A 115343-nucleotide genomic window follows, 5' to 3' on the forward strand; every position below is an offset into this window, starting at 1 on the left:
TGCGTTATGTGAACAGCGATCTGGTGCCGGATATCGACACGGTGTTCCTGATGCCGCCGCGCCAGATCGCCGAAGTCAGTTCCACCATGATCAAGGGGCTGGTGGGCCCGGTCGGTTGGGAACAGGTCCTCAAACAGTACGTGCCGCCGCCTGTGCACAGACGCTTTATCGAAATGACGCTGAAGGGCTAACCTTCTTCCATCACCGCCGCCTGTAAAGAACACGATGTCCGCTCTGCAAGACTTCCAGAATCGCCTGACCAAGAACCAAAAACACTTTGCCAAATGGGCAAAGCGCGTGGGTACCGAAGCGTATCGCATCTATGACCGCGATATCCCGCAGTACCCGGTTGCGGTCGATATCTATGGCGGCCGCGCCCATATCGCGGAGTACGACACCGGCTGGCAGCAAACCGACGAGGAGCATGCCGCCTGGGTGGCCGAAGTGATGGCCACGGTCTCGGAAGTGCTGGGTATGCCGCCCAAGACCATTGCCTTCAAGATCCGGCGGCGGCAGAAGGGCGAGTTCCAGTACAGCCGTACCGGCCACCACAGTGCCGACTTCGAGGTGGCCGAGCAGGGTCGGCGTTTCTGGGTCAATCTGGACGAATATCTCGATACCGGCCTGTTTCTCGACCACCGGCCTACCCGTAAGCGTGTTGGCGAGGAAGCCGCCGGCAAGCGCTTTCTCAATCTATTCGCCTATACCGGCAGCTTTACCGTCTACGCCGCCACCGGCGGTGCGCCCGAATCGGTGACGGTGGACCTGTCCAATACCTATCTGGACTGGGCCAAGCGCAATTTCCAGTTGAATCAGCTGGACCTGGGCCGGCATAAACTGGTGCGGGCCGATGTATTCCGCTACCTGGAAACCGCCGTGGACGATGGCGAGCTGTTCGACCTGATCGTGCTCGATCCTCCCAGTTTCTCCAACTCCGCCAAGATGCTCGATATCCTCGATGTGCAGCGGGATCATAAGAAGCTGGTGCGAAGCTGCCTGAAGCTCTTGATGCCTGGCGGCGTGCTGTATTTTTCCACCAATTTGCGCGGCTTCGAGCTGGATGCCACCTTGGCGCCGCTATGCCGTGATATCAGTGCGCAGTCGGTGCCGGAAGATTTCCGCAATCGCAAGATCCACCAGTGTTTCCGCTTCGAGGTATGACACCGTAGGGCGACGCTTGCCGCCCCGGTTTGCGGCGGCGCGCCCCATCATCCCGGCCGGCTTGCGGTTATAATCGTCCGTCCACAAGGCACAGTCCGCTACGCGGCACGGCCCAACCACGGAAATCACCGCATGCAGAAAAATATCGCATCCCACCAGGCTCGCCGTGCCACCCTGAACCAGCGCCTGCAAGCTGGCCTGCTGGTGTTGCCCACCGCGCCGGTCAGGAACCGCAATAGCGACTGTGACTACGGCTATCGCTACGACAGCAGCTTCTTCTACTTGACCGGTTTTTACGAGCCGGATGCGGTGCTGGTGATGCAAGTGGGCGAGAAGCCGCATGCCACGCTGTTCTGCCAGCCCAAGAATGAATTGCGCGAAATCTGGGACGGTTTTCTATACGGCCCCGACGCGGCGCGCGAGCAATTCGGCCTGGATGCCGCCTATCCCATCGACCAGCTCGATGCCCGGCTGCTGGATTTGCTGGCCGGTCAGCAGCGCCTGTATTTCCCCATCGGCTTGGACGAGAAATGGGACCGTCGCCTGATCGGCCTGGTCGGCCAGGTACACGCGCGGGCCCGCACCGGGGTGACGGCGCCGGTCGAGTTTATCGACGTGCGCGGCGCCATCAACGAAATGCGCCTGTTCAAGGACGAGTCGGAGATCGCCATCATGCGCGAGGCCGGCCGTATTTCGGCGCAAGCGCATACCCGGGCCATGCAGACCACCCGGCCCGGCCAGTTCGAATACGAAGTGGAAGCCGAGCTGCTTTATCACTTCTACAAGCAGGGTTCGCGCTATCCGGCCTATGGCTCCATCGTGGCCGCCGGGGCGAATGCCACTTGTCTGCACTACCACGAGAACAACCACCGCATGGCTGCCGGCGAGTTGTTGCTGATCGACGCCGGTTGCGAGTTGCACGGTTACGCCGCCGATATCACCCGCACCTTTCCGGTCAGCGGCAAGTTCAGCGGGCCGCAGCGCGATATCTATGAACTGGTGCTGGCCGCCATGAATGCCAGTTTCGACAAGGTAAAGCCGGGCGAGAGCCGAATCGCCTACCACGATGCTGCCGTGCGCACCCTGACGCAGGGCTTGATCGACCTGGGTATCCTGAAGGGAACGGTGGATGGCCTGATCGAAGCCGAGGCCTACAAACAGTTCTATATGCACGGCACCGGCCATTGGCTGGGCCTGGATGTACACGATGCCGGCGAGTACAAGATCGATGGCAACTGGCGCAAGCTGGAAGCGGGCATGGCGCTGACCGTGGAACCCGGCCTCTATTTCCGCCCGCTGCTGGCCGATTCGCCCAGCCACTATGTGCAGGTGCCGGAGCGCTTCCTGCATATCGGCGTACGGATCGAGGACGATTTGCTGGTGACCGCCGATGGCCACGAAAACCTGACCGCGCTGACACCGAAGACCGTCGCCGAGATCGAACAGGTCATGGCCGGCTGATGTACTTGGCGCATCCCGCCCACCAGATGGAGTCGCTATGAGCCGGATCGAGATCCTTGAACAGAAGCTGCTGTCGGACAACTGGTATGTCCTGCATAAATACACCTATCGCATGCAGCAGCGCGACGGCAGCGAGCAGGTGCAGTCCCGCGAGGTGTATGACCGCGGCAATGGCGCCACCATCCTGCTGTACAACCGCCAGCATGGCTCGGTGGTGCTGACCCGCCAGTTCCGCTTCCCCACCTTTGTGAATGGCAATACCGATGGCCTGCTGATCGAGGCTTGCGCCGGCTTGTTGGACGACGACGCGCCCGAGGATTGCATCCGCCGCGAAGTGGCGGAAGAGACCGGCTACCGGGTAGGCCCGGTACGCAAGGTATTCGAGGCCTATATGTCACCGGGTTCGGTGACGGAAATCCTGCATTTCTTCGTGGCGGAATACGACAAGGCCGACAAGATCGGCGCGGGCGGCGGCCTGGCGCACGAAGGCGAAGATATCGATGTGCTGGAAATGCCGTTCCAGCAAGCCCTGGCCCAAGTGGCCAGCGGCGAGATACGCGATGCCAAGACCATCATGCTGCTGCAGTACGCGCAGCTGCATGGCTTGCTGAATTGAATACGGCGATGCGGGTGTCCACGCTTCCCTGTCACGTCGATGTGCTGATCGTCGGCGGCGGGCCGGTCGGCGGCGCCTTGGCGCTGAACCTGGCCAGCACCGGCCGATCGGTCGCGGTGGTGGAGGCGCGCCAGCGGCCGGCAAACGACGCACGCGCCTTGGCGGTCGCCCACGCCAGCCGTTTGGCGCTGGAAGCGGTCGATGCCTGGCCTGCCGCCGCCGCAACGCCCATCCACACCGTGCATGTATCGCAGCAACAGGCGTTTGGCCGCGTGAAACTGAGCGATAGCGACCTGGGCCTGCCGGCGCTTGGCTATGTGCTGCCTTACGCCGCCCTGGCGGAAGCCATTCATGCGCGCTTATCCGATGGGGCCGGACCCCACTATCTCAACGGTACCACCGTCAGCCGGGTGCAATCGCTGGCCGGCTACGCCGTCGCGACCCTGGAACGGGATGGCGGCAGCCATATGCTGACCGCCGGACTGGTGGTGCTGGCGGAGGGCGGCAAGCTGCTGGGTGCGGCAGGTATTGCACAGGATGAGCACGATTACCGCCAGCTGGCCCTGGTGGCGGAGGTCCGGACCGACCAGCCGCACCAGGGTATCGCCTATGAGCGGTTCGCCCACGATGGCCCTATCGCCATGCTGCCCAAGGGCGACAACTATGCCGTGGTGTGGACACGGCCGGCCGACGATCCCCTGGATGCCGTGCATTTACCGGATGAAGCCTTCCTGGTGCAGTTGCAGGCGCGCATGGGCGACCGGGCCGGCCGGCTGTTAGCGGTCAGCGCGCGGGCGGCGTTTCCCTTGCGGTTGAAGTGGGCCGCCGCGCACCAGGCGCGACGCATCGCAGTGGTCGGCAATGCGGCCCAGACCCTGCATCCGGTGGCGGGGCAGGGCTTCAATCTGGGCCTGCGCGATGCCTTGGCGTTGGCGCGGCTGGTTCGCGCCACCCCGGCGGCGCAACTGGGCGATGCGGCCATGCTGGCGCGCTATGCCAGCCTGCGCAAAGCCGATAGCCTGGCCACGGTCGGTTTTACCGACGGTCTTATCCGGCTATTCGGCGTGGACTCCGCGCCCTTGCGCCAACTGCGCGCGGCCGGCCTGCTGACCTTGGACAATTGCAAACCCCTGCGCCGTGGCTTTGCCCAGCGCATGGTTTTCGGGACGGCCTGATGCAGCCTGGAGTCAATACGGTACAAGACGATTTCGACATCCTGATCGTGGGTGGCGGGCTGGTGGGCGCCAGCGTGGCACTGGCGCTGGCCAAAGGCCTGCGCGTGGCCTTGCTGGAACGTGCCGAACCACCGGCACTGGCGGTACTGCCGCAGGACTGGGATGCGCGCATTTTTGCCATCAGTCCGGGTAGCCAGGCTTTTCTGGCCGGCCTCGGTGTCTGGCCGTCCCCGCGGGCGGGCCGGATACGTGAAATGGACGTGCGCGGCGATGCCGGCGGCGCCATCCGCTTCGATGCCCTGGAGCTGGGGAGCGAGCAGCTGGCGGCCACGGTGGAGAATCGCTTGCTGCAGGCCACCCTGTGGCGCGCCTTGCAGGGCAAGGTCGAGCTGATCGCGCCGGCGCTGCCGCAGGCCTTCCACGCCGATGAGCGATCGGCCAGCGTGACCCTGGCCGACGGCCGGGTGTTGCGGAGCAAGCTGGTGGTGGCCGCCGACGGCGCCAATTCCTGGTTGCGCGAGCAGGCCGGCATTGCCTTTTCCCGCCAGAGCTATGGCCAGCAGGGCGTGGTGGGCAATTTCCGCTGCGCCAGGCCGCATGGCGATATTGCGCGGCAGTGGTTTCGCGACGATGGCGTACTCGCCTGGCTGCCCTTGCCGGACAATTTGATTTCCATTGTCTGGGCCACCGACGACGCGTCCGCCGCACAATTGCTGGCCTTGTCCCCGGCGGCGCTGGCCAGCCGCGTGGCGGCGGCCGGCGGAAGAGCCCTCGGCGACCTGCAGCCCTTGGGCAAGGCGGCTGCTTTCCCGCTCAGCCTTGGCCGCGCGGCCAGTATCATCGGCACGCGCCTGGCCTTGGTGGGGGATGCGGCCCATACCATCCACCCCCTGGCCGGCCAAGGCGTGAATCTGGGCTTCGGCGATGCGAAAGCTTTAGCGGCGTTGCTCGACCAAGCTTGTGGACGCGATCCCGGCGACGCTATGCTGCTGCAGCGATATCGGCGCATGCGGGCCGAAGAAGTACTGCTGATGCAGTCCGTTTGCGACGGACTGCAGAAACTCTTTGCCCTTGCCGACCCTCTATCGGGGCGGCTACGTAATCTTGGTCTCAATCTTACCAACCAAGCCGGGCCGCTCAAGCGAGCCATGATGCGGCATGCTTTTAAATAAACCCAACTCTTGATACTGGATATAAACATGACTTCTCTCTCCAAACGCCTTCTCACCGCCGCCGTCGGCCTGGCCTTGGTGGCTTGCGCCAATGCAGCCGGTGGCGATTCGCCGGAATCCGTCAAGGTTGAGTTGAAGAAGAAATTCCCCGATCGGCAAGTGGAAAGCGTACGGACCACGCCGGTGAAAGGCTTGTACGAAGTGGTATTCGCCGGCCGCCAGGTGATCTATTCGGACGCCCGTGCAGACTACATCCTGGTAGGCGATATGGTGGACGTGAAGTCGCGCAGCAGCCTGACCGAAGCCCGCATTCGCGAACTGTCCAAGACCGACTTCAATGCCCTGCCGCTGGACAAGGCGATCAAGCTGGTACGCGGTACCGGCGCCCGCAAGGTGGCCGTGTTCTCCGACCCGGATTGCCCGTTCTGCAAGAAGATCGAGCAAGAGACGCTGAGCAAGCTCGATAACGTCACCATCTACACCTTCCTCTACCCGCTGACCCAGTTGCACCCGGATGCACCGCGCAAGTCCGCGCTGATCTGGTGTGCCGCCGACAAGCAGAAGGCTTGGGAGGGCTGGATGTTCGAAGGCAAATTGCCGGAAGGCGACGGTAAGTGCCCCACGCCGCTGGCCGATATCGAAACGCTGACCAACAAGCTGGGCATCAGCGGCACGCCCGCCATGGTGTTCGAGAACGGTGAAATGATGTCGGGCGCCATTCCGCTGGAAGCGTTCGAAGCCAAGTTGTCGGCCAAGAAGTAAGACGCGTACAGCGATCGGGGGCGGCGGGTTCACGGAGATTTCCGTGCTTGCCGCTCCCGCTTTGGTGTGGCGGTGCGGTCGGCTATAACGGATGGGTCGATGCTGATCGTGGAGAGTGCCGATGCCTGCATGGGCGATCTGTTGCTGGGCCCTCCTGGCACTGGGCGTGCAGGCGGAAGTGCTGCGGGTCGGCTTCGGCACCAATAAGCCGCCCTATATCTTCGAAGTCGAAAAGCGCGGCCTGGAATACGAAATCATCGAACAGGCCGCCGCCCAGGCCGATTTCCAGATCGAACCCTTCTTCGCGCCGATGGAACGGCTGCACCGCATGTTGGAATTGGGCCAGCTGGATGCCATCAGTACCACCAACGAGCACAGTGGGGTACGGGCGTTCTATTCCAAGCCCTATATCGAATACCACAACGTGGCGGTCGCCCTGGCCGCCCGCAATCTGGATATTCGCAGCATCGCCGACCTGGGCCGTTACTCGGTCAGTGCCTTCCAGCGCGCGCGCAAATTGTTGGGGGCGGAATTCCAGGCCATGGCCGACAAAAACCCCCACTACCGCGAGGAAGCCCAGCAGGTGGTGCGGAACCGGCTCCTGTATGCCCGCCGCATCGATGTCGTGGTGGGCGACCGGCGCATTATCGAATACTTCAACCAGGAACTGCTCAAGACGGGCGGCGTGGCCGATGCGCGCCAACCGGTGACCTGGTACCCCGTTTTCCCCGCCACGCCTTACCAATTGGGCTTTCGCCAGGAAGCCTTGCGCGACCGCTTCAATGTGGGGTTGGATACATTGCGGCGGAGCGGCGACTACAGCGCCCTCGAAAAGAAATACGCGGTGTACTAGCGCCGGAGAGTGGATGCAAAACGGCCACCCAATGGGTGGCCGTTCCAATTGCGCGTTACCGGTGCTGCTTACTTGTAACGGGCAACGCCATCCACCAGTTCCTTGTGGGCGGCTTCGATGCCTTCCCAACCGGTGACCTTGACCCACTTGCCCTTTTCCAGATCCTTGTAGTGCTCGAAGAAGTGCTGGATCTGATCCAGCAGCAGGGTCGGCAGGTCGGTACGGGTCTTGATGTCCTTGTACATCGGGCACAGCTTGTCCACCGGGACGGCGATCAGCTTGGCGTCCACGCCGGCTTCGTCTTCCATCATCAGCACGCCCAATGCGCGGCAACGCACCACCACGCCCAGGCTGAGCGGGAAGGGGGTGACCACCAGCACATCGACCGGATCGCCGTCTTCCGACAGGGTCATCGGCACATAGCCGTAGTTGCACGGGTAGAACATGGCGGTGCCCATGAAGCGGTCCACGAACATCGCGCCGCTTTCCTTGTCTACTTCGTACTTGATCGGCGAGGCGTTGGCGGGGATTTCAATGATGACATTGAACTCATCGGGCAGTTTCGCCCCTGGCGTGACGTTGTGCAGACTCATGAATGGAACTCTTCGCGTAGTGATGGATGCATGGAGGCGCCCTGCGCGGGCAGGCCACCCTCTAGCCCGCAATCTTATCATTTCCAGGCATGGCGGAAGCATCCTCGGGCGAGCCCGCTTGTATGCCCCTGCCGCCGCACCTATACCTATGTGTCCGCGCTCCGCATGGACGAGTGAATACCAATACCTAGCTAGGAGGTTCCTGATGACGTCAACCACGGCACTGTACTTCGCCTTGGCTTGCGGCCTGGTGGCCGTAATGTTTGGATTTATCTGGCGCAGCTGGATTTTGGCGCAGGACGCCGGGAATGCCCGCATGCAGGAAATCTCTGCGGCCATCCAGCAAGGCGCACAGGCCTATCTGGCAAGGCAGTACAAGACAATTGGCCTGGTCGGCGTGATCCTGGCCATCCTGATCGGGGTATTTATCCACGGCGTGACGGCAGCCGCGTTTGTGGCGGGTGCGGTACTTTCCGGTGCCTGCGGCTTTATCGGCATGAATATTTCCGTGCGGGCCAATGTCCGCACCGCCCAGGCAGCCACCCTGGGCATCCAGCCGGCGCTCAAGGTCGCCTTCCGCGGCGGCGCCATCACCGGCTTGCTGGTGGTCGGACTGGGTTTGCTGGGTGTCAGCCTGCTTTATATGTACTTGATTGCGCAGGCAGCGCCGGGCGCCGAGCTGACCGACACGCTGCGGCCCCTGATGGGCTTTGCCTTCGGCGCTTCGCTGATTTCCATCTTCGCCCGTCTGGGCGGCGGTATCTTCACCAAGGGTGCCGACGTCGGCGCCGATCTGGTCGGCAAGGTGGAGGCCGGCATCCCGGAGGACGATCCGCGTAATCCGGCCGTGATTGCCGATAATGTCGGCGATAACGTCGGCGACTGCGCCGGCATGGCGGCCGACCTGTTCGAGACCTATGCCGTTACCCTGATCGCCACCATGGTGCTGGGCGCGGTGATGATCAAGGGCGCGGCGGGCGAGGCGGCGGTCTATCCGCTGGCATTGGGTGGCCTGTCCATTCTGGCTTCCATCGTCGGCTGCTTTTTCGTCAAGGCCAGCCCAGGCACTACCAATGTGATGCCCGCCCTGTATCGCGGCTTGATCGTGGCGGGTTTGATTTCGCTGGTGGGCTTCTACTTCGTGACCGATGCGGTGCTGCCCGACAATGTCCTGGGCGAGGCCGGCAGCCGGATCAAGCTATTTGGCGCCGCCACGGTCGGTCTGCTGCTGACGGGTATCCTGGTGTGGGTCACCGAGTACTACACCGGTACCCAATATGGTCCGGTACGGCATATCGCCAAGGCCTCCACCACCGGGCACGGCACCAATATCATCGCCGGCATCGGTGTCAGCATGAAGTCCACGGCCTGGCCGGTCTTGTTTATCTGCGCCGCCATCCTGGCCGCATATTATCTGGGCGGCTTGTACGGTATCGCCGTGGCCGCGACCGCCATGCTGTCCATGGCCGGTATTGTCGTCGCGCTGGATGCCTATGGGCCGATCACCGACAACGCCGGCGGGATCGCCGAGATGGCCGGCCTGCCCGAATCGGTCCGGGCCATCACCGACCCGCTCGATGCGGTGGGCAATACCACCAAGGCGGTGACCAAGGGCTATGCCATCGGTTCCGCCGGCTTGGCGGCACTGGTGCTGTTCGCCGACTACACCCACGCCTTGTCCGCCAGCGGCCATGTGGTGCGTTTCGACCTGTCCGACCATATGGTGATCGTGGGCCTGTTTATCGGCGGCCTGATCCCCTTCCTGTTCGCCGCTTTTGCCATGGAAGCGGTGGGACGCGCGGCCGGCGCCGTGGTGGAAGAGGTGCGGCGGCAGTTCCGCGAGATTCCCGGCATCATGGAAGGAACGGCCAAGCCGGAATATGGCCGCGCGGTCGATATGCTGACCGGCGCCGCCATCCGCGAAATGATCGTGCCTTCGCTCCTACCCGTCGTCGCGCCCATCCTGGTGGGGCTGTTGCTGGGACCGGTGGCCTTGGGCGGCTTGCTGATGGGAACCATCGTGACCGGCTTGTTCGTCGCTATCTCCATGTGTACCGGCGGCGGCGCCTGGGACAATGCGAAGAAATATATCGAAGAAGGCAATCACGGCGGCAAGGGTAGCGAAGCGCACAAGGCGGCGGTGACCGGCGATACGGTGGGCGATCCCTACAAGGATACGGCCGGTCCGGCGGTCAATCCCCTGATCAAGATCATCAATATCGTGGCGCTATTGATCGTGCCGCTGCTGCCCATGGTCGGCCAGGAAGGAGCCGTGCCGACGCCCGTGGTTGCACATATCAGCGTCCCGGCCGCGACGAAGTAGTCGCTTCCCGGCTTATTGCTATATAGGGGTGGGGGGTATACGCTGGCGGCTATGTCGGATCCCACTTCCCCCCTTATCGCCCACTCGCTCAAGCCGCAGGCCTTTCGCATCGAAGGCATGAGCTGTACCGCTTGCGCCGCGCGCATCGAAAAGCTGCTCAATCGCCAGCCGGGCGTCACCGCCAGCGTCAGTTTCGCGGCCGAGCGGGCCACTGTCGCCGGCCTGGATGACGCTGCCGTCATGGCGCTGGTGGAGAAGGCCGGTTTTCGTGCCCAGCCGCACGCGGATGGCCCGGTGATCGCGCAAGAGGAGTCGGCCTGGCCCATGTGGCTGGCGCTGGCCGTCATGCTGCCCTTTATGTTCGATATGGCCGGCATGGCGCTGGGCTTCCATGCCTGGATGCTGCCGCCGTGGCTGGCTTGGGCTTTGGCGACGCCGGCGCAATTTCTCAGTGGCTGGCGTTTCTATCGCGGTAGCTGGTTTGCCCTGCGTAGCGGCGGCGCGAATATGGACGTCCTGGTCGCCCTGGGCACTTCCGCCGCCTATGGCTATAGCAGCGCGGTGGCGGCCGGCGTGCTGCCGGGACACCTGTATTTCGAGGCCAGCGTGGTAGTGATCGCCCTGGTTTGTCTGGGCAAGCGCTTGGAGGCCCGTGCCCGGCGCAAGACCGGCACTGCCTTGCTGGCGTTGGCTCAGCTCCAACCCAAGACCGCCCGGGTGGTACGTGGCGATGCCCTGGTCGAGTTGGATGTCGATCTACTGCGCTTGGGCGATGTGGTGGCGGTGGAGGCGGGCGAGGCAATCGCCGCCGATGGCGAGGTGCTGGCGGGAGAAAGCAGCGTGGACGAAGCGCTGCTGAGCGGCGAGGCGATGCCGGTGGACAAGCGGGTGGGCCAGTCGGTATACGCCGGCAGCCTCAACCAGACCGGCTGGCTGCGGATACGGGTCGATAAACCCAGCGTGGAATCCAGGCTGGCCGGCATCGTCGAGCTGGTGCGCCAGGCCCAGGCCAGCAAAGCCCCCATCCAGGCTTTGGCCGATCGCATTGCCGCGCGATTCGTGCCGCTGGTCCTGCTATTGGCCGTGCTGACCTTGCTGGCTTGGTGGTGGCATGCCGATGGCGAGACCGCGCTGGTCAATGCCATTGCCGTCCTGGTGATCGCCTGTCCCTGCGCACTGGGGTTGGCGACCCCCACGGCGGTGATTACCGGTGCGGGCGTGGCGGCGCAACACGGGATCTTGATCAGAAACGCCGCGGCGCTGGAAGCCGCCGCCCGGTTGCAGGTCCTGGCGCTGGACAAGACCGGCACCCTGACCGAAGGGCGGCCCTCGCTGCGGTCGGCCGAGTTTGGCGCGGATGCCGCCTGGGTCCAGGCGCTGGCGGCCGGTTCACGCCATCCCCTGTCGCAGGCCCTGGCCGCCGGTTTGCCGCGCGATGAACGGATCAGCCTGATTTCGCTACGGCAGGTGTTGGGGCAGGGCAGCGAAGCCAGCCTGCAACATGCCGAAGGCAGCCCCGTCCGGCAGCTACGCTTGGGCTCGCCGGCTTGGTTACAGGCTTGCGGTGTCGTCCTGCCGACAGGTCTACTAAGCGATTCGGATAACCACACCCTGGTGGTGGCAGCCGAAGGCGAGCGCTATCTGGGCCACGCCAGCCTGGCCGATGCAACCCGCCCGGATGCGGCACGACTGGTGGCCTGGCTGAAGGCGCACGATATCCAGCCCGTCATCCTGAGTGGCGACCGGCTTGCGCCGGTCCGTGCGCTGGCCGCCCAGTTGGGCATCGAACAGTTGCATGCCGAATGCCTGCCAGCCGACAAGGCCCGCATCATTGCGCAGTTGCGGCAGGATGGGCGGCGGGTGGGCATGGCCGGGGACGGCATCAACGATGCGCCCGCCTTGGCCAGTGCCGACCTCAGCCTTGCCATGGGGCAAGGCTCGGAAGCGGCGATTGCCGCAGCGGATATCACCTTGAGCCGCACCGATGCCATGGTGCTGGCCGATGCGCTGGATATTGCCCGGGCGACCTTGCGCAAGATCCGCCAGAATCTGTTTTTCGCCTTTATATATAACGCAATTGGCTTGCCCGCCGCGGCGTTGGGTTACTTGCACCCGGCCGTTGCCGGCGCGGCGATGGCACTGAGCTCGATCTCGGTCCTGGCCAACGCATTGACACTCAAACGCTGGCGGCCAAGCAAGCGGGCAAGCTAAGCCTGAAAGGTAAGGTATGGAACACAGGATCAATATTCAAGGTATGAGCTGTGGCGGTTGTACGGCCGCCGTGGAGCGGACGATAGTCGCGGTGCAGGGGGTGGAGAAAGTCGCCGTGAGCCTGGCTGATCAAGCGGCCCAGGTGGTGTTCGATCCGGCGGTGACCACCTTGGCGACGATAGAGGCGGCGATCGAAGCGGCGGGTTACGATGTCGTCCGATGAGGCCGCAAGGCGGCGCGTCGAGCGCCCCGACAAGGTTGCGCTGCAAAAGCGCCTGGCGCGCGTGGAAGGGCAGGTGCGGGCGGTGCGCGATATGGTGGCGGCGGATCGGTATTGCGTGGATGTCATCACCCAGATCCAGGCGGCCCGTGCCGCACTCGCCGCCGTGGCGGAACAGTTGCTGGACAACCACCTGCATGGCTGCGTGGCCCGCGCCATGGCGGAGGGCGATGCCAGCGCCGAGATCGCCGAAGTCGTCGCGCTGCTGCGTAAGTTCCGCTAAATGGGCGCCTCCGCTGCGGAGGCGGAAATCAACCTTGCGAGTGATGGATCGCTGCCATGGATAGTTGGTTGGCAATGAAGGCACACTACCTGAGCGCCCTGTTCCAGCCGGAAAGCGTGGTAGTGATCGGCGCATCGGAGACCGAAGGATCGGTGGGCGCGCGGGTGTTCCGCAATCTGCTGGACGCGCCCTTCAAGGGTGCGCTGTTCGGCGTCAATCTGCGCCATAGCGCCGTATTTGGCGAAAAGGTCTATGGCCGCATCGCCGATCTGCCGATCGATGCGCTCGACCTGGCGGTGATCGCCACCCCGGCGCGCACCCTACCGGGCTTGATCAAGGAGTGCGGCGAGCACGGCGTCAAGACGGTGCTGGTGCTGTCGCGCGATTTTGTCGCCGTGGACGGCAGCAATCGCAGCCTGCTGGATGAGGCGCTTGCCCTCGCCCGTCGCTACGGTATGCGTCTGCTTGGCCCGAATCTGCTGGGCCTGATGCGGCCGGCCCAGGGACTGGTCGCGGCGAATTACCAGGGCCACGTCAAACCGGGCAACCTGGCGCTGGTGGCCCAATCGAGCTCGGTGGCCAGCGCCATTCTCGACTGGGCCGAAGCGCATGAGGTCGGCTTTTCGACGGTCGTGTCGCTGGGCGCTTCCGCGGACGTCAATTTCGCTGAAGTGCTGGATTTCCTGGCGCAAGACAGCCAGACCCGCGGTGTATTGCTCTATCTGGAAGATGTCGGCGAAGCGCGTGGCTTTATGAGCGCCCTGCGCGCCATCTCGCGGCAAAAACCGGTGGTCTGCCTCAAGGTGGGGCGCGACCAGGTCGAGCACCATCGTGCCGTCCGTACCCACTCCGACCGCCTGATCGGCCGCGATGATGCCTTCGACGCGGCCCTGCGCCGGGCCGGCGTGCTGCGGGTGCCGACCATGGTGCATATGAGTATCGCCGCGCGCATGCTGGCCGCCGACTTCCGTACCCGTGGCCGCCGCCTGGCGATCATTTCGAACGGTTATGGCACCGGCCGCATGGCGGTGGACCGGGCGCGCGATATGCAGGTCGAGATGCCCAAGCTGGCGCCGAGCACCGTCGCCAGGCTCAATGATGTGCTGCCGCCTATCGGTAGCCACGACAATCCGGTCGATATCCTGGGCGACGCGCCGCCCGAGCGCTTCCTGGCGGCAACCGAAATCTGCCTGCAAGACCCGCATGTGGATGGCGTGCTGGTCATTCTCACGCCGCAGGCCGGCACCGACCACCTGGCGACCGCCGAGCGGATGATCGCCTTGCGCCGCCGCACCGACAAGCTGCTGATGCTGGTATGGATGGGCGACAAGAAGATCGCCCTGTCGCGCAAGCTGCTTGACCGTGCCCGCATGGCTTATTTCTTTTCGCCGGAGCATGCGGTGGAAGCATTCGCCAGCCTGGCCGCCTGGAGCTATATCCAGGAGCTGAGCCTGCAGACGCCGGGACCCTTGGCCAGCCGCAGCGAGCCCGATATCGGCCGCGCCCGCCAGGTGATCGCCACCGCCCTGGCCGCCGGGCGCCGGCTACTCAATATGGCCGAGTCGCTGGCCGTGCTGGATGCCTTCCATATTCCCCATCCACCGACCCTGCTGGCGGTGACGCCGAAACAGGCGGTGGCCGCCGCCGCCCGCATCGGCCTGCCGGTGGCGATCAAGATCGATGCCGACAACCTGATCCACAAAAGCGATATCGACGGCGTTCTACTGAATATCAACACGCTGGAGCAGGTCGAGGATACGGCCGAGGCCATGTTGGCCTACGCGCGCCAACGATTGCCTGCCGGTACGGTGAATGGCCTGGTTATCCAGAAGATGCATGGCAAGCGCCGTGGCCGCGAGTTGATGCTGGGGGTGGCGCGCGATGCCGTATTCGGGCCCATCATCGCCTTCGGTTCGGGTGGCCTGACCGTGGACGTTTTCGAAGACGTGGCCGTGACGCTGCCGCCGCTCAACGATATGATCGCCGGCAATCTGATCAAGCGCACCAAGGTGGCGCGCGCGCTCGGGCCGTTCCGCAACCATCCGGCCGCGGATGTGGAATCGGTCAAGGCCATACTGCTGCGACTATCGGAAATGGTCTGCGAGCTGCCAGAGATGGTGGAGCTGGACCTCAACCCGGTCGTGGTGGACGAACATGGCGCGGTAGCGGTGGACGCCAGTATCGTGATCGCCGCCTTGCCCAAAGGGTTCCGGCCGTACAGCCATATGGCCGTGCATCCCTATCCCGCCCATCTCATCACCCCGGGCCGGCTCAAGGAAGGGGGCGCTTGCATCTTTCGGCCGATACGGCCGGAAGACGCGGACGAGCTGCAGCGTTTCGTGCGCGAGGAACTGTCCGATGCGAGCCGTTTCAATCGCTTCATGAGTACGCTCAAGCAGCTCTCGCCCGGTATGCTGGTGCGTTTTACCCAACTCGACTACGCCCGTGAAATGGCGGTTGTGGCCTGTGTGACGGAAAATGCTGGGGAAAGGATGGCAGGTGTGGCACGCTATACGGCCAATCCCGATGCGACCAGTTGCGAGTTCGCCATTTCCATCGCCGACCGCTGGCAAGGTCGGGGACTGGGCAGCCAATTGATGCATGCATTGTTCCACGCCGCGCGCGATGCGGGGCTCACCAGCATGGAAGGCGATATCCTCGCCTCGAACGATGCCATGCTGGGCCTGATGGGCAAGCTGGGTTTCGATATCCGGGTCCACCCCGACGATGCCGCGCTCAAATGGGTGGTCAAGGTCCTGTAGTCCGTCTTTCTATCGCTCGACTGAGGTTTACCTACCAATATCCGGGATAACCGGTATGGACTATTGAACTTGCCTGTGTATTCGCGGACAATCGGCGCCGGCGGATAAACCGCCAACAAGGGCCTGTCATGAATTGAATAACGGACCGTGATTCAATTCATGACAGGCCTTCAACAAATTAAATTGGGGGGTTTCAATGCAGTTTATTAAGGCCATAGCAGCAGTTGCCATCGCAGTCGCTGCAGTAAATGCCAGTGCCACCGTAATTACTTTTGATGATATCGGTATTCCTGGCGGAGTGAATCCCAACTCCACCATGACCGGTTTTGTCACCAACGGTCTGCGTTTCAGCAATAACCTGGCTGTTGTCGATGTATCGGCCACTTCCGACTGGGCCAGTTACGGCCCTGCCTACAGCGGCAACTATTCGGTGGTGAATGATTATTTCGGCGACTTCGTCATCACCAAGGAACACGGCGGCACCTTTAATTTCGGTGGCACGGCCGTCAAGTCCTGGGATTCGGTTCCGCCGGCATTGGCCGCCGGTACGCTGAAGGCCTATGCGGGCGGCGCCCTGCTGGGTTCCATCAGTTTCGTGAACAGCAATCAGTGGCAATTCCTGAACGCCAACTTTATCGGCGCCGATAAGGTGGTGATTTCGGCCGGCACCGCGCTGATCGACAATTTCACCATCAATCCGGTTCCGGAACCAGAAACCTACGCCATGCTGTTGGCTGGCCTGGGCCTGATGGGTGCTGTTGCGCGCCGTCGCAACAAGCGCTAAGTCGTTCCGATGTAAAAAATGGCCTTGTCCGGGACAAGGCCATTTTTTTTACCTGAATTCAAGCGAATACGTCGGCTTCGGCGAGAAGCTTGCCTTGCTTATCCTTACCGGACAGCTGTGGCTCGCCATCGAATTCCCAGTCGATCGCCAAGGCGGGATCGTCCCAGGCAATGCAACGCTCGTGCGCCGGGGCGTAGTAGTCGGTGGTCTTGTACAGGAACTCGGCGGTTTCGCTCAATACCACGAAGCCGTGGGCAAAGCCGGCGGGAACCCACAGCTGGCGCTTGTTTTCCGCCGATAGGCGGACACCTACCCACTGGCCGAAAGTGGGGGAAGACTTGCGGATATCCACCGCCACATCCAGTACCTCGCCGGCCGCCACGCGCACCAGCTTGCCCTGCGCCTGCTGCAATTGATAATGCAGGCCGCGCAAGACACCACGCACCGATTTGGAATGGTTATCCTGCACGAACTCGACCGAGGTGCCGGTCAGCTCGCGGAAAGTGCGCTCGTTGAAACTTTCGTAAAAGAAGCCGCGCTCGTCACCGAACACCTTGGGTTCGAGGATGATGACATCGGGAATGGCTGTGCGTATCGCTTGCATGGTGGGAGTGTGCCGATGGATGAACAGGGCGGTACGATAGCAGAGGGGGCCGCTACAGGGCGAGCACGTTGGAATAGAATAATGTCATGAAAAAATCATTTTCCATGCTGGATGCGCTTGCAGCCGAGTTGACCGAGCTCGAGAGCAAGCATCTATTGCGGCGACGGCGTACGGTCGAGTCCGCCCAGGGTGTCAGGGTGCGAGTGGCTGGCCGCGAACTGCGCAATTTCTGCGGCAACGATTATCTCGGGCTGGCCAACGATGCCGGCTTAAAGGCGGCGGCTAGTGCGGCGATCGCAGAATATGGCGTCGGCAGCGGCAGTTCGCACCTGGTTTGCGGCCATCAAGCCCCGCATGAACTGCTGGAGCAGCGATTCGCCGGCATGGTCGGCCTGCCGGCCGCATTGGGCTTCGCCACCGGCTATATGGCCAATCTTGGCGTGATCACGGCCCTGGTCGGCCGGGGCGATGCGGTATTCGCCGACCGCTTGAACCATGCTTCGCTCAACGATGCCTGCCTGCTCAGCCGCGCCGATTTCGTGCGCTTCAATCATAACGACCTCGATGGCTTGGCGCGCCAATTGGCCGCATCCACGGCCCGCCGCAAGCTGATAGCAGTGGATGCCGTCTACAGCATGGATGGCGATCTGGCGCCCTTGCAAGCATTGCTGGCCCTGGCCGAGCGCTTCGATGCCTGGCTTTACCTGGACGATGCACATGGCTTCGGGGTGTTGGGAGAGGGGAAAGGCAGCCTGGCGCATTGGCAACTCGACTCGCCGCGACTCATCTATCTCGCTACGCTCGGTAAGGCGGCGGGTACGGCGGGTGCCTTGGTCGCCGCCGAGCGGACGGTGATCGATTGGTTGTTGAACAAGGCGCGTACCGCCATCTACACCACGGCCGCGCCCGCTGCCGTTGCCGCCGCCACCTTGGCCTCGCTCGATGCGATCGAGCGGGATGGCTGGCGGCGGGATTGCCTGTTCGCGCGTATTGCGCAATTGCGCGAAGGGTTGGCAAGCAGCCGCTACCGTTTACCTGCCTGGTCCACCCCCATCCAGCCCATTGAATTGGAGACGAGCCAGCAGGCGCTGGCGCTGGCCGAGGCCTTGTGGCAGCGCGGAATATGGGTGGCGGCGATACGCCCGCCCACCGTGCCGACCCCGCGCCTGCGCATCACCCTGTCCGCCGCGCATAGCGAAGCGGATGTAGCCGCCTTGGTGGCTGCCTTGCATGAACTTGAATAAACGGAAAGCCATGTCGCTCTACATCGAAACGCAAGGCCAGGGCGAAGATCTGGTGCTGATCCACGGCTGGGGCATCCATGGTGCGGTATGGCAAAGGGTGGCCGAGCACCTGGCCGATAGCCACTGTGTCCACATCGTCGATCTGCCGGGCTGTGGCGACAGCGGGACGATCACACCTTATACCTTGGCAGGCTTGGCTGCGGCGCTGGATCAGGCGTTCCCGTTGCCGGTCCATGTACTGGGCTGGTCGCTGGGCGGCGCCGTGGGCATGCAGTGGGCGCTGGCAACGCCGGACAAGGTGCGCTCGCTCAGCCTGTGCGCTTCCTCGCCGTGCTTTATGCAGCGGCCGGATTGGCCGCATGCGACTCCGGCCGAAACCTTGCAGGCCTTCGCCGCCAGCTTGGCCGACGACTATGCCGCCACGCTGGACATGTTCCTGGGCTTGCAGGTGATGGGCAGCCGCGATGGGCGGACGGTATTGCGCGCGCTGCAAGCCAGCCTGGCCAACCGCCCGGCGCCGCAACGGCAGGCCTTGCTGGATGGCTTGGATATCTTGCGGAACGAAGATCTGCGTCCTTGCGTGGCGGAGCTATCCTGCCCCTTATTGCTGCAATACGGCGATCGCGACCGCATGACGCCGCCTGCCGCCGGGCAGTGGCTGGAACAGGCCGGCAACGGACAATTGGTCATGCATGCCGGCGCCGGCCACGCCCCGTTTATTTCGCATGAGGCGGCTTTTATCGAGGCGCAGCAGCGGTTCCTGGCAAGCGTTTAAGCTCAAGCCGCTTCTTTTTTTGCGCCGCGCCCCATCAAGCCGGCAATCGCTTCGGCCGCCGGCAGTTCCTCGAACAGCATGCGGCAGACCGCGGCAGTAATCGGCATATCCACCTGGAGCCGTTCGGCTTGCTGTTGCACCGCGCGCGCGGTATTCACGCCTTCCGCCACATGGCCCAGATTGCGGATGATCTCGGCCAAGGGCTTGCCCTCGGCCAGCAGCAGGCCCACCTTGCGATTGCGCGAGAGGTCGCCGGTACAGGTAAGGATCAGGTCGCCCAGACCGGATAGGCCATTGAAGGTTTCCGGCCGGGCGCCCAGGGCTACCCCGAAACGGGTGATCTCGGCCAGGCCGCGCGTCAATAGCGCCGCGCGGGCGTTGTGCCCCAATTTGAGGCCGTCGCCCACGCCGGCTGCGATCGCCATGATGTTCTTTACCGCGCCGCCGATTTCCGCGCCGATGATATCGTTGCTGGAATAGATGCGCAGGCGGCTGGAATTCAAGGCTGCCGCCCATTCGTCGGCAAAGCCGGCATCTTCGGAGGCCAGGGTCAGCGCGGCCGGCAGGCCGGCGGCAACTTCCTGGGCAAAGCTGGGGCCGGTCAATATCCCGCGCGAAACCGTAGCGGGCAGTTCGGCGGCGGCGACCTCGTGGGCGGGTAGCTGGGTGTCCGCCTCCAGCCCCTTGCAAGCCCACAACACCGGCAGCGTACTGCCCAACGTTGTCAGGGCGCGCAGGGAAGGGCGCAAACCGGCGGTGGGGGTGACCACCAGGACCAGGTCGGCGTCCGCGACGGCAACGCCGAGCTCGGCTTGCAAGGTCAACTGAGCCGGGAAAGGCTGGCCGGCCAGATAGCGCTGGTTTTCACCGGCCGCGCGCATGCTTTCGATCTGGGCAGTATCGCGCGCCCATAGGCTCACCGCGTGATGCCTGGCGAAACTCATGGCCAGCGCCGTACCCCAGGCGCCCGCGCCCATCACGGCTATCTTCATATGCCCCATACCTCTTCGATGCGTATATAGCCCATCGCGCCGTCGCGATGCCTGACCTTGACCCAGCCTGTCTTGCCGGTCTCCAGCAGATCGAACAGCACGGCTTTCTCCGCCGTAAACAATAGCGACGCCTTGATATCGGCCGCGCTACGTACTTCCGCCTTGCTTTGGGCGACCACGACAGTGCGCTTGGCGCTCAGCGTCTTCTTCTCGACCCAGGCCAGCGCGCCGGATTGGTCGCGCACGCGCAGCCAATCCTTGTTGTCCACCAGGACCTCTACCGGCAGGCCTTTGCTGGCGACAAACAAGCGCTTCGCCTGCGCCGAGGGGGTGTCATAAAAAACCGCGCCGTGTTCCGCTACAGAACGGAACTCCAGCGCGGTCGCGGAAATTGCCGCCAGGCCCAGCAGGCCGGCGGCGATACCCTTACTGAACAGTGCTAGGCGCATCTTGGCTTACGGCCTGCTGCTGTGCTTGGCGCTGCATATACAGCTGCTCGAAATTGATGGGAGCCAGGATGACCGGTGGGAAGCCGGCGCGGGTCACCAGGTCCGACACCACTTCGCGCACGTACGGGAAGAGGATGTTCGGGCAAGCCATGCCCAGGATGGGTTCCAGGTCTTCGTTCGGAATATGGCGGATCTGGAAGATGCCGCCTTGCGCCACTTCGGCCAGGAAGACGGTCTTCTCGCCTACCTTGGCGGTAACCGTGACGGTCAACACGTTTTCGTAGTAACCGTCGTCCAGTTGCTGCGTGGCGGTGTGCAGCTGCATTTCGATTTCCGGCTGCTGCGGTTCGAGATAGATCTGCGGCGCGTTCGGTACTTCCAGCGACAGGTCTTTGACGAAGAGTTTTTCGATTGCGAAGATGGGTTGGACTTGCTGATCGCTCATGGCGACTCCTGCGAAACGGGTTGGTGTAGAAACGAAAATAGCGGCCGAATCATCGCAGATTCAGTCGGACAGTGCCATTCGCGTCTAAGGACGGATGAGATGCGTCCCTATTGCGCGAGCAGCGGGTCTAGCTTGCCGGCGCGATTCAGGGCGACGAGGTCGTCGAAGCCGCCGACATGGTAGTCATCGATATAGATCTGCGGAACAGTACGCCTACCTGTGCGCGTCATCATCTCCGTCCGGCGGTCCGGATCGAGGTCGACGCGGACCTTGTCTATCTGCGCCACCCCCTTGCTGAGCAGCAAACGTTCGGCGCTGATGCAAAAAGGACAGACAGCGGTACTGTACATGGTGATGCTGGCCATGGTTTCTCCAAGATAAGCCGTGTTAGAACTAGCCACTAAACTTATATATGTGTTCCGAAACCGTCTGTTTCAAGACCCGCCAAGCGCGGTAAAATTCTTTGCGCGCACCCTGTATTATGGATCAATGACTTATTGAATTCCCGCGCCGTTCCCCGGTAAGTTTTACAGAAGGGTGTTGACGGCCGGCGGGGTGGTGCGTATAGTTCGCTTCTCTGCTGCTGACGCAGACAAAAACGAAGCGAAACACACGATGTTAGCCGAGTTAGTCTGAACAAGCAAACGCTCTTTAACAAGATACAACCGATAAGCGTAGGCACTTGGCTTTAGGCTAAAGGCTTACGAGATTTGACGGCTTAGGCTGTTGAATCAAGCAATGCCAGTTTTGTTTCAAAAACAGAGATTGAACTCAAGAGTTTGATCCTGGCTCAGATTGAACGCTGGCGGCATGCTTTACACATGCAAGTCGAACGGATTTGAGGGGCTTGCTCCTCAAGTTAGTGGCGAACGGGTGAGTAATGCATCGGAACGTACCGTGTAGTGGGGGATAACTATCCGAAAGGATAGCTAATACCGCATACGATCTACGGATGAAAGCGGGGGCTCGCAAGACCTCGCGCTATACGAGCGGCCGATGTCGGATTAGCTAGTTGGTGGGGTAAAGGCTCACCAAGGCAACGATCCGTAGCGGGTCTGAGAGGATGATCCGCCACACTGGGACTGAGACACGGCCCAGACTCCTACGGGAGGCAGCAGTGGGGAATTTTGGACAATGGACGAAAGTCTGATCCAGCCATGCCGCGTGAGTGAAGAAGGCCTTCGGGTTGTAAAGCTCTTTTGTCCGGGAGCAAATCCTGCCTGCTAATACTAGGTGGGGATGAGAGTACCGGAAGAATAAGGACCGGCTAACTACGTGCCAGCAGCCGCGGTAATACGTAGGGTCCAAGCGTTAATCGGAATTACTGGGCGTAAAGGGTGCGCAGGTGGTTGTGCAAGCCAGATGTGAAATCCCCGGGCTTAACCTGGGAACTGCATTTGGGACTGCACGGCTAGAGTGTGGCAGAGGGGGGTGGAATTCCGCGTGTAGCAGTGAAATGCGTAGAGATGCGGAGGAACACCAATGGCGAAGGCAACCCCCTGGGTTAACACTGACACTCATGCACGAAAGCGTGGGGAGCAAACAGGATTAGATACCCTGGTAGTCCACGCCCTAAACGATGTCTACTAGTTGTTGGAGCAGCAATGCTTTAGTAACGCAGCTAACGCGTGAAGTAGACCGCCTGGGGAGTACGATCGCAAGATTAAAACTCAAAGGAATTGACGGGGGCCCGCACAAGCGGTGGATGATGTGGATTAATTCGATGCAACGCGAAAAACCTTACCTACCCTTGACATGTAACGAACCTCGCAGAGACGTGAGGGTGCCCGAAAGGGAGCGTTAACACAGGTGCTGCATGGCTGTCGTCAGCTCGTGTCGTGAGATGTTGGGTTAAGTCCCGCAACGAGCGCAACCCTTGTCCTTAGTTGCTACCATTCAGTTGAGCACTTTAAGGAGACTGCCGGTGACAAACCGGAGGAAGGTGGGGATGACGTCAAGTCCTCATGGCCCTTATGGGTAGGGCTTCACACGTCATACAATGGTCGGTACAGAGGGTCGCTAACCCGCGAGGGGGTGCCAATCTCAGAAAGCCGATCGTAGTCCGGATTGTAGTCTGCAACTCGACTACATGAAGTCGGAATCGCTAGTAATCGCGGATCAGCATGTCGCGGTGAATACGTTCCCGGGCCTTGTACACACCGCCCGTCACACCATGGGAGTGGGTTCTACCAGAAGTTGCTAGGCTAACCTTCGGGAGGCCGGTTACCACGGTAGGGTTCATGACTGGGGTGAAGTCGTAACAAGGTAGCCGTAGGGGAACCTGCGGCTGGATCACCTCCTTTCTAGAGAAAGGCCGACAGGCCAAGTGTCTACACTTATCGGTTGTGTGTTGAGAAGTACGGAGTGCTGTTCGGGGAACCGGACAGAGACTTCAAAGAGAAAGCTGGGTCAGTAGCTCAGTCGGTTAGAGCACCGTCTTGATAAGGCGGGGGTCATAGGTTCGATTCCTATCTGACCCACCAGTCGTTATAGGGGGTTTAGCTCAGCTGGGAGAGCACCTGCTTTGCAAGCAGGGGGTCGTCGGTTCGATCCCGTCAACCTCCACCATTCTTTTTGAAGGTAAGGAAACAAACAACAGCGAATTCGAGCATCCTGGGTAGGTAGAGGAGGGTTTGAGTTTCTTGTTGCTTGGCTTCTTTAGCCAATCTGTACTTTGCTCTTTAACAAGATAGAAGAAGTAATCAATGTAGTTCTAGTAAAGAACTGCAATGGGTTGATTGTATCGAAACTGGATTCATGACTAGTCGCATGGATCCGGGCAAACGCAAAAGACCGATAACCAGGCATTTTTGGTTATAGGATCAAGCGAATAAGTGCATCTGGTGGATGCCTTGGCGATGATAGGCGATGAAGGACGTGTAAGCCTGCGAAAAGCTTCGGGGAGCTGGCAATTGAGCTTTGATCCGGAGATGTCCGAATGGGGAAACCCACCCGCAAGGGTATCCCAGCCTGAATACATAGGGCTGTGGAGGCGAACTCGGCGAACTGAAACATCTAAGTAGCCGAAGGAAAAGAAATCAACCGAGATTCCGTAAGTAGTGGCGAGCGAACGCGGAAGAGCCTGTACGTGATAATTCAATGCTTAGTAGAACGGAATGGAAAGTCCGGCCATAGTGGGTGATAGCCCCGTATACGAAAAGCACTGGGTGGTACTAAGCGTACGACAAGTAGGGCGGGACACGAGAAATCCTGTCTGAAGATGGGGGGACCATCCTCCAAGGCTAAATACTCATCATCGACCGATAGTGAACCAGTACCGTGAGGGAAAGGCGAAAAGAACCCCGGGAGGGGAGTGAAATAGATCCTGAAACCGGATGCATACAAACAGTGGGAGCGGACTTGTTCCGTGACTGCGTACCTTTTGTATAATGGGTCAGCGACTTACATTCAGTAGCGAGCTTAACCGAGTAGGGGAGGCGTAGCGAAAGCGAGTCCGAATAGGGCGTTCAGTTGCTGGGTGTAGACCCGAAACCAAGTGATCTATCCATGGCCAGGTTGAAGGTGCGGTAACACGCACTGGAGGACCGAACCCACTAGTGTTGCAAAACTAGGGGATGAGCTGTGGATAGGGGTGAAAGGCTAAACAAACTTGGAAATAGCTGGTTCTCCTCGAAAACTATTTAGGTAGTGCCTCATGTATCACTGACGGGGGTAGAGCACTGTTATGGCTAGGGGGTCATCGAGACTTACCAAACCATGGCAAACTCCGAATACCGTCAAGTGCGAGCATGGGAGACAGACATCGGGTGCTAACGTCCGGTGTCGAAAGGGAAACAACCCAGACCCTCAGCTAAGGTCCCAAATGATCAGTTAAGTGGAAAACGAAGTGGGAAGGCATAGACAGCCAGGATGTTGGCTTAGAAGCAGCCATCATTTAAAGAAAGCGTAATAGCTCACTGGTCGAGTCGTCCTGCGCGGAAGATGTAACGGGGCTCAAACTGATAACCGAAGCTAGGGATATGTACTTTGTACATATGGTAGAGGAGCGTTCCGTAGGTCTGTGAAGGTGGCTTGTGAAGGCTGCTGGAGATATCGGAAGTGCGAATGCTGACATGAGTAGCGATAAACAGGGTGAAATTCCTTGTCACCGAAAACCCAAGGTTTCCTGCGCAACGTTCATCGGCGCAGGGTGAGTCGGCCCCTAAGGCGAGGCAGAAATGCGTAGTCGATGGGAAACGGTTTAATATTACCGTACCTTATTGCAATGCGATGCGGGGACGGAGAAAGCTAGGCCAGCCGGGTGTTGGATGTCCCGGTTTAAGCGTGTAGGCGTACTCTCTAGGCAAATCCGGAGAGATTAGCTGAGGCGTGATGACGAGCGAATTTATTCGCGAAGTGGTTGATGCTCTGCTTCCAGGAAAAGCCGCTAAGCTTCAGTTGCAATAAGACCGTACCGCAAACCGACACAGGTGGGTAGGATGAGAATTCTAAGGTGCTTGAGAGAACTCGGGTGAAGGAACTCGGCAAATTGACACCGTAACTTCGGGAGAAGGTGTGCCCCGGTAGTGTGTAGCGACTTGCTCGCGAAGCACGATGGGGTTGCAGTGAAAAGGTGGCTGCGACTGTTTATTAAAAACACAGCACTGTGCCAACACGAAAGTGGACGTATACGGTGTGACGCCTGCCCGGTGCCGGAAGGTTAATTGATGGGGTGCAAGCTCTTGATCGAAGCCCCGGTAAACGGCGGCCGTAACTATAACGGTCCTAAGGTAGCGAAATTCCTTGTCGGGTAAGTTCCGACCCGCACGAATGGCGTAACGATGGCCACACTGTCTCCACCCGAGACTCAGCGAAGTTGAAATGTTTGTGAAGATGCAATCTCCCCGCTGCTAGACGGAAAGACCCCGTGCACCTTTACTGTAGCTTTGCATTGGACTTTGAACAGACTTGTGTAGGATAGCTGGGAGGCTTTGAAGCGGGGACGCTAGTTCTCGTGGAGCCGACGTTGAAATACCAGCCTGGTGTGTTTGAGGTTCTAACCTAGGTCCCTAATCGGGATCGGGGACCGTGCATGGTAGGCAGTTTGACTGGGGCGGTCTCCTCCCAAAGTGTAACGGAGGAGCTCGAAGGTATCCTAGGTACGGTCGGAAATCGTACTGATAGTGCAATGGCATAAGGATGCTTGACTGCGAGACTGACAAGTCGAGCAGGTGCGAAAGCAGGACATAGTGATCCGGTGGTTCTGTATGGAAGGGCCATCGCTCAACGGATAAAAGGTACGCCGGGGATAACAGGCTGATTCCTCCCAAGAGTTCACATCGACGGGGGAGTTTGGCACCTCGATGTCGGCTCATCACATCCTGGGGCTGTAGCCGGTCCCAAGGGTATGGCTGTTCGCCATTTAAAGTGGTACGTGAGCTGGGTTTAAAACGTCGTGAGACAGTTTGGTCCCTATCTGCAGTGGGCGTTGGAAGTTTGAAGGGGGCTGCTCCTAGTACGAGAGGACCGGAGTGGACGAACCTCTGGTGTACCGGTTATGACGCCAGTCGTATCGCCGGGTAGCTAAGTTCGGAAGAGATAACCGCTGAAAGCATCTAAGCGGGAAACTTGCCTTAAGATGAGACTTCCCTAGGAACTTGATTCCTCTGAAGGGTCGTTCAAGACCAGGACGTTGATAGGTCAGGTGTGGAAGCGCAGTAATGCGTTAAGCTAACTGATACTAATTGCCCGTGAGGCTTGATCCTATAACCCAAGATGCCTGAGCATCGGGTTTGCGGGTACAACCAACCCAAAAGATTACTTCTTCTATCGAATGGTTTGCGACGCTTAAGTGCGAAGCGAGCCACAGAAATGCTAGAACGATGTGCAAACACATTGTTCGCCCCAGTTTTGCTTGGCGGCAATAGCGCGTTGGACCCACGCCTTCCCATCTCGAACAGGACCGTGAAACGACGTTGCGCCGATGATAGTGCGGACTACCCGTGTGAAAGTAGGTCACCGCCAGGCTACCCATAGAAAACCCCGAACTCGATGAGTTCGGGGTTTTTGCTTTTGGTTTCAAGTGCCTTGACTGTGCGTATCAATCAATGCACATTGAGACCATGAAGCCGTCTATTGCCCTGCAAGCCCATCGCGACGACATCCGCCGCGTCGTCGCGGCGCATCGAGGCTGCAATGTCCGCGTATTCGGTTCGGTTGCCCACGGCGCCGATACCGAAGCCAGCGATCTTGATCTCTTGATCGATCCAACGCCAGAAACCACCCTGTTCGACATCGGCGCCATCCGCCATGAGCTGCGCAAGTTGCTTGGCGTGCCGGTGGACGTGCTGACGCCCAAGGCGCTGCCAGACAAATTCCGCGACACGGTGCTAGCCGAGGCCATTCCGGTATGAGCCGCGACACCCAGCGCCTGGCCGACTATCTGAATCACGTCTTGCAAGCCATCGCGCGTATCCAGCGCTACACCGAAGCTGCTACCTGCAGGGTCTTCCTGGAGAACGAAATGGTGCAGGATGCGGTAATCCGTAATTTCGAGATCATTGGCGAGGCCTGCCGGAACATCGAACGCCACTATCCCGACTTCGCCGCCGACCATCCGGAAGTGCCATGGGCGTTTGCCTATGAAATGCGCAACGCCTTGGCGCACGGCTACTTCAAGGTTGATCTGGAAATCGTCTGGAAGACCATCCAAAATGATCTCCCTGGCTTGGAATGCCAAGTAGAGGCGCTGGCCGCTGCGCTAGCTTAAGTTATTGTATTTATTGGCTTGCTCTGGCCGGGGCTAAGAATCTTTAAGGAATTTTGCAAAAGGGTGTTGACGCACGGTGCGGCTAACCGTATAGTTCGCCTCCTGCTGCTGACGCAGACAAATAAACGAAGCGAAACACTCGATGTTAGCCAAGTTAGTCTGAACAAGCAAACGCTCTTTAACAAGATACAACCGATAAGCGTAGGCACTTGGCTTTAGGCTAAAGGCTTACGAGATTTGACGGCTTAGGCTGTTGAATCAAGCAATGCCAGTTTTGTTTCAAAAACAGAGATTGAACTCAAGAGTTTGATCCTGGCTCAGATTGAACGCTGGCGGCATGCTTTACACATGCAAGTCGAACGGATTTGAGGGGCTTGCTCCTCAAGTTAGTGGCGAACGGGTGAGTAATGCATCGGAACGTACCGTGTAGTGGGGGATAACTATCCGAAAGGATAGCTAATACCGCATACGATCTACGGATGAAAGCGGGGGCTCGCAAGACCTCGCGCTATACGAGCGGCCGATGTCGGATTAGCTAGTTGGTGGGGTAAAGGCTCACCAAGGCAACGATCCGTAGCGGGTCTGAGAGGATGATCCGCCACACTGGGACTGAGACACGGCCCAGACTCCTACGGGAGGCAGCAGTGGGGAATTTTGGACAATGGACGAAAGTCTGATCCAGCCATGCCGCGTGAGTGAAGAAGGCCTTCGGGTTGTAAAGCTCTTTTGTCCGGGAGCAAATCCTGCCTGCTAATACTAGGTGGGGATGAGAGTACCGGAAGAATAAGGACCGGCTAACTACGTGCCAGCAGCCGCGGTAATACGTAGGGTCCAAGCGTTAATCGGAATTACTGGGCGTAAAGGGTGCGCAGGTGGTTGTGCAAGCCAGATGTGAAATCCCCGGGCTTAACCTGGGAACTGCATTTGGGACTGCACGGCTAGAGTGTGGCAGAGGGGGGTGGAATTCCGCGTGTAGCAGTGAAATGCGTAGAGATGCGGAGGAACACCAATGGCGAAGGCAACCCCCTGGGTTAACACTGACACTCATGCACGAAAGCGTGGGGAGCAAACAGGATTAGATACCCTGGTAGTCCACGCCCTAAACGATGTCTACTAGTTGTTGGAGCAGCAATGCTTTAGTAACGCAGCTAACGCGTGAAGTAGACCGCCTGGGGAGTACGATCGCAAGATTAAAACTCAAAGGAATTGACGGGGGCCCGCACAAGCGGTGGATGATGTGGATTAATTCGATGCAACGCGAAAAACCTTACCTACCCTTGACATGTAACGAACCTCGCAGAGACGTGAGGGTGCCCGAAAGGGAGCGTTAACACAGGTGCTGCATGGCTGTCGTCAGCTCGTGTCGTGAGATGTTGGGTTAAGTCCCGCAACGAGCGCAACCCTTGTCCTTAGTTGCTACCATTCAGTTGAGCACTTTAAGGAGACTGCCGGTGACAAACCGGAGGAAGGTGGGGATGACGTCAAGTCCTCATGGCCCTTATGGGTAGGGCTTCACACGTCATACAATGGTCGGTACAGAGGGTCGCTAACCCGCGAGGGGGTGCCAATCTCAGAAAGCCGATCGTAGTCCGGATTGTAGTCTGCAACTCGACTACATGAAGTCGGAATCGCTAGTAATCGCGGATCAGCATGTCGCGGTGAATACGTTCCCGGGCCTTGTACACACCGCCCGTCACACCATGGGAGTGGGTTCTACCAGAAGTTGCTAGGCTAACCTTCGGGAGGCCGGTTACCACGGTAGGGTTCATGACTGGGGTGAAGTCGTAACAAGGTAGCCGTAGGGGAACCTGCGGCTGGATCACCTCCTTTCTAGAGAAAGGCCGACAGGCCAAGTGTCTACACTTATCGGTTGTGTGTTGAGAAGTACGGAGTGCTGTTCGGGGAACCGGACAGAGACTTCAAAGAGAAAGCTGGGTCAGTAGCTCAGTCGGTTAGAGCACCGTCTTGATAAGGCGGGGGTCATAGGTTCGATTCCTATCTGACCCACCAGTCGTTATAGGGGGTTTAGCTCAGCTGGGAGAGCACCTGCTTTGCAAGCAGGGGGTCGTCGGTTCGATCCCGTCAACCTCCACCATTCTTTTTGAAGGTAAGGAAACAAACAACAGCGAATTCGAGCATCCTGGGTAGGTAGAGGAGGGTTTGAGTTTCTTGTTGCTTGGCTTCTTTAGCCAATCTGTACTTTGCTCTTTAACAAGATAGAAGAAGTAATCAATGTAGTTCTAGTAAAGAACTGCAATGGGTTGATTGTATCGAAACTGGATTCATGACTAGTCGCATGGATCCGGGCAAACGCAAAAGACCGATAACCAGGCATTTTTGGTTATAGGATCAAGCGAATAAGTGCATCTGGTGGATGCCTTGGCGATGATAGGCGATGAAGGACGTGTAAGCCTGCGAAAAGCTTCGGGGAGCTGGCAATTGAGCTTTGATCCGGAGATGTCCGAATGGGGAAACCCACCCGCAAGGGTATCCCAGCCTGAATACATAGGGCTGTGGAGGCGAACTCGGCGAACTGAAACATCTAAGTAGCCGAAGGAAAAGAAATCAACCGAGATTCCGTAAGTAGTGGCGAGCGAACGCGGAAGAGCCTGTACGTGATAATTCAATGCTTAGTAGAACGGAATGGAAAGTCCGGCCATAGTGGGTGATAGCCCCGTATACGAAAAGCACTGGGTGGTACTAAGCGTACGACAAGTAGGGCGGGACACGAGAAATCCTGTCTGAAGATGGGGGGACCATCCTCCAAGGCTAAATACTCATCATCGACCGATAGTGAACCAGTACCGTGAGGGAAAGGCGAAAAGAACCCCGGGAGGGGAGTGAAATAGATCCTGAAACCGGATGCATACAAACAGTGGGAGCGGACTTGTTCCGTGACTGCGTACCTTTTGTATAATGGGTCAGCGACTTACATTCAGTAGCGAGCTTAACCGAGTAGGGGAGGCGTAGCGAAAGCGAGTCCGAATAGGGCGTTCAGTTGCTGGGTGTAGACCCGAAACCAAGTGATCTATCCATGGCCAGGTTGAAGGTGCGGTAACACGCACTGGAGGACCGAACCCACTAGTGTTGCAAAACTAGGGGATGAGCTGTGGATAGGGGTGAAAGGCTAAACAAACTTGGAAATAGCTGGTTCTCCTCGAAAACTATTTAGGTAGTGCCTCATGTATCACTGACGGGGGTAGAGCACTGTTATGGCTAGGGGGTCATCGAGACTTACCAAACCATGGCAAACTCCGAATACCGTCAAGTGCGAGCATGGGAGACAGACATCGGGTGCTAACGTCCGGTGTCGAAAGGGAAACAACCCAGACCCTCAGCTAAGGTCCCAAATGATCAGTTAAGTGGAAAACGAAGTGGGAAGGCATAGACAGCCAGGATGTTGGCTTAGAAGCAGCCATCATTTAAAGAAAGCGTAATAGCTCACTGGTCGAGTCGTCCTGCGCGGAAGATGTAACGGGGCTCAAACTGATAACCGAAGCTAGGGATATGTACTTTGTACATATGGTAGAGGAGCGTTCCGTAGGTCTGTGAAGGTGGCTTGTGAAGGCTGCTGGAGATATCGGAAGTGCGAATGCTGACATGAGTAGCGATAAACAGGGTGAAATTCCTTGTCACCGAAAACCCAAGGTTTCCTGCGCAACGTTCATCGGCGCAGGGTGAGTCGGCCCCTAAGGCGAGGCAGAAATGCGTAGTCGATGGGAAACGGTTTAATATTACCGTACCTTATTGCAATGCGATGCGGGGACGGAGAAAGCTAGGCCAGCCGGGTGTTGGATGTCCCGGTTTAAGCGTGTAGGCGTACTCTCTAGGCAAATCCGGAGAGATTAGCTGAGGCGTGATGACGAGCGAATTTATTCGCGAAGTGGTTGATGCTCTGCTTCCAGGAAAAGCCGCTAAGCTTCAGTTGCAATAAGACCGTACCGCAAACCGACACAGGTGGGTAGGATGAGAATTCTAAGGTGCTTGAGAGAACTCGGGTGAAGGAACTCGGCAAATTGACACCGTAACTTCGGGAGAAGGTGTGCCCCGGTAGTGTGTAGCGACTTGCTCGCGAAGCACGATGGGGTTGCAGTGAAAAGGTGGCTGCGACTGTTTATTAAAAACACAGCACTGTGCCAACACGAAAGTGGACGTATACGGTGTGACGCCTGCCCGGTGCCGGAAGGTTAATTGATGGGGTGCAAGCTCTTGATCGAAGCCCCGGTAAACGGCGGCCGTAACTATAACGGTCCTAAGGTAGCGAAATTCCTTGTCGGGTAAGTTCCGACCCGCACGAATGGCGTAACGATGGCCACACTGTCTCCACCCGAGACTCAGCGAAGTTGAAATGTTTGTGAAGATGCAATCTCCCCGCTGCTAGACGGAAAGACCCCGTGCACCTTTACTGTAGCTTTGCATTGGACTTTGAACAGACTTGTGTAGGATAGCTGGGAGGCTTTGAAGCGGGGACGCTAGTTCTCGTGGAGCCGACGTTGAAATACCAGCCTGGTGTGTTTGAGGTTCTAACCTAGGTCCCTAATCGGGATCGGGGACCGTGCATGGTAGGCAGTTTGACTGGGGCGGTCTCCTCCCAAAGTGTAACGGAGGAGCTCGAAGGTATCCTAGGTACGGTCGGAAATCGTACTGATAGTGCAATGGCATAAGGATGCTTGACTGCGAGACTGACAAGTCGAGCAGGTGCGAAAGCAGGACATAGTGATCCGGTGGTTCTGTATGGAAGGGCCATCGCTCAACGGATAAAAGGTACGCCGGGGATAACAGGCTGATTCCTCCCAAGAGTTCACATCGACGGGGAGTTTGGCACCTCGATGTCGGCTCATCACATCCTGGGGCTGTAGCCGGTCCCAAGGGTATGGCTGTTCGCCATTTAAAGTGGTACGTGAGCTGGGTTTAAAACGTCGTGAGACAGTTTGGTCCCTATCTGCAGTGGGCGTTGGAAGTTTGAAGGGGGCTGCTCCTAGTACGAGAGGACCGGAGTGGACGAACCTCTGGTGTACCGGTTATGACGCCAGTCGTATCGCCGGGTAGCTAAGTTCGGAAGAGATAACCGCTGAAAGCATCTAAGCGGGAAACTTGCCTTAAGATGAGACTTCCCTAGGAACTTGATTCCTCTGAAGGGTCGTTCAAGACCAGGACGTTGATAGGTCAGGTGTGGAAGCGCAGTAATGCGTTAAGCTAACTGATACTAATTGCCCGTGAGGCTTGATCCTATAACCCAAGATGCCTGAGCATCGGGTTTGCGGGTACAACCAACCCAAAAGATTACTTCTTCTATCGAATGGTTTGCGACGCTTAAGTGCGAAGCGAGCCACAGAAATGCTAGAACGATGTGCAAACACATTGTTCGCCCCAGTTTTGCTTGGCGGCAATAGCGCGTTGGACCCACGCCTTCCCATCTCGAACAGGACCGTGAAACGACGTTGCGCCGATGATAGTGCGGACTACCCGTGTGAAAGTAGGTCACCGCCAGGCTACCCATAGAAAACCCCGAACTTGATGAGTTCGGGGTTTTTGCTTTGGGCGGCGCCCAAAGTTTGATTGCGGTGCGGACTCTTGAGAAGATGGCGCGATATAGAAAGCGCGCTTACCTAACCTTGGAGACACCATGTCGTATCTACTACTTATCGTCGAACCGCTGGGACAGCGCGCCGAGCGGCCCGAAGGGGAAGGTGCCCAGGCTTACCGGCGTATGTTGGACTATACCGCCGATCTCAAGGCACGCGGCGTATTGCTGGGCAGCAACTCGCTGACCTCCAGCGAACACGGGGTACGGGTCCAGCGCAGAGAGGGACGTCAGGCGCTGTTGGACGGCCCATTCGCCGAGGCCAAGGAAATGGTGGGCGGCTACTTCCTGCTCGATTGTGCCACGCGTGAAGAAGCCATCGCCTTAGCCGCCGAATGCCCGGCGGCCGAGTGGTGTACGGTCGAGGTCCGCGAGACAGGCCCCTGTTTCGAGTAGCCCCGCCGGGCCCGCAGAACGGCCATCGAAAATAATTTCAAAATAATCGCTCTTGCCTGTCGATCCGGTCTCGTCTCGTTCGTCGTGTAGATAGAAGCCCACCTTTTGGCGCTTCCTTCAACCACAGAGCAGGAGAGAGCGATGCGATTCATGATTATCGTGAAGGCCAATGCCGATACCGAAGCCGGCGTCATGCCCGATGAGCAGCTGCTGGGCGCAATGGTGGACTACCACGAAGCCTTGGCCAAAGCCGGCGTATTGCTCGATGCTACCGGGCTCAAGCCCAGTTCGGCAGGCTGGCGGGTCCGCTACGACAAAGGCGAGCGGACCATCATCGACGGTCCTTTCGCCGAGACCAAGGAGCTGATCGCCGGCTATACCTTGATACAGGTGCGATCCCGCGAAGAAGCGATGGAGTGGGTGCGGCGTTTTCCCGCGCCACATGGCAAGCAAGCGAGTGGCGAGATCGAAGTCCGCCAGCTGTTCGAACTGGATGACTTTACGCCAGGCGAATCCATAGCGCGTTTCCGTGAATTGGATGCCCAGCTGTAGACCCACCACCTATCCTGGAGGAATCATCATGCTCAGCCTTATTCTGCTTGCACTCGCCATCGCCCTGCTCCTGCTGCTGATCCATGCAGCCAGACGACCCGACACCTTCCGGATCGAACGCAGCACCCGCATCCAGGCCGCACCCGAGCGGGTCTTTGCCCTGATCAACGACCTGCACGGCTTCAACAGCTGGAACCCTTTCGAAAAGAAGGACCCGGCGATCAAAGGCGAGTATGGCGCCATCACCAGCGGCCCCGGTGCCGTCTATGCCTGGGAGAGCCAGAAGGTGGGCGTGGGCCGGATGACCATCGTCGACACGGTGCCCGAATCCAGGGTCATCATGAAGCTCGATTTTTTCAAACCCTTTGTCGCTAATAATATGGCCGAATTCAACTTGCGGGCCGATCGCGACGGCACCCAGGTCAGTTGGGCCATGCACGGGCCGACGCCATTTATCTCCAAGCTGATGCAGGTGTTCTTCAGCATGGACAAGATGGTAGGGAAGGATTTCGATGACGGCCTGGCCAATCTCAAGACCTTGCTGGAGCGCCACTAACCATTTCTTTGCAATATGACGAGGAATGACAGCCATGCATAAGCAGATCTATCTCAATATCGCAGTAGCCGATCTCGACCGTTCCAAAGCCTTTTTCAAGCAGATCGGCTTTGATTTCGAGCCGAAATTCAGCAATGAGCAAGGCGCCTGCATGATCGTAGGCGACAATATTTTCACCATGCTGCTGACCAGGCCTTTCTTTCAAACCTTTACAGGCAAGCCGCTGAACGACGCCCGCGAGACGACGGAAGTCCTGATCTGCCTCTCCTGCGATAGCCGGGCCGAGGTGGACGAACTGGTCGCCAAAGCCATTGCCGCCGGTGGCGCTGCGCCACGTAAACCACAAGACTACGGCTTTATGTACAGTCATGGCTTCGAAGACCTGGACGGGCATATCTGGGAATTGGCCTATATGGACCCGAACGCGGATTGCCCGGCATGATGAATGCAAGCCAGGCAGCGACGCACCAGGCGATCGAAGCGACCTGGCGGCTCGAATCCGCCAAGGTCATCGCCTGCGTCGCTCGCCTGGTGCGTGATATCGGCTTGGCGGAGGAACTGGCACAGGATGCATTGGTGGCGGCACTGGAGCATTGGCCGATCGAAGGTGTGCCTATCAACCCCGCGGCCTGGTTGATGACCACCGCCAAACACCGCGCCCTCGATCGTTTGCGGCAAGACGTCTTGCATGCCCGCAAACAAGAGGAGCTAGGGCGGGATCTGGATGCATTGGAGGCCCACTTGGTACCGGACTTTGTCGATGCACTGGATGCCGCCAGGGTAGATGACATCGGCGACGACCTGCTCAGGCTGATCTTCACTGCTTGTCATCCGGTGTTGTCCACCGAGGCGCGGGTCGCACTGACGCTACGTCTGCTGGGCGGTTTGAGTACCGAGGAAATCGCCCGCGCGTTCCTGTTGCCGGAAGCCACCATTGCCCAACGCATCGTCCGAGCCAAGCGCACCCTGACCGCCGCCAAGGTACCGTTCGAAGTACCGCAGGCCGATGCACGTGCGCCCAGGCTGGCCTCGGTACTTGAAGTCATCTACCTTATCTTCAATGAAGGGTATGCCGCCACGGCCGGCGACGACTGGATGCGCCCGGCCTTATGTGAGGAAGCACTGCGCCTGGGTCGTATCCTGGCGGAACTGAGTCCGCACGAAAGCGAAGTACACGGGCTGGTGGCCTTGATGGAAATCCAGGCTTCACGTAGTCACGCCCGGGTCGATGCGCAAGGCCAACCAGTGCTATTGTTGGAACAGGATCGTCGTCGCTGGGACCGGCTACTTATCCGCCGCGGCTTGAGCGCATTGGCGAAAGCGCAGTCGCTCGGCGGTGCAAGCGGCCCCTATACCTTGCAAGCCGCCCTATCGGCCTGCCATGCCCGGGCCCAGACGGCGGCGGATACCGACTGGTTCCAGATCGTGGCGCTTTATGATGCACTGACGCAGGTCGCGCCCTCTCCCGTGGTGGAGCTGAATCGTGCGGTCGCGGTCGGCATGGCCTTTGGGCCGGCCGCCGGCTTGGAGATAGTCGACACACTGATTGCGCACCCTGCCCTGGCGAACTACCACTGGTTGCCCAGCGTGCGGGGCGATCTACTGGCCAAGCTTGGACAGATGGAAGCGGCACGGGCGTCGTTCAAGCAGGCTGCCGGGATGACGCGCAACGGGCGGGAGCGGGCATTGTTGCTGGCGCGGGCGGCAGACGTGGGGGCGTAGTGTCGACCTGGGACGGCAGATCTTGTTTCGCCCTGTCATCAAATCAGCGATTTGCTTGCGTATGCTGAGCGCACCATCCTGGCGGGAGAAGATCATGCTGTATCCGGAACTGTTTGCGTCGCTGGAAAAAGCACGTTGGAGCATGAAGGACGATATTCCCTGGGACGCCTTCGAGCCCGCCCGGCTCACTGACGAACAAGCCCAGACAATTCGGCTGAACGCCATTACCGAGTGGTCGGCTTTACCCGCGACCGAAATGTTCTTGCGCGACAACCGGGACGACAGCGATTTCTCCGCCTTTATGTCGGTCTGGTTCTACGAGGAGCAGAAGCACTCCCTGGTACTGATGGAATATCTGCGTCGTTTCCGGCCGGCACTGCTGCCGACCGAGGCGGAGCTGCATGCCGTCCGATTCGAATTCGATCCCGCTCCTCCCCTGGAAACGTTGATGCTGCATTTTTGCGGCGAGCTGAGGCTCACCCAATGGTATCGGCAGGCATCGGACTGGCATAGCGAACCGGTGATCAAGCATATCTACAAGACCATCTCCCAAGATGAGGCCAGGCATGGGGGGGCCTATCTGAAGTATATGAAGCGGGCGATCGAGCGGCTCGGCGACGAGGCGCGCTATGCCTTTGCCAAGATCGGTGTGCTGATGGCCGCCAGCGGCAAATCCGGTAAGCCCATGCATCCGACCAATCTGCACGTCAACCAATCGCTCTATCCGCTAGATACCATACAAAGCCGGCTACCCGATCCGGATTGGCTGGCACATTGGCTGGACGAGCAAATTCATTTCGACAAGGCGTGCGAGGCGCGGGTGATTGGCGGTATCCTGCGCAATCTAGCCAGTCTATTCGACCGTACTTTCGATACCCCTTCCCAACTCAATCTCTACCGTAAGGAATTGCAGCGTCGGATCGCTGCCACCACGCACGTGGCGGATGGTCTCGCCGCCGCATAGGCGCCATGAACCCGTATCTCCCCGCTGATTTTGAAGACAAGCTCTGCGCACCGGAACATTTGGCCGAACGTTTGGCACGGCTTCCCCGGCCCTTGGTGTTTACCAACGGCTGTTTCGATATCCTGCACCGCGGCCATGTGACCTATCTGGCGCAAGCCCGGGCCTTGGGCGCCAGCATGGTGGTGGCGGTCAATACCGATGCCTCGGTCAGGCGCTTGGGCAAGGGTGATGACCGGCCCATCAATCCCACCGAGAATCGTGCTGCCGTCCTGGCGGCCTTGGCGGCGGTGGATCTGGTGACCTGGTTCGATGCCGATACCCCCCTGGAACTGATACTTGCCATCGCGCCCGACCGTTTGGTGAAAGGCGGGGATTGGACCGCCGACAAGATCGTCGGTAGCCGCGAAGTGCTGGCACGGGGCGGCCAGGTGCATTCCATCCCCTTTCAATTCGACACCTCGACGACCGCGACCCTGCGCAAGATTCGCGCTGCACAATAAGGGCCGCCATGACTGTGACGCATCACCCCACCCCGCTCTACGACCTTATCGAGGAATTTCAACGGCAGGGGCTAAGCGAGCCCTATCTGCTGACGCAAGTGGTCGTGATTCTGTTGAGTGCCCTGGCGGCCTGGGTGTTCAGCCGGGCGCTCCGCCCCAAGGTACGCCGAGCCGGCGCCGCCAATTGGAAAGTCAGTTCAGAAGGCGTGGCCAGGCTGCTTTACCCGCTGATTTTCTGGGTGAGCGTGGAGATAGGCACGGTGTTTTGGCGCGGTGAACATAGCGTCACCCTATTGAGGCTGTTTTCAAGCTTGCTATCGGTCCTGGTACTGGTGCGTGCACTGGCTTATCTATTGCAAGCGGTGTTTGTCCAGTCGGAGTGGGTAAAGCGGGCCATCAAGGTCCTGGCCTGGATGGTTTGGCTGGTATTTGCCCTGCATATTACCGGTGCACTGCCGGAAATCGAGGCTGGCTTGATAGGCATCAAGTTCCGGCTAGGGAAGCAGGACATCAACTTGCTGATGGTGATCAATGGCGTCATATCGGTTGCCGTGACCGTACTGCTCGCCATGTGGCTGGGCCGCTTGACCGAACAGCGGGTGATGGCCGCCACCTCCCTGGACTTAAGCCTGCGCGTGGTGGTCACCAAGGTACTGCGCACTATTCTGGTGCTTATGGGCATATTGATTGCTCTGCCCTTGGTAGGGATAGACCTGACCGTGCTGTCGGTTTTCGGCGGCGCGCTGGGCGTGGGCCTGGGATTCGGATTGCAGAAGGTGGCCAGCAACTATGTATCGGGATTTATTATTCTGCTCGATGGGTCCATCCGCATCGGCGATATCGTTGTGATCGACAATCGGCAGGGTACGATCTCCAGCATCACCTCGCGCTATGTGCTGCTGCAGCTGGGCGATGGTACCGAAGCCATCATCCCCAACGAAACCTTGATCACCTCCACGGTGCTGAATCTGTCGCACTCGAATAAGCTGATCCGGGTGGTGATGCCCTTTCTGGTGGCCTACGGAGCCAACCTGGACTTGGTCAGCAGCTTGCTGCTGGCCGCCGCAGCCGAGGAAGAGCGGATATTGAAGGATCCCGCGCCGGCATTTTTCCTGAAACAGTTTGGCGACAAGGGCATCGAGTTGGAACTGGCCTTCTGGATCGGTGATCCGGATCAAGGTACCGGCTCCTTGCGATCGACCTTGAACATGCAGATCTGGCGCGCCTTCAGTCAGCATGGGATAGAAATCCCCAACCCGCGCCAGGAAATACATTTGCATTACGATAAGGCTGAGTCGGGTATTGAAGTGTCATCTTCGAGCACGCGCTAGGCAATTGAAAAGGCGTAAAATTGTTTTTTTGTAGTCCGTCACAAGGGAATTGCAATGCTTCATTGGCTAAATGGCCTGGTTGAACTGCCGTGGTGGGGGTATATCCTCGTTGCGCTGGGCCTGACCCACATCACCATCGCTTCGGTAACCATTTTCCTGCACCGGCATCAGGCGCATCGGTCCCTGGATCTGCATCCGATCCCCAGCCATTTCTTCCGCTTCTGGCTGTGGCTGACGACCGGCATGATCACCAAGGAGTGGGCTGCCGTCCATCGTAAGCACCATGCCCGTTGCGAGACGCCGGATGATCCGCATAGCCCGCAAACACGCGGTATCAAGAAGGTCTTGCTGGAAGGCTCGGAGCTCTACCGTGTCGAGTCGAAGAATAGCGAGACCCTGGCGAACTTCGGTCACGGCACGCCGGACGATTGGCTGGAACGCCATGTCTATACCAAGCGCAGCATGTGGGGCGTGATCGCCATGGCGATCATCAATATGCTGCTGTTCGGACCGAACGGTATCTGGATCTGGGCCGTGCAGATGATCTGGATTCCCATCACCGCCGCCGGCATCATCAACGGCATCGGCCATTTCTGGGGCTATCGCAATTTCGAAAACGAAGATGCTTCGCGCAATATCGTGCCGTGGGGCATCCTGATCGGCGGCGAGGAACTGCACAACAATCACCATACCTTCGGGACATCGGCCAAGCTGTCCAACAAGCCATGGGAATTCGATATCGGCTGGTTGTATATCCGTACCCTGGAAGTGCTGGGAATGGCCAAGGTGAAGCGGGTCGCGCCGGCGGTAAAGGTGGTCGCACCCAAGCCGCAAGCCGATCTGGAAACCTTGCAGGCGGTGATTGCCAATCGTTATGAGATTGCCGCTGTCTATGCCCGCCAGCTGAAAGCCACCGTGGCGCTGGAAATCGAACAATTGCGCGAACGTGCCCCGCATATGCCGCAATTCCAGTTCAATCCCAAGCGCGCCATGAAGCGCTGGCTGAAGCAGGATCGCAAGGACACGCCAACGGAAGATCAAGCCAAGCTGGATGCGCTGTTGGCCGAATCCAAGGTATTGCATACGGTTTACAATATGCGCCAGGAGTTGACGGCGCTGTGGGAACGCTCCTCCAGCTCCAAGGAACAACTGCTCAAGCAACTGCAGGATTGGTGCGCGCGCGCCGAAGCCAGTGGTATCGAAGCACTGCGCGAGTTCTCCTTGCGCTTGCGGGGCGTAGCCCTGGCATAATTGCCCTCTTGTCCAGCCGGGGCGGTCCTGTGGCCGCCCCGTTGCGTTTGTCATCCAAGGAAGAACTATGTCTATTCAGCGTTACCACGTGGGACCCCGACTGTCCGAGATCGTCGTCCACAACAATACGGTCTACCTGGCCGGCCAAGTGGCGGAAGCGACCCTGAAGCTGGGTGTCAAGGCGCAGACCGAAGAAACGCTGGGCATGATAGACCGGCTGCTTGGCGAAGTAGGCAGCGACAAGACCAAGATCCTCACGGCGCAGATCTGGCTGGCCGATATGGCCGACTACGACGGCATGAACGAAGCCTGGTCGGCCTGGGTACCGCAAGGCCACACGCCTGCTCGCGCCACGGTGGAATCGAAGCTGGCTTCGCCCGACTACAAGGTCGAGATCAAGATCGTCGCTGCGCTGTAAAGCACGGCTACCCCATCAATCGGCCCCCGTTTCGCATCGTGTGAAGCGGGGGCCGTGTTTTTCACACTATGCTGTAGCTCATGGAAACCACCTCCTTTATCTCCGCCACCGTCCTGCTGATCCTGGTGACCGATCCGCTGGGCAATATTCCGCTGTTTGTCGGACTGCTGCGCCAGGTCGATCCGGCCAGGCGGCGGCGCATCATCATCCGCGAAGTGTTCCTGGCTTACTCGCTGCTGTTGTTCTTCCTGTTTTTTGGCCAGCGTGTCCTGGATGTGATGCATCTGAGCGAAACCTCGCTGGGTATCGCCGGCGGCGTGATCCTGTTCCTGATCTCGCTGAAAATGATCTTTCCCCACCCGGAAGGCGCCTTCGCCCACCAGGTCAAAGGCGAGCCCTTCCTGGTGCCGCTGGCCATACCCTTTATTGCCGGGCCGTCGGCCATCGCGACCGTGCTGCTGATGGTGTCCCGCGACCCCGATAGGATCGTCGAGTGGATAGGCGCCTTGACGGTGGCCATGCTGGTCTCCGCCGTCGTACTGGGCTTTGCCGAGAAGATCGCGGAATTCCTCGGTGAGCAGGTCACCATGGCCTTCGAACGGCTGATGGGACTGATATTGACCGCCATCGCCATCGAAATGCTGTTGGGAGGCATCCAGGCCTTTGTGCTGCAGATACGTAATGCTCCCCCCTTATAATTCACCTTTTACCGCATTCCTGGAGTTCCTATGACGCTTGATGACATGAAAAAGGCGGCCGCACGCGCCGCCATCGCCTTTGTACCCGACAACTGCGTCGTCGGCGTCGGCACCGGCTCCACCGCCAACCACTTCATCGACGCGCTGGCCGAGATCAAGGGCCGTATCGAGGGCGCGGTAGCCAGTTCCGAAGCATCCGCCGCGCGGCTCAAATCGCATGGCATCGCGGTGTTCGATCTGAATGCCGTGGATCGGCTGCCCATCTATGTGGACGGCGCCGACGAAATCAATCGGCACCTGCATGCGGTCAAGGGCGGCGGGGCTGCGTTGACACGGGAAAAGATCGTGGCGGCGGTGGCGGAACAATTCATCTGCATCGCGGACGAAAGCAAGCTGGTGGATATTTTGGGCAAGTTTCCCCTGCCGGTGGAAGTGATCCCGATGGCGCGTAGCCATGTCGCACGGGAGCTGGTGCAGCTCGGCGGCCGGCCGGTCTACCGCGAGGGCGTGGTGACCGACAACGGCAATATCATCCTGGATGTGCACGGCCTGGCCATTGCCGAACCGGGCAAGCTGGAGGGCGAGATCAATCAGATCGTCGGCGTGGTGACCAATGGCTTGTTCGCCCGCCGCCGTGCCGATGTACTGCTGCTTGGTGGCAGCAGTGGCGTACAGACGATTCGATAGGCACCATCCCGCCGGCCCTTGTCACAGAAATTTCTTTTGGCTCGGACGGGCGGGCATGCCAAGCTAGGATCGCGCCCTTTTTTTCGGCGCAAGTGTGGTTGCTTCGCGGCCGCGTAGTTGAATATGTCTCAGCCTCCCCCTGTACGAGGGGAGGGGTCGTTTATATCCGAGGGAATTGCACGATGTCCGAACATATTTCGAAGCAGTTCGATGTTGAGCTGGAAACCGCGCGCGGCAAGATCCTGGCCATGGCGGGCCTGGTGGAGGAACAGTTTCGCGATGCCATGAAAGCGCTGGAGGCGGGCGATGTCGAGCTGATCGACAAGGTGATAGAGACCGAAAACCAGGTCAATGGCATGCATGTCGAAATCGACGACGACTGCATGCATATCATCGCGCGCCGGCAACCGGCCGCCAGCGATCTGCGCATGGTGTTGACCGTCATCAAGGTGGTCAATGATCTGGAACGCATCGGCGACAAGGCCTGCAAGATTTCCCGGCGCGCCAAGCAGATCTATGAAGGCGGGCGCATCAATGTGCCGCGCATGTCCGATCTGACTTACCAGTCCAATATCGCCCTGACCATGTTGCGCACGGCGCTGGACGGTTTCGCCCGGCTCGATCCGACCGTGGCCGGCCTGGTGGCGCGGGAAGATATCAAGCTGGACGAGGAGTTCAAGGCCATTCAGCGGCAGCTGATCACGTATATGATGGAAGATCCGCGCACCATCAGCCTGGCGCTGGAAATCATCGAGATCGCCAAGGCGATCGAGCGGGTGGGCGACCACGCCAAGAATATCGCCGAATATGTCGTTTACCTGGTCAAGGGTATCGATGTGAGGCATAGCCCGGTAGAAGAAATCGAGAAGCAGGCACGGTAGTCGTACCACCAATGCACGTAACGGCTGCGTTGGGCGAGCAAACAGAAGAATTGTCGTGGTTTCGTGACGTTTAATGCGTGCAGAAGCCCCGCGCGTGTGCGTGGGGCTTGTTTTTTGTGTCCGCCCTTCGGACAATCCGCCCATTCCTGCCGACCGAGAACCTGAATGAGCCCCCCGCATACCATCGCCGCCGTCGATCTCGGTTCCAATAGCTTCCGTTTACAGGTCGCCCGAGTCGTTGACGACCAGATTTATCCCCTTGATGCGCTGAAGGACACGGTGCGCTTTGCCGCCGCCCTGGACGACCACGGCAAGCTCGACGAGAAGGGCCAGACACGCGCCTTGGCCGCCCTGGCCCGTTTCGGCGAGCGCCTCCGCGGCATGCCGCGCGAGCATGTGCGGGTGGTGGCGACCAATACCTTGCGCGTCGCCAAGAACGCGGGGGATTTCCTGCCGCGCGCGGAAGCGGCGCTGGGCTTTCCGATCGAAGTGATCGCCGGCCGTGAAGAAGCGCGCCTGATCTATATCGGCGCGGCGCATAGCCTGCCGGCCAGCAAGGAAAAGCGGTTGGTGGTGGATATCGGTGGCGGTTCCACCGAATTTATCGTCGGCCAGCATTTCAAGCCGCTGAAGACCGAGAGTCTGCTGATGGGTTGTGTCAGCTACAGCCTGAAGTTCTTTCCCGACGGCAAGCTGACGCGGCAAGCTTTTCGCGATGCGGAGCTGGCGGCGCGTAGCGAGTTGCAGGCCATCGTGCAGGAATTCAACCGCGAGCATTGGCAGTTGGCCATCGGCACGTCCGGCACTGCCCGGTCCTTGAGCGATATCCTGGAGTTGAACCGCTTGTCGGCGCGCGGCGTCACGCAGGTCGGCATGGAGCAATTGCGCGAAATCATGCTGCGGGCCGGCCATATCGATGCCGTGCAGCTGAATGGATTGCGCGCCGACCGTCGGCCGGTATTGCCCGGCGGCTTTGCCATCATGGCCGCCGTATTCGCCGAGCTGGGCGTGGAACATATGGGGATCACGCTGGGTGCCCTGCGGGATGGCGTACTGTACGACCTGATCGGCCGCCATCACCAGCGCGATCTGCGCGAGGTGACGGTGACCCAGTTCAAGCGCCGCTATCACGTGGATATGCAGCAGCAGACGCGGGTAGCCAAGCTGGCGGAGCACTTCTATCGGCAATTGGCCGCCAGCATGGCGATCGATCCAGAACTGGACCTGTCCTTGCTGCTATGGGCCGCCAAGCTGCACGAGATCGGCTTGTCGATTTCCCATTCCAGTTATCACAAGCACTCCGCCTATATCCTGCAACACGCCGATATGCCGGGTTTTTCCAGCCATGAACAGTCGCGCTTGGCCTTGCTGGTATTGGGTCACAAGGGTGGACTGAAGAAACTGGGCAGCGGCCATGCCGCCGACCGGTGGGCGCGTGTGCTGTCGCTGCGCCTGGCGGTGCTGTGTTGCCGTAGCCGGATCGATCGCGATTCTCCCCCTATCCAACTGAAAGCAACCGTGACCGGTTTCAGCCTGGACGCCCCGGATGACTGGCTGGCGGTCAATCCACTTACCCACACCGCTTTGCTGCAGGAAGCGGAGGAGTGGCGCAATATCGGCCAGTCGCTGCAACTGTCCGCCAATTTCCAGCATTGGGCGTAGCCCCGCGTCAGCTGTTCCCCATCTTCTGCTGCGCCGCACAATTCACACTGGCTTTTTGCTGAAAATCCTTTAAAATCCGCGCCCTTGCGTATCCCGCCTCTCCGGTGGGATACGACTGCCTGACCGCTGCGCCTCTTACCCGAGGCAAGGCGGCAGCTACTTGGGTTCGGCGCCACAAGCGTCGGCCTGCCTGAAATCCCTCTACCCGAGGTTGTGCCATGCTTCGCCGTTTGCTGCCCTCCGCAGCTGCCATGCCCTATGTCCTGCTGGTTTTCGCCGCCCTGTGCTGGGCCGGCAACTTTATCCTTGCCCGTGCCATGCACGCGGATATCCCCCCCGTCACCCTGGCCTTCGGCCGCTGGCTGGTGGCCATGCTGGTACTCTTGCCGATTGCCTGGCCCCGCATCCGCGCCCAGAAGGCCCGCCTGCTGAAATCCTGGAAGCGTCTGCTTTGGCTGGCCGGCTATGGCATCGCCGTTTCGAACACCCTGATCTATATCGGCCTGCACCATACCCATGCGACCAATGCGGTACTGTTCAATGCGCTGATTCCGCTGATGGTCATGCTGTTGAGCTGGATGGTCTGGCGCAAGCCGCTGGCCGGGCGGGAGTGGACCGGGATGGGCGCCTCCCTGCTGGGCGTGCTGCTGATCGTCTGCCATGGCGATATCGCTCGCCTGTTCGGGCTCGAGCTCAATGGCGGCGATGCGCTGGTGGTTGCCGGGCTTGCCAGCTGGTCGGCCTACACCGTCCTGCTGCGCGGCCTGCCAGACGGCCTGGATCGCTTTGCGGTGCTCTGGCTGACCATTGCCCTGGGTCTCTTGATGCTGTTGCCTTTCTTCGCCTGGGAGGTCGCGCACGTCGGCTTGCCGGCCGTCAATCAAGACAATCTGCTCAGCATCCTCTACCTGGGGATCTTCCCTTCGGTGATTGCGCTGACCGCCTATATGCGCGCCGTGGCCAGCCTGGGACCGACGCGGGCGGCCGGCTTCCTGCACCTGATTCCCGCCTTCGGCGCGGTCGGCGCGGGCATTTTCCTGAACGAGCAACTTGCGCTGTACCACGTGCTGGGACTGGCGATCATTTTTGCGGGCCTATATTGGGCGCAAGGCCAAAGTCAAGCGCAGCCGGGTGCGACTGTGGCGCAAAAACCTCTATCTAGGTAATTAAATGAAAAGATTGAAAAAAATAACTGTGTTATGAGCGCTTGCTTCGTAGAATCCGCCGCTTCTTATATATAAGTGGCACAAATACGATGATCAGCGTCTTTCAATCATTGTTTGGCATGACCTGCTTGCTCGCGCTCGGCTATGCTTTTTCGGCCGACAGGCGCGCCATCAGTTGGCGCTTGGTCGGCTTCGGGGTTCTCCTACAGGTGGTGCTGTGTCTGCTGGTCAGTCATGTCCCGGCCGTGAAGGAGGGTTTCCGGTCGGTCAGCATGAGCTTTGTCACCTTGCTGAGCTTTGCCCGTGAAGGTTCCAAATTCGTCTTCGGCGAGGACTTGGCGTCACCGAATGGCAAGTTGGGATTTATCTTTGTTTTCAACGTATTGCCGATTGTCATCTTCTTTTCGGCATTTACGGCCTTGCTCTATCACTTTGGCATTCTGCAGAAGATCGTGGTGGTCTTCGCCTGGGTCATGAAGCGCACCATGCGCTTGACCGGCCCGGAGAGCCTGGCGGTGGCCGGCAATATCTTCCTTGGCCAGACCGAGGCGCCACTGTTGGTGAAGCCTTTCATCAAGAACATGAGCCGGTCCGAGTTGATGACCATGATGACCGGCGGACTGGCGCATCTATCCGGTTCGGTCCTGGCTGCCTATGTGACCTTCCTCGGCGGTGCCGATCCAGAGCAGCAGGCCCGCTTTGCCTCCTATCTGCTGCTGTCCTCGGTCATGAATGCGCCAGCCGCCATCCTGTTCGCCAAGATGCTGCTGCCGCAGACCGAGATCGATCCCAAGGGCAAGGAAAAATTCGAGTACGACCACGGCCACCATGGCAATTTCATCAATGCCATTGTGCAGGGCACCATCGATGGCGTCCGTCTCGCGGTCATCATCGCCGCCATCCTGGTGGCCTTCGTTTCGCTGATCGCCATGTTCAACCACTTGCTGCTGCATGTAGTCGGCAACTGGTGGGGCATCAATGAGCTGATCCGCAGCTCCACCAATGGCGCATTCGACGGCCTGTCCATGCAATACATTTTCGGCCAGGGCTTCCGCGTGATCGCCTGGGCGATCGGGGTGGACTGGAAAGAGACGCTGCATGTGGGTTCGCTGCTGGGCCAGAAGATCGTGATCAACGAATTCGTCGCCTACCTCGACCTGACGCGTATGCAGGCGGCCGGCTTGCTGTCTGAACGCGCCATCGTGATCTCTACCTTCGCGCTGGCTTCGTTCGCCAACTTCTCCTCGGTAGGCATCTGCGTAGCCGGCATCGGTTCGATGGCGCCGAACCAGCAGGGGAACTTGGCGGCCATCGGCATGCGCGCCTTGTTCGCGGCCATCCTGGCCGGTCTATGCACCGCTTGCGTGGCGAATATCTTCCTGTACTCGAATTAAGATGGCATGACCAAAGACCAGGTGGATATCCACCTGTCTTTGTTACCGTCACCGGCATGACGAGAATTTGATTTGTTTTCCGGCTGCCCACAAAAAACCCGCATCTGAAAAATGCGGGTTTTTTGCTTAGACCGCCTGGTCCGGATGCTGATTGACGAAGCGCAACTCGGGCGGATAAGGGAAAAAATCTTCCACGTGCCCCGCCGTGATACGCGCCTGCCGGCTGCGCCAGAAGGCCGGGTTGAGCAGGTCGCGGTGGTGCTGCAGGAAAACCCGGCGGATTTCGTTGGGGCCCAGCAGGAAGCGGGCGAATTCCTCGGGGAACACATCGTTGCGGGCAACCGGATACCAGGGCTCGCTGGCCATTTCCATTTCCGGGCTGGGTGCTTCCGGGATTTCGCGGAAGTTGCAGTCGGTCATGTACTCGATTTCGTCATAATCGTAGAACACCACGCGGCCGTAACGGGTGATGCCGAAATTCTTGAATAGCATATCGCCGGGAAAAATATTCGCCGTGGCCAGTTCGCGGATGGCATTGCCGTAATCGGCCACCGCATGCTCCAGCTGCGCGGTGGTGGCCCGGTTGAGGAACATATTCAGCGGTTCCATGCGGCGCTCGATATACAGGTGGCGTATCACCACCTCGTGCTCGTCTTCTTCCAGCAGGCTGGGTGCGAGGGTGCGCAGCTCGGTCAGCAATTCCTCGGTAAAACGCTGCTTGGGGAGGGCGACATTGCTGAATTCAAGCGTGTCGGCCATCCGGCCCACCCGGTCGTGCTGTTTCACCAGCTGGTATTTCGCCAGCACGATCTCCTTGGTGACATCCTTGGTCGGTGCGATCTCGTCCTTGATCAGCTTGAAGACATAGGGGAAGGAGGGCAGGGTGAACACCAGCATGACCAGGCCGCGAATACCGGGCGCGACGATAAAATCGTCGCGCGAGTGGCGCAAGTGGTGCATCAGGTCGCGGTAGAACACCGTCTTGCCCTGCTTGGCCAGGCCTAGCATGGTGTACAGCTCCGCCTTGGGCTTGAAGGGCAGCATGGAGCGCAGGAAGCCGACGTAGCCCGAGGGGGAGGCCATGTCCACCATGAAATAGGCGCGATTCAGCGAGAACAGTACGGCAATCCGCCGCGGCTCCAGCAGCAGGGCGTCGAGATGGAGGCGGCCGTTCGCGTCGTGCAGCACCGGGACCGCGAAGGGGAATTCCTGGGCGCCGTTGACCGCCTTGCCGATGATATAGGCGGCCTTGTTGCGGTAGAACGCGCTGGACAGGATCTGGATCTGGTAATTGGCTTCCAGCTCCGGCCATTGGCCGCCCATATGGCGCAGCGCGGTGTCGATCGCGTAGCCGAGATCGCGCTCCAGGTCGGCGAAGGGCAGTTGCCAGCCGAAATCCCCCACGATATTGCGCAGGGTGCGGCGGAAGCTGCCGGCGCGCGGGTAGTAGCTGCGATAGGTGGGCGGGTCGGATTCGATGTACTCGGTCGAAATGGCCGGCCGCACGAAGATGAAGTCGTTGTGGAAATAGTTGCGGTGCAGGATCTTGCAGCAGACCGAGTTGAAAAAGGTTTCGGCCAGCTCGGGTTGCTTGTGGTTGACCAGCATGCCGACGAACAGCAGCTTGGCCTGCTGCCAGATATCGTCGTCCAGCCAGTCGGCGTGGAATTCTTCATGCAGGCGGGCGACGCATTCGTCCACCCGTTCGTCGTAAAAACGGATGCGCTGTTTCGAGGCGGCCTGCACGGCATGCCAGTCGGCCGCTTCGAACCGCTGTTTGGCCTGGTGGCTGACCTGCCGGAAGATGGTGTAGTGGCGGTCGAAGCCCTCGATCAGGGCTTGGGCAATGGCAATCGCCTTGGGGTGTTGGCCGGACGGGATCAGCATAAGGGTCTCTTGGCTCGGATGGGCGCGGGGCGGCCGCGCGCGGCGATATCTTCCACGCTGATCTTGCGCCATTGCCCCGGCGCCAGTTCCAGCTCCGCCAGCGACCAGGGGCCGATGGCAACCCGGATCAGGCGCAGGGTCGGCAGGCCCGCCTTGGCGGTCATGCGGCGGACCTGGCGGTTCTTGCCTTCGCGTATGGTCAGGGCAATCCAGCTGTCGGGTATCAGCTTGCGCACCCGGATAGGGGGCGTGCGGGGCCATACAGCCGGCTCAGGCAGCCGTTCGGCCAGCGCGGGCAGGGTAGTGAAGTCGCCCAGGTCCAAACCCCGCCTGAGCTGCTCCAGGGCCTGTTCCGAGGGGGTGCCCTCGACCTGCACCCAATAGGTCTTGGGCAGCTTGTGGCGGGGATCGGCGATATGGGCTTGCAGCTTGCCGTCATTGGTCAGCAGCAGCAGGCCTTCGGAGTCGGTATCGAGCCGGCCGGCCGGATAGAAGCCCGGCGCATCGATATGGTCGGACAGGGTCGGATGCAGCGAATGACCGGAGAATTGCGTGATGACGCCGTAGGGCTTGTTGAATAGGATGAGATCGGGCATGGCGTATCGGGGGTAGCGATGAGTCGATCTACACACGGGCGGCGGGTGGCTCCGCGCGCAAGGCGAGGGCTCGGCATTCACTCTTGTGTAGCGCCTCCCTGGCAGTAAGGGGGGCTTTTGCCCGATAATAGCAAGCTTACGGTGTCGAACTACCGATACATCGGCATTGTTCACAAAAGCAGACAAGCGCGGCCGTCACAAGCGGCCCTATCCCCAAGCACTCTTCAACGGAGTAGGCATGAGTACCCAATCGCATATCAATGTTCCCGCAGGCGGTCAGAAAATCGTTGCCGGACAAGCCATCCCCGACCAACCCATCATTCCCTTCATCGAAGGCGACGGTATCGGTGTCGATATCACCCCGGTGATGAAGAAGGTGGTGGATGCAGCCGTGGCCAAGGCCTATGACGGCAAGAAGCAGATCCACTGGATGGAAATCTACGCCGGCGAGAAGTCCACCAAGGTGTATGGCAGCGATGTGTGGCTGCCGGCCGAGACCATGGCCGCCCTGAAGGATTACGTGGTTTCGATCAAGGGCCCGATGACCACGCCGGTCGGCGGCGGCATCCGCTCGCTGAACGTGGCGCTGCGCCAGGAGCTGGACCTGTACACCTGCCTGCGTCCGGTACGCTACTTCGCCGGCGTGCCTTCGCCGCTGAAGCGCCCCGACCTGACCGATATGGTGATCTTCCGCGAGAACACCGAAGACATCTACGCAGGGATCGAATGGGCTGCGGAATCGGATGGCGCCAAGAAGGTCATCGCCTTCCTGCAGAATGAAATGGGCGTGAAGAAGATCCGCTTCCCCGAGACCTCGGGCATCGGCATCAAGCCGGTCTCCAAGCAGGGTACCGAGCGCCTGGTGCGCAAGGCCATCCAGTACGCGATCGACAATGGCCGCAAGAGCGTGACCATCGTGCACAAGGGCAACATCATGAAGTTCACCGAAGGTGGCTTCCGTGATTGGGCCTACGATCTGGCCAAGACCGAATTCGGCGGCGTCGAGATCGACGGCGGTCCATGGCTCAAGCTGCCGAACGGCATCGTGATCAAGGATGTGATCGCCGACGCCTTCCTGCAGCAGATCCTGCTGCGTCCGGCCGAATACGATGTGGTGGCGACGCTGAACCTGAACGGCGACTACATCTCCGACGCCCTGGCCGCTCAGGTCGGCGGTATCGGTATCGCCCCGGGCGCCAACCTGTCCGATAGCGTGGCCATGTTCGAAGCCACCCACGGCACGGCTCCCAAGTACGCCGGCCAGGACAAGGTGAACCCCGGTTCGCTGATCCTGTCGGCCGAGATGATGCTGCGCCACCTGGGCTGGACCGAGGCGGCCGACCTGATCATCAGCTCGATGGAAAAGGCCATTACCGACAAGCAGGTGACCTATGACTTCGCCCGCCTGATGGACGGTGCCACCGAAGTGAGCTGCTCGGCCTTCGGCGATGCAATGATCGCCCGCATGTGAGGATGACCCCGCCGTTCGTCGGCGGGTTCAAACAAAAAACCCCGCTTTCGCGGGGTTTTTCTTGAACAGGCGAAACGCTTAGGCAGCGTTTTGGATGTTCGAAGCTTGCTTGCCCTTAGGACCTTGGGTCAGCTCGAAGGAAACCTTCTGGCCTTCCTTCAGGGTCTTGAAGCCGTTCATGTTGATTGCGGAGAAATGCGCAAACAGGTCTTCGCCGCCGTCATCAGGAGTGATGAAGCCGAAACCTTTTGCATCATTGAACCATTTTACGGTACCGGTTGCCATTGTACTATTTCCTCAATTGCTGGTTGCTAAGTGAAAGCGGCGAGCCGCTTAGGTTTTGTTATGGTTCAAGGCTCGCAAGACTGGCACTTCTATGTACTACGACAACCGCGTACAGCCGACAGCCGGTACTAGCTACCAACTTGAATCCAAACGTTCGCCTTGTACCCCGCCGGAAATTGGCCGTCAAGCACCCCATGCGTCGAGGTGCTGGTCATGTAGGGTAAATACGTCACTTGAAATGCTGGCCGTGCGGGCCAAAATTAGATTACGGTAGCAATGCTCTCAACCCTCTTAGCGAATATGGCCATACAGAATAACGACGGCGTCGAACTCGCCAAGAACCCGACCCGAGTGAAGCCGCCGCCGATGCACAAGGTGCTGTTGCTCAACGACGATTTCACCCCCATGGAGTTCGTCGTCATTGTGTTGCAGCAGTTTTTCGGGTTGGATCGTGAACGGGCCAACCGTGTCATGCTCAAAGTACATACTGAAGGCAAAGGCGTCTGCGGGGTCTATCCTAAAGATGTCGCTGCCACCAAGGTTGCGCAGGTGATGGATTTTTCACGGCAGCATCAGCACCCGCTGCAGTGTGTAATGGAGGAAAACTGATGATTGCCCAGGAACTTGAAGTAAGCCTGCATGCGGCTTTTGTGGAGGCGCGTCAGAAACGCCATGAATACATCACGGTGGAGCACCTGCTGCTGGCCATGCTGGACAATCAGAGCGCGGCCGAGGTCCTGCGGGCCTGCGGCGCGAAGATCGACCAGCTGCGACGGGAACTGACCGACTTCGTGGCCGAGCACACGCCGCTGGTGGCCGGGTCCAGCGAGGTCGAGACGCAGCCCACGATAGGATTCCAGCGCGTGATCCAGCGCGCCATCCTGCACGTCCAATCGTCCGGCAAGAAGGAAGTCACCGGCGCGAACGTCCTGGTCGCCATTTTCGGCGAGAAGGATTCGCACGCCGTCTACTTCCTGCACCAGCAGGGCATTACCCGCCTGGACGTGGTGAACTTTATCTCGCACGGCATCAGCAAGGTGGCGCCGCAAGCCGGCGGCCACGGCGCGGCCAAGGGCAGCGAAGGCGAGCACGATGCCGAAGCCGAGCAGCAGAGCCACAGCGCGCTGGATAGCTTCACCCTCAATCTCAACCAGGCGGCCAGCCAGGGGCGCATCGACCCCTTGATCGGCCGCGACCACGAGATCGAGCGCGTCATCCAGGTGCTGTGCCGCCGCCGCAAGAACAATCCCTTGCTGGTGGGCGAGGCCGGCGTGGGCAAGACCGCCATCGCGGAAGGCCTGGCCAAGCGCATCGTGGATGGCGACGTGCCGGATATCCTGGTGGATGCCACCGTCTATTCGCTGGACATGGGCGCCCTGCTCGCCGGCACCAAGTATCGCGGCGATTTCGAGCAGCGCCTGAAGGCGGTGATCAAGCAGCTGGGCGAAGACCGCAACGGCATCCTGTTCATCGACGAGATCCATACGGTGGTGGGAGCGGGCGCGGCGTCGGGGGGCACCCTGGACGCGTCCAACCTGCTCAAGCCGGCCCTGAGCAACGGCGCGCTCAAATGCGTGGGCGCGACCACCTATACCGAATTCCGGGGCATCTTCGAGAAGGATACGGCCCTGTCGCGCCGCTTCCAGAAGATCGACGTGGCCGAGCCGAGCATCGAGCAGACGGTAGAGATCCTGAAGGGGCTGAAGAGCCGCTTCGAGGAGCACCACGGCGTCAAATACACGGCCGCGGCCCTGCATACCGCGGCCGAGCTGTCGGCCAAGTACATCAACGACCGGCATCTGCCCGATAAGGCCATCGATGTGATCGACGAGGCCGGCGCGGCGCAGAAGATCCTGCCCAAGTCGCGCCAGAAGAAGACCATCGGCAAGGGCGAGGTGGAAGAGATCGTCGCCAAGATCGCCCGCATCCCGCCGAAGAGCGTCTCCTCCGACGACCGCAACGCCCTCAAGACGCTGGATCGCGATCTGAAGAGCGTGGTGTTCGGCCAGGAGAACGCCATCGATGCCTTGGCGACCGCCATCAAGATGGCGCGCGCCGGCTTGGGCAATCCGCAAAAGCCGATCGGCTCCTTCCTGTTCAGCGGTCCGACCGGCGTGGGCAAGACCGAGGTGGCGCGGCAGCTGGCCTATACCATGGGCATCGAGCTGATCCGCTTCGATATGTCGGAGTATATGGAGCGGCACGCCGTCAGCAGATTGATCGGCGCACCGCCGGGCTATGTGGGCTTCGACCAGGGCGGCTTGCTGACGGAGGCGATCACCAAGCATCCCTACGCGGTGCTGCTGCTCGACGAGATCGAGAAAGCCCATCCGGATATCTTCAACGTGCTGTTGCAGGTGATGGACCACGGCACCTTGACCGACAATAACGGCCGCAAGGCGGATTTCCGCAATGTGATCATCGTGATGACGACCAATGCCGGCGCCGAGTCGCTCAACAAGTCCAGCATCGGCTTCACCTCCAACAAGGCGGTCGGCGACGAGATGGCCGAGATCAAGCGGCTGTTCACGCCGGAGTTCCGCAACCGGCTGGATGCCACCATCAGCTTCGCTCCGCTGAACCAGGACATCATCCTGCAGGTGGTGGACAAGTTCCTGATGCAGCTGGAGGCCCAGTTGCACGAGAAGAAGGTGGAAGCCCACTTTACCGAGGCGCTGAAGGCCTATTTGGCGAAGAAGGGTTTCGATCCGCTGATGGGCGCCCGGCCGATGGCCCGCTTGATCCAGGATACCGTCCGCAAGGCGCTGGCCGACGAGCTGCTGTTCGGCAGCCTGGCCGGTGGCGGCGAGGTCAGTATCGATATCGACGAGAACGAACAGATCCGGCTCGATATCAAGGATACGACGGCTGTTTCGGTGTGATGGTGGTCTAAATGGCAAATGCCCCGCGATGTGCGGGGCATTTGCTTTTTCAGGGCCTCGGACGCAGGCGGAGGCGTCAGGACTTCCGATGTATCGCCAACGCCGAGGGCGCCTGGCAGACCGGCATCATTTCGATCACGTTGATATTGACATGGCTGGGCAGGCTGGTGAGCCAGGCGACCGTACCGGCGATGTCTTCGGGGGTCAGCGGGGTGGTGCCTTGGTAGAGGCCGCTTGCCTTGCCTTCGTCACCCTTGAAGCGGACCTGGGAGAATTCGCTGCCGCCGGCCAGGCCCGGTTCGATGCAGCTGACCCGGATGGCGGTGCCGAATAGATCGGCCTTCAGGTTCAGGCTGAACTGGTGCACAAAGGCCTTGCTGGCGCCATAGACGTTGCCGCCGGGATAGGCATAGTCGCCGGCGATGGAGCCGATATTGATGATCTGGCCCCGATTGCGCGCCACCATGCCGGGCAGGATGGCATGGGTCACGGCGGCCAGTCCCAGGCAGTTGGTATCGATCATGGTCTGCCAGTCGTCCAGGCTGGCGCCTTGGGCTGGCGCCAGGCCCAGGGCAAGGCCGGCGTTGTTGACCAGCACATCGACCTCGGCGTAGTCCGCAGGCAGCTCGGCGATGGCGCGCTTGACCATGGCGCGGTCGGCCACATCCAGCTGCAGTGCCAGAACCTGATCCGGATAGCGGCTGGCCAGCGTCTCCAGCTTGTCGAGACGACGAGCGGCGGCAATGACGCGATAGCCCTCCTCGGCAAGCCGGACAGCGGTGGCAAGGCCGAAACCGCTACTGGCTCCGGTAACAAAGGCGATGGGTGCCGTCATCTTGTCTCCTCAATGGTTTGCGATAGTGCCGGGGTGTGACCGCCTCATGCCTGGGCGGTTCGTGACCCTGGTGATCAGGTCAGCAGGTTTTCCAAAGTGCGCCTATAAACGGCCGACAATTTGGGTACGTCGGCCACGGCAACACATTCGTTGAGCTTGTGGATGGTCGCGTTGATGGGGCCGAACTCCACCACCTGCGGGCAGATGGCGGCGATAAAACGACCATCCGAGGTGCCGCCGGTGGTGGACAGCTCGGCCTCCACCCCGGTCTCTTCGCGTATGGCGGCCTGCAGGGCATCGGAAAGGGTGCCGGGCTCGGTCAGGAAGGGGCGGCCGCTGAGGGTCCAGACGATGTTGTAGTCCAGGCCGTGCCGGTCGAGTATGGCGGCGACCCGCTCCTTCAGGCCTTCCGCGGTGCTGGCGGTGCCGAAGCGGAAATTGAATTGCGCCACCAGTTCGCCGGGGATGATATTGCCGGCGCCCGTGCCGGCATGGATATTGGAGATTTGCCAAGTGGTCGGCGGGAAGTAGGCATTGCCCTCGTCCCAGCAGGTGGCGGCCAGCTCCGCCAGTGCCGGCGCCGCCAGGTGCACGGGGTTCTTGGCCAGGTGCGGGTAGGCGATATGGCCTTGTATGCCGTAGACCGTCAGCAGGCCGGATAGCGAGCCGCGCCGGCCATTCTTGATCATGTCGCCGAAGGTGCGGGACGAAGTGGGTTCGCCGACGATGCAATAATCCATTGCTTCGCCTCGGGCGGCCAAGGTCTCGACCACCCGTACCGTACCGTCCGTCGCCGGACCTTCCTCGTCCGAGGTGATCAAAAAGGCGATGGAGCCGGCATGCTGCGGGTGGGCGGCAACGAAATCCTCTACCGCCGTCACGAAGGCGGCCAGTGAGGCCTTCATGTCGGCCGCCCCCCGGCCATACATCAGGCCGTCACGTACCGCCGGCGTAAAGGGCTCGCTATGCCATTGCTCGTGCGGGCCGGTGGGTACCACGTCGGTATGGCCGGCAAAGCAGATCAGCGGCCCTTGCTGGCCTCGGCGGGCCCAGAAATTATCCACTTCACCGTGGCGCATGCGTTCGACCTGGAAGCCGATGGCTTCCAGGCGGCGAATCATGATGTCCTGGCAGCCGGCATCGACTGGCGTGGTGGAGTTCAGGCTGATCAATTGCTGGGTAAGCGCGAGGGTGCGGTCGGTCATGTTGGGCTTGAGGGGAGCATGGTTGGCAACTGGCGGCAGGCGCCGCAGGCGGGTCAGATCAGATCTTCGTAGTGTTCCGGCTTGAAGCCCACCAAGAGGCGCTCGCCGTGTTCGAGTACGGGGCGCTTGATCAGGGAGGGCTGTTCCTGCATCAGGGCGATGGCGCTGGCGGCATCGACGACCAGCGCCTGGCGGGCAGGGTCCAGCTTGCGCCAGGTGGTGCCTTGCTTGTTCAGCAGGGTCTGCCAATCCAGCCGGGCGACCCAGCCGGCCAGCAGCTCGGCGCCGGCGCCTTCTTTCTTGAAATCGTGGAAGCTATGTTCCTGCTGGTGAGCCGTCAGCCAGGCGCGGGCCTTCTTGACGGTGTCGCAATTGGGAATGCCGTACAGTTTCATGGATTTACCGCTAGGTAGAGGGTTCAGTGCAGGTCGATATCGAAGCTGATTTCCGGCTCGGGTGCGCTGGCCGGTTCGCTGGCTTGACTTGCCCCCGTGCTTCGTTCTGCTGACGCTTCTTGCTGCGATCGGCTTCGATCTCTTCCTGCGACTGGGCGTTATTGATCAACCAGGCCAGGTTGGTGGCCGAATCGGCATTGGCCATGGCTTCGTCGTAGCTGATTTCGCCGTCCCGGTAGAGCTTGTACAGCGCCTGCTCGAAGGTTTGCGAGCCTTGATACAGGCTTTGCTCCATGGCTTCCTTCATCTGGTCGATATCGCCGCCCTTGATAAGTTCCGCGATGCGGCTGGAGTTGACCATGACTTCGACGGCGGGCGTCAGCTGCCCTTGCTTGTTCTTCACCAGACGCTGCGAGATCACCGCCTTCAAGGCCACGCTCAAGTCCATCAGCAGGCTTTCCCGCGCTTCGTGCGGGAAAAAATTGATGATGCGGTTCATCGAGTGATAACTGTTGTTGGCGTGCAGGGTGGAGACGATCAAGTGGCCGGCCTGGGCGTAGGTCAGCGCGTGCTGCATGGTCATCTTGTCGCGGATCTCGCCGATCATCAGCACGTCCGGCGCTTCGCGCATGGCGTTCTTGAGGGCGTCGGAGAAGCTGTGGGTGTCGATGCCGACTTCGCGCTGGCTGATGATGCTCTTGCGGTGCGGATAGATGTATTCGACCGGGTCCTCGATGGTGAGGATGTGGCCGGGCGTGGTGGTGTTGCGGTGTTCGATCATGGCGGTGATGGTCGAAGTCTTGCCCGAGCCGGTCGAGCCGACGACGAAGATCAGTCCGCGCTTTTCCATGATCAGGCTCTTCAGCGCATCGGGTAGCCGCAGATCGTCGATGGTGGGCGAAACCGCCTTGATGTAGCGCACCACGATGGCCATACTGCCGCGCTGCTTGAAGACATTGACGCGGAAATTCCCCACGCCCTCCACCAGGTGGCCGAAGTTCATTTCCCATTCGGCCTCGAAGGTGGACTGCTGGTCTTCGGTCATCAGCTCATAGGCCAGCGCCTTGACGTGCGAACCGTCCAGCACCTGCTTGTTGACCGGGTAGAGCACGCCCTGGATTTTGACTTGCACGGGGCTGCCGGCGGTCACGAACAGATCGCTGGCCTGGCGTTCGGACATCATCTTGAAAAAAGGGAGCAGGTTCATATCGTGTGGGCATCAGGGCGTGGAATCGTCCTGAGTTTAGCACGCATGAAAAGCGAAACCCGCCTGGGTGGGCGGGTTTCTATACGCTTATTTATAACAACGTCATTAAGCGGTCTTGGCGATTTCCTCGTCGCGCAATGCTCGCCGCAGGATCTTGCCCACGTTGGTCTTGGGCAGTTCCTTGCGGAACTCGATATGGCGGGGCATCTTGTAGCCGGTGAGGTTTTTCTTGCAGTGCTCGTGCAGCGCTTCCTCGGTCAGGCCTGGATCTTTCTTGACCACGAAGATCTTCACCACTTCGCCGGACTTTTCGTCCGGAATGCCGATGCAGGCAACCTCCAGCACGCCGGGGTGCATGGCGACCACGTCCTCGACCTCATTCGGGTAGACGTTGAAACCCGACACCAGCACCATGTCCTTCTTGCGATCGACCAGCTTGATAAAGCCGTCGGAGTGCACGATGGCCATGTCGCCGGTGGCCAGCCAGCCATCGGCATCCAGGCATTTGGCCGTTTCTTCCGGGCGGTTCCAGTAGCCCTTCATGACCTGCGGACCTTTCACCCAAAGCTCGCCCGGCTCGTCGAAACCCAGTTCCTTGCCTTCGGCATCGCGTACCTGGATGTCGGTGGACGGGATGGGTAGGCCGATGGCGCCGTTGTAGGCTTTCAGATGCATGGGATTGATACAGGCGGCCGGCGACGTTTCGGTCAGGCCATAGGCTTCGATCAGCGGCACGCCGGTCGATTTCTTCCAGTTTTCCGCCACCGCGCGTTGCACCGCCATGCCGCCGCCCAGCGCCAGCTTCCAGGTGCTGAAATCGAGCTTGAGGAAATCGGCATTGTTCAGCAGGGCGTTGAACAGGGTGTTGACGCCGGTCATGCAGGTGATGGGGAAGTGGCTCAACGCCTCGACAAAGGCGGGGATATCGCGCGGATTGGTGATCAGCACGTTCAGGCCGCCGATCTTGGAGAACACCATGCAGTTCGCCGTCAGGCAGAAGATATGGTAGAGCGGCAGGGCGCAGACGATGACTTCCTTGCCTTCCTCGACCAGCGGCTTCAGCCAGGCATGGGCCTGCTGCATATTGGCGATGATATTGCCATGGGTCAGCATGGCGCCCTTGGAGACGCCGGTGGTGCCGCCGGTATATTGCAGGAAGGCGATATCGTCGTGGCCGACCGCAACCTTCTTCAGTTCGTGGCGGCTGCCGCGGCTGAGGGCGCCCTTGAAGCTGACGGCTTGCGGCAGCGAATAGGCCGGCACCATCTTCTTGACGTGCTTGAGCAGCAGGCTGATCACGCTGCCCTTCAGGCCCAGCAGGTCGCCCATTTCGGTGACGATGACGTTCTTGACCTGGGTGCGGCCCACCACTTCGGCCAGCACGTGGGCGAAGTTGGCGACGATGATGATGGTGGTGGCGCCCGAGTCCTTCAGCTGATGTTCCAGCTCGCGCGGGGTGTAGAGCGGGTTGACGTTCACGGCGGTAAGGCCGGCCCGGAGCACGCCGAAGACGCAGATGGGGTACTGCAGCAGATTGGGCATCATGATGGCGACGCGTTCGCCCTTGCCCAATTTCAGCTCATGTTGCAAAAACGCACCAAGATCACGCGAGGCGGTATCGATTTCGCCGTAATTCATCGTGCGCGATGCGAACTTGATCGCGTTGGAGAAGGCGGGACGGTCACGGAATTTCTGCGCGCTTTTCTCGAAAACTTCACCGGCCGACTGAAATTCATCGAGGTCGATCTCGGCGGGCACGCCCGGTTGGTACTGGTTCAACCAGATTCTTTCCATCTTTTGTTGTCTCCGTGTCTGGTGATCTATTCCGTTGCCTGTATGGCAGGGACGGCGTCCTGGTGCGCCACCGAATGCACTCTACCGGAATAGCCAAAGCGCCGCCAAGTGCCTGCCAAGCACCTGCTCGGTCAATACAACAAGCCGTTGGGGTTCCGTTTCCGTCGCTAAGTGGCTAAAATAGCGGGGATTTCAATTCTTTAAGTAATTTGAAGTGGGCTCGAGGGCCCATTTTTTATTTCTGCGACGCTATGAACATGCAAAGTTTGTTGGACACCACGCTCCCTGGGCTCGGCTATGAACTGGTCGACCTGGAGCACGGCCGTGACGGTCTGGTGCGGGTGTTTATCGACAGCCCGGCGGGTATCACCCTGGATGACTGCGTGAAGGTGAGCAACCACCTCTCGCATTTGTTCACCGTCGAGAACATTCCGTACGAGCGGCTGGAGATTTCCTCTCCCGGCCTGGACCGCCCGCTCAAGAAGGAGGCCGACTTCACGCGTTTCGCCGGCCAGCAGGTGAAGCTGAAGCTGCGTGTTCCGCTGGAGGGCGGCAGAAAGACGCTGCAGGGCGAGTTGAAGGGTATCTCGGACGGCAAGGTCGAGGTGTTGGTCGGTCCGGATCAGCTGGTGGCGGTGCCGCTGGCGCAGATCGACAAGGCTCGGTTGGTGCCAGAGTTCTGAATGCAAGAAAAAGATGCTAAGAGATTGGGGCTAGTGCCCGGAGCAATACGGTTGGAGGTATTCGAGAAATGAGTCGTGAAATCCTGTTGCTGGTCGATGCCTTGGCGCGTGAAAAAAACGTCATGCCCGATATCGTGTTCGGCGCGCTGGAAATGGCGCTGGCCTCGGCCACCAAGAAACGTTACACCGATGATGTCGATGTACGCGTCGCCATTGACCGCGTAAGCGGCGATTACGAGAGCTTCCGTCGTTGGGAGGTGGTTGAGGACAACGACCACGAAGAGCCTTCCCGTCAGTTCGCGATTACCGATGTCAATGAAAAAGGCCTGAAGCTGGTCGTGGGCGACTTCTACGAAGAACCGCTCGAGCCCATCGAGTTCGGCCGGATCGGCGCGCAAACCGCCAAGCAGGTGATCCTGCAGCGCATACGCGATGCCGAACGCGAGCAGATCCTCAACGACTTTCTGGATCGCAAGGAACACCTGGTTACCGGCACCATCAAGCGGATAGAGCGCGGCAACGCCATCGTGGAAGTGGGCAAGCTGGAAGCCAAGCTGCCGCGCGAGCATATGATCCCGAAGGAAAACCTGCGGGTGGGCGACCGCGTGCGTGCCTACCTGGTGAAGATCGATCGCGACGGCCGTGGCGCCCAGCTGATCCTCAGCCGCACCGTGCCGGAATTCATTGCCAAGTTGTTCGAGCTGGAAGTGCCCGAGATCGAGGAAGGCCTGATCGAGATCCGCGGCGCCGCGCGCGACCCGGGCGCCCGCGCCAAGATCGCCGTCAAGTCGAACGATCCGCGGGTCGATCCGCAAGGTACCTGTATCGGCATGCGCGGTTCGCGGGTGCAGGCGGTGACCGGCGAACTGGCCGGCGAGCGGGTCGATATCGTGCTGTGGTCGGCCGATCCCGCCCAGTTCGTGCTGGGTGCGCTTGCACCGGCCGAAGTGCAGAAGATCATGGTCGATGAGGAAAGCCACAGCATGGATGTGGCGGTAGACGAGGAAAACCTCGCCATGGCCATCGGCCGTGGCGGTCAGAACGTGCGCCTCGCCGCCGAACTGACCGGCTGGAACCTCAACATCATGACGCTGGAACAGGTCGAGCAGAAACACGAGGTGGAGTACGCCAAGGTGCGCGAGCTGTTCATGGCGGCCTTGGATGTGGACGAAGAAGTGGCGGGAATCCTGGTGCAGGAAGGCTTCGGCACCCTGGAAGAAGTTGCCTACGTACCGCTGAACGAGATGCTGGATATCGACGGCTTCGATGAGAACCTGGTGAACGAACTGCGCAGCCGTGCTCGCGATTCGCTGCTGACCCAGGCCATCGCCAAGGAAGAGCAAGTCGAGAACAGCGTCGAGGAATTGCAGCACCTTGAGGGTATGAGCCCGGAAATCGCTCGTGCCCTCGCCAGCAACGGCATTGCCACGCGCGATGATCTGGCCGAGCTGGCGGTGGATGAGTTGGTCGAGATGACCGATATGAATGCTGAAGCTGCCAAACAATTGATTATGACCGCCCGCGCCCATTGGTTCGAGCAGCAGTAAGCCGGACACGGCCAGGAGACGGATCAAGGATGAATCAAATGAATGTTAGCCAATTTGCGGCTGATCTAAGAATGCCACCACAACACTTGCTGGACCAGCTGCGCGCTGCCGGGGTGGAGAAGGCTGGCGTCGATGATGCGCTGACCGAGCAAGACAAGACCAAGTTGCTGGCGCACCTGCGCAGCGTGCATGGCTCCGCCATGGACAAGCCCAAGGTGATGCTGGGGCGCAAGCAGACCAGCGAAATCAAGAAGTCCGATGCGACCGGCAAGAACCGCACCATCCAGGTCGAGGTGAAGAAGAAGCGCGTGCTGTTGGCGCCTGAAGCCTCCGGCGGTGCGGCCCAGCAGGCCGAGCAGGAACACGAGGCGATGGCCGCCGAGCCGGTCCAGCACGTGGCCGAGGTGGAAGCCGAGCCCGCGCCTGTGCCGGCCGCGCCGGAGCCGGTCGTGGCCGAGGTCGTCGAAGTGGCGCCGCAGCCGGAACCCGCCCCCGTGGTGGTCGCTCCCGCGCCGGCACCCGAGCCGGTAGCCGAACCCGAGCCGGTAGCCGCTGCGCCCAAGGACGAGCCGGTTGCCGCCGAGCCGGCGGTCAATCCGCTGTCGCGCGCCGCGGTGCTGGGTCAGGCCGAGCTGGACTCGCGTGAAATACAGGCCGCGCGTCAGCGTGCCCTGTTCGAGCGCCAGGCCGCCGACATCAAGGCCAAGCAAGATAGGGAATTGAACCGCAAGGCCGCTCAGGAAGCCGCCGTGAAGGCTGCTGCCGATGCCGCCGCCGCCGCCGCTGCGCCCAAGCCGGTCGCTGCGCCGACGGAACACACTTTGCATCGTGCGGCGCCGAAGCCGGGCGACGTGAAGAAGGATGCCAAGAAGGACGCCAAGCCGGCGCCGGCCGACGCCAAGAAGGCCGCCGCACCCGCCAAGGATGGCTGGGGTGATGGCGCCAAGCGTCGCGGTGGTCTCAAGACCCGTGGCGGCGATACCGGTGGCGCTTGGAAGAGCGGCAAGAAGGGTGGCCGCAACCGTGGCGGCAACGACGACAACGCGCACGCCTTCCAGGCACCGACCGAGCCGATTTCGCGCGAGATCGATGTGCCGGAGACCGTTTCGGTCGCCGATCTGGCCCACAAGATGTCGGTCAAGGCTGCCGAAGTCATCAAGGTCCTGATGAAGATGGGCATGATGGTGACCATCAACCAGGTACTGGACCAGGAAACGGCCATGATCGTGGTCGAAGAAATGGGTCACCAGGCCTTGGCCGCCCGTCTCGACGATCCGGAAACCTACTTGGACAGCAGCGAGAAGCAGGAACATGCGCTGATGCCGCGTGCGCCGGTCGTGACCGTGATGGGTCACGTCGACCATGGCAAGACCTCGCTGCTGGACTATATCCGCCGCGCCAAGGTTGCCGCCGGCGAAGCGGGTGGCATTACCCAGCATATCGGCGCTTATCACGTCCAGACCGAGAAGGGCATGATCACCTTCCTCGACACCCCGGGTCACGAAGCGTTTACCGCCATGCGTGCCCGTGGTGCCTCGGCGACCGACATCGTGGTGCTGGTGGTGGCCGCCGATGACGGCGTGATGCCGCAGACCATTGAAGCCATCCACCATGCCAAGGCCGCCAAGGTGCCTATCGTGGTGGCGGTGAACAAGATGGACAAGCCCGGTGCCAATATGGAGCGGGTTCGCCAGGAACTGGTAGCGCACGAAGTGGTACCCGAGGAATGGGGCGGCAACACCCAGTTCATCGAGGTATCGGCCAAGATGGGTACCAATATCGATGGCCTGCTGGACGCCATCCTGTTGCAGGCTGAAGTGCTGGAACTGACGGCGCCGGTCGATGCGCCGGCCAAGGGCCTGATCATCGAAGCACGCCTGGACAAGGGCCGCGGCCCGGTGTCCACCATGCTGGTCCAGTCCGGTACCCTGCGCAAAGGCGATGTGGTGTTGGCCGGCGGCGTGTTCGGTAAAGTGCGCGCCATGCTGGACGAGAGCGGCAAGAGCATCAACGAAGCCGGCCCGTCCATTCCGGTCGAAATCCTGGGCCTGTCCGAAGTGCCGAATGCCGGCGAAGACGCCATGGTGCTCAGCGACGAGAAGAAGGCGCGTGAAATCGCCCTGTTCCGCCAAGGCAAGTTCCGCGATGTGAAGCTGGCCAAGCAGCAAGCCGCCAAGATGGAAAACTTGATGGCGCATATGGCCGAGGGCGAAGTCCAAAGCCTGCCCATCATCATCAAGGCCGACGTGCAAGGTTCCTTCGAGGCGCTGTCGCAAAGCCTGCAGAAGCTTTCCACCAGCGAAGTGCGGGTCAATATCCTGCACTCCGGCGTGGGCGGCATCACCGAATCCGACGTCAATCTGGCGCTGGCTTCCAAGGCCGTCATCATCGGCTTCAACGTGCGTGCCGATGCCACCGCGCGCAAGCTGGCCGAGAACGAAGGCGTGGACATCCGCTACTACAACATCATCTATGACGCTGTGGATGAAGTGAAAGCGGCCCTGTCCGGCATGCTGGTGCCGGAGAAGCGCGAGCAGATCATCGGCCAGGTCGATATCCGCCAGGTCTTCACCGTCTCCAAGGTCGGCTCCATCGCCGGCTGTCTGGTGTTGGACGGCGTGGTCAAGCGCAATGCCGGCGTCCGCCTGCTGCGCAACCACGTGGTTATCCACCAGGGCGAACTTGAAAGCCTCAAGCGCTTCAAGGATGACGTCAAGGAAGCCAAGGCCGGTTTCGAATGCGGTCTGCAATTGAAGAACTTCAACGACATCCAGGTGGGCGACCAACTGGAAGTGTTCGAGATCATCGAAATCGCCCGTACCCTGTAATTCCTAATCGGGAAGGGCGAAGGGGGAAGCGGGAGGGCGCAATAGCGACTCTTCTTCTTCCCCCTTCACCCTTTCCAGGACACTCAAAAATGGCCAAAGCCTTTACCCGTTCCGACCGAGTGGCCCAGCAGATGCAGCGTGAGCTGGCAGAACTGATCCGGCTCGAATTGAAAGACCCCCGCATCGGCATGGTGACACTGACCGGCGTGGAAGTGACCCGCGATATGAGCCATGCCACGGTGTTCTACACCCTGATGCAAGGCGAAGCGGAAGAATCGCAATTCACCCTGAACCGCTCGTCCGGCTGGTTGCGCAGCGAGCTTTCCAAGCGCATCAAGCTGTTCAAGATGCCTGAACTGCATTTCGAATACGACCGCTCGGTGGAGTACGGCATGTCCCTGGACAAGCTGATTGACCAAGCCATGCAAACCACCAGCCCGGCCGACGATGAAGCAGACGCAGATAAAAAGGATTAAACGGCCGCTGCACGGCGTACTGTTGCTGGACAAGCCCTTGGGCTGTTCCAGCAACCAGGCGCTGCAGAAGTGCCGATGGCTGTTGCAGGCGGAGAAGGGCGGCCATACCGGCGTGCTGGATCCGCTGGCGACGGGCCTGTTGCCGCTGTGTTTCGGTGATGCGACCAAGTTCGCCCAGCGCATGCTGGATGCCGACAAGCGTTACCTGGCCAGCATCAAGCTGGGCGCGACCACCACTACCGGCGACCTCGAAGGCGAGGTGGTGCGGACCAGGCCGGTTGCGGTAAGCGAGGCGATGCTGGCGGAGGCGGTCGAACGATTCACCGGCGAGATCGAGCAGATTCCGCCGATGTACTCCGCCCTCAAGCACGAAGGCAAGGCCTTGTATGAATACGCCCGGGCCGGCCAGACAATCGAACGGCCCGCCCGCCGCATCACCATTTATGGCATCGAGGTACTGCGTTTCGATGGCGATGAACTGGTGCTGGATGTGCGCGCCAGCAAGGGGACGTATATCCGTACCCTGGCCGAGGATATGGGCGAGTTGCTGGGCTGCGGCGCGCACCTGTTCGGTTTGCGCCGGACGGCGACCGCAGGGTTCCGTCTGGAGGATGCCGTTTCGCTGGAAGCGTTCGAAGCATTGACGCTGGAACAGCGCGATGCCCGGTTGCTGCCTGCCGACAGCCTGCTGGCCGATCTGCCTGCCGTGCAGCTGGACGGCGCCGCGACGGCGAAACTAACCCACGGATTATCCGTGCGTTTTCCCGGCAAGGATGAGACAATCGCGGGCTTGCGCATTTATGGTGATACGGGCGCGGCCGAGCCGATTTTTCTCGGGCTTGGCGAATTGCGTGACAATGTCCTGTATCCGCGCAGATTGCTATCGACCGTGGTTCACAGTTGATGGCGATCGCCGCCGGCCTGGCCGGTGGAACCAAGGCTGTATAAGGGAGCCGGGAGGGGTTGCTGCATAGGACAGGACTCGCCCTGCTCGACTGCACCATGTGGTGCTTTTGTATGTTGGAGTATTAAAAATGGCAGTTACCGTCGAACAAAAAGCAGAGATCGTCAAACAATACCAGCGCGCCGAAGGCGACACCGGTTCCACCGAAGTCCAAGTGGCACTGCTGACTGCTCGTATCAATGGCCTGACCGGTCACTTCAAGGCTAACGCCAAGGACAACCACAGCCGTCGTGGCCTGCTGAAGATGGTTAATCAGCGCCGCAAGCTGCTGGCCTACTTCAAGCGCACCAATCTGGACGGCTATCGCGAACTGATCGCCCGCCTGGGTCTGCGTAAGTAAACGTACCCCCTGAAGCCGCTGCTCACCGCAGCGGCTTTTTGTTTTTCAGGCTACTGTTTTCCGTATACGTATTCTGTGGGGTGTGAAGTGGTTCCGGCCACGCCCCGCGGCTAGCAACTGGCTGGAACCCCGGCGCCGGGTAAACACCCGGACTCAGCGCGCCGGCGGAAAAGGGTCATTCACGCTGAGAATGACCAGTTGAAAAGGAAGAAAAGCGTGTTCAATCGCATCTCCAAATCGTTTGCCTACGGCAAGCATACCGTTACGCTCGCCACCGGCGAGATTGCCCGTCAGGCCTCCGGCGCCGTGTTGGTGTCGATGGACGACACCGTGGTGCTGGTTACCGTCGTGGGTGCCAAGAATGTCAAACCGGGTCAGGACTTCTTCCCGCTGACCGTCGATTACCAAGAGCGTACCTATGCCGCCGGCAAGATCCCCGGTGGCTTCTTCAAGCGCGAAGGCCGCCCATCAGAAAAAGAAATCCTGACCTCGCGCCTGATCGATCGCCCGATCCGTCCGCTGTTCCCCGATGCTTTCTACAATGAAATCCAGATCGTCGCGACCGTGATGTCGGTCGATCCGGAAATCGATCCCGATATTCCTGCCCTGATCGGCGCTTCCGCCGCGCTGGCCATCTCGGGTCTGCCCTTCCAAGGTCCTATCGGCGCCGCCCGCGTGGGCTACGCCGACGGCCAGTACCTGCTGAACCCGACCAAGGCCGAACTGGCCGGCTCGGCGCTGGACCTGGTTGTAGCCGGTACCGCCAACGCGGTGCTGATGGTGGAATCCGAAGCCCAGGAATTGTCCGAATCCGTGATGCTGGGCGCCGTGGTGTTCGGCCACGAGCAGATGCAAGCCGCGATCAAGGCCATCAATGAGCTGGCCGACGAAGTGGATCCGGAAGTCTGGGACTGGCAAGCACCGGCCGCCGACGAAGCATTGACGGCGCAGATCGCGGAATTGGCCAACGAAGGCCTGAAGCTGGCCTTCCGCATTCCGCAAAAGCAATCGCGCGTCGCGCAGATCAACGATACCTGGGCCAAGGTCAAGGCCGCCCTGATCGACGAAACGACCGATACCTCGCGTGCCAACCAGATCAAGGATATCTTCCACGGTCTGGAAGCCAAGATCGTGCGCCACCAGATCCTGGACGGCTATCCACGCATCGACGGCCGCGATACCCGTACCGTGCGCCCCATCGAAATCCGCACCGGCGTATTGCCGCGCACCCACGGTTCCGCCCTGTTCACGCGCGGCGAAACCCAAGGGATGGTGATCGCCACCCTGGGTACCAAGCTGGATGAGCAAAAGATCGATGCCCTGATGGGCGAGTACACCGATCGCTTTATGCTGCATTACAACTTCCCTCCCTACTCGACCGGCGAAACCGGCCGCGTGGGCACGCCGAAGCGCCGTGAAATCGGCCATGGCCGCTTGGCCAAGCGGGCGTTGATCGCCGTGCTGCCCAAGAAGGAAGATTTCAGCTACTCCATGCGCGTCGTCTCGGAAATCACCGAGTCGAACGGTTCTTCCTCGATGGCTTCGGTTTGCGGCGGCAGCCTGGCGCTGATGGATGCCGGCGTGCCGCTGAAGGCGCACGTGGCCGGTATCGCCATGGGCCTGATCAAGGAAGGCAACCGCTTCGCCGTGCTGTCCGACATCCTCGGCGACGAAGATCACCTCGGCGATATGGACTTCAAGGTGGCCGGTACCGAGAACGGTGTGACCGCGCTGCAGATGGACATCAAGATCGACGGCATCACCAAGGAAATCATGCGGGTTGCGCTGGACCAGGCGCAAGAAGGCCGTCTGCATATCCTCGGCATCATGAAGGGTTCGCTGGACCACGCCCGCGAAGAAGTGTCGCAACATGCGCCACGCCTGTACGTCATGAAGATCAATCCGGAAAAGATCCGTGACGTGATCGGCAAGGGCGGCGCGGTTATCCGTGCCCTGACCGAAGAAACCGGCACCCAGATCGATATCGGCGAAGACGGCACCATCACCATCGCATCCGTTTCCAGCGAAGGTGCCGAAATGGCCAAGAAGCGCATCGAGCAGATCACCGCCGAAGTGGAAATCGGCAAGATCTACGAAGGCCCCGTGGTCAAGATCCTGGACAAGAACGTCGGCGCCATTGTGCAGATCATGCCGGGCCGCGATGGTCTGGTGCATGTCTCGCAAATCGCCAACGAACGGGTCAACAACGTTGCCGACTACCTGAAGGAAGGCCAGATCGTACGCGTCAAGGCCCTCGAACAGGACGAAAAGGGTCGCATCCGCCTCAGTATCAAGGCGGCTCAGGCTGACGAAGGCGCGCCCGCCGCGCCGGTGACCGAAGCCTGATTTTCCGGCGCCTGGCGCGAAAGCGCCGCGCGCTGGAGTAATCAAATAAAAAACGCCACGGGACAAAACCCGTGGCGTTTTTTATGTTGGAACGTACGCGTTTTTGCTTCTACCTTGAGCGTGTCTGATACTGGAGGAACATGCCGGCAATATGGCCGTGTGTGCGGCCAGTACGGAGACTAGATGGATACGGCAGCTAATTCGGGACACTCTACCGGTTCGCCCCTCGCGCGCGGCCGGCACTGGCTGTCCCGCCTCAGTCTGCGCCAGGTTTTTGTCCTGGTGGTGGCGGTGGGGCTGCTGGTACCGGGCGTGTTGTTTACCCTGTTGATGCTGGATTGGCGGCGCGACGAGCTGACACGGCAGTTCCGCACAGAGCAGGAGCGGGTCCTGGAAACCCTGGCGCTGGGCTTGCGTCAGCCGCTCTGGGATCTGTCGCTGAATGCCGGCCAGCCGCTGGTCGATACCGCCATGAAGGATCCACGCATCGTCTCGGTGCGGGTGGATGGCAGTTTCCCGGGCGAACCCTTTATCTCCATCATCGTGCCGGAGCGCCGGCAGGGCCGTGCCATGCAGTTGTCGCGACCGGTGCATTTCGGCGACCAGATCATCGGCAAGGTACTGATCGAGTTCGACGATGGCGACCTGCGGCGCCGCTTGGCCGCTCAGGCCCGCGAGTACGTGCTGCTGATCGGCGTGGAATTGGTGGTCAGCCTGCTGCTGATCCTGCTGCTGCTGGATTCGCGCTTTCTCGGCCCCTTGCGGCGGCTGATCGAGCAGGCCAAGACCCTGACCGACCACGAGGCCGTTGCGGCGGCGCCTTGGGTGCGCGATGACGAGATCGGCGACCTGGGACGCCAGCTGGAATGGGCGCGCAGCGAATTGCATCGCCTGTTCGGCGAATTGAACGACAAGAACGATGCGCTGGAGCTGGATATCGTCGAGCGCATGCAGACCGAAGAAGCGCTGCGCGCGTCGGAAGCCAAATACCGTGAGCTGTTCCTGTCCAATCTGGACGGCATCTGCGTCACCGATATGAATGGCCTGGTGCTGGATGCGAATCCGGCGCTGCTGGCCCTGCTCGATGTGCCGGCCGAGGCCTTGGTGGGTAAGCAGCTGGTCAGCTTCGTGGCGGAAGCCTGGCGCAATTACGACGACCATATGATACAGCACCGTGTCCTGGTGGACGGGCATTGCGGCGAGTACGAAATCGAGCTGTACCGGCCGGGCGACGGCCTCCTGCCGGTCAGCGCCAAGGGCGTGCTGATGCGCGATGTGGATGCACGGCCCATCGGCGTCTGGCGCATCCTGCGCGATCTGACCGAGCGCAAGGCCGCCGCCCTGCGCATGGAGCTGGCCGCCAAGGTGTTCGACAACACCGCCGAAGCCATCATGGTGATCGCACCGGACAATCATATCGCCTCGGTCAATCGCGCCTTTACCGAAATGCTGGGCTATGCCACCGACGAGATTGTCGGCCAGCCCAGTAGCGTGATGCGCGATGCGACCATCGACCCCGAAGTCTATGAAAACATCAACCGCCAATACATCAATCACGGCGCCTGGCAGGGCGAAGTGCCGTTCCGGCGCAAGTCGGGCGAGACCTTCACCGCCTGGGCGCAGATCAATGTGGTACGCGATGTAACGGGCCGTATCGGCGATGTGGTGGCGCTGATTCGCGATATCAGCGATGCCAAGCAGGCGCAGGAGCGCATCTTGCACCTGGCCCGCTTCGATGCCCTGACCCAGCTGCCCAACCGCGCCTATTTCCGTGAATTGGCGGAAGAAGCCATTGCCGAAGCCCATCGCCACCATGAGCATCGGGCCTTGCTGTTTGTCGACCTGGATCACTTCAAGACCATCAATGATTCCCTCGGCCACGACGTGGGCGACCAATTGCTCAAGGAAGTGGCCGGCCGCCTGCATGATGCGCTGCGGGCCGGAGATGTGGTGGGCAGGCTGGGTGGTGACGAATTTGTCGTGCTGTTGCGCAATCTGGATGAGGGCGAAGATGCCAGCTATGTCGCCAACCGTATGCTGGCGCGGCTGGCCCAACCCTTCCAGTTGAATGAGCACGAGCTGGTGGTGACGCCATCCCTGGGGATTTCGCTGTACCCGGTCGATGGCGAGGATTACGACACCCTGGTGCGTAATGCCGATGCCGCCATGTATCACGCCAAGGAAAACGGCCGCAATACCTACCGTTTCTATACCGCCGATATGAACGCCAGGGCGCTGGAGATCCTATCGGTGGAAAACCAGCTGCGCCGCGCGCTGGAGCGCGACGAATTCGTGCTGCATTACCAACCCCAGGTCGATATGGGCAGCGGGCGCATCGTCGGGGTGGAAGCACTGATCCGCTGGCGCCACCCCGAGCGCGGCCTGGTAGGACCGATGCAGTTCATCCCCATCGCGGAAGAGCGCGGCCTGATCGGCGCGATCGGCCAGTGGGTGCTACGCGAAGCGTGCCGGCAGAACCAGGCCTGGCAGGCAGAAGGCCTGCCCCCCATCGAGGTGGCCGTCAATCTTTCCGCCATGCAGTTCTACGGCCGCGATTTGGCGCAGGACATTACCGCCATCCTGGCCGAAACCGGGTTGGCGCCGCGTTGGCTGGCGCTTGAGGTGACCGAGAGCGTGATCGTGCAGGACGTGGAATCGACCATCGCAACCCTGGCCGCCCTCAAGGGCATGGGCTTGAAGCTGGCGATCGACGATTTCGGTACCGGCTATTCCTCGCTCAGCTACCTGAAGCGCTTCAAAGTGGACAAGCTCAAGGTGGACCGCTCCTTTGTGATGGATGTGCCGGGCGACGCCGACGACAGCGCGATTACCCGCGCCATCGTCAACCTGGCGCGCAACCTGGGCCTGCAGGTGATCGCCGAAGGGGTGGAAACGCCGGAGCAATGGTCCTTCCTCAAGAACGAGGGCTGCGACGAGGTCCAAGGCTACCTGATCAGCCCACCGCTACCGGCGGAGGACCTGGCCAAGCGCCTGGCACGGGGTGCTTGGCGGCTGGGGAGTATCTGAACAAGTCAGCCGGTGAGCTGGCAAGGCATGTCACGCGAGCGCTATATCGGCCTGTCGCGGCTGCGGTTTTTAAGCGAATGGACTATTGAGCAAGCCGGAATATATACCGCAAGATTTGCGTCGTAGCGCCCCATCCCCATCGTTTGAACAAAGCCGGAGAAGGAAGCAATGCGTACGACTCAAACAGCCTTGCGCCGGGCGACCAGCCTAGCCATCTGTGCCATGGCCATCGGGAGCGCCCGCGCCGACGTGGCCACGGCGATTTCCTACGATACCCAGAACCTGCAGCACACCAGCTGGCTGGTCCCGGCCGCGGTCAACCAAAGCGATCCGGTTGCCAGTGCCGTCAGCGTGGCCAATTTTCCGCCCATCGGCACGGCCGGACATGGGACCTATATGGATATCTACGCGTCCTCGAAGGCAAGCGGCCAGATGGAAGTCGCCATCGATCGCCTGCGTGCCGGCGGCCGGGTCGATAGCGTCGCCAGCTGGCACGATACAATCAACAACCAATCGGGTAACAGCCAGAACTATCGGATGAATCTGGATCTCTCGTCGCTGAACGCTTCGATGGGTGGATTTATCTCCAATACCAGCCAGCGTGATTTTCGCGCGGGTTTTGTCGCCAATGTGCTGGTCAATGGTATTTCGGTCTGGCAGACAGCCCAAACTTTCAAGCTGACCGGCAATCAGGCTTCGGTCGTCAAGAACGGGGTCGATATCGGCGATGCCACCGTGACGCAGGGTGGGTCGGACAATGCCGACTTCAGCTTTGCGCTGAGCAATTACCAGGGCAGCGCCAACCTCGGAAGCTTTGCCAGCGGGCAAAGTGCCGACGTTACCTACCAATTGTCCACTTTTGCTTATTGGGACGACCCGGCCGGCTGTTCCTACGAGTGTGGCCAGGTCAGTATCCGCGCTGTCGATCCCTTGGGGGCCGGCGGCAGCCGCATCGTTTCCGCCCCGGTACCGGAGCCGGAAAGCTACGCCTTGCTGCTGGGCGGTCTGGGTGTGGTGGCCGGCGTAGTGGCCCGTCGTCGCCGGGCTTTGCTCAAATAGTCCAAACCTGACAGCCCATCAAAAACACCGCCATCGGTACCGCGATGGATTAAATCGGCGATCGATTTGCTCAAATGATCGCCGACTTTCTCCTGTGGGTGGGTAATCCACCCATCCGATTTAAGCCGGTTCCTGCAACTGCTTCAAGATCGCCGGATTTTCCAGGGTCGAGGTATCCTGGGTAATCTCCTCGCCACGGGCAATCGCACGTAGCAAGCGGCGCATGATCTTGCCCGAGCGGGTCTTGGGCAGGTTGTCGCCGAAGCGGATATCGTCCGGCTGGGCGATCTTGCCGATTTCATGCGCCACCCAGGTTTTCAACTGCTCGGCGATTTTCTTCGCCTCCTCGCCGGCCGGCCGGGCGCCCTTCAGCACCACGAATGCCACTACCGCTTCGCCCTTGATGTCATGCGGCTTACCCACCACGGCCGCTTCGGCCACCAGCGGGTTGGCGACCAGGGCCGATTCGATCTCCATGGTGCCGAGGCGATGGCCGGAGACATTCAGGACATCGTCTATCCGCCCCATGATCCAGAAGTAGCCGTGCTCGTCGCGATTGGCCGAGTCGCCGGCCAGGTAGTAGCGGCCATTGAACTCTTCGGGGAAATAGGTCTTCTTGAAGCGCTCCGGGTCGTTCCAGATGGTGCGCACCAGGCTGGGAAAGGGCTTTTTGATCACCAGCATGCCGCCCTTGCCGGGTTCCACCGGGGCGCCGGATTCATCGACGATATCGGCGATGATGCCGGGTAGGGGCAGGGTGCAGGAACCAGGCTTGGTCGCGACCGCGCCGGGGAGCGGCGCGATCATTACCGAGCCGGTTTCGGTCTGCCACCAGGTATCGACGATGGGGCAGCGGCTACCGCCGACGGTCTCGTGGTACCAGATCCAGGCTTCCGGATTGATGGGCTCGCCCACCGTCCCCAGCAGGCGCAGGCTGGAGAGGTCATGCTGGCGCGGCAGATCGGCGCCCAGCTTGATCAGCGAGCGGATGGCGGTCGGCGCGGTGTAGAAGATGGTGACCTTATGCCGCGCGATCATTTGCCAGAAGCGATTGGCATCGGGGTAGGTGGGCACGCCTTCGAAGATCAACTGGGTGGCGCCCATGCCCAAGGGGCCATAGCAGACATAGCTGTGGCCGGTAATCCAGCCGACGTCGGCGGTGCACCAGAAAATATCGTTGGGCTTGATATCGAACACCCAGCGAAACGAGTTGATCGCGCCCAGCAGATAGCCTGCGCTGGAATGCTGGATGCCCTTGGGTTTGCCGGTGGAGCCGGAGGTGTACAGGATAAACAGCGGGTCTTCCGCGCCCACCCAGGTCGGTTCGCACTGCTCCGGCTGCTTTTCCACCAGCTTGTGCCACCAGCAATCGCGGCCGTCCTGCCAGTTCGCGCTGCCATTGTCGGTGCGCTGGTAAACCACCACGTGCCGGACGCATTCGCAGCCGCCCAGTGCGATGGCATCGTCGATCGCGGTCTTGAGGGGGACGGACTTGCCGCCGCGCATCCCTTCGTTGGCGGTGATCACGGCTACCGCGCCGGCATCGATGATGCGCTCCTGTACCGACTTGGCCGAGAAACCACCGAATACCACCGAATGAACCGCACCGATGCGGGCGCACGCCTGCATGGCCACCACCGCCTCGATACTCATGGGCATATAGACGATGACCCGGTCGCCCTTGCCGATATCCAGTGATTTCAGGCCATTGGCGAATTGGCAGACGCGGCGATGCAGCTCCGCGTAGCTTACCCGGGTGACCGTACCGTCATCAGCTTCGAAGATGATGGCGATCTTGTTGGCATTCTGGGCCAGATGGCGGTCCAGGCAGTTGTAGCTGACATTGAGGGTGCCGTCGTCGAACCACTTGAAAAAGGGCGCCTGGCTGTCGTCCAGCACGCGCGAAAACGGTTTCTTCCAGCTGATCAATTGCCGCGCCAGATCGCCCCAGAAGGAAAGGTAATGATCGTCCGCCTGTTCGCACAGGGCGTGGTAGGCATCCATGCCGGGAATGGTGGCCTGGTGCTTGAACTCGTCCGGCGGAGGGAATAGGCGGGTTTCCTTCAGGATGGAATCGAGCGTGGACATGGTGGCTCCTTTGCGTCTTTTTCTGGTCAGGTTGATTGAAACGCGGTGGGCCGGACCTGAGCCGGCCCACCGCACCGAATGATCATTCAGTCGGCGGCGTAAATGTCCCTATCCTTGGTTTCCGGCGTGAACAGGCAGCCGATCACGAAGGTCATCAGGGCGAACAGGATGGGATACCACAGACCGTAGTAGATATCGCCGGTGGCGGCCACCATCGCAAAAGCGACGGTGGGCAGGAAACCGCCGAACCAGCCATTGCCGATGTGATAGGGCAGCGACATCGAGGTATAGCGGATGCGGGTCGGGAACAGCTCCACCAGCCAGGCCGCGATAGGACCATATACCATGGTGACGAAGATCACCAGCAAGGTCAGCAGGAGTATCACCATCGGTGTATTCATGGCTTGCAGGTCGGCCTTGGCGGGATAGCCGCCGCTGCTTAATGCCGCGCCCAGCGATTGGTTGAACGCCTCGGCTTGCAGCTTGAAGCCGTCCTTGTCCAGCGCCGTGCCTTCAAAGCTGGCGATGCGGGTCGCGCCCACCTTGACGCTGGCCACGCTGCCGGCCGGCGCCGCTTCATTGGTATAGGGGATGCCCTTCTTGGCCAATGCCGATTTGATGATGTCGCAGGACTGCTTGAAGGCTTTCTTGCCCACAGGATCGAACTGGAAGGCGCATTGCTCCGGGTCCGCCACGACCACCACGGGGGCTTTGGCCACCGCTGCTTCGAGGGCGGGATTGGCATGGTGGGTCAGCGCCTTGAAGATGGGGAAATAGCTGCATGCAGCGATCAGGCAGCCGGTCATGATGATCTTCTTGCGCCCTATCCGGTCCGATAACGCACCGAACAGCACGAAGAAGGGCGTGGCGATGGCCAGCGACACCGCGATCAGCAGGTCGGCCCGGTCAGGTTCCACGCCCAGGGTCTTGGTCAGGAAGAACAGGGCATAGAACTGGCCGGTATACCAGACCACGGCTTGGCCCGCCGTACCGCCGAACAGCGACAACAACACCACCTTGAGATTGGGCCAGCGCAGGAAGGATTCGGTCAATGGTGCGCGCGACTGCTTGCCCTCCGCCTTCATTTTCTGGAAGGCGGGCGATTCGCTCAATTGCATGCGGATATAGATCGATACCGCCAGCAACAGAATGGAAAGCAGGAAGGGAATGCGCCAGCCCCAAGCTTCGAATACCTCCTTGCCCAGGTAATTGCGACATAGCCAGATGACCAACAGCGACAGGAACAGGCCCAGCGTGGCGGTGGTCTGGATAAAGCTGGTGTAGAGGCCGCGCTTGCCGTGTGGTGCATGTTCGGCCACGTAAGTGGCCGCACCGCCGTATTCTCCGCCCAGTGCCAGTCCCTGCAGCAGCCGCAGGCCGATCAGGATGGTGGGCGCCGCTATGCCTATGGTGCCGTAGGCAGGCAGCAAGCCCACAATGGCGGTGGACAGGCCCATGATCAGGATGGTGATCAGGAAGGTGTACTTGCGTCCTATCATATCGCCCAGCCGGCCAAAAACCAGTGCCCCGAACGGCCGTACCGCAAAACCGGCGGCGAAGGCCATCAAGGCAAAGATATAAGCGGTGGTGTCGTTGACGCCGGCAAAGAACTGCTTGGCGATAATCGCCGCCAGGGAGCCATAAAGATAAAAGTCGTACCATTCGAACACCGTGCCGAGCGAGGAGGCGAAGATCACCTTCCGCTCTTCACGGCTCATCGGGCGGGGCGCGGCCTGGGCGGCACCGGCGGCGTGAGCGATATCCGTCATTGTGTTGTCTCCATAGCGTGTAAGCGTTGCGACCTCTTTGGGCCGTGTCGCAATCTAGGCGTGTTGCAGCTAGCCTATCCAATCGCAATTTTCGATAAGGCTCATCAGCGCTAGCCTGATGGTGGGCGTTTTCGCCCGTGGCTGCAGGGTTTGGCAACGTTGGACGCGCCATGGGGACGAACAAAAGCTTGGTGTACGACGAGAAATACCGTGGTAAATAGGCACGTGCCGAAACGACTTTTCTGGATAAGCGATGGAAATCTACCAGTTGCGCACTTTCATCACCGTGGCGCAGCAAGGCCATCTGACCCAGGCGGCCGAGATCCTGCACCTGAGCCAGCCGGCGGTAACGGCGCAGATCAAGGCCCTGGAAGAAGAAACCGGCGTCAGCCTGTTCGACCGATGCCCGGCGGGTGTCAGCCTGACCGAGGCCGGCAAGCTGTTGTTGCCCGAGGCCGAAAAAATCCTGCTGGGCAGCCGCGAAATGCTCAAGGCCGCCAGGGCGCTGCAGGGGGAGTTGGACGGCAAGCTGCGCATCGGCACGATATTGTGTCCCCGGCTGTTGCGGCTGGGACCCTTGTTCGCCTGGCTGAAACAGCGTCACCCCTTGCTGCGCGTGAGTACGGTGCAAGGGATATCCGGCGGTGTGCTCAACGAGGTGCGCAAGAAGGAGCTGGATGCGGGTTTTTTTATTGGCCGCAATCCCTACCAGACCGTGCATGCGCATGCACTGGAGGAGCTGCAGTTCGTCGTGGCGGCGCCGGCGGACTGGCGGGTGGCCCTGGAAGGCTGCGACTGGCGTATGCTCGGGCGCCAGCCCTGGGTCGGGGGCAGCCAGTTCTCCAGCTTGTCCAAACTGCATGCGGAAGTCTGGCGCGAAAACAATATCGCGCCCAGGAAGGTCTACGAAATCGACCAGGAGCAGACCATGCTGAGTTGTGTGGAAGCCGGCTTGGGCTTGTGCATCCTGCGCCGAGAAGCGGCACGGGCCGCCGAGCGGGAAGGACGCTTATGGATCTGGGGCGAAATCGGCCGCACGGTGACGCTATCGTTTATCTACCCGGCCGATATGCACGGCGATCCGCTGATTCAGCCGGTGTTGGCTGCCTTGGCGGAAGTTTGGCCGATCGCGTCGCTGGAGGAGGCGGTGGCCTGAACGCACAGGCCGGCAATCCAATCCGCCATGGCGTGTTGAACGGGCAGCGCTTCGCCCAGGGCGGTGCTGACATGGAGGCTGATGCCGGGATGCCGCAGCTGCAGTGCCTCGACCAATTCGGGCAGGTCTCGGCGCAGATGCGCGCCGGTCGCCATAAAGGCCGGCACGATCTGGATTTCGGTGACACCGTCGGCGCATAGCGCGTCCACGCAGTCGGCCAGGGACGGCGTCATCAATTCGAGGAAGGCAAGGCGAACAAGGCAATCCGGCCGGCGAAGCGACAAGGACTCGGCCAGCTGGCGGAAGGGCAGGGCCCATTGCGGGTCGCGCGCACCATGGGCGAACAGGATAAAGGCGTGCTGAGTAGGCATGCGCCATGTTGCCTGCGGTACCGCAAAAACAAAAGCCCCGCACGTATGCGGGGATTTCGAGTATGCACCACCAACAACTCAAGTATTGTTTACTTGAGCTTGGTTTCCTTGTAGGCAACATGCTTACGGACGACGGGATCGAACTTCTTGATCTCCATCTTTTCCGGCATGGTGCGCTTGTTCTTGGTGGTGGTGTAGAAGTGACCGGTACCAGCGGTCGATTCCAGCTTGATCTTTTCACGCATCATTTATCTCCCGGATTAAATCGCGCCACGAGCGCGAAGGTCGGCCAGGACGACATCGATACCGAGCTTGTCGATATTGCGCAGGCCAGCGTTGGAAATGCGCAGGCGCACCCAACGGTTTTCGCTTTCTACCCAGAACTTGCGATATTGCAGGTTGGGCAGGAAACGACGCTTGGTTTTGTTGTTGGCGTGGGAAACATTGTTTCCAACCATCGGCTTCTTGCCGGTGATTATGCATACTCGAGCCATTTTGGACTCCCGACTTATTTACTTGGATGTTCTTAGACTGGCTTGCGGAGCGGCTTTTCAGCAGCGCACAACAGGCGGCGGTCACGCAAAGAGGGCGAATAGTAGCCACTCCGTAAGCCAGTGTCAATTTCGCTTTTGCATTCAGTGCTTAATTGTAATTTTACACACTGTATCGGCCCTGTTTCCGGGGGCGCCGAGCGGGCGCCGCAGCGGCGTTTGCGGGGTGGTGGCCAGGGGTTTTCCCGCTGCCGTGGCGGTCGCGTGCCGCGCGTGGAAAAACCCGTCGCGTCGATACCCCTCGCAGACGATTTCACATGCTAAAATCCGCGCCCCTTCAAGGACTTGCCCGCCATGCTGCACAAGCTGAACCAACCGCAACAAGCTGCCGTCAGGCATCTGGACGGCCCCTTGCTGGTGCTGGCCGGCGCCGGGTCGGGCAAGACACGCGTCATTACCCAGAAGATCGCCTACCTGATCGAGCAGGCGAACTACGATGCCCGCCATATCGCGGCCATCACCTTTACCAATAAAGCCGCCCGCGAAATGCAGGAGCGGGTAGGGCACCTGATGGACCCGGCCCGTCTCAAGGGCCTGACCGTATCGACCTTTCACTCGCTGGGCCTGCAACTGGTGCGGGCCGAGCATGCCGCCCTCGGCTACAAGCCCCGCTTCTCCATCCTGGACAGCGCGGATGCGGTCAAGATCATTTCAGACATCCTGGCGACTACCGACAAGGATGAAATACGCGGCGCGGTCAGCACCATCTCGCGGCTGAAGAACGACTTCGTCAGTCCCGATGCGGCCCTGGTCAATGCGCAGGACGATAACGAGCTGCGGTTCGCCCGCGTCTACCGCGCTTACCAGGACACGCTGTTCGCCTACCAGGCGGTGGATTTCGACGATCTGATCCGGCTGCCGGTCGAGCTGTTCGAGCGCGAGCCGGACATCCTGACCAAGTGGCAACTCAAGTTGCGCTATCTATTGATAGATGAGTACCAGGACACCAATGTCTGCCAATACCGGCTGATCAAGCAGCTGACCGGCTTCCACGGCAAATTCACCGCGGTGGGCGACGACGACCAGAGCATCTACGCCTGGCGCGGCGCCAGCGTGGACAATTTGCGGCTGTTGAAAGAGGATTTTCCCAGCCTGGAAATCATCAAGCTGGAACAGAATTACCGCTCCACCTCGCGCATCCTCAAGGCCGCCAACACGGTCATCGGCAACAATCCCAAGCTGTTCGAGAAAAAGCTGTGGAGCGAACTGGGCATCGGCGATCCCATCAGCGTGGTGGAGATGAAGGACGAAGAGCACGAGGCCGAGATGGTGGCCATGCGGCTGCTGGCGCACAAGTTCGAGAACCGGACCACCTTTACCGACTACGCCATCCTCTACCGAGGCAATCACCAGGCGCGGGTGCTGGAATCCCATTTGCGCAACCACAAGATCCCCTACCAGATCTCGGGCGGACAATCGTTTTTCGACAAGGCGGAAATCAAGGATGTACTGGGCTATCTCCGCTTGATCGCCAACCAGAACGACGATCCGGCCTTTATCCGGGCGGTGACCACGCCCAAGCGCGGCGTCGGCAACGTCACTTTGGAAAAGCTGGGCGGCCTGGCGGCCGAGCGCAAGGTCAGCCTGTTCGAGGCCGTGCATCTCCCCAGTTTCGAGACCCTGGTGCAGGCCGCCCAGTACGAGGCCTTGCAAACCTTCTGCGGCTTTATCAACCGCATACACAGCCGCGCCAGCCGGGAGCCGGGCGGCGCCCTGCTCAGGGAAATGCTGACCGCCATCGATTTCGAAACCTGGCTATATGAAAGCGATGAACCGCGTCCGGCCGAGACCAAGTGGAAGAATGTATTGGAGTTGGTCGCCTGGTTCGACAAGCGGGCCGAGGAAAACGGCGACACCCTGATCGACATGACCCAGAAGATCGCCCTGATCACCTTGCTGGAAGGGCGCAGCGAAGACGAAGTGGATGCGGTACGGCTGTCCACCCTGCATGCGTCCAAGGGCCTGGAGTATGGCCATGTCTTCCTGGTCGGTTGCGAGGAAGGCGTGCTGCCGCACCAGGCCTCCATCGATAGCGGCATGGTGGAAGAAGAGCGCCGGCTGATGTACGTGGGTATCACCCGGGCCCAGCGCAGTCTCACCATCACCTATTGCGGCAAGCGCAAGCGGGCCGGCGAATGGTCCATCGTGCAGCCCAGCCGCTTTCTGCTGGAATTGCCGCAGGACGAGATCCGCGTCAGCGGCCGCCTGGCGGGCGAGCGGAACGTCGTGGTCAGCCGCCAGGAAGGCAAGGCCAAGTTGGCCAACCTGCTGGCCGGACTGGGCAGCAAACCCGAAGCCTAGGTCCGTGCGGAACATACTTTTTGACAAACGGTTTTATGATGCCGGCTGGCAGGCACACCATTCGCCCGATAGCCGAGGCCATCTTCCCCAACAAACAACATGGCGGCTCAACCGCCAACCTCTGGAGTTAGCACTATGAGCTGGTCTGTCGCGCAAAGCCGTGCGGTTTACGGTATCCGTCACTGGGGTGCCGGCTATTTCGATATCAATGATGCCGGCCATGTGCTGGTGCGGCCGCATGGCGACGGTGGCGAGGCGCTCGATCTGCATACGCTGGTCGGCCAATTGAAACAAGCCGGCCTGGCCCTGCCTTTGATCGTCCGCTTCCCCGATGTGTTGCAGGACCGGGTCAAGGATTTGTGCGACGCATTCGACGAGAATATCGCCAAGCTGTCCTATGCCGGCCGCTATACCGCCATGTATCCGATCAAGGTCAACCAGCAGGAAGCGGTGGTGAAATCCATCATCGCGACGCGTGATGCGGCAATCGGCCTGGAAGCGGGTTCCAAGCCCGAGCTGATGGCGGTGCTGGCCTTGGCGCCGCGCGGCGCGACCGTGGTATGCAACGGATATAAGGATAGGGAATTCGTCCGCCTGGCCCTGATCGGCCAGCGCCTGGGCCACCAGGTCTTTATCGTGATCGAAAAGGAATCCGAGGTAGGCCTGGTCATCGAGGAAGCCCGCCGCCTGGGCGTGCAGCCCAATGTCGGCCTGCGCGTCCGGCTGTCCTCGCTGGCTTCCAGCAAATGGGCCGACACCGGCGGCGAAAAAGCCAAATTCGGCCTGTCGGCCGCCCAGTTGCTCAATGTGGTGGAGCGCTTCACCGCGGCGGGTTTCAAGAACAGCCTGCGCCTGCTGCATTTCCATATGGGTAGCCAGATCGCCAACCTGGCCGACTACCAGGCCGGTTTCCGCGAAGCCATCCGCTACTACGGCGAGCTGCGCGCACTGGGCCTGCCGGTCGAGGTGGTGGACGTGGGCGGTGGCCTGGGCGTGGACTACGACGGCACCCACAGCCGTAATTCCAGCTCCATCAATTACGATATGGACGATTACGCCGGCACGGTGGTCGGCATGCTCAAGGAATTCTGCGACGAGAACGACCTGCCGCATCCGAATATCTTCTCGGAAAGCGGCCGCGCCATGACCGCCCACCACGCGGTGCTGGTGATGCAGGTCACCGATGTGGAACGGCATCATGACGACCTGCCCAAGGTCGATTCGGTGGAAGCGTTACCGGAAGTCATCCAGTGGCTTTTCGAGCTGCTGGGCCATACCGACCTGGAAATGGCCACCGAGACTTACTACCGTGCCACCCACTATATGAGCGAGGTTTCCGCCAAGTTCGCCGAAGGCAAGCTGACGCTGGCCGAGAAAGCCCTGGCCGAGCAATGCTATTTCGCCATCTGCCGTCGCCTGCAAGGCCAGCTGATGGCGGGGCAGCGCTCGCACCGCCAGGTGTTCGACGAGCTGAACGACAAGCTCGCCGACAAGTACATCTGCAATTTCTCGGTGTTCCAGTCCCTGCCCGACACCTGGGCCATCGACCAGGTGCTGCCCATCCTGCCTATCCACCGGCTGGACGAGACACCGACCCGCCGCGCCGTGCTGCAAGACCTTACCTGCGATTCGGATGGCAAGATCAAGCAGTATGTCGATAGCCAGAGCATCGAAACCAATCTGCCGGTGCATGCCCTCAAGGCGGGCGAGGACTACCTGCTGGGCGTGTTCCTGGTGGGCGCCTACCAGGAAATCCTCGGCGATATGCACAATCTGTTCGGCGATACCGACTCGGTCAATGTCCACTTGGCGGCCGACGGCAGCATCCGCCACAGCGGCATCGAGACGCACGACACCATCGAGGACATGCTGCGCTACGTCCACCTGGAGCCGGCCGAACTGATGACGCATTACCGCGACAAGGTAGCCGGCGCCAGCCTGAGCGAGTCCGAACGGGCGGAATTCCTCGATACGCTGCGCTTGGGGTTGACCCGGTCGGCTTATCTGGCGGCTTGACGCAGCACGCCCTTATTGCGGTCCGGCTTGGCCTGATCAGGCCGAGCCGGACCGCATCGCATCGCTCAACCTTATCGAATACGAAGCGCCACAGTCAGCATGCATTACCGATCAGCCCTCAAATTCATCGGCATCACCAATCTGCTTGCCCTGCTTGTCACCGCACTGGCCGCCTATTTCCTGGGGCGGACCACGACTATCCAATTAGCCGATACCGGCAGTGTCATTGCGATGGTGATTTGTGCCTTGGGGGCGCTCATGGCGCGTGGTGCGCGGCTTGGCGACGGCCCGGTATCCCACCAGATGACGGCCTCGGTGGCCGATTCGCCCAACTCTCTGCGTGGCGCCGATTACGACGATATGTTGGCTGGCGTCAGCTATGGGGCACTGTTGATCGTGGCTGGGCTGTTGTGGTTAGGGGTGGTCGTTGGGATGTATCAATTGCTCGCTTGACCGTGCCGCCACTTGCTCGCTTTATGCCGTTATCGCTTTGATCGCAATCTCCAGCCTCGGGCGGCTGGCTGCCCTCAATTTCATGAGCCCAAGTTGTCTGGCCATCTGCACCAGCATCCATTCCTCGCCCTTAGTAGAGTCATACACCAGGGCGGCGAGAGACCGAAGTTCTTCAGCACAAACCTCATCAATCGCACGTTGTTGCTCGTTGACTGGTGGCCGCCACGAGACGGGCGAGCCTGGGGCCATTGTTTCGGGCCAGTAGAAAGTGCCGACCTCTTCTTCGGAGTTACGACAGTACTTACGCGCAACTTCCTCTACGCGCTCCACAATCCTGCTGCCAGTGCGCTGCCATCCATGCGCTCTACTGATCCGGCGTGCCAGTACAGCGTCAAGAACGGGTCCTTCTGTTGCAGTGACCAGCGCGATCATTGCAGCCAGCGTTGGCTCGTATGACACCTCGAAAAATGCATCAGCGTTCGCAGTTGTTGCGAAATGAGAAAGGTCCGTCTCTACAAATGCCATCTGTGGCAAATCCGCATTTTCGGCAGTTTGAACGGCAGCATTGCGTGCATACTGCTCTGCTACATGAGTCTCCTCGACGGATAGCGTGGTTGAGGCTATGTGGTCTGCTGCTGGCTTTGGCGCGTATTCGTCGGAACCGATTGGACTGCTTGCTTTTGCAATAGCAGCTTCAGCAGCTCGTTTTGCAACCTCTCTTTCTGCTTCTAGCGCGCGCTTTGCCCGACTCGACTCAAGGAGTGCTCTCAACTGTTGATCCAAACGATCTAGCGTGCCTGGCTTATCTACCCACCAATCCGTCGACCATACACGCACGATCTCCCACCCTAGACCTCGAAGGACCTGCTCTCGCAATTTGTCTCTATCTCTAGCGGTTGCAGATCGGTGATAAGTAGCCCCATCACACTCGATACCAGTCAGGTACGTTCCACGAGCATCTGGATGAACTACCCCAAGATCAACACGGAAAGCAGATGCACCCACTTGGGTATGCAGCTCCCAACCACGCATCGCCAGAGCAGAAGCGACGGCCTCCTCGAACGGGCTCTCAAAACCACCCAGGCTCCCACGCGTAGCTTCCGCCAATGCACGAGGCCCTCTCTCCGCAAACTCAAGAAAGTGCTTCAAATCACGTACACCGACCGATTGAGTACGAGACAGGTCGAACTGCTCAGGCTTGAAGCTTGAGAACACCCGGAGTTCTTGACGAGCTCGTGTAATCGCCACATTTAGGCGCCGCTCTCCCCCGTCGCGGTTCATTGGGCCAAAGTTCATTGACTTTGCGCCACTGACATCCGGACCGTAAGTAATCGAGAAATACATGATGTCCCGCTCATCACCTTGAACGCTTTCCAGATTCTTAACGAACAGGGGCTCAAGCTCAGCTTCCGAGAAATGCGGTTCCAGTGACGGGTCTTTACGTCGCTCTTCATCAAGTAGGTCTTCGATGAGCTTTTGCTGCTCGGTATTGAACGTCACGACACCGATAGTGAGCTCGGACTCACGGAATCCCGGAGACTTAAGAAGTGCAACGATATCCGCAACCAGTGCCTTAGCTTCCAGTTTATTGATTCTCGCCCCACCTTTCTCATACACCCCGTTGGTATAGTGAAAGCTGACCGCTCTATCCTCCGTTACTGGCGACGGGAACGTCACCAAGCCTCCCCCGTAGTAATGCTGATTGGAGAACGCGATGAGGCTTTCATTCCGACTACGGTAATGCCATGACAGGTTTAGGGTCGGCAAGTTGGCACCGAGACACTCATCAAGAATGCTTTCCATCTCCCCTTCAACGTCTTCGTCATCGATTGATGACTCCGCCCTGTCGAAGAACGCTGTCGGGGGCAACTGCTTCGGATCTCCCACCATAACCACTTGTTTGCCACGCGCGATGGCTCCGATTGCATCCCAGACTGCAATCTGGGATGCCTCGTCAAACACCACTACATCAAACTGTTCTGTATCTGGAGCAAGAAACTGAGCAATCGAAAGCGGACTCATCAACAAGCACGGTGTGAGCTTGGTCAGTGCAGATGGAATGCCACTGATGAGCTCGCGCAATGGCAAATGGCCACGCTTCTTTGTAAACTCTCGGCGCAATAAACCCCACTCAGAATTCCGCGTGGCATCGTCTTGAGAAGGTAGACCTGAACACAAGCTCGCCCGCACCCAGGTACGGGTTAACTCGGTAAATTTCTCGTCAAGGTGTCGGAAATCGGCAATCCGCTTTTCATGCTCCGCAGAAACAAAGGTTCGAATTACCGATTCGTTATCAACCACCGCATTCAGCCACCAGCGACAGTAATTCGTTTCGAAAGCAGACCGAATAGCTCCGAGCTCTACCCTTTTGTTTTCTATGCCGGCTACCAACGGCTCCAAGCCAATAGAAACCGCATGCTGCCGCACCTTCTTCCACGCACACCAAGCATTCAGCTTGGTCTCAGACAGCACGATTGCATGGCAATGAGCATGAAGGGAGACAAGGTCGGATTCACTAAAGGCGGCATGTACTTGCTCTGAAAAGCCACCTTTTTGGGCCAGCTGACCGATAGCCGGCTGAAGCTTGGACCAAGCGCTCATGTATTTCTGACCCGCCGCCACCACAGGACCATCTTGATCGAGCAGTGCATTGCCATCAACGACAAGGCGCTCAATCGCGGATGAGATGCCGGGCAGGTCTGAGGGCCCCGCTGCGAGATTCACAATCGCGGTGGCTATTGCACTTTGAAAGCTTACTGCTCGTTCTACTTCCTGGATGTTCGTTTCAAGCTCACACCACAGGCCACCAGTTGCGTCTTTGAGTTCGGAAAGGTCTCGCAGCCTGCCTTCGGCTGAGTCACGAATGCGTAACGTTGTATGGTCTTTGAAGAAGCGTTCACCACAGACGCCTTGTGCTATCTCGGGTATATCCTCTTCCAAATGGCCGCAGGGACGAATCACTTCCAGTCTCTTGGCAAACCGAAGCGCAGCATCCAATACAAGAGCGTCTGTATCTAACCCCTTCCACAGCCCTTCAGTCTGGCTCTCAAGGCCACTGAGTACGTTCAACGCGTGATCGAGTTCCGTCAGTTTTCTAAGTTTCTTCACTTCGAGCGCCAAGCTCTCCCCAGCCCTCCCCGAAGCCAATGAATCTAGCCCCTCATCAGACCACGTGGCGCGCTCACGGGCGGCTTTCAACGCTTCCTGAAGTTTGAGTGCAGCTCGGAGATACTCCGGCCTGGATTTCAAGCCCTGCCATAGCTCCGCTACTTCAGGACCAATATCCAGTTTTGCGACTTCACTTCGGGTATCTCGAATTCCTACAAGTATTGCCAAATCATCCGCAACGTTTGGTTCACCCTGTCCCGCCACCATTGTCTCAAGTATTTGGCGCACCTTGCGTTTACCTAGCCAAGACATCGGCCAAAGCGACTGTTCGGCTTTAGCGTATTCTCGCTGCAACTGATACACATTCAATTGCTCCATGCCCTCGGTGTAACGCACGGATAGTTTCTTCTCAAGTACGCCTATACGTTCCAGCAGCCCAATCCCCTTACGTAGACCGTCTTGTATGTCGTGCGGCCAAGGTGACAGTGCACCATGAATTTCACGCCGTTGTGCCAGTAAGTCAAGGGCAGTTTCTATACTCCCAGTTAACGTTGGCATCCATCCGGAAGACAGTTGCTTTGTCAGTGCACCGTGCTCAGCAAGTAGCTTGATACCTTCCTGAAGTCGTTCTGCGATGGCTTTTGCATCAGGCTGGAAAACGAATTGCCAACTCCTCCCTGCGGCCTGTGGCAACGCGCGAGAAAGTGCAGCCAATGCGGCACGAGGTCGCTTGGAAAGCGGTGTAGGTGAAAGGCCGATGACGTCGAGAAAACTCGATGCAGCCAAACGCACATTCTCAGCCACAAGAATTACATCCTTTGCTGCTTCAATCAGCGCCTGCTGCCATGTCGGCGACCAATAGCCGGTCAGAATCGGCGAGAGCGGTCCAGATGCGAGCACCTGCTGACCTACCGCCGTAGCATTCACTTCAAGGCGATCTACCACCTCCCTCAATAGATCCGTGTCCGTCACGCCATGGGCGGCGTAAGACGACCAAGAAAACCCCAGAGTGGGAACATCAACACTATCAACAACGATACCAATAGCTTCATAAATGCTACGGCCATTGGTGTGCCGATGGTGGAGGCGTTCAACATAACCATTCAGTTGTTGGCGTAAGGTTTTCAACCTCTCTGCTTCTGTCTTCCAAGCGTCCGCATCAATCACTCCTTGCGCTTCCCAAGCTGTTTTTAACTGCGCCAACACATCTAGTTTTCGCGCCTTGCTTGAATGCAGCTCTAAACAAAACTCCCCCAGCTTCACTTCGCGCAGGCGTCGATACACCACATCGAGTGCTGCGATCTTTTCTGAGACGAAAAGAACCCGTTTGCCTTCTGCAAGGCATTGCGCGATGAGATTCGAAATTGTCTGACTTTTACCTGTGCCCGGCGGGCCGATCAGAACGAAGTCTTTGCCTCTGGCTGCTGCCATCACTGCAGAGAGTTGTGAGGAATCCGCGGGCAGTGGGCAGAAGGTATGTTCCGGACCAAAATCACGATCCAACGATTTGGGACTTGGGAAACTGGCGTGACCTGCATAGGGTTCACGAGGCGTATCGATTAAATGCTTGACGACAGGGTTGAGTCTTAGCTGATCAGTGCGCTGCACCAGATCGACCCACATCAGATACTTGGCAAACGAGAACATGGACAACACCACATCCTCTGAGACTTCCCACCCCTTGATGTCTTTAATTGCAGCGGAAACTGTCCGCCAAATTTTGTCGATATCCAGCCCTGACTCGTCGCGATCCAACTCTCCCTCTTTGATACCGAGCTCAAGCTTGAAATCCTGGCGCAACATCTCAAGGAGTGTTGGGTTAAAGCGCGGCTCATCGTCGTGAAGCGTCAGCGTAAATCCAGACCGGACGCTCTTACGTTGCAGCGTGACTGGGATAAGGATGAGAGGAGCTCGGTACTTATGATCGGGTTTGTTATCTGGCGTCCAGTTCAGAAAACCCAGCGCCAAGAACAGTGTGTTTACGCCACCTTCTTGCAAGGTAGTTCTGGCTGCCCGATATAGCTCAACAAGACGAACATCCAGTTCTTCTTGAGCAAGTCCGACAAAAACCTCTCGCCGCTTAAGAGCATCCAGCGCATGTGCCCTACGGAGATTTTCACGCTCGCGACTCTCGTGGATGGCTTGGTCTCGGAGGTCCGAGCCATCCATCAGGTCCGGGCGAGTAAGTAACTTAATTTCTTTGCCGTCGGCTACCAAATCCTCAAGTGCTCCGGGGTCTGGAGCATCCAGTTTCAGTGATTTCTTGCCAGCCCTAAAATTCAGCAGATTGTTGCGGAGCGATAGATCGAGCAGTTTACGTTGCCAGCGCGCCAAACGATCCTTGGGATCCAATGTCGCAGCATCCTGAATGTCACAGTCTTCCTCTGGCAGCTCTGGAGCCTCTTCGAACGGCGCCTCCCCACTGGAGTCAAGTGCATCCGTCAGCACCGTAGCGACTTGGGATTCCGTACTAGCGAGTGGCTTGATACGCTGGAGGCGAGCACGGCGAATATCGACCGCCAACTCAAAAGACTCTGCTTTTTCTTCCGCGATCTGCCCTGCGCCATGCCCGGTCGCGTAGAGAAAGCTTACGGGAGGGCGCTGCGTTACGAGCGTAGTCTCAAAAAGCAGCAACTCTTTAAGCTTCACCCTTTTACGCAACGCGGTCACATCATCTACTACAGCGGTAGAAAACTCTTCAGACTTTAACCACACACCGACAAAAGCGTGCCCTCGGGTAAACACTAGGATGGGATTGAGTCCAGCCTGCTCAATAGCGGAGCAGAATAGCAATGCAAGGTCGAGGCACGTGGCAAGTCCAGAGTCAACAATCTGCCCCGGGGAACGAATTTTCTGTCCGGTATGCTCGAAGCTCGCTGGCGGCAACGCATAGTCGAGCTTCATTGCTACGACCGCACCCCAAATGGCAGATGCGAGCTCCCAAGCCCGTTTTGCCCCGCCTTTGTAACCATCCAACCCGGCGTCCTTGCCGTGATCTCGCAAAACATCGGCGGCCTTTTTCAATAGCCGATCAATCGCCGGCTCATTTGGTTGGACGAAGGCTGCGATCATGTCCGGCATGTATGCAATACCGCCCCATTGATTTCGGGGTAGCAGCTCCACTACCTTGGTCACCGTAATAGAGTGGTCTGACGCTTTTGTCTCAACTGGCCGGAGGGTGACGGAAACCGTTGCCTCTTCAGCTTCAGTCAGGCGACTGAAAAAAACACCGTCTAGCTGAACATCTAGGTTTTGCAGCTGATAGGTCTGACCTGCGCCAACGGAGTCCAGTCGCCAGGTTCGCGGTTTTACAAAGGCCGGAATCGCTTCGAGAACGACTTCAAGTGCCTTGGAATCCCGCTCCAATGTGCTGACGACGCGAAGCTCGCGGATGAGTGGGACAGCATTCTGGAAATCCGCCAAGTTTAGTTTGGCGGCAAATGTCGCTTCGATTTTCAGTTCTCGGACGGCCTCTTGCTGGGTCGCTTCCGGTTGCTGTTCAGCCGACTCCCCATGGGAAGCCCTTGCCATTTCTGCCATGTGCACACCCCTGACGTCATTTCCACATGGGCCGTCTTAGCCCTAAATCGACTCGGCTTTTCTAGCCACTCGCCAGCCTCTCGGAATATTGCTGTTTGTACTCTGCTGGCGAAAGCCCAGCCTATTGCATGATTTTGGCGGAGCCATTAATGCTCATATCGATGCAACGCTTCCCGCACCGTATTGAGCACCTGAAGATCATCCCAAGGCTTGGCAATAAACCGATAAACCTCCCCCCGGTTGATGGCGTTGGAGAGCGTGGGCGCCGAGTTCTCCCCGGTAATCAGAATACGCATGGTGCGCGGATAAATATGCTTGATCCCGCCAAAGAAGCTGATGCCGTCCTCCCCCGGCATATGCTGGTCGCAGATCACCACGCCCACCTCCTGGCGGGCCAGGATCTCATAGGCCTGTGCGGCGTTGTCGGCGGTCAGCACGGTAATGCCCTCGCCGCGTAGCAGCCGTTCCATGCTGGCCAGCACCTGCGGTTCATCGTCGATCAGCAGCAGGGTACGGTGATAAGGGGCTTGGTCGCTCTCGGCCAGCTCCAATTGCGGCCTTTGCCGCAACATCTCGGCAATTTCGTTGGCTGGTAGCGGCTGGCTGAAATAGTAGCCCTGGATTTCATCGCAGCCCTCGGCCGTCAGCAGATGCAATTGGCCAATGGTTTCCACGCCTTCGGCGATGGTGCGCAAGCCCAGGCTGTGCGCCATGCGGATAATGGTGGTGGTGATCGAATAGTCCTGCGGATCGCGCGTCACGCCCTGGATAAAGGAACGGTCGATCTTCAGCTTGTCGACCGGGAAGCGCTTCAGGTAACTGAGGTTGGAATAGCCCGTACCGAAGTCGTCGATCGCCAGGGAGACGCCGATTTCCTTTAGTTTACGCATCCAGTTGATCGAGCTTTCCGGGTCGTCCATGGACAGGCTTTCGGTCAGTTCCAGTTCCAGATACTTGGCCTGTAGCTCGAAAGACTGCAGCACCTGCACCGCCAATTGGTCGATGCGCTGATGGGTGAACTGCGAGGCCGCCACATTGACGGCCACCGGCGCGATCGATAGACCCTGCTCCTGCCAACTTTTCAACTGGCTGCAGGCGCTGTGCAGTACCCACTCGCCAATGGCCAGGATCAGCTGGCCTTCTTCCGCCACCGGAATAAAGCGCGATGGCGGCACCAGCCCCAGCTCGGGAGATTGCCAGCGTATCAAGGCTTCCAGGCCGATGATCTGGCCGCTGCGCAGCGAGACTTGCGGCTGGTAGTACAGCACGAATTCCTCGCGTTCCAGTGCGCGTTTCAATTGCCGCTCCAGTCCCAGGCTCTCGTCCAGGCGTGCCTGCATTTGGGCGGTGAAGAACTTGTAATTATTGCGGCCAGCCTCCTTGGCGCGATACATGGCGATATCGGCCCGTTTCAGCAGGTCGCCCGGCGTCTGGCCGTCCTGCGGGTAGATGCTGATTCCCACGCTGCAGGTGACGTTGTGTGGCTGGCCGGCCAACTGCATGGGTTGGCATAGCGACTCGACTACCCGGTGTGCCAGCTTGCTGACCGTGGATTCGTCGCTGATCCGGTCGATCAGCAGCACGAATTCGTCGCCGCCCAGCCGGGCGACCGTATCGCATTGCCGCACGCAATCCTGCAGGCGCGCCGCCACCGCGCACAGCAACTGGTCGCCCGCGGCATGGCCCAGCAGGTCATTGATATGCTTGAATTTATCCAGATCGATAAACATGACCCCCAGGCGCACTTCATAACGCTCGGCCCGGCTGATCGCCTGGGTAAGCCGGTCATGGAGCAGTGAACGATTGGGCAGGCCGGTAAGCAGATCGTGGCTGGCCTGGTATTCCAGTGCTTCTTCGTGCATGCGCCGTTCGCTGATATCGCGTGCCACCAGCAGCACCGACTCGGCATTGTCGAACTGGATCGCCGTGCCGGTCACTTCGACATCCACTTGGCTGCCATCCATGCGCACCAGGCGCAGGTCCATGGGCGGGGTGGTGATCTTGTGCTTGATGGCGGCCTGTATCTGTTCGCCCACCTGCTGGCGGTAGGCTTCGCCGGCCCGTTCGATTACCGGGGTGCCCAGCAATTGTTCCGCGCGTGCGCCCAATAAGCGCAGGGCCGCTTCGTTCAGGTAGACGATGCGGCCCTCGGTGTAGACCAGAATGGCTTCCGGCATCAGTTCCACCACTTTGCGGGAGCGCGCTTCGCTATCTTCCAGGTAATTATTGAGTGTCTGCAGGCCTTGATTGGCTTGATACAGCTCCAGACTCTTCTGCTCCAGCAAGGATTCCGCCGCCTTGCGCGCGGCTTCCGAGCGGGCCAGTCTGCGGCTGAGTAGCTCGCAAGTCTGTTGGGCGTTCATCGCGGCTGCTGTACCAGATGGAATTGCACGCGCTGCTCCGCGCCGTCGTCGGCAAGATCGACGCGCGATAAGGCGATGGACTCGCTGAAGTGGGCGATACAGCCTTGTATCAACCCTTCGGCCAGGTCGGCAAAGCCGCGCGGCGAGCTGTACAGCAGGGACAATTGGTCCGGCGCCGGTCGTTCGCAGAAAAAGGTGGGCAGTTCCGCTTCGGGATAAAGCTTGCGTACTTCGACGTGGATATGGTTTTCGATGTGGCCGAGGAATTCGAAGCTGCCGGAAGCAGACGTGAAAAAGCCAGGGTAGATCTGCGAAAAGCGTTGAAACAGATAAACGCCGAAGCCCCGCACCAGCGAGGCGGCCGGGGTGCCGGTGGCCTCGCTGAGCGCTACCACCAGGCGCACCAATTCGGCATGGTCGTAGGTACCCACCGCAGTGTAGGCGCCGTCGTTAGGGAGCGCCGCCGCCGTGATGATGCGGTCGGCCATTTCCATACCCAGCTGACTCTCGACCATTTCGAGGAATTCGGTAAAAACGATACCTTTCATGATCGCCTACCTGCTGCGGGTGATAGATATTCAGTTTTAGACCGTAACCGTCGACTTGACTAGCCAGGGGGGCCGCCGGCAGGGGTGCTAGCCAACCCGTTTCTCGCTATGCGGGTCAAATAGCAGCGCCTTGGTCGGGTCCAGGCTCAGCTGGACCGCTTGCCCCGGCGCGCCGGCGGCGCGTGGATGGCAGCGGGCGACCGTCCTGACGCCGTTGAGGGTCACCGTCACCAGGGTGTCGGGACCGGTCGGTTCGGTCATTTCCACCGTGGCGCTGAGCGATTGCAGGTCGGGCCGGTCGCCGTGGGCACTGGCCGGGTCGGTCAGTTGTTCGGGACGGATACCCAGGATCATGCGCTGGCCGACGAAGGGGCGCTGGGCTTCGAGCAGCGGGCCCAGGGTCACCTTTTGCGCTTGCTGGCCGTTGTCCAGCATCACCACCGCCATGCCGGCTTCCTCGTGCAACTGGCAGGGAATGAAGTTCATCGACGGCGAGCCGATGAAACCCGCCACATAGAGATCGGCCGGTGCATCGTAGATCTGCTGCGGCGAGCCGAACTGGCGTACCTCGCCGTCCTTCATGACCGCGATACGGTCGCCCAGCGTCATGGCTTCGATTTGATCGTGGGTGACGTAGACGATGGTGGTGCCCAGGCGCTGGTGCAGGAGTTTGATCTCGGCACGCATCTCCACCCGCAGCTTGGCATCCAGGTTGGACAGCGGCTCGTCGAACAGGAACAGGGCCGGATTGCGGGCCAGGGCGCGGCCCATGGCGACCCGCTGGCGCTGGCCGCCGGACAACTGCTGGGGCTTGCGGTCGAGCAGGTGTTCCATCTGCAGGGTCTTGGCCACCCGATTGATGATGGCATCCTGTTCGGCCTTGGGCACCTTGCGGATTTCCAGGCCGAAAGCAATGTTCTTGCGCACGGTCATATTGGGATAGAGCGCGTAGCTCTGGAACACCATCGCGATATCGCGATCCTTGGGCGAGAGATTGTTCACCAGGCGGTCGGCGATATGGATTTCACCGGAACTGATGTCGTCCAACCCGGCAATCATATTGAGCAGGGTGGATTTGCCGCAGCCGGACGGCCCGACCAGGATCAGGAACTGGCCTTGTTCGATTTCTAGATCGATACCCTTGAGGATATGGGTATCGCCGTAGCTTTTCTTGACGTTGCGGATGGAAAGCGCGCCCATGGCAGAGATTCCTTAACCTTTGACTGCGCCGGCAGTAAGCCCGCGCACGAAATATTTACCACCGACCACATAGACGAACAGGGTGGGCAGTGCCGCAATAATGGCCGCCGCCATGTCCACGTTGTATTGCTTCACCCCGGTACTGGTATTGACCAGGTTGTTCAGCGCCACCGTCATCGGCTGCCCGTCGCCGGAAGAAAACACCACGCCGAACAGGAAATCGTTCCAGATCTGGGTGGTTTGCCAGATCAGGCAGACCATGATGGTGGGTATCGAAATGGGCAGCAGGATGCGGAAGAAGATGCGGAAGAAGCCGGCGCCGTCGATGCGGGCCGCCTTGACCAGTTCGCCCGGGACCGTCACATAGTAGTTGCGGAAAAACAGCGTGGTGAACTGCAGGCCGTAGATCACATGCACCAGGACCAGGCGGCCGGTGCTGTTTTCCAGTCCTAGCAAGGCCAGCACTTGCGCCATCGGCAGGATCACCACCTGGAAGGGCAGGAAGGTGCCGATCAGCAGGGCCATGAAGAACGCGTCCGAACCCTTGAAGCGCCACATCGACAGGATATAGCCGTTCAGGGCGCCCAGCAGGGTCGAGATCAGCACCGCCGGGATCATCATCTTCAAGCTATTGACGAAGTAGCCCTTCATGCCGCCGCATTCCACGCCGGTACAGGCGCTGCCCCAGGCCGTTCGCCAAGCGTCGAAGTTGAGCGAGCCGGGGAGCGACATCAGATTGCCGGCACGGATCTCGTCCAGGGTCTTGAGGCTGGTGCTGAGCATCACGTACAGCGGTGCCAGGTACCACACCGCCATCAGTACCAGGATGGTGTAAATCGCATAGCGGGCTGCCTTGGCGCCCGGGCTTTGTTGATAGGCGAGTTTAGCCACGACGTTCTCTCCGCAGTTCGGAATACAGCAGCGGCATCACCACGGCCGTCGCGGTGAACAGCATCATCATGGCGCTGGCAGCGCCCAGGCCCAATTGGCCGCGGGTAAAGCCGTGCTGGTACATGAAGATGGACGGCAAGTCGGTGGCGAAGCCCGGTCCGCCGCCGGTCAGCGCCATGACCAGGTCGAAACTCTTCACCGCGATATGGGCCAGGATCATGAATACGCTGAGGAAGACCGGCCGTAGGCTGGGAATGATGATGCGGGTATAGATGGTGGGCAGCGAGGCGCCATCCATCTGGGCCGCCTTGATGATGCTGTCGTCGATGCCGCGCAGCCCGGCCAGGAACAAGGCCATGACGAAGCCGGACGATTGCCACACCCCGGCGATCACGACGGTGTAGATGGCGAAATCGGGATTGATGATCCAGTCGAAGGTCAGCTGGGTATAGCCCCAGTCATGCAGCATCTTCTCGATGCCCAGGCCGGGGTTGAGTATCCATTTCCAGGCGGTGCCGGTCACGATAAAGCTCAGCGCCATCGGATAGAGATAGAGCGTGCGCAGAAAGCCTTCGCCACGGATCTTCTGGTCGAGGAATACCGCCATCACCAGGCCGATGGCCAGGCTGACAAAGATAAACAGGCCGCCGAAAACCGCGAGGTTCTGCATGGACTGCCACCAGCGGTCATTGCCGAACAGTTCGATGTACTGCACCACACCGGCCCACTCGTAGCGGGGCATCAGCCGCGATTCGGTGAACGATAGCCAGGCGGTCCACGCGATAAATCCGTAGAAGCCGATCAGGCAGGCGAGCGCCGTGGGGGCGATAACCAGGCGGGGCAGGATGATATCGGCCAGACGGCTGAAAGTAAGACCTGGCGCGCCTTGACGGGAAGCTGTCATGGCGACTCCTTATGAGAAAGGGGAACACAAACTTAGGCTCCGGTACCCATATTGGCGTACCGGAGGTTCACTCCTCGCGGGCGCGAGCGTTTTTTACTGCTTTTTTAACTACTTTTTCTTGGCGGCGACCAATAGCTTGGCGACGGCGTCCTGGCTGCTCATGTTCGAGTTCATAAAGCTGGAGATCAGATCCTGCACCGCGCCCTGGGCAGCCGACGGCATGGCCATGCCATGGGCGAAGGAGGGCAGCAGGCTGCCGGCCTTGTTGGTGGCGACGAAATCGGCCGACGACTTCTTGGCGCAGTCGTCGAACTTGCTCATGTCCGCGCCCAGGCGCACCGGGATGGAGCCCTTGTTCAGGTTGAACACCTGCTGGAAGGCCGGCGACAGCACGGTCGAAGCGAAATCGTTGGTGGCCTTCAGATCCTTGTTCTTCTGGGCGAAGACGATAAAGGAATCGATATTGAAGGTGTAGGCCTTGTCGGTACCGGGCGCGGCCACGCACAGGTAATCCTTGCCCGGGGTCTTGCCGGCGGCGGTGAATTCGCCCTTGGCCCAGTCGCCCATGAACTGCATGCCGGCCTTGCCGTTGATCACCATGGCGGTAGCCAGGTTCCAGTCGCGGCCCGGCATGTCCTTGTCCATATGCTTGCGCACCATGCGCAGCGTCTCGAAGGTCTTCAGGGTGGTGGGGCTGTTCAGCGCCGCCGCATCCAGTTGCACGAAGGCCTTCTTGTAGAAGTCGGCGCCGCCTATGCCCAGGGCCACCGATTCGAACACGGTGGCATCCTGCCAAGGCTGGCCGCCATGGGCCACGGCGATCATGCCGGCCTTCTCGATCTTGGTGGCGGCTTCGTCGAACTCGGCCCAGCTGGTCGGTACCTTGGCGCCGGCCTTCTTGAATACTTCCGGATTGACCCACATCCAGTTCACGCGATGCACATTGACCGGCACGGCCACGTAATGATTCTTGTACTTCATGGTGCTGGCCACTACCGGCGGCAGGATGCTGTCCCACTTTTCCGCCGTGGCGACCGCATCGAGCGTAGCCAGCACGCCTTCGCCGCCCCACTCTTGAATGGATGGGCCCTTGACCTGCGCCGCCGTCGGCGGATTACCGGACACCACGCGGGTCTTCAGCACGGTCATGGCATTGTCGCCTGCCCCGCCGGCCACCGCGAAATCCTTCCAGGTATGGCCCTTGGCCGACATCATCTTCTTCAGCTCGGCGACCGATTTGGCTTCGCCGCCGGAGGTCCACCAGTGCAGTACTTCTACTTCACCGGCTACGGCATTCAGGGAAAAAACGCAGGCGACTGCCAGCGCCAGGGTCAGGCGACTCGATTGCATCTGTCTCGCTCCTAGTTGGAATAATCGCCACCAAGCTCAGCTATGCGGCTGGGCGGAATATAAACACGTGTGTAAGTTTTGTGAAGGTTTTCTGTAAGTTTTCAGTAAGTTTCGATGTTGCAAAGCAGCAGGAGCAAAGGGCAAATCACGCCAGTATCGGTATCGGCGTCGTTCGCCGGGAGTATGTGCGGGCGCACAAAACCAGCAAGGGCGTGGAGAACGCGAAAGATGGGCCGACTTTCTTGCAAGACGGTTTGCAGATACCCGTGGCGTGCGGCCTATGCACTGTTTGGAGAGATGAACCATGATGCGCTCGAATGCCTATACGCTTACCCGCAGCACGCCCCATGCGATAATCGATTCAACGAAATTGCAGGGCGTTTGGCAATCGATCGCGCGGCTGAGGGCGCATGATCCGACCTTCCGCCAAGTTGTTCTGACCGATCTGTACCTCGGCTACCAGGAAGCGCGGGAACTGGCCGTCGTGCTGGCGGGCAATCGATATGTGACCAGGCTTGACCTCTCCTGCAACAAGATTGGTCCCAGCGGTGTGCAATGCTTGGCGCCGGCGCTGGCGAGCATGAAGATGCTGTTCGACCTGGATTTGAGCGACAACGAGTTGGGCGACCAAGGGACGTTCGAATTGGTCTCCCAGCTGAAAGGACACTTCTGCCTGCATAGGCTCAATTTATCGCGTAACTTTATCGGCAGCGCCGGCGCACGAGCGCTGTCCGACATGATCGCGCAGGACAGTCCGCTGGATACATTCATCGCCAGCAATAATCGAATCGGCGGCGACGGGGCGCTCGCCTTGGCCGAGGCGCTGGCCAAAAATGAGCACCTTTGCAGCCTCGATCTTTCCAAGAACGAGATCGATTCCCCGGCCGCCGCCGCCTTTGCCGCCGCAGTGGGCAATCGCGGCAAGCACAGTCTCGTCATACTGGATTTGTCCGACAACCGCATCGATGACGGTGGCGCCCTGATGCTGGTCGAAGCCACGGCCATAAACCCTTGGTTTTCCTACCTGAACCTGGGGGGCAACCGTATCGGCCGGGAAGGCTTCGAGAACATCGCCGCTTGGCTGGATCAAAATAAGGAAGTCTGTCTCGTGCTGGAACTGGGCCGGGGGTGAACGTCAAGACAGTAGCGCGCATTCAAAATGTGCTGCGGAAACCCTGCTAAACCCTGCCGGACCTAAGGGCTCAGCCGAAAACGCACGGTAACCGTCAGCCCATGCGGGGAGGTGTCGGTCAGCACGACCTGCGCCTGATGATGGCGGGCGATTTCCTGCACGATGGCCAGGCCCAGGCCGCAGCCCTTGCCTTGGCCTTCCATGCGGCCGCGATAGAAGCGCTCGAACACGCGCTGGGCTTCTTCGGCCGGAATACCCGGACCATTGTCGCGCACTTCGATCACGGCGCTGTCGCCGCTATCCAGGATGCGTATGCCGATCTCGCTGCCGGCCGGGCAATACTGGATTGCATTATCGATCAGATTGCCCAGCAGCTCGCGCAGCAGCGCGTCGTGACCGGCGATCAGCAATTGCGGCGGCGCTTCGTCCAGGCCCAGGTCGATACCGCTGGCCAGGGCGCGCGGTACGGCGTCCATGCTGACTTCGCGCGCCAGCCGGACCAGATCGACCGGCGCCAATGCCAAGGCGGCATCGGGTTCGGCTCGGGCCAGTGCCAGCAGTTGGTTGACCAGGCGGATCGCCCGCGCCACGCTGGTTTCGATCTGGACCAGTCGCTGCGTCAACGCACCGCGGTCTGGCACGGCTTCGCTCAGTTCCGCTCGGGTCAGCTCGGTCTGCGACTTCAGGCCGGCCAGCGGCGTGCGCAACTGATGGGCGGCATCGGCGATAAAACGCCGCTGACCCGCCACCTGGGTGTTGACCTCGCCCAGCAGGGTGTTGATGGCCGATGTCAGCGCCCTGACCTCGGCCGGCGCATTCTCCACCTTTAGCGGCGCCAGATCGCGCGGCGAGCGGTTTTCCACCAGCCGGCGCAGGTGCCGAAGGGGAGATAGGCCTCGGCTGATGCCGGCCCAGACCAATACGCTGGTCAAAATCATCAGCATCGACAGGGGCAGGACGGTATCGATAAAGATATCGCGTGCCAGCTGGGTGCGCAGGGCGGTGCTCTTGGCCACCTGCACCAACATGGTCTGCGGTCGTTCATCCGTCCCCACCCGCAGGTAGAGCGCGGCCAGCCTGACCGATTTGCCGCGCAGGATGCCGTCGTAGAAATAAGGGTGGCCGAATTGCCGCGCCAGATCGCTCGGAGTAGCCGGCAGGTCCTTCTCGCCCAGGATAAAGGCGCCCGGCGGGGTGCTCACCATATAGTAGAGGCGGTCGCTCGGGTCTTCTTCCAGGATCTCGCGCGCGGCCCGGGGGAAGTCGATATAGAGCCCATCGCCCAGCGGCTTGACCTGGCGGGCGAGGGCTCGGCTCGATTCGGCCAGGCTACGGTCTATCACCTCGTTGGCGTAGCGCAGCGCCACCGAGTAGGACACGAAGGCGGCCGCCAGCCATAGCACCAGTTGCGGCAGTAGCAGCCAGATCAACAACTGGCGGCGTAGCGATAATTTGCGCGGCGCCGCCAACTCAGGCTCCTGCCTGAGCGGGGTCGAGCAGGGCGTGAATGGCGGTCAGGCTGGGCGGGGTCGCGCCTACCGCTAGGCAGGCCGCCGCACCGGCAGCCACCGCGAAGCGTAGATGGCTTTCGCCCGGGTGTTCGGGCCTACGCATCAGGCTGTACAGTAAACCGCCCATGCTGGCATCGCCGGCACCCACGCTATCGACTACCGCTATGCTGGGCGGTCTGCAAGTCCATGCCTGCCCGCCCTGGTGCAGCGACGCGCCTTCAGCGCCTCGGGTGTAGAGATAGAGCGCATCGGGATGATAGGCGCGAAGCCGGACGAAAGCGTCCTCGGCATCGTCGCAACGGAATAGGCCGCACAAATCCTCGTCGGAAACCTTCACCACGTCGGCCAACGCGGTCATCCGCTCAAGCGTCACGTCGTAGCGGCTATCCATCAGCGCCCGGAAATTCGGGTCATAGCTGATGCGCACACCGGCGTGTTTCAATTCGGTGGCCAAGTCCAGCAAGCGCGCCGCCAGGGGCTCGCGTGCCAGGCTGATGCCGCCGAAATGCGCCCAGCCTGCCGCCGCCATCCAACCTTCCGGCAGCAATGCGGGCTGGAAGTGCAGATCGGCGGCATCGTCGCCGACAAAAAAGTAACGGGGTGGGCGGGTCTCGTGCACCACGGCCAAAAGCGGAGACTTATCCGGGCGCTGCAAAAAGCGCAAGTCGAGCCCGGCGTCCGCACTGGCCTGCCACAAGGCGTCGCCAAAACAGTCGCGGCTGATGGCGCCGGCGAAGGCGCTAGGCACACCCAGCCCGGCCATGACGCGCGCCACATTCCAGGTGGCGCCGCCGACCCGGCTATGCCAGCTGTCCGGACCGGTACGTATCAGGTCGGTCAGCGCTTCGCCCGGCGCAATGAATTCAGGCAGGGTATTCAACATGTCTCCACCACTCCCAGCACTTCGTAGCAGGCACCCATGGTGTGATAGTCGGTCTTGCCGGCCGGGCTTTTCTCATCGGTCAGCTTGCGGTTGTCCGGCGCCAGGATGCGGTACCAGGCGCCGTGCTCGTGATCGACGAAGTGCTGCCATGCATAGGCCCACAGTTTGTCGTACCAATGCCAGTATTCGGCATTGCCGGTGCGCGTGCCCAGCAGTGCCGCGGCGGCCAGGCTCTCGGCCTGCACCCAGAAGTATTTGTCGGCGTCGCAAATACTGCGGTCCGGTGCGAAGCCGTAAGCCAAGCCGCCGTTCACCGCATCCCAGGCATGCTCCATGGCGGCGATGAATAGCGCTTCGGCGCGCGGTAACAGCCAGGGAGCCGGCCGGTGGCGCTCCAATATCAGCAGCAGCTTGGCCCACTCGCTCAAATGACCGGGTTGGAAGCCCCAGGGGCGGAAGATATTGCGGCTGTCATGCCGGTTGTACGTCCAGTCCACCGTCCAGTCGGCATGATAGTGTTCCCAGATCATGCCGTCCGCCAAGGCAGCCTGGCGTTGGCAGATATGTTGTGCCAACAGCTCGGCGCGGTCCAGATAGCGCTTGTCGCCACTGGCTTCGAAGGCGGCCAGCAGGGCTTCGCAGGCATGCATATTGGCGTTCTGGCCGCGATAGGGGCGAAGCTGCCAATCCGGCCCCGCCTCGTCGGCATAGAGGCCATGCCCGGTTTGCCAGAAGCGCTTTTCCATCAAATCGTAGGTTTCCCGCAACCAATCGTCGGCTTCCGCCACGCCCGCCAGCAAGGCATGGGCGTAGGCCAGCAGGACAAAGGCCAGGCCGTAGCAGTGGTTGGTGTCGTCCAGCACCGTCTTGCCGCCGTCGCGCCAGTCGAGCAGCCAGGCATAGCCGCCGCTGTGCGGATCGCGGTGTACTTCGCGCAGAAAACGCAGGCCATGCTTCAGTGCGGCCAGGTCGTCCGGTTCGCCGAAACGGCGGTAGGCCATCGCATGGTTGAAGACAAAGCGGGTGCTGCTGACCAGATGACGGGTGTGGCGGTCATACACCGTGCCGTCATCCTTGAAGAAATGATGGAATCCACCGCTGTCGTCCCTGGCTCGCGGCTGGTAGAAGCCCAAGGTATGACGGATGTGGTCCAGGAGAAAACCGGGGCTGCGGAAATCGGGCAAGTTCATCTGATGGGACTCCGGGTAAACAATCTGCCCGGCAGAATGCATGCCACGGGCCAGGCGGATTGTAAGCAATACGTAAGCCCCGGTGCCCAATCATCGATATTGCGGCGCAGCACGGGCGTGCCTTATTCGGACCGTGCTTCCAGCAGATATCCCAGCCCGCGTACCGCCCGCACACCTACACCGGCCGGTTCTATCTTCTTGCGCAGGCGATGCACATAGACCTCGATGGCGTTGGCGCCCAATTCGTCGCCGCTCAGCTCGGCAGCAATCTGTTCCTTGGTGACCACCCGGTCGGCATGGCTCAGCAGTACATCCAATACGGCCAGCTCGCGCGCCGATAGATCCAGTGGCGTATCCCCTGCCCAGGCGCGTTGCCCGGCTCGATCCAGCCGCAGGCGGCCGAAGCGTGCTTCGCCGCGTGGTGTATAGGCGGCCTTGCTGCGGCGCAGGAGTGCGCGCAGGCGGGCTTCCAGTTCGACGAATTCGAAAGGCTTGGCCAAGTAATCGTCGGCACCCGCATCCAGGCCGGCCACCCGGTCTTCCAGGCCGTCCAGCGCCGTCAGGATCAGGATGGGCAGGGCAGGCTTGTGTGGCCTGACCTGGCGCAACACCGCCAGGCCGCTCTGGCCGGGCAGGCCGATATCGAGAATCACCGCATCGAAGTGGGCCGCCAATAGGCGTTGTTGTGCTTGCAATCCATTGCCGGCGTGCTCGATCTCGAAGCCCAACCGTTTCAGGCTGGTCAACAGGGCATCAGCCAATACGGCGTCGTCTTCGGCGAGAAAAAGTTTCATGGCGGCTTGTTCTTCTATGCCGGTTGGTCGGCGGGATCGGGGGGCAGGCTGGATGGAAGGCCCGATTCTATGCGTGTGGCCGCCAGTCCGCTACGCAGCTTGCGCAGTGCCGGCCACTCGGCCAAGCTAGTTGGCAGGACGACACAAAGCGAGAACAACAATGGCGTGGCTGGGGATATTGATAGGCATGGCGCTGGGCGGCTGGAGCGGGCTGGAAGGCGGCTGGTTATGGGGCGCCGTGCTGGGCTTTTTGCTGGCCCGCGACCGGGAGCGTACGGTGCTGCTGGATCGCCTGAGCGCCAGGCTGGATGGATTCCAGCCACCGGTCGGCGAGCCGCGGCCGCCGGCCGTTCCGCAGCCGGCCATGCGCGACCGATCGCTTATCGCCGGTACCGATGTGACTGCTACCGATATGCCGGTGAGCGTGCCGGCCCCGCCCTTACCCGAGCCGATAGCCACCGTTGCAGCGGCTGCCGAAGTGGTTCAAGCGCCCCCGCGCGGGTGTCCCGCGAGCCGGTGGCGGTCATCCTGCCTGCCGAGCCTTCGCCCAGCCTGCTCGAACGGCTGCCGCGCTGGCTGGTGGAGGGCAATCCCGCCGTCAAGGTCGGCGTGCTGCTGCTCTTGATGGGGGTAGCCTTCCTGTTGAAGTATGCCGCGCAATATGTACGTTTTCCCGTCGAGATGCGTTATTTGGCCGTGCTGGCCGGCGCTGCGGGGGCGATCACTTTCGGCTGGCGGCAACGTGAGCACAAACCGGTATTCGCCCATGCGCTGCAAGGCGGTGGCCTGGGTATCGCCTTTTTGGCCATATTCGCTGCTTTCCGCCTGCATGGGCTGCTGCCGGCCGGAGCCGCCTTTGCCTTGCTGGCCGGGATGGCCAGTTTCTCCGCCGCGCTGGCCCTGGCCCAATCGGCCCAGGCGCTGGCGATCATCGGGCTGGCGGGCGGCTTTCTGGCGCCCATCCTGGCCAGCACCGGCCAGGGGAGCCATGTGGTGCTGTTCGGCTATTACGCGCTGCTGAATTTGGGCATCGCCGCGGTGGCCCGGGCGCGTGCCTGGCGTGGACTGAATCTGCTGGGTTTCCTGTTCACCTTCGTCATCGGCACCGCCTGGGGCGTATTGCGCTACCGGTCCGATCAGTTCCCGAGCACCGAGCCTTTCCTGATCGGCTTTTGGCTCCTTTATGTACTGCTGGCGGTGGCCTTTGCCCGGCGCCGCAGCGAGGAGGCGGGCATGGGCCAATTGGCGCGCGATCCGGTCGATGCCACCTTGGTGTTCGGTGTCCCGCTGGTGGGCTTTGGCCTGCAGGCGGCCTTGGTCCATGGCTTTCCGTATGGCAGTGCCTGGTCGGCCGCGGTAATGGCGCTGGTCTATGGCGTACTGTGGCGAGTTTTGCGCCAGCGGCCCGGCATGAGCTTGCTGGCCGAGGCTTTTTGCACGCTGGCGGTAGGCTTTGCCACCCTGACCTTGCCCCTGGCCTGCGATGCCGAATGGACCAGCGCCGGCTGGGCACTGGAAGGCGCGGGCCTGGTCTGGCTGGGTTGTCGGCAGGAACGCAGGTTTAGCCGCTACAGTGGCTACCTGTTGATATTCGCCGGCGGTTTGATCGCGCTGGCGCAGTTGGACTCGCTGGCGCGCGAGGCCAGCTGGCTGAATGGTCCCTTGCTGGGCGGTGTCATGGTGGCCGCCGCGGCATGGTTGGCTGGCGCCGCCAGTGGCAGGCGCAACCCGGGCGGGCCACATATCGCCTTGTTGCTGTGGGGGCTATTGTTGGCGTCCGCCACAGGCGGTCTGACCATCTCATACTTTGTTGCCGACCAATGGCAGATCGCCGCAACCGTCGGCTTGTTGGCCGGCATGGGCGCGCTGACGACCGCACTTGCGCCTGCCCTGCGCTGGCCGGCCGCCCGTTTGCCGGCCCTGGCCCTGAGCCCGGCCTTGCTGGTGGTGGTGCTGGTAGCCGTGGATAGGCTGGCCACGCCCTTGCAGGACGGTGGCTGGCTGGCCTGGCCCGTGGCGCTGCTGGTCGGCGCGGCCAGCCTGCGCTTCGACGAAACAACGCTGCCCCGTCCAGGTCGTCGCCTGGCCCATATCACCAGCATATGGCTGCTTGCCTTGCTGTTTTGCTGGATCTTGGCCGATGCCACCGATCGCTTGGGTCTGGGTTCGGCCTGGCCATGGCTGGGTGGCTTGGCCACGGCCGGCGGGGTGCTGGGTAGCCTGGCGATGCCTGCACTATTGAGTAAATGGCCAGCGCGCCGCTATCGACGCGAGTATCGCTGGTTGGCGCCCCTGCCTATGGCGGGCGCGACCGCCTTGGCGCTGTTGATCGCACCGTGGGCCAGTAGCGGCGACAGCCGGCCAATGTCCTGGCTGCCGCTGCTCAATCCGCTGGACGTCGGTTGGCTGCTGGCAGCCGCAGGTTTGCTGGCCTGGCTGCGAAGTCCCTACCCCGGTGCCAAGCTGGCAGCCGAGCGCGGCACGCTGATGGCCGGCCTGGCCATCCTTGCCTTCGCCTGGTTGAACTCGCTGCTGGCACATGGTTTCCATCATTGGGACGGCGTGGCCTTTACAAGGGACGCGCTTTGGTCCGACCACGGCTACCAGGCGGCCTTGTCGCTGCTCTGGACCACCACGGCCCTGGCCGCCATGTGGCGCGCCACCCGCCAGGGCTGGCGAATGCTGTGGCTGCTGGGGGCCGGTCTGGTCGCGCTGACCGTGCTCAAGCTATTTGTCATCGATCTGTCCGCGGCTGGCGGCTTGGCGCGTATCGTCTCGTTTATCGGGGTGGGCTTGCTACTGGTGGCGGTAGGCTGGTTTGCACCGGCGCCGCCGGCGGAGAAGCGCAAATGAGCGATCATGGCCGATAGATGCGGTAATCCACTTGCTCTCGTCGATAGGCCCCGCCGGGATAGATCTCGGCGTGCTGGTTGAAATCCGACACCCAGATATCGCCATTGAACATCTGGATGTGCCCGGCGATTTTCCCCTGCGGGGGATCGAGGACGATCACATCGCCTTTTTGGGGGAGATAGCCGGTCTTTGGCACGGCTCGAAAGCCGATGGACAGCAGGGCCGGCCCATAATCCTTGGCATATCGGGGTTTGGCGATGATGGCACCGCCGGCTTCCAATGCCCGCCCGATATAGTGCGCACAGCGTTTGTGGCTGCTTGGATGGGCGCGGGCATTCAACAGCTTCACCGCCTTGTCGATATCGATGGCGGCGGTTTCAGCCGATGTCGCCGCTTCGATGCCCAGAGGACCGGGTCTGGGCATCACGGCCAACGGCCGGGTACCACGCTCCATTGCCATTGCATTGCGTTCGAGACCCAGTGGTCCCGGCAAGCGCGTTCCCGTCATGGCTTCCTCCCGGCTCTGGATACCGATGCCCCCATATGCCTCTGGAAATTGGCAGGACTGGTGGCTCGCTAGCTTGCGTTTCCAGCGGGTGATTTTCATAAATGGAAAAATATTCGTCGCCAATCAACCCGAATGACGACCCCGGGCCGTTCAAGCTTCATCCCAACCCGAGGAGTCAAGAAAATGAAGCGTCCCGCCCCCTTGTCCCAGGCCATGCTGCCGGCCTGCCGCGTACTTCCCGTCTTGTTGGCCGCAGTGTGGTTGGCGGCCTGCTCCACCCGCTCGGAAGTGGCGCCGGCAGCCGCGCCGGCCGGGGTTGCCAGTGTCAATGAAGCGGTGGCGTCGCCCGCGCCATCGCAGAGGAAGGATGAGGCCGCCAGCGTCGCGCCGGTCGATGCGCCAAAACCGCCTCCTCCGCCTTACTACCCGGCAAAACCGGATGGCAAAGCCAAGGAGATGGCGGCGGATCGCGTGATGGCGCCCGTTTCGCAGCCGGCTACCCTGGCCGTGACGGGTAGCGCCATCCTGCACAAGCGGGTTGGCGTGGCGCCCAACTCTCCCCAGTCGGGGGCATCGATGGCCTATGTCGCCGGTACGCCGGCGCCCTACGCTGAACCGGAAAACCGGGAGCGCTATCAGCATACCGAGCGGCACGGCGTGGTGAGGGTGGCCGAGACGCCGGTTTCCACCTTCAGCATCGATGTGGATACCGGCAGCTACAGCAATATCCGCCGCATGCTCAATGCTGGCCAATTGCCGCCGCGCGATGCGGTCAGGGTGGAAGAACTGGTCAACTACTTCCCCTATGCCTATCCCTTGCCGCAGCGGGCCGCGCCTTTCGCCGTGACCACCGAATTGGCACCCACGCCGTGGAATCCGGACAGTCTTTTACTCCGCATAGGCATCCAGGCCGCCGACCCGGCCAAATCCAGCCTGCCGCCCGCCAATCTGGTGTTTCTGGTCGATGTATCGGGTTCGATGGAACAGCCGAACAAACTGCCGCTGCTCAAGCAGTCGCTCAAGATGTTCGTCAACCAGTTGCGGCCGCAGGATCACGTATCGCTGGTCACCTACGCCAGCGGTACCGCGGTGGTGCTGGAACCGACCGCCGGCGACCGCAAGGCCGTTATCCATGCCGCCATCGAACAATTGCGGGCCGGTGGTTCCACGGCCGGCGCGGCGGGGATCGAGCTGGCGTACCAGATGGCCGAGCAGGGGTTTGAAAAGCAGGGTATCAACCGCATCCTGCTGGCGACCGACGGCGACTTCAATGTCGGTATCAGCCGCTTCGAGACACTCAAGGACAGAGTGGCGGAAAAGCGCCGGTCCGGGGTGTCGCTCTCCACGCTTGGGTTTGGCGACGGCAACTACAACGAGCAACTGATGGAACAGTTGGCCGATGCCGGCGATGGCGCATATAGCTATATCGACAATCTGAACGAAGCGCAGAAGGTACTGGCCGACGAGTTCACCTCGACCCTGGCAACGGTGGCCCGCGATGTGAAGATCCAGCTGGAGTTCAATCCGGCAAATGTGCTGGAGTATCGCCAGATCGGCTTCGAGAACCGCGCCCTCAAGCGCGAGGACTTCAGCAACGACAAGGTGGATGCCGGCGAGATCGGCGCCGGCCATCGCGTCACGGCGCTGTACGAGATCCGGCTGGCAGGCAAACCCGGCCAGATCGAACCGCTGCGTTACGGTAGCGATAAGCCCTTGCAGAGCGGCATGGCGCAGGAGCTGGGCTTTTTGCGGCTGCGCTACAAGGCCGCGCATGGCGAGGCCAGCCAGCTGATGGAGTTTCCGGTTCGGCGCGATGCCGTCAAGGCGGAGGCCAGCGAGGATTTCCGCTTTGCCGCCGCAGTGGCTGCGTTCGGCCAGCGGCTGGGTGACGACGGCAAGTATCTGGGTAAGTTCGACCTGTCGCAGATTCGCGCGCTGGCGGCCAATGCCAGGGGCGAGGACCGCTTTGGTTATCGTGGCGAGTTCCTGAGATTGGTGGATCTGAGTATGCGGGTACAGCAGTAAGCGAGTGCTTAAAGTGTAGCGAAAAAGCCAATGCATCCCCGCTGGGGATGCTTGGCTTCCGCTACACTAGTTACCCATGTTGCCCATTACCGACGACACCGTGTTGATGCTCGCATACGCCCAGGGCGATGCCGCGGCATTCGAGCAGCTTTACCTGCGCCATAAACAAGGGCTGTATGGTTTTATCCAGCGCCAGTCGCCGCGCACGGCCTGGGTGGATGATCTTTTTCAGGATAGCTGGCTGGCGGTGGTCAAGGCGCGGGCGGATTACAGCCCAACCGCTGCTTTTCGCACCTGGCTGTATGGTATCGCCCGCAACAAGCTGATCGACCGGATTCGCTTGCATGAGCCGGCCCTGCTGGGCGACTTTGTTTCGGAAGAGGCGGGCGATCCTTACGAGCGCTTTGCCGCCCCGGCCCGGAGCGATCCGGCCCGCATCTTGCTCGATAAGCGCACGGGCATGGCCTTGGATGCCGCCTTGAGGGGCTTGCCGGCGGTACAGCGAGAGGTTTTCCTGCTGCGGGAGCAGGCCGAGATGAGCCTGGAGGACATCGCGAGCCTGGTAGGCGTGCCGATGGAAACCGCCAAGAGCCGTTTGCGCTACGCCATGGCCAAATTGAAACTGGCGCTGGCAGGAGAGCTGCCATGATGAATCCGAATCTACCTGATGATGAACTTGAAAACGCCGATGTGAGTGCTGCCTTTGCGGCACTTGAGCCCGCCGTGCCGCCGCTGGCACTGGATGCCGCCATCCTGGCCGCCGCGTGCGAGGCCGTGCGGCCAAGTGCGCAGGTGTTGAAATTCCCGGCAGCCGGTGCTGCGGCAGCCAATGCTGACGCAGCACCGCCCCGTCCGCGCCACAACTGGCGGATGCCCTTGGGCTTGGCCGCTTCCGTGGTGCTGGCCGTGGGTGTCAGCCTGCAATTGCGCGATTCCGGTCAAGCCAAGCTGGAGGAGGCGCTGCCTATTCCCCCTTCTGCATCGACCGACATGATGGACTCGGTGCCGATCACGGCACCGGTATCGATACCCGCGCCGGCTGCGGAGACTCCATCGGCCGCACCTGAAGCGGTCGTGGCCCTGCCGAAACCCATGGCACCGCCGCCGCTCGCTGCGGAACGGAGCGCCTCGGTAGGGGCTGCTCCCGCTGCCGACCAGCAGATGGAAAAGCGCAAGGAAATGCGCGCTGATCTGGCTGAGCCGACTTTGCAGGTGACCGGCCGCTTATTCCCGCAAACCACGTCGGCGGCGGCCGCACCGGTCTGGCTGTCGCCTGTCCCGCCATCGGCCATCGTTGCACCACCTTTGCCGGCTGCCGGCGTGGCCAGTCCCCCGCTCAACAAGGCGGTAGCACCGGCTGTACCGTACGAGTCAGCTATTGCCGGGGAGTCCGCCGCACCCAAGGCCGAGCCGCGTGCCAAGGCTGCCGCCCCTGCCTTGCAAAAGAGGATGAACGAGGTGCCGCCCCCGGCGAGCAAGCTCGATGAGTCTCCACAAGCCATGCAAGCCGCCATCCTCAACCTGCTGGAGACGGGACGGGAAGCGGAGGCGAAACGACTGCTGAAGACCTTGCGCGAACGCTGGCCGGATTATGTGCTGCCGGCGGAGTTGGCTCGCTTGGAGGAGCCGCCCCGCTGAATGCCCGGTACCAATCCTAGGGCGGTGTGACTTCGGTTGGGCGTGTCGGTGCCTGGGCTGTTTGCTCAGCATCGCCCTGGGCTTGCCATTGCACATAGCAGTCCAGGCCGCAGAAGCCGGCGACATAGTCGCGCGCCTCGCTGCTGCTTGCTTCGGAACTGGGGATTTCCTGCAGGCAGACGCTGCATGCCAGTGTTTCGATGACGGTGGCTTCGGTGGCGGGGTTCATGGCTTTCTCCTTGCCTTGGCGGCTTGGTCCATTGCGAGCCGTCTGAAATCAGGCTACGCCCATCCACCGAGCTTGTTAAATTGAATGAGATAATTGCGCTATACGGTATTTGGCTATCGTTGTGACAGTGTGTAAATGACCAGCAGCACCAGCAAGGCGGCCAGCACGGCGAAGGCGATTTTCCACACCGACCACGGGCGCTCGCCCTGTACCTCGCCGGTCTGGCCGTTGACCAGGAAGCGCCAGGTCTTGCCGCCGTATTGGTAGCTCGATAGCCAGATCGGCAGCAGGATATGCTTGAAGCGGATGTCGTAATAATGCGGCGACATACTGTGGATGCGCTGCACATCGCCGCCGATATCGCTTTCGATGGCCCGGCGTATATCGCTTTCCATGCGGGTGCAGGCGGTCTTGAATCCGGGCTCCAATCCCACCTGATAAGCTTCCACGCTGAAACCGGCCAGGAAGTCTTCGCGGTAGGGTTGCAGCTTGCCCAATTGCCAGGGCTCCAGATTGTCCAGATAGTCGCGCGGCAGCGAAACGCTGGCCGGGACCGTGATGTCGTCGAAGCTCACCTGTACTTCGCCCGACGCGGATGACCAGCGGGTCCTTTGCACTTGGCGCGTCTTGGTCTGGCCGTTTTCGGTATAGCTCTCGCTGACGTAGTAGTGGTCGCCGCGCTCGCCCCGGTAGGGCGTGTCGGTGTTGGCGTCGTAGGTCCAATAAGGCAGGTAGATACCCTTCAGTCCGCTTGCCGCCCGATAGGCTTGCTTGAGCGCATTCGGGGCGAACCACAGGCCGTGGATCCAACGCTTGAACCGATCCCTGGCATCGCTTTCCTTGATATCGAACGGCGCCACCGCGCGGGGTTGGATGGTGCGGAGTGCATAGGCCTGGCTGGCGATCAAGGGCACGGCGCAGAAGGGACAGCGGTCGGCCACCATATTGGCGGGTAATTGCGATTGCGCGCCGCAGCCCGTGCATTTCACCGTCTGGCGTGTGATCTGGGCCTCGTTGCCGGCCGCCTTGGCCAGGTAGCCGGCGTAGTCCAATTCTTCCACCGCCAAGGCCGTTGTCTGGCTGTCGGCAACGGCGATTTCGTTCTCGCCCCCGCAATAGGGGCATTTGAGGGCGTGCTGGCCCGGGGCGAATTCCAGTTTGGCGCCGCACTGTTGGCAGGGGTAAGTGGTCGTGCTCATGCAGGGTCCCGGTTGAGGCGTTGCTTGCTGTCGCCGGCAGGAGACAGGAAAAGCATTTTGTTTTCAAGTGGTTAGCGAGTCAGCGGATTTGCTTGTCGGGTTGTCACGACGCGATGGGTTGCTGTGCTTGTAGCGGTGATTTCCCAAGTCATTGTTTTGTCAGGTTATTTATGCCAGGCATGGCTTTTGCATAGAAGGGAAGGTGCCAAGCACGCGAGCCGCTTGTGGCCCGTGCCTGCGCAAGGATTTCCACTGTAGTCAATCATGCCAAGCTTGAATCAAACCAGAAAGGTGATGTCATGAAATCCAGCCTAGGATTTTCCATCCTCTCCGCACTCGCGCTGTTGATCGCCGCCCAGCCAGGTCTGGCCGAATCGACCGCCAGCCCGGCGCCGGAAGCCGGCCAGGTGGTCATTGTCGATGACCGTACCCTGACCGATGCCATCCAGACCGCCTTCAGCGGCGATCCCGAGTTGGCCGCCAGCCAGATCAAGGTGGAAACCCAGTTCGCCGTGGTGCATTTGTCCGGTAATGCCAGCGCCACCGCCAAGACCCGCGCGCTGGCGCTGGCCAGGCAGATGCCTGGCGTGAAGGAAGTCAGGGATTCCATCAAGGTACAAGGATAGATCGGTACGACGGATATGAAAAAAGGGGGCGCGCCCCCTTTTTTCATGCGTACTCAATTGCCGCCACGGGCCTCACGCATCGCCTTTTCCAGGAAGCCGTCCTTGGTCATGGCCTTGAGCGCCTGGTCCAGGGGGCCGATAAGATTGCCTCGCTCCACGTTGATGTAGTGATAGGCCGAAAGATATTCCAGCACGGAAGAGCGAAACGTTTCCGTGCCATTGAGTACGCCGGCGGACTTGAGGGCCCGCAGGGTGGGCGCCACGCCAGGCTCGCGTATCACCACGACATCCACCCGCCCCTGGGCCATCATCCGGAACATGTTTTCATACGAGTCCACCAGGCTGACATTCATGCCGGCCGTCTTGTCCACGGCGATCTTGTAGCCGCGCCGCACGCCTATGCTCAAGGCCCGCATATCTTCCCAATTTCGGACTTCCAGCGAAGGCTTCATGCTGACCGCCAGAAAGCTCATCGGCCCGATCGAGGTGGGGATGCGCCGCATATTGGTGTAGGTATCCTCGATCACCGGCAGGCGGGCCAGCAAGGCATCGGACTTGCCGGTATTGGCGGCCACCAGGCCGCGTGCCGCCGGCATGTAAGTCAACTCCACCGGCTGTCCGATGCGGCGGTAGGCCTCGCGGACGACCACTTCGTAATATCGCTCGGTTCCTTCATCATTTTCCACCGCCGCGATACGTACCGGCATGAGATCCGTCGCCTGGACGGCGACGGTGGCAAGGGATAACAGCAATACCAGGAAGTGGCGTAGTCGCATGATGGTTACACCGGTAGTGGGGGAGGCGTATTGGCAAACAGCATGGTCAGCTCGGCCTGCTCGGAGGCTTTGGCCCAGCCGCTCATGCCGGCTTTCCAGACCAGCGAGTCGGCGTTGAAATTACCCGCTGCCATTTGGGCCTGCAAGGCAGCCAGATCGAACGGACCGGCCTGCTGGCCATTGATGGCGACATGGAAGCTGATCGCCGTAGGCAGCGGTGGCGGCGCGGCGGCGGGCGCCGTGCCGGCAATGCCGCCGCCGGTCTGGGCGCCTGCCTGGAACAGATTGCCCATGCCCTGGCTCAGCATGCCACCCACGCCCACGCCCATCATGGTCCCGGCCATGCCGGGGTTCTGTGCGGCATCGCGCATGGCCTGCGCAGCCTGGTACTGGCCGAACTGCTGCATATTGCCGATGGCGCGCATGGCGCCCTGCTGGTCGATGGCCTTCTCGACTTCCTCGGGCAGGCCGATATCCTGTACCTGGATTTCGCACAGCTCCAGGCCCATGCTGGTGAAATCGGCGGCTATGCGTTCCTTGATCTTTTCACCGACCAGGGTGACCTTGCCTTCGAGGTCGATCACCGGCACGCCGATTTCCGGCATGACTTCCTTGATGCGCAAGCCGACCTTGCCGCGCAGATTGGCTTCGATGTCCTCGGTGGTGAACTCGGCCTTGGTGCCCATCAGGTCCACCAGGAAAGTCTTGGGATCGGTGATGCGGATCACATACAGCCCGAAGGCGGTTACCCGTACCGCGCCGAACTCGGGGTCGCGCATGGTGGCCGGGCCGGCCGTGCCCCATTTCATATCGGTGAATTTGCGGGTATTGAAGAAATACACCTCGGCCTTGAACGGCGAATTGAAGCCGTACTTCCAGCCCTTGAGGGTGGCCAGTATCGGCAGATTCTGCGTATTCAGTTCATACATGCCGGGCGTGAACACATCGGCGACCTGGCCCTTGCCCAACTGCCCCTCATTGACCACGACGGCCAGCTGTCCCTCGCGCACGGTCAGCTTGGCGCCGTTCTTGAGTTCGTTCTGGTAGCGTTCGAACCGGTGAGCCATGACTTCCGGGCGATCCTCGGTCCATTCGACGATGTCGATCAATTCGTTGGTCAGTTTGTTCCAGAGACCCATTTCCTACTCCTGTGGATTACTGCGCTGAAGGCTTACAAGATAGACCTGCCCAGCCTCGCCGCCTAGGGATGCAGCGAAAAATCCGCCTCTCGGCGCTGTCCGGCCGGGATGAATCCCGGTCCGGCTCAAGCCCGAGCCAGCGCCCATGGTTCGGCGAAGCCATGCACGGATTGCCGGCAGGCCTCGGTCTGCCAATGTTCGCCTTGCTCGGGCGGGCAGACAAAGCGAAAGATATCGTCACCCAGGCCGAATTCAAGGGTGTAGGCATGTAAATAAGCACGGTCCGCCGGGCTGCCGGCATAGCGGCTATCGCCGAGGATGGGGCTGCCCAGCGATTTGAGCGCGACGCGGAGCTGGTGCGTGCGGCCGGTCAACGGCCTTAGCAGGAACAGGCGCAAGCCATTGCCGAGCCCGCTGCTGTAGAAGCGGGTGGTGGCCGGGTCTTGCCGGCTGGGCAGCAATCGCCAGCTGCCATTGCGGCCTTTTTGCATATCGCCGCTGATCAGGCCCTGTTTTTTCTTGGGGCTACGGTCGGAAAGCGCCAGATAGTGCTTGCTGATGCGCCGCTCGGCGAAAAGCGCGCCGAATTGCGCGGCGGCCTCGGGGCCGCGGGCGAACAGCAGCAGTCCGGAAGTAAGCTGGTCGAGCCGATGGACGGCGTGCAAATCGCTCAAGCCGGTTTGGGCCCGCAGTACGGCCAGTACGCCGGGGCAGTCCGCTTCGGTGTGGAAGCTCAGGCCGGCTGGCTTGTTGATCAGGATAAAGCGCGGGTCTTCGGCAAGGATGGGCAGTACGGGCACGGCAAGCTCCGGCAGGCAGAAACGACAACGGCGCGAGTATCGCGCCGTTGTGGTACCGCTAAAAACGATAGATCAGCTGGCTGTGCGCTTTTGCATGCGCTCAACCAGGCCTTCCAGGTTCGGCAGCGAGAACAGATGCGCGTAGATCAGCGACATCATGCCGTTCTTCAACCATTCGTCGGCCTTGGCGGCCGGCAGGGCGCGGAGCTTCTCCTCGTCCACCACCCACATGCCGTCCATGCTGACCT

At 60.4% G+C, this 115343-nt stretch carries 93 protein-coding genes, 4 tRNA genes and 6 rRNA genes (2 of these 103 running past the window's edge); 66 read left to right on the forward strand and 37 right to left on the reverse strand.

What is annotated here, in order from left to right:
- From coaD to FNU76_RS13675, 8 genes are all read left to right on the forward strand, one after another.
- Positions 1-191: the 3' portion of a pantetheine-phosphate adenylyltransferase gene (gene coaD / locus FNU76_RS13640; protein ID WP_144278718.1), read on the forward strand. The gene continues 304 nt to the left of window position 1, outside the view; only the last 191 of its 495 coding nucleotides appear in the window; the start codon falls outside the window, past its left edge; its stop codon occupies positions 189-191.
- A 34-nt stretch (positions 192-225) separates the two neighbouring features.
- Positions 226-1161: a class I SAM-dependent methyltransferase gene (locus FNU76_RS13645; RefSeq protein ID WP_144278719.1), complete on the forward strand. Its 936-nt coding sequence runs from the start codon at positions 226-228 to the stop codon at positions 1159-1161.
- Positions 1162-1293: 132 nt separating this feature from the next.
- Positions 1294-2622: an aminopeptidase P N-terminal domain-containing protein gene (locus FNU76_RS13650; RefSeq protein ID WP_144278720.1), complete on the forward strand. Its 1329-nt coding sequence runs from the start codon at positions 1294-1296 to the stop codon at positions 2620-2622.
- 37 nt (positions 2623-2659) lie between these two features.
- Complete coding sequence (nudK, locus tag FNU76_RS13655; protein WP_144278721.1) at positions 2660-3238, forward strand: GDP-mannose pyrophosphatase NudK; 579 nt, start codon at positions 2660-2662, stop codon at positions 3236-3238.
- Between the two features lie 14 nt (positions 3239-3252).
- Positions 3253-4413: an FAD-dependent monooxygenase gene (locus FNU76_RS13660; RefSeq protein WP_144278722.1), complete on the forward strand. Its 1161-nt coding sequence runs from the start codon at positions 3253-3255 to the stop codon at positions 4411-4413.
- Entirely contained in the window at positions 4413-5585 is a 1173-nt protein-coding gene (locus tag FNU76_RS13665; RefSeq protein WP_144278723.1) for a UbiH/UbiF family hydroxylase, read from the forward strand. The genes FNU76_RS13660 and FNU76_RS13665 overlap by 1 nt, the downstream gene beginning before the upstream one ends.
- A 27-nt stretch (positions 5586-5612) precedes the next feature.
- Positions 5613-6347: a DsbC family protein gene (locus tag FNU76_RS13670; RefSeq protein ID WP_144278724.1), complete on the forward strand. Its 735-nt coding sequence runs from the start codon at positions 5613-5615 to the stop codon at positions 6345-6347.
- A gap of 121 nt (positions 6348-6468) precedes the next feature.
- Entirely contained in the window at positions 6469-7200 is a 732-nt protein-coding gene (locus tag FNU76_RS13675; RefSeq protein ID WP_144278725.1) for a substrate-binding periplasmic protein, read from the forward strand.
- A 68-nt stretch (positions 7201-7268) separates the two neighbouring features.
- On the opposite strand, the gene ppa is transcribed toward FNU76_RS13675, so the two are convergent.
- The gene (ppa, locus tag FNU76_RS13680) at positions 7269-7793 is read right to left on the reverse strand and encodes an inorganic diphosphatase (protein ID WP_144278726.1); all 525 of its coding nucleotides are present in this window, start codon (positions 7791-7793) and stop codon (positions 7269-7271) included.
- 205 nt (positions 7794-7998) lie between these two features.
- Between ppa and FNU76_RS13685 the strand changes: the two genes are divergently transcribed.
- The 6 genes from FNU76_RS13685 (at position 7999) to FNU76_RS13710 (ending at position 16376) form a co-directional block, all read left to right on the forward strand.
- A complete protein-coding gene (locus FNU76_RS13685) occupies positions 7999-10116 on the forward strand; it encodes a sodium-translocating pyrophosphatase (protein ID WP_144278727.1) in 2118 nt (705 codons plus the stop codon).
- A gap of 51 nt (positions 10117-10167) precedes the next feature.
- On the forward strand, positions 10168-12327 hold the full coding sequence (locus FNU76_RS13690) for a heavy metal translocating P-type ATPase (protein WP_144278728.1): 2160 nt from the start codon (positions 10168-10170) through the stop codon (positions 12325-12327).
- A gap of 16 nt (positions 12328-12343) precedes the next feature.
- Positions 12344-12550: a heavy-metal-associated domain-containing protein gene (locus tag FNU76_RS13695; RefSeq protein ID WP_144278729.1), complete on the forward strand. Its 207-nt coding sequence runs from the start codon at positions 12344-12346 to the stop codon at positions 12548-12550.
- Positions 12537-12830, forward strand: a complete 294-nt coding sequence (locus tag FNU76_RS13700) for a metal-sensitive transcriptional regulator (protein WP_144278730.1) — start codon at positions 12537-12539, stop codon at positions 12828-12830. The genes FNU76_RS13695 and FNU76_RS13700 overlap by 14 nt, the downstream gene beginning before the upstream one ends.
- Before the next feature lie 56 nt (positions 12831-12886).
- Complete coding sequence (locus FNU76_RS13705) at positions 12887-15592, forward strand: bifunctional acetate--CoA ligase family protein/GNAT family N-acetyltransferase (RefSeq protein ID WP_223879015.1); 2706 nt, start codon at positions 12887-12889, stop codon at positions 15590-15592.
- Positions 15593-15890: 298 nt separating this feature from the next.
- The gene (locus tag FNU76_RS13710; RefSeq protein WP_179958117.1) at positions 15891-16376 is read left to right on the forward strand and encodes a PEP-CTERM sorting domain-containing protein; all 486 of its coding nucleotides are present in this window, start codon (positions 15891-15893) and stop codon (positions 16374-16376) included.
- 58 nt (positions 16377-16434) lie between these two features.
- On the opposite strand, the gene rfbC is transcribed toward FNU76_RS13710, so the two are convergent.
- Positions 16435-16980: a dTDP-4-dehydrorhamnose 3,5-epimerase gene (rfbC, locus tag FNU76_RS13715; RefSeq protein WP_144278732.1), complete on the reverse strand. Its 546-nt coding sequence runs from the start codon at positions 16978-16980 to the stop codon at positions 16435-16437.
- 86 nt (positions 16981-17066) lie between these two features.
- Between rfbC and bioF the strand changes: the two genes are divergently transcribed.
- Positions 17067-18224 (forward strand): 8-amino-7-oxononanoate synthase, encoded by a 1158-nt coding sequence (gene bioF / locus FNU76_RS13720; RefSeq protein WP_223879016.1) that lies wholly within the window; start codon positions 17067-17069, stop codon positions 18222-18224.
- 10 nt (positions 18225-18234) lie between these two features.
- Complete coding sequence (gene bioH / locus FNU76_RS13725) at positions 18235-18999, forward strand: pimeloyl-ACP methyl ester esterase BioH (RefSeq protein WP_223879017.1); 765 nt, start codon at positions 18235-18237, stop codon at positions 18997-18999.
- A 2-nt stretch (positions 19000-19001) separates the two neighbouring features.
- On the opposite strand, the gene FNU76_RS13730 is transcribed toward bioH, so the two are convergent.
- The 4 genes from FNU76_RS13730 to grxC form a co-directional block, all read right to left on the reverse strand.
- On the reverse strand, positions 19002-19991 hold the full coding sequence (locus FNU76_RS13730) for an NAD(P)H-dependent glycerol-3-phosphate dehydrogenase (RefSeq protein WP_144278734.1): 990 nt from the start codon (positions 19989-19991) through the stop codon (positions 19002-19004).
- Positions 19988-20440 (reverse strand): SH3 domain-containing protein, encoded by a 453-nt coding sequence (locus FNU76_RS13735; protein ID WP_144278735.1) that lies wholly within the window; start codon positions 20438-20440, stop codon positions 19988-19990. The genes FNU76_RS13730 and FNU76_RS13735 overlap by 4 nt, the downstream gene beginning before the upstream one ends.
- Positions 20418-20885, reverse strand: coding sequence for a protein-export chaperone SecB (gene secB, locus FNU76_RS13740; protein WP_144278736.1), 468 nt, complete (start codon positions 20883-20885; stop codon positions 20418-20420). The genes FNU76_RS13735 and secB overlap by 23 nt, the downstream gene beginning before the upstream one ends.
- A 107-nt stretch (positions 20886-20992) precedes the next feature.
- Positions 20993-21250 carry a glutaredoxin 3 gene (gene grxC, locus FNU76_RS13745; protein ID WP_144278737.1) on the reverse strand — a complete coding sequence of 86 codons (258 nt, stop codon included), beginning with the start codon at positions 21248-21250 and terminating at the stop codon, positions 20993-20995.
- Positions 21251-21652: 402 nt separating this feature from the next.
- Between grxC and FNU76_RS13750 the strand changes: the two genes are divergently transcribed.
- From FNU76_RS13750 to FNU76_RS13885, 28 genes are all read left to right on the forward strand, one after another.
- Positions 21653-23188 (forward strand): 16S ribosomal RNA (locus tag FNU76_RS13750).
- A gap of 103 nt (positions 23189-23291) precedes the next feature.
- Positions 23292-23368: transfer RNA gene (locus FNU76_RS13755), tRNA-Ile, on the forward strand.
- 9 nt (positions 23369-23377) lie between these two features.
- Positions 23378-23453 (forward strand) — tRNA-Ala (locus FNU76_RS13760).
- Positions 23454-23705: 252 nt separating this feature from the next.
- Positions 23706-26590: ribosomal RNA gene (locus FNU76_RS13765) — 23S ribosomal RNA — on the forward strand.
- Positions 26591-26738: 148 nt separating this feature from the next.
- Positions 26739-26852, forward strand: a 5S ribosomal RNA gene (rrf, locus tag FNU76_RS13770).
- Between the two features lie 95 nt (positions 26853-26947).
- The gene (locus tag FNU76_RS13775; RefSeq protein WP_144278738.1) at positions 26948-27238 is read left to right on the forward strand and encodes a nucleotidyltransferase family protein; all 291 of its coding nucleotides are present in this window, start codon (positions 26948-26950) and stop codon (positions 27236-27238) included.
- Complete coding sequence (locus tag FNU76_RS13780; protein ID WP_144278739.1) at positions 27235-27594, forward strand: HepT-like ribonuclease domain-containing protein; 360 nt, start codon at positions 27235-27237, stop codon at positions 27592-27594. Before FNU76_RS13775 ends, FNU76_RS13780 begins: the two co-directional genes overlap by 4 nt.
- A gap of 294 nt (positions 27595-27888) precedes the next feature.
- Positions 27889-29424 (forward strand): 16S ribosomal RNA (locus FNU76_RS13785).
- Between the two features lie 103 nt (positions 29425-29527).
- A tRNA-Ile gene (locus tag FNU76_RS13790) sits at positions 29528-29604 on the forward strand.
- 9 nt (positions 29605-29613) lie between these two features.
- A tRNA-Ala gene (locus tag FNU76_RS13795) sits at positions 29614-29689 on the forward strand.
- A 252-nt stretch (positions 29690-29941) separates the two neighbouring features.
- Positions 29942-32825 (forward strand): 23S ribosomal RNA (locus FNU76_RS13800).
- Between the two features lie 148 nt (positions 32826-32973).
- Positions 32974-33087, forward strand: a 5S ribosomal RNA gene (gene rrf, locus FNU76_RS13805).
- Together the 16S, 23S and 5S rRNA genes with 4 tRNA genes alongside form the textbook arrangement of a ribosomal RNA operon.
- A 133-nt stretch (positions 33088-33220) precedes the next feature.
- Positions 33221-33574: a YciI family protein gene (locus tag FNU76_RS13810; RefSeq protein WP_144278740.1), complete on the forward strand. Its 354-nt coding sequence runs from the start codon at positions 33221-33223 to the stop codon at positions 33572-33574.
- A gap of 141 nt (positions 33575-33715) precedes the next feature.
- Entirely contained in the window at positions 33716-34126 is a 411-nt protein-coding gene (locus FNU76_RS13815; protein WP_144278741.1) for a YciI family protein, read from the forward strand.
- A 28-nt stretch (positions 34127-34154) separates the two neighbouring features.
- A complete protein-coding gene (locus FNU76_RS13820) occupies positions 34155-34682 on the forward strand; it encodes an SRPBCC family protein (protein ID WP_144278742.1) in 528 nt (175 codons plus the stop codon).
- A 34-nt stretch (positions 34683-34716) separates the two neighbouring features.
- Positions 34717-35124, forward strand: a complete 408-nt coding sequence (locus FNU76_RS13825) for a VOC family protein (RefSeq protein WP_144278743.1) — start codon at positions 34717-34719, stop codon at positions 35122-35124.
- On the forward strand, positions 35121-36404 hold the full coding sequence (locus FNU76_RS13830; RefSeq protein WP_144278744.1) for an RNA polymerase sigma factor: 1284 nt from the start codon (positions 35121-35123) through the stop codon (positions 36402-36404). The genes FNU76_RS13825 and FNU76_RS13830 overlap by 4 nt, the downstream gene beginning before the upstream one ends.
- 94 nt (positions 36405-36498) lie before the next feature.
- Positions 36499-37368, forward strand: coding sequence for a ferritin family protein (locus FNU76_RS13835; RefSeq protein ID WP_144278745.1), 870 nt, complete (start codon positions 36499-36501; stop codon positions 37366-37368).
- Between the two features lie 5 nt (positions 37369-37373).
- Complete coding sequence (gene rfaE2, locus FNU76_RS13840; protein WP_144278746.1) at positions 37374-37868, forward strand: D-glycero-beta-D-manno-heptose 1-phosphate adenylyltransferase; 495 nt, start codon at positions 37374-37376, stop codon at positions 37866-37868.
- An 8-nt stretch (positions 37869-37876) separates the two neighbouring features.
- Positions 37877-39199 (forward strand): mechanosensitive ion channel family protein, encoded by a 1323-nt coding sequence (locus FNU76_RS13845; RefSeq protein WP_144278747.1) that lies wholly within the window; start codon positions 37877-37879, stop codon positions 39197-39199.
- 54 nt (positions 39200-39253) lie between these two features.
- Positions 39254-40450 carry a DesA family fatty acid desaturase gene (locus FNU76_RS13850; RefSeq protein WP_144278748.1) on the forward strand — a complete coding sequence of 399 codons (1197 nt, stop codon included), beginning with the start codon at positions 39254-39256 and terminating at the stop codon, positions 40448-40450.
- Between the two features lie 67 nt (positions 40451-40517).
- On the forward strand, positions 40518-40868 hold the full coding sequence (locus FNU76_RS13855; protein WP_144278749.1) for a RidA family protein: 351 nt from the start codon (positions 40518-40520) through the stop codon (positions 40866-40868).
- Between the two features lie 80 nt (positions 40869-40948).
- Complete coding sequence (locus FNU76_RS13860; RefSeq protein WP_144278750.1) at positions 40949-41566, forward strand: MarC family protein; 618 nt, start codon at positions 40949-40951, stop codon at positions 41564-41566.
- Between the two features lie 30 nt (positions 41567-41596).
- The gene (gene rpiA / locus FNU76_RS13865; RefSeq protein WP_144278751.1) at positions 41597-42253 is read left to right on the forward strand and encodes a ribose-5-phosphate isomerase RpiA; all 657 of its coding nucleotides are present in this window, start codon (positions 41597-41599) and stop codon (positions 42251-42253) included.
- Positions 42254-42435: 182 nt separating this feature from the next.
- Positions 42436-43134 carry a phosphate signaling complex protein PhoU gene (phoU, locus tag FNU76_RS13870; RefSeq protein ID WP_144278752.1) on the forward strand — a complete coding sequence of 233 codons (699 nt, stop codon included), beginning with the start codon at positions 42436-42438 and terminating at the stop codon, positions 43132-43134.
- Positions 43135-43299: 165 nt separating this feature from the next.
- Positions 43300-44796: an exopolyphosphatase gene (ppx, locus tag FNU76_RS13875; RefSeq protein WP_144278753.1), complete on the forward strand. Its 1497-nt coding sequence runs from the start codon at positions 43300-43302 to the stop codon at positions 44794-44796.
- 218 nt (positions 44797-45014) lie between these two features.
- Positions 45015-45962, forward strand: coding sequence for a DMT family transporter (locus FNU76_RS13880; protein WP_144278754.1), 948 nt, complete (start codon positions 45015-45017; stop codon positions 45960-45962).
- A gap of 119 nt (positions 45963-46081) precedes the next feature.
- Positions 46082-47356, forward strand: a complete 1275-nt coding sequence (locus FNU76_RS13885) for a NupC/NupG family nucleoside CNT transporter (protein ID WP_223879018.1) — start codon at positions 46082-46084, stop codon at positions 47354-47356.
- 126 nt (positions 47357-47482) lie between these two features.
- On the opposite strand, the gene aceK is transcribed toward FNU76_RS13885, so the two are convergent.
- Together aceK and FNU76_RS13895 are read right to left on the reverse strand one after the other, a co-directional pair.
- On the reverse strand, positions 47483-49243 hold the full coding sequence (aceK, locus tag FNU76_RS13890; RefSeq protein WP_144278755.1) for a bifunctional isocitrate dehydrogenase kinase/phosphatase: 1761 nt from the start codon (positions 49241-49243) through the stop codon (positions 47483-47485).
- Positions 49237-49839: a pseudouridine synthase gene (locus FNU76_RS13895; protein WP_144278756.1), complete on the reverse strand. Its 603-nt coding sequence runs from the start codon at positions 49837-49839 to the stop codon at positions 49237-49239. Before FNU76_RS13895 ends, aceK begins: the two co-directional genes overlap by 7 nt.
- 238 nt (positions 49840-50077) lie before the next feature.
- Between FNU76_RS13895 and icd the strand changes: the two genes are divergently transcribed.
- Positions 50078-51310, forward strand: coding sequence for an NADP-dependent isocitrate dehydrogenase (gene icd, locus FNU76_RS13900; RefSeq protein ID WP_144278757.1), 1233 nt, complete (start codon positions 50078-50080; stop codon positions 51308-51310).
- Between the two features lie 78 nt (positions 51311-51388).
- On the opposite strand, the gene FNU76_RS13905 is transcribed toward icd, so the two are convergent.
- A complete protein-coding gene (locus FNU76_RS13905) occupies positions 51389-51595 on the reverse strand; it encodes a cold-shock protein (RefSeq protein WP_144278758.1) in 207 nt (68 codons plus the stop codon).
- Positions 51596-51895: 300 nt separating this feature from the next.
- Here FNU76_RS13905 and clpS point away from each other — a divergent pair, with 300 nt between their 5' ends.
- Both clpS and clpA read left to right on the forward strand, forming a co-directional pair.
- Positions 51896-52204, forward strand: coding sequence for an ATP-dependent Clp protease adapter ClpS (gene clpS, locus FNU76_RS13910; protein WP_144280678.1), 309 nt, complete (start codon positions 51896-51898; stop codon positions 52202-52204).
- Positions 52204-54477 carry an ATP-dependent Clp protease ATP-binding subunit ClpA gene (clpA, locus tag FNU76_RS13915; RefSeq protein WP_144278759.1) on the forward strand — a complete coding sequence of 758 codons (2274 nt, stop codon included), beginning with the start codon at positions 52204-52206 and terminating at the stop codon, positions 54475-54477. Before clpS ends, clpA begins: the two co-directional genes overlap by 1 nt.
- A 76-nt stretch (positions 54478-54553) precedes the next feature.
- On the opposite strand, the gene FNU76_RS13920 is transcribed toward clpA, so the two are convergent.
- From FNU76_RS13920 to FNU76_RS13940, 5 genes are all read right to left on the reverse strand, one after another.
- On the reverse strand, positions 54554-55312 hold the full coding sequence (locus FNU76_RS13920; RefSeq protein ID WP_144278760.1) for an SDR family NAD(P)-dependent oxidoreductase: 759 nt from the start codon (positions 55310-55312) through the stop codon (positions 54554-54556).
- Between the two features lie 74 nt (positions 55313-55386).
- Complete coding sequence (dapE, locus tag FNU76_RS13925) at positions 55387-56517, reverse strand: succinyl-diaminopimelate desuccinylase (protein ID WP_144278761.1); 1131 nt, start codon at positions 56515-56517, stop codon at positions 55387-55389.
- Between the two features lie 53 nt (positions 56518-56570).
- Positions 56571-56912: an ArsC family reductase gene (locus FNU76_RS13930; protein WP_144278762.1), complete on the reverse strand. Its 342-nt coding sequence runs from the start codon at positions 56910-56912 to the stop codon at positions 56571-56573.
- Positions 56913-56922: 10 nt separating this feature from the next.
- Entirely contained in the window at positions 56923-58119 is a 1197-nt protein-coding gene (locus tag FNU76_RS13935; protein WP_144278763.1) for a PilT/PilU family type 4a pilus ATPase, read from the reverse strand.
- Positions 58120-58224: 105 nt separating this feature from the next.
- Positions 58225-59913: an AMP-binding protein gene (locus tag FNU76_RS13940; RefSeq protein WP_144278764.1), complete on the reverse strand. Its 1689-nt coding sequence runs from the start codon at positions 59911-59913 to the stop codon at positions 58225-58227.
- A 251-nt stretch (positions 59914-60164) separates the two neighbouring features.
- Here FNU76_RS13940 and rimP point away from each other — a divergent pair, with 251 nt between their 5' ends.
- The 9 genes from rimP to FNU76_RS13985 all read left to right on the forward strand — a co-directional run bounded on the left by rimP (position 60165) and on the right by FNU76_RS13985 (position 73183).
- Positions 60165-60596, forward strand: a complete 432-nt coding sequence (gene rimP, locus FNU76_RS13945) for a ribosome maturation factor RimP (RefSeq protein ID WP_144278765.1) — start codon at positions 60165-60167, stop codon at positions 60594-60596.
- 68 nt (positions 60597-60664) lie between these two features.
- Entirely contained in the window at positions 60665-62143 is a 1479-nt protein-coding gene (nusA, locus tag FNU76_RS13950; protein WP_144278766.1) for a transcription termination factor NusA, read from the forward strand.
- 29 nt (positions 62144-62172) lie between these two features.
- A complete protein-coding gene (gene infB, locus FNU76_RS13955; RefSeq protein WP_144278767.1) occupies positions 62173-64971 on the forward strand; it encodes a translation initiation factor IF-2 in 2799 nt (932 codons plus the stop codon).
- An 89-nt stretch (positions 64972-65060) separates the two neighbouring features.
- Positions 65061-65447, forward strand: a complete 387-nt coding sequence (gene rbfA / locus FNU76_RS13960) for a 30S ribosome-binding factor RbfA (protein WP_144278768.1) — start codon at positions 65061-65063, stop codon at positions 65445-65447.
- On the forward strand, positions 65419-66351 hold the full coding sequence (gene truB, locus FNU76_RS13965) for a tRNA pseudouridine(55) synthase TruB (RefSeq protein ID WP_144278769.1): 933 nt from the start codon (positions 65419-65421) through the stop codon (positions 66349-66351). The genes rbfA and truB overlap by 29 nt, the downstream gene beginning before the upstream one ends.
- Before the next feature lie 130 nt (positions 66352-66481).
- The gene (gene rpsO / locus FNU76_RS13970) at positions 66482-66751 is read left to right on the forward strand and encodes a 30S ribosomal protein S15 (protein WP_144278770.1); all 270 of its coding nucleotides are present in this window, start codon (positions 66482-66484) and stop codon (positions 66749-66751) included.
- Positions 66752-66967: 216 nt separating this feature from the next.
- Positions 66968-69097, forward strand: a complete 2130-nt coding sequence (gene pnp, locus FNU76_RS13975; RefSeq protein ID WP_144278771.1) for a polyribonucleotide nucleotidyltransferase — start codon at positions 66968-66970, stop codon at positions 69095-69097.
- A 183-nt stretch (positions 69098-69280) separates the two neighbouring features.
- Positions 69281-72124, forward strand: a complete 2844-nt coding sequence (locus FNU76_RS25045) for an EAL domain-containing protein (protein WP_144278772.1) — start codon at positions 69281-69283, stop codon at positions 72122-72124.
- A 168-nt stretch (positions 72125-72292) separates the two neighbouring features.
- Positions 72293-73183: a PEP-CTERM sorting domain-containing protein gene (locus tag FNU76_RS13985; protein ID WP_223879019.1), complete on the forward strand. Its 891-nt coding sequence runs from the start codon at positions 72293-72295 to the stop codon at positions 73181-73183.
- A 120-nt stretch (positions 73184-73303) separates the two neighbouring features.
- Here the strand turns inward: FNU76_RS13985 and acs are convergent, their stop codons facing one another.
- Both acs and FNU76_RS13995 read right to left on the reverse strand, forming a co-directional pair.
- Positions 73304-75271 carry an acetate--CoA ligase gene (gene acs, locus FNU76_RS13990; RefSeq protein ID WP_144278773.1) on the reverse strand — a complete coding sequence of 656 codons (1968 nt, stop codon included), beginning with the start codon at positions 75269-75271 and terminating at the stop codon, positions 73304-73306.
- 86 nt (positions 75272-75357) lie between these two features.
- Positions 75358-77040: an MFS transporter gene (locus tag FNU76_RS13995; protein WP_223879020.1), complete on the reverse strand. Its 1683-nt coding sequence runs from the start codon at positions 77038-77040 to the stop codon at positions 75358-75360.
- A 253-nt stretch (positions 77041-77293) separates the two neighbouring features.
- Here FNU76_RS13995 and FNU76_RS14000 point away from each other — a divergent pair, with 253 nt between their 5' ends.
- On the forward strand, positions 77294-78196 hold the full coding sequence (locus FNU76_RS14000; protein ID WP_144278774.1) for a LysR family transcriptional regulator: 903 nt from the start codon (positions 77294-77296) through the stop codon (positions 78194-78196).
- Here FNU76_RS14000 and FNU76_RS14005 read toward each other — a convergent pair.
- The 3 genes from FNU76_RS14005 to rpmB form a co-directional block, all read right to left on the reverse strand.
- Positions 78130-78567 (reverse strand): sirohydrochlorin chelatase, encoded by a 438-nt coding sequence (locus FNU76_RS14005; RefSeq protein ID WP_144278775.1) that lies wholly within the window; start codon positions 78565-78567, stop codon positions 78130-78132. The two genes, FNU76_RS14000 and FNU76_RS14005, sit on opposite strands and share 67 nt — an antisense overlap.
- An 89-nt stretch (positions 78568-78656) precedes the next feature.
- Positions 78657-78812, reverse strand: a complete 156-nt coding sequence (gene rpmG / locus FNU76_RS14010) for a 50S ribosomal protein L33 (protein ID WP_144280681.1) — start codon at positions 78810-78812, stop codon at positions 78657-78659.
- 15 nt (positions 78813-78827) lie between these two features.
- Positions 78828-79061, reverse strand: a complete 234-nt coding sequence (rpmB, locus tag FNU76_RS14015) for a 50S ribosomal protein L28 (protein ID WP_144278776.1) — start codon at positions 79059-79061, stop codon at positions 78828-78830.
- A 351-nt stretch (positions 79062-79412) separates the two neighbouring features.
- On the opposite strand from rpmB, the gene FNU76_RS14020 reads away from it, so the two are divergent.
- The 3 genes from FNU76_RS14020 to FNU76_RS14030 all read left to right on the forward strand — a co-directional run bounded on the left by FNU76_RS14020 (position 79413) and on the right by FNU76_RS14030 (position 83888).
- Positions 79413-81419, forward strand: a complete 2007-nt coding sequence (locus FNU76_RS14020) for a UvrD-helicase domain-containing protein (protein WP_144278777.1) — start codon at positions 79413-79415, stop codon at positions 81417-81419.
- Between the two features lie 135 nt (positions 81420-81554).
- Positions 81555-83435 (forward strand): arginine decarboxylase, encoded by a 1881-nt coding sequence (gene speA, locus FNU76_RS14025; protein ID WP_144278778.1) that lies wholly within the window; start codon positions 81555-81557, stop codon positions 83433-83435.
- 99 nt (positions 83436-83534) lie between these two features.
- The gene (locus tag FNU76_RS14030; RefSeq protein ID WP_144278779.1) at positions 83535-83888 is read left to right on the forward strand and encodes a hypothetical protein; all 354 of its coding nucleotides are present in this window, start codon (positions 83535-83537) and stop codon (positions 83886-83888) included.
- A 21-nt stretch (positions 83889-83909) separates the two neighbouring features.
- Here FNU76_RS14030 and proA read toward each other — a convergent pair whose 3' ends face one another.
- The 7 genes from proA to FNU76_RS14065 form a co-directional block, all read right to left on the reverse strand.
- Positions 83910-90536: an anti-phage protein ProA gene (gene proA / locus FNU76_RS14035; RefSeq protein WP_223879021.1), complete on the reverse strand. Its 6627-nt coding sequence runs from the start codon at positions 90534-90536 to the stop codon at positions 83910-83912.
- A 146-nt stretch (positions 90537-90682) separates the two neighbouring features.
- The gene (locus tag FNU76_RS14040) at positions 90683-92899 is read right to left on the reverse strand and encodes an EAL domain-containing protein (RefSeq protein ID WP_144278780.1); all 2217 of its coding nucleotides are present in this window, start codon (positions 92897-92899) and stop codon (positions 90683-90685) included.
- Positions 92896-93447, reverse strand: coding sequence for a heme NO-binding domain-containing protein (locus tag FNU76_RS14045; RefSeq protein ID WP_144278781.1), 552 nt, complete (start codon positions 93445-93447; stop codon positions 92896-92898). The genes FNU76_RS14040 and FNU76_RS14045 overlap by 4 nt, the downstream gene beginning before the upstream one ends.
- Positions 93448-93534: 87 nt before the next feature.
- A complete protein-coding gene (locus FNU76_RS14050; protein WP_144278782.1) occupies positions 93535-94647 on the reverse strand; it encodes an ABC transporter ATP-binding protein in 1113 nt (370 codons plus the stop codon).
- Between the two features lie 12 nt (positions 94648-94659).
- A complete protein-coding gene (locus tag FNU76_RS14055) occupies positions 94660-95538 on the reverse strand; it encodes a carbohydrate ABC transporter permease (protein WP_308418550.1) in 879 nt (292 codons plus the stop codon).
- Positions 95531-96442 carry a carbohydrate ABC transporter permease gene (locus tag FNU76_RS14060; protein ID WP_144278783.1) on the reverse strand — a complete coding sequence of 304 codons (912 nt, stop codon included), beginning with the start codon at positions 96440-96442 and terminating at the stop codon, positions 95531-95533. The genes FNU76_RS14055 and FNU76_RS14060 overlap by 8 nt, the downstream gene beginning before the upstream one ends.
- 108 nt (positions 96443-96550) lie before the next feature.
- On the reverse strand, positions 96551-97792 hold the full coding sequence (locus tag FNU76_RS14065) for an ABC transporter substrate-binding protein (RefSeq protein ID WP_144278784.1): 1242 nt from the start codon (positions 97790-97792) through the stop codon (positions 96551-96553).
- A gap of 304 nt (positions 97793-98096) precedes the next feature.
- On the opposite strand from FNU76_RS14065, the gene FNU76_RS14070 reads away from it, so the two are divergent.
- Entirely contained in the window at positions 98097-98924 is an 828-nt protein-coding gene (locus tag FNU76_RS14070; RefSeq protein WP_144278785.1) for a leucine-rich repeat domain-containing protein, read from the forward strand.
- A 62-nt stretch (positions 98925-98986) separates the two neighbouring features.
- Here FNU76_RS14070 and FNU76_RS14075 read toward each other — a convergent pair whose 3' ends face one another.
- The 4 genes from FNU76_RS14075 to FNU76_RS14090 all read right to left on the reverse strand — a co-directional run bounded on the left by FNU76_RS14075 (position 98987) and on the right by FNU76_RS14090 (position 103302).
- Entirely contained in the window at positions 98987-100393 is a 1407-nt protein-coding gene (locus tag FNU76_RS14075; protein ID WP_144278786.1) for a sensor histidine kinase, read from the reverse strand.
- 1 nt (position 100394) lies between these two features.
- Entirely contained in the window at positions 100395-101318 is a 924-nt protein-coding gene (locus FNU76_RS14080; protein ID WP_144278787.1) for a carbohydrate kinase family protein, read from the reverse strand.
- Positions 101312-102508, reverse strand: coding sequence for an AGE family epimerase/isomerase (locus FNU76_RS14085; RefSeq protein WP_144278788.1), 1197 nt, complete (start codon positions 102506-102508; stop codon positions 101312-101314). The genes FNU76_RS14080 and FNU76_RS14085 overlap by 7 nt, the downstream gene beginning before the upstream one ends.
- 122 nt (positions 102509-102630) lie before the next feature.
- On the reverse strand, positions 102631-103302 hold the full coding sequence (locus tag FNU76_RS14090; RefSeq protein ID WP_144278789.1) for a response regulator transcription factor: 672 nt from the start codon (positions 103300-103302) through the stop codon (positions 102631-102633).
- Positions 103303-103803: 501 nt separating this feature from the next.
- Here FNU76_RS14090 and FNU76_RS14095 point away from each other — a divergent pair.
- Positions 103804-106155, forward strand: coding sequence for a DUF2339 domain-containing protein (locus FNU76_RS14095; protein WP_179958118.1), 2352 nt, complete (start codon positions 103804-103806; stop codon positions 106153-106155).
- A 4-nt stretch (positions 106156-106159) separates the two neighbouring features.
- On the opposite strand, the gene FNU76_RS24615 is transcribed toward FNU76_RS14095, so the two are convergent.
- Complete coding sequence (locus FNU76_RS24615; protein ID WP_223879022.1) at positions 106160-106762, reverse strand: hypothetical protein; 603 nt, start codon at positions 106760-106762, stop codon at positions 106160-106162.
- An 84-nt stretch (positions 106763-106846) separates the two neighbouring features.
- Between FNU76_RS24615 and FNU76_RS14105 the strand changes: the two genes are divergently transcribed.
- From FNU76_RS14105 to FNU76_RS14115, 3 genes are all read left to right on the forward strand, one after another.
- Positions 106847-108688: a vWA domain-containing protein gene (locus FNU76_RS14105; RefSeq protein WP_223879023.1), complete on the forward strand. Its 1842-nt coding sequence runs from the start codon at positions 106847-106849 to the stop codon at positions 108686-108688.
- Between the two features lie 76 nt (positions 108689-108764).
- Positions 108765-109337, forward strand: coding sequence for an RNA polymerase sigma factor (locus tag FNU76_RS14110; protein WP_144278791.1), 573 nt, complete (start codon positions 108765-108767; stop codon positions 109335-109337).
- Positions 109334-110326, forward strand: coding sequence for a hypothetical protein (locus tag FNU76_RS14115; RefSeq protein ID WP_144278792.1), 993 nt, complete (start codon positions 109334-109336; stop codon positions 110324-110326). Before FNU76_RS14110 ends, FNU76_RS14115 begins: the two co-directional genes overlap by 4 nt.
- A gap of 16 nt (positions 110327-110342) precedes the next feature.
- Here FNU76_RS14115 and FNU76_RS14120 read toward each other — a convergent pair whose 3' ends face one another.
- Entirely contained in the window at positions 110343-110555 is a 213-nt protein-coding gene (locus FNU76_RS14120) for a DUF3330 domain-containing protein (protein ID WP_144278793.1), read from the reverse strand.
- A 113-nt stretch (positions 110556-110668) separates the two neighbouring features.
- Complete coding sequence (locus FNU76_RS14125) at positions 110669-111754, reverse strand: TFIIB-type zinc ribbon-containing protein (RefSeq protein WP_144278794.1); 1086 nt, start codon at positions 111752-111754, stop codon at positions 110669-110671.
- Between the two features lie 299 nt (positions 111755-112053).
- On the opposite strand from FNU76_RS14125, the gene FNU76_RS14130 reads away from it, so the two are divergent.
- Positions 112054-112380 (forward strand): BON domain-containing protein, encoded by a 327-nt coding sequence (locus FNU76_RS14130; protein ID WP_144278795.1) that lies wholly within the window; start codon positions 112054-112056, stop codon positions 112378-112380.
- A 53-nt stretch (positions 112381-112433) separates the two neighbouring features.
- On the opposite strand, the gene FNU76_RS14135 is transcribed toward FNU76_RS14130, so the two are convergent.
- The 4 genes from FNU76_RS14135 to FNU76_RS14150 form a co-directional block, all read right to left on the reverse strand.
- Positions 112434-113156, reverse strand: a complete 723-nt coding sequence (locus tag FNU76_RS14135; protein WP_144278796.1) for a substrate-binding periplasmic protein — start codon at positions 113154-113156, stop codon at positions 112434-112436.
- 5 nt (positions 113157-113161) lie between these two features.
- Complete coding sequence (locus FNU76_RS14140) at positions 113162-114295, reverse strand: SPFH domain-containing protein (protein ID WP_144278797.1); 1134 nt, start codon at positions 114293-114295, stop codon at positions 113162-113164.
- Between the two features lie 125 nt (positions 114296-114420).
- Complete coding sequence (locus FNU76_RS14145) at positions 114421-115095, reverse strand: TIGR01621 family pseudouridine synthase (RefSeq protein WP_144278798.1); 675 nt, start codon at positions 115093-115095, stop codon at positions 114421-114423.
- A 72-nt stretch (positions 115096-115167) separates the two neighbouring features.
- Positions 115168-115343, reverse strand: partial view of a SapC family protein gene (locus FNU76_RS14150; protein ID WP_144278799.1) — the 3' portion only. The gene runs 538 nt beyond the window's last position; only the last 176 of its 714 coding nucleotides appear in the window; its start codon lies off the right edge, out of view — the gene reads right to left on this strand; the stop codon is at positions 115168-115170.

The sequence above is a fragment of the Chitinimonas arctica genome, from assembly GCF_007431345.1.
Lineage (GTDB): Bacteria > Pseudomonadota > Gammaproteobacteria > Burkholderiales > Chitinimonadaceae > Chitinimonas > Chitinimonas arctica.

Coding starts and splice junctions, on each gene's coding strand:
- FNU76_RS13645 (WP_144278719.1), top strand. CDS start 226: ATGTCCGCTCTGCAAGACTTCCAGAATCGCCTGACCAAGAACCAAAAA.
- FNU76_RS13650 (WP_144278720.1), top strand. CDS start 1,294: ATGCAGAAAAATATCGCATCCCACCAGGCTCGCCGTGCCACCCTGAAC.
- nudK (WP_144278721.1), top strand. CDS start 2,660: ATGAGCCGGATCGAGATCCTTGAACAGAAGCTGCTGTCGGACAACTGG.
- FNU76_RS13665 (WP_144278723.1), top strand. CDS start 4,413: ATGCAGCCTGGAGTCAATACGGTACAAGACGATTTCGACATCCTGATC.
- FNU76_RS13670 (WP_144278724.1), top strand. CDS start 5,613: ATGACTTCTCTCTCCAAACGCCTTCTCACCGCCGCCGTCGGCCTGGCC.
- FNU76_RS13675 (WP_144278725.1), top strand. CDS start 6,469: ATGCCTGCATGGGCGATCTGTTGCTGGGCCCTCCTGGCACTGGGCGTG.
- ppa (WP_144278726.1), bottom strand. CDS start 7,793: ATGAGTCTGCACAACGTCACGCCAGGGGCGAAACTGCCCGATGAGTTC.
- FNU76_RS13685 (WP_144278727.1), top strand. CDS start 7,999: ATGACGTCAACCACGGCACTGTACTTCGCCTTGGCTTGCGGCCTGGTG.
- FNU76_RS13690 (WP_144278728.1), top strand. CDS start 10,168: ATGTCGGATCCCACTTCCCCCCTTATCGCCCACTCGCTCAAGCCGCAG.
- FNU76_RS13695 (WP_144278729.1), top strand. CDS start 12,344: ATGGAACACAGGATCAATATTCAAGGTATGAGCTGTGGCGGTTGTACG.
- FNU76_RS13700 (WP_144278730.1), top strand. CDS start 12,537: ATGTCGTCCGATGAGGCCGCAAGGCGGCGCGTCGAGCGCCCCGACAAG.
- FNU76_RS13705 (WP_223879015.1), top strand. CDS start 12,887: ATGGATAGTTGGTTGGCAATGAAGGCACACTACCTGAGCGCCCTGTTC.
- rfbC (WP_144278732.1), bottom strand. CDS start 16,980: ATGCAAGCGATACGCACAGCCATTCCCGATGTCATCATCCTCGAACCC.
- bioF (WP_223879016.1), top strand. CDS start 17,067: ATGAAAAAATCATTTTCCATGCTGGATGCGCTTGCAGCCGAGTTGACC.
- bioH (WP_223879017.1), top strand. CDS start 18,235: ATGTCGCTCTACATCGAAACGCAAGGCCAGGGCGAAGATCTGGTGCTG.
- FNU76_RS13730 (WP_144278734.1), bottom strand. CDS start 19,991: ATGAAGATAGCCGTGATGGGCGCGGGCGCCTGGGGTACGGCGCTGGCC.
- FNU76_RS13735 (WP_144278735.1), bottom strand. CDS start 20,440: ATGCGCCTAGCACTGTTCAGTAAGGGTATCGCCGCCGGCCTGCTGGGC.
- secB (WP_144278736.1), bottom strand. CDS start 20,885: ATGAGCGATCAGCAAGTCCAACCCATCTTCGCAATCGAAAAACTCTTC.
- grxC (WP_144278737.1), bottom strand. CDS start 21,250: ATGGCCAGCATCACCATGTACAGTACCGCTGTCTGTCCTTTTTGCATC.
- FNU76_RS13775 (WP_144278738.1), top strand. CDS start 26,948: ATGAAGCCGTCTATTGCCCTGCAAGCCCATCGCGACGACATCCGCCGC.
- FNU76_RS13780 (WP_144278739.1), top strand. CDS start 27,235: ATGAGCCGCGACACCCAGCGCCTGGCCGACTATCTGAATCACGTCTTG.
- FNU76_RS13810 (WP_144278740.1), top strand. CDS start 33,221: ATGTCGTATCTACTACTTATCGTCGAACCGCTGGGACAGCGCGCCGAG.
- FNU76_RS13815 (WP_144278741.1), top strand. CDS start 33,716: ATGCGATTCATGATTATCGTGAAGGCCAATGCCGATACCGAAGCCGGC.
- FNU76_RS13820 (WP_144278742.1), top strand. CDS start 34,155: ATGCTCAGCCTTATTCTGCTTGCACTCGCCATCGCCCTGCTCCTGCTG.
- FNU76_RS13825 (WP_144278743.1), top strand. CDS start 34,717: ATGCATAAGCAGATCTATCTCAATATCGCAGTAGCCGATCTCGACCGT.
- FNU76_RS13830 (WP_144278744.1), top strand. CDS start 35,121: ATGATGAATGCAAGCCAGGCAGCGACGCACCAGGCGATCGAAGCGACC.
- FNU76_RS13835 (WP_144278745.1), top strand. CDS start 36,499: ATGCTGTATCCGGAACTGTTTGCGTCGCTGGAAAAAGCACGTTGGAGC.
- rfaE2 (WP_144278746.1), top strand. CDS start 37,374: ATGAACCCGTATCTCCCCGCTGATTTTGAAGACAAGCTCTGCGCACCG.
- FNU76_RS13845 (WP_144278747.1), top strand. CDS start 37,877: ATGACTGTGACGCATCACCCCACCCCGCTCTACGACCTTATCGAGGAA.
- FNU76_RS13850 (WP_144278748.1), top strand. CDS start 39,254: ATGCTTCATTGGCTAAATGGCCTGGTTGAACTGCCGTGGTGGGGGTAT.
- FNU76_RS13855 (WP_144278749.1), top strand. CDS start 40,518: ATGTCTATTCAGCGTTACCACGTGGGACCCCGACTGTCCGAGATCGTC.
- FNU76_RS13860 (WP_144278750.1), top strand. CDS start 40,949: ATGGAAACCACCTCCTTTATCTCCGCCACCGTCCTGCTGATCCTGGTG.
- rpiA (WP_144278751.1), top strand. CDS start 41,597: ATGACGCTTGATGACATGAAAAAGGCGGCCGCACGCGCCGCCATCGCC.
- phoU (WP_144278752.1), top strand. CDS start 42,436: ATGTCCGAACATATTTCGAAGCAGTTCGATGTTGAGCTGGAAACCGCG.
- ppx (WP_144278753.1), top strand. CDS start 43,300: ATGAGCCCCCCGCATACCATCGCCGCCGTCGATCTCGGTTCCAATAGC.
- FNU76_RS13880 (WP_144278754.1), top strand. CDS start 45,015: ATGCTTCGCCGTTTGCTGCCCTCCGCAGCTGCCATGCCCTATGTCCTG.
- FNU76_RS13885 (WP_223879018.1), top strand. CDS start 46,082: ATGACCTGCTTGCTCGCGCTCGGCTATGCTTTTTCGGCCGACAGGCGC.
- aceK (WP_144278755.1), bottom strand. CDS start 49,243: ATGCTGATCCCGTCCGGCCAACACCCCAAGGCGATTGCCATTGCCCAA.
- FNU76_RS13895 (WP_144278756.1), bottom strand. CDS start 49,839: ATGCCCGATCTCATCCTATTCAACAAGCCCTACGGCGTCATCACGCAA.
- icd (WP_144278757.1), top strand. CDS start 50,078: ATGAGTACCCAATCGCATATCAATGTTCCCGCAGGCGGTCAGAAAATC.
- FNU76_RS13905 (WP_144278758.1), bottom strand. CDS start 51,595: ATGGCAACCGGTACCGTAAAATGGTTCAATGATGCAAAAGGTTTCGGC.
- clpS (WP_144280678.1), top strand. CDS start 51,896: ATGGCCATACAGAATAACGACGGCGTCGAACTCGCCAAGAACCCGACC.
- clpA (WP_144278759.1), top strand. CDS start 52,204: ATGATTGCCCAGGAACTTGAAGTAAGCCTGCATGCGGCTTTTGTGGAG.
- FNU76_RS13920 (WP_144278760.1), bottom strand. CDS start 55,312: ATGACGGCACCCATCGCCTTTGTTACCGGAGCCAGTAGCGGTTTCGGC.
- dapE (WP_144278761.1), bottom strand. CDS start 56,517: ATGACCGACCGCACCCTCGCGCTTACCCAGCAATTGATCAGCCTGAAC.
- FNU76_RS13930 (WP_144278762.1), bottom strand. CDS start 56,912: ATGAAACTGTACGGCATTCCCAATTGCGACACCGTCAAGAAGGCCCGC.
- FNU76_RS13935 (WP_144278763.1), bottom strand. CDS start 58,119: ATGAACCTGCTCCCTTTTTTCAAGATGATGTCCGAACGCCAGGCCAGC.
- FNU76_RS13940 (WP_144278764.1), bottom strand. CDS start 59,913: ATGGAAAGAATCTGGTTGAACCAGTACCAACCGGGCGTGCCCGCCGAG.
- rimP (WP_144278765.1), top strand. CDS start 60,165: ATGAACATGCAAAGTTTGTTGGACACCACGCTCCCTGGGCTCGGCTAT.
- nusA (WP_144278766.1), top strand. CDS start 60,665: ATGAGTCGTGAAATCCTGTTGCTGGTCGATGCCTTGGCGCGTGAAAAA.
- infB (WP_144278767.1), top strand. CDS start 62,173: ATGAATCAAATGAATGTTAGCCAATTTGCGGCTGATCTAAGAATGCCA.
- rbfA (WP_144278768.1), top strand. CDS start 65,061: ATGGCCAAAGCCTTTACCCGTTCCGACCGAGTGGCCCAGCAGATGCAG.
- truB (WP_144278769.1), top strand. CDS start 65,419: ATGAAGCAGACGCAGATAAAAAGGATTAAACGGCCGCTGCACGGCGTA.
- rpsO (WP_144278770.1), top strand. CDS start 66,482: ATGGCAGTTACCGTCGAACAAAAAGCAGAGATCGTCAAACAATACCAG.
- FNU76_RS25045 (WP_144278772.1), top strand. CDS start 69,281: ATGGATACGGCAGCTAATTCGGGACACTCTACCGGTTCGCCCCTCGCG.
- FNU76_RS13985 (WP_223879019.1), top strand. CDS start 72,293: ATGCGTACGACTCAAACAGCCTTGCGCCGGGCGACCAGCCTAGCCATC.
- acs (WP_144278773.1), bottom strand. CDS start 75,271: ATGTCCACGCTCGATTCCATCCTGAAGGAAACCCGCCTATTCCCTCCG.
- FNU76_RS13995 (WP_223879020.1), bottom strand. CDS start 77,040: ATGACGGATATCGCTCACGCCGCCGGTGCCGCCCAGGCCGCGCCCCGC.
- FNU76_RS14000 (WP_144278774.1), top strand. CDS start 77,294: ATGGAAATCTACCAGTTGCGCACTTTCATCACCGTGGCGCAGCAAGGC.
- FNU76_RS14005 (WP_144278775.1), bottom strand. CDS start 78,567: ATGCCTACTCAGCACGCCTTTATCCTGTTCGCCCATGGTGCGCGCGAC.
- rpmG (WP_144280681.1), bottom strand. CDS start 78,812: ATGCGTGAAAAGATCAAGCTGGAATCGACCGCTGGTACCGGTCACTTC.
- rpmB (WP_144278776.1), bottom strand. CDS start 79,061: ATGGCTCGAGTATGCATAATCACCGGCAAGAAGCCGATGGTTGGAAAC.
- FNU76_RS14020 (WP_144278777.1), top strand. CDS start 79,413: ATGCTGCACAAGCTGAACCAACCGCAACAAGCTGCCGTCAGGCATCTG.
- speA (WP_144278778.1), top strand. CDS start 81,555: ATGAGCTGGTCTGTCGCGCAAAGCCGTGCGGTTTACGGTATCCGTCAC.
- FNU76_RS14030 (WP_144278779.1), top strand. CDS start 83,535: ATGCATTACCGATCAGCCCTCAAATTCATCGGCATCACCAATCTGCTT.
- proA (WP_223879021.1), bottom strand. CDS start 90,536: ATGGCAGAAATGGCAAGGGCTTCCCATGGGGAGTCGGCTGAACAGCAA.
- FNU76_RS14040 (WP_144278780.1), bottom strand. CDS start 92,899: ATGAACGCCCAACAGACTTGCGAGCTACTCAGCCGCAGACTGGCCCGC.
- FNU76_RS14045 (WP_144278781.1), bottom strand. CDS start 93,447: ATGAAAGGTATCGTTTTTACCGAATTCCTCGAAATGGTCGAGAGTCAG.
- FNU76_RS14050 (WP_144278782.1), bottom strand. CDS start 94,647: ATGGGCGCGCTTTCCATCCGCAACGTCAAGAAAAGCTACGGCGATACC.
- FNU76_RS14060 (WP_144278783.1), bottom strand. CDS start 96,442: ATGACAGCTTCCCGTCAAGGCGCGCCAGGTCTTACTTTCAGCCGTCTG.
- FNU76_RS14065 (WP_144278784.1), bottom strand. CDS start 97,792: ATGCAATCGAGTCGCCTGACCCTGGCGCTGGCAGTCGCCTGCGTTTTT.
- FNU76_RS14070 (WP_144278785.1), top strand. CDS start 98,097: ATGATGCGCTCGAATGCCTATACGCTTACCCGCAGCACGCCCCATGCG.
- FNU76_RS14080 (WP_144278787.1), bottom strand. CDS start 101,318: ATGTTGAATACCCTGCCTGAATTCATTGCGCCGGGCGAAGCGCTGACC.
- FNU76_RS14085 (WP_144278788.1), bottom strand. CDS start 102,508: ATGAACTTGCCCGATTTCCGCAGCCCCGGTTTTCTCCTGGACCACATC.
- FNU76_RS14090 (WP_144278789.1), bottom strand. CDS start 103,302: ATGAAACTTTTTCTCGCCGAAGACGACGCCGTATTGGCTGATGCCCTG.
- FNU76_RS24615 (WP_223879022.1), bottom strand. CDS start 106,762: ATGAAAATCACCCGCTGGAAACGCAAGCTAGCGAGCCACCAGTCCTGC.
- FNU76_RS14105 (WP_223879023.1), top strand. CDS start 106,847: ATGAAGCGTCCCGCCCCCTTGTCCCAGGCCATGCTGCCGGCCTGCCGC.
- FNU76_RS14110 (WP_144278791.1), top strand. CDS start 108,765: ATGTTGCCCATTACCGACGACACCGTGTTGATGCTCGCATACGCCCAG.
- FNU76_RS14115 (WP_144278792.1), top strand. CDS start 109,334: ATGATGAATCCGAATCTACCTGATGATGAACTTGAAAACGCCGATGTG.
- FNU76_RS14120 (WP_144278793.1), bottom strand. CDS start 110,555: ATGAACCCCGCCACCGAAGCCACCGTCATCGAAACACTGGCATGCAGC.
- FNU76_RS14125 (WP_144278794.1), bottom strand. CDS start 111,754: ATGAGCACGACCACTTACCCCTGCCAACAGTGCGGCGCCAAACTGGAA.
- FNU76_RS14130 (WP_144278795.1), top strand. CDS start 112,054: ATGAAATCCAGCCTAGGATTTTCCATCCTCTCCGCACTCGCGCTGTTG.
- FNU76_RS14135 (WP_144278796.1), bottom strand. CDS start 113,156: ATGCGACTACGCCACTTCCTGGTATTGCTGTTATCCCTTGCCACCGTC.
- FNU76_RS14140 (WP_144278797.1), bottom strand. CDS start 114,295: ATGGGTCTCTGGAACAAACTGACCAACGAATTGATCGACATCGTCGAA.